The organism is Tistrella bauzanensis, from assembly GCF_014636235.1.
Taxonomy (GTDB): domain Bacteria; phylum Pseudomonadota; class Alphaproteobacteria; order Tistrellales; family Tistrellaceae; genus Tistrella; species Tistrella bauzanensis.
The window spans coordinates 1-90,407 of the sequence record NZ_BMDZ01000015.1; the positions used below are offsets into that span (position 1 = coordinate 1).

Genomic DNA, 90,407 nt, shown 5'->3' on the forward strand with positions numbered 1-90,407 from the left:
ACCGCGCGAGACCCCCGCCAAGCTCCCAAGCCGTCAGCAGACGGCGTCAAACCATGGGTAGCGGGCATTCGGCAACAGCCTCTCGACCACCGAATAATTGGTGCTGCGGAAATCCTGAAGCAGCGCCTGACGCTCGGCATCGGGCTGGCGGAAGATCACATCGGTGAAGGACGGGTTGAAGATCTCGTTCACGAACGGGCTGTCATCGGCGGGTTTCAGCGCGGAGCCGCGCAGGATCAGGTCAACCCTAAGGTCAGGGAAGCGGTCGCGTATATCGAAAAAGATCTCGGCGGCGCTCTGCCCGCCACCGATCACCGCCACGCGGCCCTGCCCGGCGCCGCCCCCTACACCAACCCCGGCCCCTGCACCGGCACCGGCACCGCGCCCCGCCCGTTCAGCGGCGGCCAGCCGGTCCAGATGGCGCAGATAGGTCGAGGAATGGAACACCCGCCCATCCCCCGCAAGCGGCCGGAAGGGGTCGGGGATGCGCGGCCGGCCACCGATCGCCAGCACCAGATCGCGGGTCAGGCGCCGCCGTTCCCGCCCGGCGGCATCCACCGACCGCACGGCCAGGGCCTGAACCGAGGCCGACCCGCTGCCGCCACCCCGGCCGCCCGCACCGTTCACCGGATCGACCGCGACCACCTCCTCGCCATAGCTGCACCGGTCGGCGAAGCGCGCCGCCGCCCAGCGCAGATAGTCGTTGAACTCGATCCGGCTGGGGAAAAAGCTCTTCTGGTTGATGAAATCGACCAGCCGGCCCTTGGCGTGCAGATAGGCGATGAAGGTGAACGGGCTGGTCGGATCATGCAGGGTGATCAGATCCTTCAGGAACGACACCTGCATGCGGCTGTCGGGCAGCAGCATGCCGCTGTGCCAGCGGAATTCGGGCTGCTTCTCGATGAAATGCACCCGCCGCCGCCCATCCGCTCGTGCAGACGCCCCCTGCGGGCCGGCCATGCCGTCCAGCGCGATCGCCAATGCCAGGTTCGATGGCCCGAAGCCCACCCCGATGACATCATATGCCCCATCCTCGATCGTCATCCTGGTCATCCTTCGTGGTCGGCATCATCGGCGGGGGCGGTCACGAAATCCGGCAGCCACAACCGGTCGCCGAAGAACCGCTCGCGCAGCAGCATCACCAGCGTGGCGCGCTTATGGGGAAAGTCGAACTGCTTGATCCGGGCAAAGCCGGCGCGATCGAGATTGCGCAATTGTTGAGCGTGATCGGCGCGCGGCTCGCCCACGATCCGGCGGGTGCGCGGGTCATCGAGAAACAGGTAATGCATCAGCGATGGCAGCCAGGCCGAGACATAGTCGCGGCCCCGGAACCCGTCCTCGCCCACCAGCACATGCCAGCCCCGGTCATAGTCATCGACGTCATAGAACGGGCCGATGCGGTTCTCGCGCGCCCAATAGATCTCGAAATACCCGAAGGGCGCGCCATCGAAACAGCCGATCAGCGGGATCATGTGCGGATCGGCCAGAATGCCGCCCAGATACTGGCGATGCTTGTCCAGATCGCCCGCCTCCTCCCAGATCGCCGCCACGCGCGGGTCATTCATCCAGCGGTGCAGCCGGTCCAGATCCTGATCGATGGTGGCCACGCGGAAGCTCAACGGGGCATCCAGCCACGGTATGTGGCGGCGATAGACCACGCCCTCCGGCGCGGGCGGGCGGCGCGGATGGCGGACGGCGCCGGTGAACACCGGATCATAGGGATAGGGCGTGGCCGCGTCGCCATCCTGCCCCAGCCACGGCGCCGGCCGCTGCCACAGCATGGCCGCCGTCACCAGCAGCGCGCCGCCATCGCCGGCGATGGCGATGCCCTGTCGCAGCAGCCGGGGCGCCGCCGCCCTGGCCGTGGCACCGTCGAGCGCCAGCGTGGTCATGCGCGGATGCCGGGTCATGATCGCCACACACAGGGCCTCAGCCCAGGCCACCAGCATCTCGGAATCGCCACCATCGATGGTGACCACCATCCAGCCGGGCGTGTCGGGCACGGCCTGCAATCCGGCGCGGATCAACGGCGCGGCATCGGAACCGACACGCGCCGTGGCGGCATCCACCGTCACCAGTGACCGCCCATGGTCAGGCGCCGCGGCTTCGGCGTGCAGAACGCTGTTCATGGTGCTGTCTCCTCGATGATGTCGGCTGCCGGCCGGTTGCCCCCGGCCTGGTCGATCACGGGGCCGATCGCCGCCAGGAAATCCGGATGGTGCAGGATGGTGTCGTGACCGGCATCGATGTCGATGACGGTCAGCCCACCGCCCGCGAGCGGCCGCCATGATGCCGCCGGAATATGGCTGCCATCGGCGCCGCCGGCCCTGGTCGCCACAGCCCGGAACAGGGTGATGGCGGCCTCCACCCGCGGCACCGGCCAGCCTTCCAGCAGGCGTTTGTGCAGCAGCACCAGATCCAGCGCCGCCGCCGCCAGCCGGTCGCGATCGCCGGCCGCCGTCCCATCCCCTGCCCGGCCCACCGCCCCTGCCAGCCTCCCATCCCCTACCCGGCCGGCCGCGAACTCGGCAGCCAGTTCGGGCGTCGCATGGCTGTCGATGTCGCGGTTCAACTGGGCTGCGATGGTGGCGTGATCGGCGGTGATCCGGGGCACCTCGGCCGCCGTGTCGATCAGGATCAGCCGCTCGACGATGTCGCCATCGGCTTCCAGCGCCCGGGCCATCGCCATGGCGATCCACCCGCCCAGCGACCAGCCGGCCAGCCGGTATGGCCCGGCCGGTTGTATCCGGCGCAGCCGGGCCACGTAATCCGCCGCCAGCGCCGCCACATCCGGCACCGTCCAGTCGGGATCGATCAGCCGCGGCGCCTGAATGCCCAGCACCGGCACCTGGCCGTTCAGCGCCGCCGCCAGCGGCCGGTATTCCTGCACCAGCCCATAGCCCGGATGAATGCAGAACAGCGCCGTGCCGTGGCCGGTGGTGTTGAGCGGCCGGATATTGGCCGGCAACTGGTCGGGGGCGCCCGCACCCGTCAGCCCCGCCGCCAGCCCGGCAATGGTCGGGGTCTGGAACAGGGCGTCCAGGCTGAAGCCGTCGATGCCGTCGGCACGCGCGGCCGCCGCCACCTGCAAGGCCAGCAGCGAGTCGCCGCCGATGTCGAAGAAGCTGTCGGTGATGCCAAAACCATCGCGCCCCAGCGCCCGTTGCCAGATCGCCAGCAGCCGGGTTTCAAGGGCGGTCGCCGGCGGCACCACCTGGTCATGGGCGGCATCGGGCACCGGCAGGGCGCGATGATCCACCTTGCCACTGGGCATCAGCGGCAGAGCGTCGAGCATGATCACCGCCTGCGGCACCATATGGGCCGGCAACTGCCGACCAAGGCCTGCGCGCAACGCCGCTGGATCCCCCTGCCCCGCCACCCAGGCAATCAGCCGGTCATCGACCACGCCGGCCACGGCATCGTCGATGCCGGGTGCTGCCCGCAACAGGGCCTCGATCTCGCCGGGCTCGATCCGGAAGCCGCGCAGCTTCACCTGCCCGTCGATCCGGCCCAGGAACACGACCACGCCATCGGCCCGCTGGCGGCACAGATCGCCGCTGCGATAGAGCCGCGCGCCCGGCACCCCGTGCTCATCGGGCACGAAGCGTTCCGCCGTCTGCGACGGCCGGCCCAGATAGCCGCGAGCCAGGGCCGGGCCGCCGATGCACAGCTCACCGATGCCGCCATCGGGCACGGTGTTGCCATCCACCCCCACCACCCGCGCGGTCCGGCCCGGATAGGTCCGGCCGATCGGCACCGGCGGATGGTCAACATCGCCGCGATCGGTCTGATGATACAATGCCGAAATCGTCGCCTCGGTCGGGCCATAGCGGTTGTCGAGCCGGACATGGCCCAGCGGCCCGTCCTTCCAGCGCGCCAGCGCATCCACCGACAACGCCTCGCCGCCCACCGTCACCCGGCGCAGATGGCTGAAGCGCAGATCCGGATCGCGCGCCCATTGCTGCCAGTAGCCGGTCGGGATATCGGCGATGGTCAGGCGCTCGGCCTGAAGCACGGCGGTCAGTTCGGCCGCATCCCACATGGCGGGGCCGCGCAGCACGATCCGCCCGCCCACGGTCAGCAGCGGCAGCATCTGTTCCATCGCCGCGTCGAAGTTGATGGTCGAGAATTGCAGCCCGGCATCCTCTGGCCGATAGCCGAAGGCCGGAATGAAGTCATCCAGATGATGGCTGAGCGCCGCGTGGGAAATACCGACGCCCTTGGGCAGGCCGGTCGAGCCCGAGGTATAGATCACATAGGCCAACTGGTCGGGCCGGACCGGCGGATGGCGTCGCTCCAGGCCCGTCGCCGACGCCGCGTCTTTCAGCGCCTCGACATCGATCAGCGACCGATCATCTGCAACCGCACGCATCGCCGGCAGGCTGGCAGGCCCAACCACCAGCACATCCAGCCCGCTATCCTCGATCATGTGACGCAGCCGCGCCGCCGGATAATCGGGATCGAGCGGCACATAGGCGCCGCCCGCCTTCAGCACCCCCAGCAGCGCCGCAACCAGCCCCACCGAGCGTTCGACGCACAACCCCACCCGGTCTTCCGGTCGGATGCCGGCCAGGATCAGCCGGTCGGCGATGGCGTCGGACCACGTCTCCAGCGCACCATAGCTGATCCTCAGGCCATTGCAGGCGACCGCCTCACGGGTCGGATCAACTGCGGCCTGCGCGCTGATCCGCGCGGTCACCGCCCGGAACGGATGCTCCACCGCCAGCCGGGCCGGCCGGTCCAAACCAACCGCGATCGACCCCAGCGGCACATCGCCGGCCGCAGCCAGCCGGCCGAGCAGGTCGATGAAGGCCGTGTTCAGCCGGGCCACCGCCGCGGCATCGATCCGCGCCCCATCCCAGCCCCAGCGCAGTTCCAGCCCCTGGCCCGGCACCACCGCCAGCACCAGCGGGTAATGGGTCCGCTCCACCATCTCGGTCCCGGTGGTGGCGGCGCCAAGCCGGCTCTGGCCGGCAGCGGCATCGATCGGATAATTCTCGAACACCAGCAGGCTGTCGAACAGGCCGTCGCCGCTGCGGCCGGTCCAGCGCTGGACATCGGCCAGGCTGGAATGCTCCACCTGCCGCAAGCGGGTGTTCAGTGCCTGCACATCGCGCAGCCACGCGCCCAGCCGCGCCGATGGCGGCAGGTCGATCCAGACCGGCAGGCTGTTGATGAACAGGCCCAGCATCCGCTCGACCCCGGCCAGATCGGCCGGCCGGCCCGACACCGTCACGCCGATGCCCGCCTGCGCCCGGCCCGCCAGCCGCCCCAGCAGCAGCGCCCAACCCGCCTGCATGATCGTGGCCAGCGTCACCTGTTCACGGCGCGCAAGCTTGCGCAGGGCATGGGCCAGATCATCATCCACCGCCACTGTCAGGCGATGGCTGCCGGGTTCCGGCCGCATCGGCCGGCCCAGCGCCTCGGTGATGCCGGCCGGGTCGGCGATCCGCGCCGCTTCCGCCCGCCACCATGCCTCCGGTGCCGGCTGGCGCTGCATCCAGGCGACGTAATCGCGATAGGGAGGTGCCGGCGAAATCTCCACCGCGCCACCATCGACGCGTGCATCGTATTCCCGCGCGACCTCGCGCAGCAATCGCGCCGTGCTCCAGCCATCGGTCAGGGCGTGGTGGGTGGTCCAGAGCAGGTCATGACCGCCATCCGGGCGCCGGAACAGGGTGATGCGCATCAGCGGCGCCACCATCAGATCGAACCCCCGGCGCAGATCCGCGGCCCGCCACGCGGCCAGCCGTGCCTCATAGCCCTCGGGGCCGACCGACAGATCATGGACGTCCACCGGCAGCGTCACCCGCCGCATCACCACCTGCAAGGCACTGCCGCCATGGCGCCAGTCGAAGCGGGTGCGCAGGATCGGGTGGCGCCCGATCGCCGCCGCCCAGGCGCCGGCCAGCGCCTCCACATCCAGCGCCCCGCCATCCTGTCCACCGGCCGCAAGCGTCAGGCGCAACTGGTTGACATAGGCACCGGCCGACCGCTGGCTGTGAAGGATCAGGCCCTGTTGCAGCGGGGTCGCGGGATAGATGTCTTCAACCGTGCCGGGCGCGATCTCCAGCCGGGCCAGCCCGGCATCGTCCAGGCCGGCCAAGGGGTAATCGACCGGGACCGGAACCGGATCGGTGGTCAGGCAATGGCCGACCAGATCGGTCAGGCCGTGCTCGAACCGCGCGATCAGCGACGCCATCGCCGCACCGTCGATCACCGCCGGATCATGCCGCCAGCCGATCCGCAGCCGGCCATCGGTGATCGCGGCATTGATCTCAAGCGCATGGTCCATGCGGCCGCGCCGGCCGATATTGCGCCCGGCGGTCTCGGTGCCCAGCCAGAACCGGCCGCCTTCCTCCAGGCTGCCATCGAAGCGGCCCAGATAGTTGAAGCTGACATCGGCGGCGGGCAGTGCCGCCGCCGCATCGCGGATCGCCTGATCCCCGGCAATGGTAAGCAGGCCGCGCCCGGTGCCCCGGCCGGGCACCCGGCGCAGCACCTGGCGCAGATCGGCCAGCAGCCGGGCATCGTCGCCCCGGGTCGGCAGCGCCACGTCATGGCGGGTGGTGAACCAGCCGATGGTGCGGCTGACGTCCAGCCCGTGATCGCCGTCGCGGCCATGGCCTTCCAGCGACACCAGCAGCCGGGCGGCACCGATCTCGTCGCCGATGGCACGGGCAAGCGCCGCCAGCAGCACCTCTTCCACCGTCACCCGATAGGCGCGCGGCACCTCGGTGATCAGCCGGCGGGTCATCGCCTCGGCGATGCCGCGCTCAACCTCCAGGCGGCCACCCGACCGCGCCGGCCCCCAGGCCGGGGTGGCGCCCTCCAGATGCCCCTGCCACCAGCCGAGTTCGGCCAGCAGATGGGCATGCTGTTCGGGGCTTGCGGCCTGCCGGTGCATCCGGTCGACCCAGCGGCTCCACGGTGTCGCCGGTGCCGGCACCACCACCGCGCGGCCGGTGCAGGCCGCTTCATAGGCCTGTTGCAGATCGTCCAGCAACACCCGCCACGACACGCCGTCGACCGCCAGATGATGAAGAACGATCAGCAGCCGGTCGCTGCCATCGGCCAGATGGAAGCAGCCGGCCCTGAGCACGGGGCCGGTGCGGATATCCAGGCCGGCCTGCACGGCCTCGCCCGCCGCATCCAGCGCCGCCGGGTCCGCCACGTCGCGCACCACCAGCAGATCGGCGGTTTCGCGCGCCACCACCCGCTGCCACCAATGGCCGACATGATCGGCCCGGAACCGCAACCGCAGGGCATCATGGGCGGCGACCAGACCCGCGATCGCCCGTTCCAGCGCCACGATGTCCAGCCGGCCGTTCACCCGCAGCAGCACCGACTGGTTCCAGTGCGACGGGCCGTCCGGATGGCGGGCGAAGAACCACGACTGGATCGGCGTCAGGGCCAGATCGGTGCCGGTGATCTCGGTCAGCGCCGCCGCATCGTCGGCGGCACGGGCCAGGGCCGCCAGCCGGTCGATGCGCGGATGTTCGAACACCTGGCGCGCCGTCAGGCGGATGCCGGCGCGGGCGGCACGGGCCACGACCTGCATGCTGAGGATCGAATCGCCGCCCAGGTCGAAGAAGCTGTCGGTGACCCCGAAACCGCTCTGACCCAGCACCCTCTGCCAGATGTCGAGCAGCGTCGCCTCGATCGCATCCGACGGCATGGCGATGGCGCTGCCGCCCCGCTGCGGCACCGGCAGCGCGCGCCGGTCGACCTTGCCATTGGCTGTCAGCGGCATTGCGTCCAGCACCAGCAGATCGGCCGGCACCATATATTGCGGCAGCCGCGCCGCCAGATGGCGCAGCAGGTCATCGGGCTGCGCGTGGCAACCCGGGCGCGGCACCGCATAGGCGGCGAGCTGGCGGCTGCCGGCCAGACCGGTGCGCACCACCACCACGGCCTGCTCGACCGCATCATGGCCGGTGAGAGCGCTTTCAATCTCTCCCAGTTCAATGCGATAGCCGCGGATCTTCACCTGATCATCCAACCGCCCCAGATAGTCGAGCGTGCCATCGGCGCGCCAGCGCGCCAGATCGCCGGTGCGATACAGCCGCTCGCCGGTGGCGAAGGGATGCGGCACGAAGCGATCGGCGGTCAGCCCGGGCTGGCTGGCATAGCCGCGGGCAAGCCCGGCGCCGCCGATATACAAGCCCCCGGCCGCGCCGTCAGGCATCAGCCGCAGATCGTCATCCAGAATCAGGATGCTGGTATTGGCGATCGGCCGGCCGATCGGCAGCGCGCCATCGCCCATACCGCCGCCATCCGTGTTGCCGCCGTCCACTTCGTGCACCACCTCGTGGATCGCGCAGCCGACCACGGTTTCCGTCGGGCCATATTCATTGAACAGCCGCGTGCCCGGCGATGCCGCCAGCCAGGGCGCCACGGTGCTGGCCATCAGCGTCTCACCGCCGATCACCAGCGCGCGGGCATGGCCGGCATAGCTGCCTGCCGGCCGCAGATGTTTCAGCGCCTCGATATGCGCCGGGGTCAGCTTGACCAGGCTGTAGTCATGGGCCTCGGCCGCAAGCGCCTCCGACAGCGCCGCGATCTCATCGGCTTCGGGCAGCAGGGTGATGGCGCGGCCGGTGATCAGCGGCACCATCAGGCTGGTGACCGTGGCATCGAAGCCCAGCGGGGTGTTGATCGGCGCGCCCTGGCCCGACGCGCGGCCGTCTTCATCCAGGGTCAGATAGCGATCGATGGCGACCCGCAGATAATTCACCACCCCGCGATGCGGGATCATCACCCCCTTGGGCCGGCCGGTCGAGCCCGAGGTGAAGATGACATAGGCCAGCGAGCCCGGATGGGCGCGCGGCGCGGGCGCCGTGTCGGGCCAGGTGGTGTTGGGCCAGGTGGTGTGGGGCCCGGACGCATCGGCCGCCGCCGGTTCATCGTCGATCAGCAGTGTGTCGATGCCGGTGAAGCGGCCGGCATGGGCCGCCGCCGTGATCACCAGCCGCGCGCGGGCGGTGTCGATCATATAACGCAGCCGGTCGTCGGGCGCGTTCGGGTCCAGCGGAACATAGGCGCCCCCCGTCTTCATCACCGCCAGCAGGGCAATGATCACCTCAGGCCGGCGCGGCAGGCACAGCGCCACAGTCACATCCGCGCCGATGCCAAGCGCGATCAGCCGATGGGCCAGCCGGTTGGCGGCGGCATCGAGGCCGGCATAGGACAGCACGGCGCCATCCTCCGCCACCACCGCCGGCGCATCGGGATGGCGCGCCACCCAGGGCGCGATCAGATCCTGAACGCAGCCATCCAGATCATAGGGCACCGCGGTGTCGTTCCAGACCGACAGCAGCCGGTCGCGCTCATCTTCCGCCAACGGGTCGATCAGCCCGATCGGGGCGCCGCCGTCCTCGGCGGACAGCGCCGTCAGCAGTCGCAGCAGATGGCCGTGAAGCCGGGCGATCACCGCGCGGTCGAAGCGGCTGCCATCCCATTCCCAGCGCAGGTCCAGCCGGTCGCCCGGCACCACCATCAGGGTCAGCGGATAATGGGTGCGGGTCACGGCATCGGCGCCGGTGATGCCCAGCCGGGTCTCGATATCGCGGATCGCGGTTTCGATCGGGAAGTTCTGGAACACCAGCAGCGTATCGAACAGCGCATCCCCGCTCCGCCCCGACCAGCGCTGCACATCGGCCAGACTGGTCTGCTCAACCTGCCGCAGCCCGGCATTCAAGGCCTGGATGTCCTGAAGCCAGCCCGCGGGCCGGGCCGTCGCCGGCACGTCCACCCAGACCGGCAGGCTGTTGATGAACAGCCCCGGCATGTGCTCCACCCCGGCCAGATCGGCCGGACGGCCCGAGACGGTCACGCCGAACGCCGCCTGATCGCGGCCGCCATGGCGGGCCAGCAACAGCGCCCAGGCACCCTGCACCAGCGTGTTCAATGTCACCTGCATCCGCCGCGCCGCCATGGTCAGACGGGCGCTCGTCGCCTCGTCCAGCAGCACCCGGTATTGATGCGCGCCGGGCTCCGGCGCCGATGGCCGCGCCAGCGCCGCCGTCAGCAGGGCCGGCTCGTCGATCCGCGCGATCTCCTGCCGCCACCAGGGTTCCGGATCGGGCTGGCGGGCCAGCCAGTCGACATAGGCCCGATAGGGTGGCGGCGCCGGCAGATCGCCATCGATGCCGCCACCGTCGATGCGGGCCACGTAATCGCGCGCCACCTCGCCCAGCACGATCATCGTGCTCCAGCCATCGGTCAGGATGTGGTGATTGCTCCACACCAGGTCATGGCCGCCATCGGGGCGCGTGAACAATGCCAGACGCATCAGCGGTGCCGTGGCCAGATCGAAGCCACGGGCGGCATCCTCGGCCATCCGCGACCGGATGCGGGCCTCGGCGACATCGGGCGTCAGCCCCTGCCAGTCGTGGATCTCGATCGGCAGATCGGCTGTGGCCGCGACCACCTGCAACACTGTGCCGCCATGGCGCCATTCGAACCGGGTGCGCAGCACCGGATGGCGCGCGATCGCCACCCCCCATGCCGCACGCAGCGCCGCCATATCGAACCGCCCGGCCAGGGTCAGACGCAGTTGATTGATATAGACCGCCTCGCCTCCGGCCATCTGGCTGTGAAACAGCAGCCCGCGTTGCAGCGGCGTCGCCGGATAGATATCGGCGACACTGTCCAGCGACTGGCCCAATCCTTCCAGGATCGCGCGGTATTCGGGCAGGTACGGATCGGCCGCCACCGCGGCCCCGCCGGCATCCGGCCGATTGTCGGGTGCCGCCACAGCACGCCCCGCCGCCGCATCGGCACAGGCCGCCAGCCGGGCGATGTCCGGCTGGTCGAAGATCTGTTTCGGGGTCAGCTTCAGCCCGGCCTTGCGGGCCCGCGCCACCAGTTGCAGGCTGAGGATCGAATCGCCGCCGATCTCGAAGAAATTGTCGGTGACACCGATCTCCTGGCGCTTCAGCACCTGTTCCCAGATGCCGAGCAGCGCCGCTTCAGTGGCACTGCGCGGCGCCACGGCGCCGTCCGCCACCGCTCCGCCGGTGGCTGCCCGGTCGCCGGGCAGGGCCTTACGGTCGATCTTGCCATTCGCGGTCAGCGGCAGCGCGTCCAGCACCTGCACCGATTGCGGCACCATGGCATCGGGCAGCCGCGCGGCCAGTGCCTGTTTCAGCGCCGCACCGTCCAGCCCGTCACCGGCCGCGAAGCCCCGCAGCCGCAGCCGCCCCTCGCCATCGGCACGCGCGATCACCACCGCCTGCCGCACGCCGGGCAAGGCGCGCAGCACCGCCGCCACCTCGTCGGGCTCCACCCGGAAGCCGCGGATTTTCACCTGATCGTCCAGCCGGCCCAGAAAGCCGATCGCGCCATCCGCCAGAAGAAGCCCGCGATCGCCGCTGCGATACAGCCGGCTGCCGGGCAGCCCCGCTGCATCGGGCACGAAGCGTTCGGCCGTCTGGCCGGCGCGGCCGACATAGCCGTCGCTCACCCCCGCGCCACCGATGCAGATCTCGGCGGGCTGGCCGGGGCCGGCTGGGTTGCCATGGCGGTCCAGCAACCGGACCACCGCATGATCCAGCACCCGGCCAAGCGGCAGAGAGCCGTCGCCATCCGGCCCATCGCCAGCCTGCCCGGCAACGGCACCCGCGATCACCCCGACCGTGGTCTCGCTGGGGCCGTAATGGTTGACCAGCCGGCAGGCCGGCGTCAGCTCTGCCACCGCCCGGGCAAGACCGGCCGGCAGCGCCTCGCCACCCAGCAGCAGATAGCGGCGCGGCAGCACCCGCGCCGGCGCCGCCGCCTGCATCAGCCCGGCCAGATGGCTGGGCACGATCTTCAGCAGATCGATCTGATGGTCCTGCATCCAGGCACCGAAGCGGTCGGGATCGAAGATCGCCTCATCCGCCGGCACATGCAGCGCCGCCCCCCACCACAGGGCACCGAACAGCGCGCTGTGGCCCAGATCGGCGGCAGGGGTCGACACCCAGCCCGCCGCCAGCCCGGCGCCATCGGCGATGTTCAACCGCAGGCTCAATGCCGCCAGATAGGCCGCCAGCGCGCCATGGCTGACCGAAATCCCCTTCGGCGTGCCGGTCGACCCGGAGGTATAGATAATGTAAGCCTCGGCGGCGGCCGGCATATCCACAAGGGTCTCGGCATGCGCATCGCCGCCGCCCCAGGACTCGGGCCTGTCCGAGATCAGCGCCACTTCCGGCGGGCACCAGTCGGCGGCGGCATCGCCGGCGATCAGCCAGCCGGCACCGCAATCGGCCAGTTGCAGCCCAAGCCGTGCCGCCGGCGCCGCCGGGTCTAGCGGCACATAGGCGCCGCCCGCCCGCCAGACACCCAGGATCGCCGCGACCATCGCCCGGCCGCGCGGCAGGGCCAGGGCCACGCGCGCGCCGGGCCCCGCACCCATGGCCTTAAGCTCTGCCGCCAGCCGGCCGGCAGCGGACCACAGCGCGCTGCGGCTCAGGCTGCCGTCATCATCCGCCACCGCCAGGGCATCCGGGTTCTCCGCCGCCAGCCGGGCGATCCGCGCCGGCAGCAGCGATGCGGGCGCGGGCATGGGTTCGGCGTTGCCATCCCGGTTGCCGGCCGACGTCCAGGGGCTGAAATCGCCCAGCCGGCGCCCAGCCTGTTCCGGCAGGGTGCGCAGCACCGCCACCAGGGCATCCATCAGCCGGGCGACATCGCCGTGGCTGTAATGGCCCAGGTCATAGGCGAGCGTCAGGCTGAGCGCGGCGCCGGTCTCGGCGATCAGGCTCAACGGATAGTGGTTGCGGCCGTCGGTCAGCGTCACCGCGTCGTCGACCATGGCATCGGCCGTCTCACCGATCCGCGGCGCGGTGATCCGGATATCGCCGGTCGCCGCCGTCGACAATGCCGCGTCGACCGGGAAATTCTCCACCACCAGGATACTGTCGAACAGCCCCGCATCACCTTCGGTCTGAACCAGCCCGCGCAGCCGCGCCAGCGGCAGATGATCATGCGCCCGCAGATCCAGCATATGGCGCTGAACCGCCGCCAGCCAGCCGGCCACGGTCTCTGACGGGTCGATCCGCAGCCGCAGCGGCACGGTGTTGATGAACAGCCCGGCAATGCTGTCGGCATCGGCCAGATCGGCCGGGCGTCCGGCCGTGGTCAGGCCGAAACAGACATCGTCCCGGCCGGCATGGGCGGCCAGAAGCCAGCCCCAGGCCGCCTGAAGCACGGTGGTCATCGTGCCGCCCGCCCGGCGCGCCAGTTCGGCCAGGGCGCCGGTGGTGACAGGGTCCAGATGCTGGCGCCGCTCGGCATGGCGATGCGGCACCGCCCCGCCCTCAGCCGCCATTGCCGGCGCAGGCCGGCCGCGCGGCAGGGGCGTCGGGCCGTCGATGCCGGCCAGATCCGCCCGCCACCAATCCTCGCCCGCCGTCTTGTCCTGTTGCTCCAGCCACTTGATATGACTGCGGAATGATGGCGCCAGCCCTGCCGGCGCCGCGTCGGCGGCATAGCCGGCCAGCACCTCGCTCAGGATCCGCGCCACGCTCCAGCCATCGAGCTGAAGGTGATGAAACCGCCAGGTGAACCACCAGCGGTCAGCGCCGATGCGGATCAGATCCAGCGCCGGGTCGGCGGCGCGGGCGAAGTTGAACCCCGCCGCCCGTGCCGTCGCCCAATCCGCCGCCAGCCGCGCCGCCTGTGCCGCCGTGTCCAGCGCCCGCCAGTCGTGATGGTCGATCCGGGCCATGGTGCGGCGATAGACGATGTGAACCGGGCGCGGAATCTCGCGCCAGCGGATATCCGCCCGCAGGATCGCATGGCGGGCGATCACCGCCGCCCAGGCCCGTTCGAACCGCGCCACATCCAGCGCGCCGTCGATCTGGAAGACATGGCGGATATGATAGGGGTCGGCCCCACCCTTCAGGGCATGGCCCAGCATGCCCTGTTGCAGATCGGACAGATAGAAGATCTCGGCGACGTTCGCTTTGTCCCGAAAGCCCGCCGGGGCCCCGCTCGCGGTCGCGGAGGCGACCGGCTCGGGGGCATCGTCCTGACCGCCGCTGCGGTGATAGCTGTCCATGGTCATCCGTCGATCTCCGCGAGCAGGTCGTCGAGCGCGTCCTGGTCGATGTCGATATCGAAATCCTGAGGCGTCGCCTTGGGATCATGGGTCAGGCAATGGTCGATCAGCGCGGTCAGATGCCGCCCGAAGGCCGCCGCCAGCGCCGCGACATCCGCCCGGTCGAGCACACCGGTGTCATGACGCCAGCTGACCGACAGCCGGCCGCCGGCCACCATCGCGTTCAGCTCCAGCCCATGGGCCATGCCGCTGGTCGATACCACCGCCCGGCCCGCCGCTTCGCGCGTGAAGCTGAACCGGCTGGCGGCAGCGCCGGACATGTCACCTGATCCGGCCTCATCGAACCGCCCCAGATAGTTGAAGCCCACCGCCGCCTCAGGCAGTGCGCGCGCCGCGGCGGCGATTTCCGGATCATCCGACAACCGCAGCAGCCCCGGATGCAGCCCCTTCTGCGGCACTGCCCGCAGGCTTGCCTTCACGCCCGACAGCAGCGCCTCGGGCGGTCCGGCCACGGCCGGCGCGATGGTGAAGCGGGTGGTGAACCAGCCCACCGTGCGGCTCAGATCCACGCCATCGATCACGTCTTCCCGGCCGTGGCCTTCCAGGCCGATCAGCAGCCGGGTGCCGGCTGCCAGCCCGTGGGCATCGCCCAGGGTGCGGACAAGGCTGGCCAGCAGCACCTCGTCGACGCCGATGCGATAGCGGCGCGGCACGTCGTTGATCAGCCGGGCGGTGGTGGTTTCGTCGAGCAGCCAGTCATGCTGCAGGCTTTCACCACTGCGGGTATCGGGCAGAACCGCCACGGCGCCGCTCAACTGGTTCTGCCACCAGCCCAGTTCCTGTGTCAGCGCCGGTGCCTCGCCATAGCGGCGCTGCGCCAGAACCCAGCGGCTCCAGGGCGTGCCAACCGGCGCCAGCGCCGGCTCCCGGCCGCTCGCGGCCGCCGCATAGGCCTGTTCCAGATCGCCCAGCAGCACCCGCCACGACACCCCGTCGACCGCCAGATGATGAATGGCGATCAGCAGCCGGTCGCCGCCGGCACGACGGAACAACCCGGCGCGCAAGACGGGGCCATGGCCGATATCCAGGCTGGCCTGAACCGCATCCCCCGCCGCATCCAGCGTTGCCGGATCATCGTCGATCTCCCGGACGATCAGCAGATCACAGGCCTCGGCATCGGCCGCCGGCACCACGCGCTGCGACCAGCGCCGGTCGTCGCCGATTGTGAAGCGCAGCCGCAGCGCATCATGCCGGCACACCACCGCCGCCAGGGCAATGGCGAGCGCCGCATCGTCCAATACGCCGGTCACCGCCAGCAGCACCGCCTGATTCCAATGCGACGGCCCTTCGGGATAGCGCTCGAAGAACCCGGCCTGGATCGGTGTCAGCGGCAAGTCCCGGCCGGTGACCTCGGTTGCGGTATCGACACCGCCCGCCAGACCGGCGACCGCCGCCTGCTCCTGGATGCGCGGATGTTCGAACACCTGCCGCGGGGTCAGCACCAGCCCTGCCTTGCGGGCCCGTGACACCAGTTGCAGGCTGAGGATCGAATCACCGCCCAGATCGAAGAAGTCATCGCTGACCCCGAAATCCGCGCGGCCCAGCACCGCCTGCCACACCGCCAGAAGCCGCGCCTCCATCACATCGCGGGGCGGCAGGGCTGCCGCCACCGGCGCCGGATCGGGGTCGGGCAGCGCCCGCCAGTCCAGCTTGCCGGCAGGTGTCAGCGGCAGCGCCGGCAGGGCCATGATCGCCTGCGGCACCATATGGGCCGGCAGTTGGGTCGCCAGCGCCGCCTTCACGGCCGCCGGATCGGCCGAGCCAGTGACATAGCCCACCAGCCGCGGCGTCTCGGCCCCGGTCAGCACCACCACGGCATCGGCGACCCCGGCATGACGGCGCATTGCCGCCTCGACCTCGCCCGGTTCGATCCGGAAGCCGCGCAGCTTGATCTGCCCATCCATCCGGCCCAGGAAATCGATCGTGCCATCCGCCCGCCGCCGCGCCAGATCGCCGCTGCGATACAGCCGCGCGCCCGGCGTGCCGGCCTCGTCCGGCACGAAGCGTTCCGCCGTCAGCCCGGCGCGGCCCAGATAGCCCCGCGCCAGCGCCGGCCCGCCCAGGCACAATTCGCCCTGCCCGCCATCGGGCACGTCATTGCCATGGGCATCGAGGATCCGCGCCACCCGGCCCGGCCAGATCGCGCCGATGGCGACCGCCACCGCCATGGCATCGCCCGGCCGCACCCGATGGCCACTCACCGTCACCACGGCCTCGGTCGGGCCATAGGTGTTGTCGAAGGGCACGCTGGCCAGCGGCCCCGCGAACCAGGCGTCGAGGGCCGCACCCGGCAGGGCCTCGCCACCCGTCGCCACCTGGCGCAATGCCGGCAGCGGCCCGGTCACCGCCGTCTGCCATGCCCGCCAATAGCCGGTCGGCAGATAAGCCAGCGTCACGCCGTCGTCGCGCAGCCGCCGGGTGACCTGTTCGGGCGACCACAGATCGGCGCCGCGCATCACCACCCGCGCGCCCACCGTCAGCGCCGGCAGGATCTGTTCTACCGCCGCGTCGAAGCCCAGCGTCGACAGTTGCAGAACCCGGTCGTCGAGCGTCAGGCCGAAGCGGTCGATATAGTCGTCGACATGCACCGCCAATGCCCCATGCGCGACGCCGACGCCTTTCGGGCGCCCGGTCGAGCCCGAGGTATAGATCACATAGGCAAGCTGCGCCGGCAGCGGTGCCGGCAGAACCGGCAGGCTCGTGTCCCCGCCATCGCCGGCGGCGGCGGCGGCGATGGCGACCAGCAGCCGGCCGGCGGCCAGTGCCGCCAGCCGCGCACCGCCCGCCTCATCCACCACCAGCAGCCGGACACCGGCATCATCCAGCATGTCCTGAAGCCGGGTGTCGGGCAGATCCGGGTCCAGGGCCAGCACGGCACCACCCCCGGCCAGAATGCCGACGAAGCCCGCCACCAGCGCCGGACCGCGGCCGACACACAAGCCCACGACATCGTCGGCCGCGAGGCCCTCCGCCAGCAGGCGCCGGGCAACCGCGCCGCTCACCGCCTGAAGCGCGCCATAGCGCAGCATGTGGCCTTCGCAGGCAACCGCAACTGCATCGGGCCGGGCGGCCGCCGCCATGGCGATCCGGCCCACGACGTCGCGGAACGGTGCCACCACCGGCACCTGCGCCGGCTTCAGGTCGTGCGCCAGCGCGATCGCGCCGATCGCCGGGTCGTCGCCGGCGCCCATCCGGTCCAGGAGCTGGCCAAACCCGCGCGCCAGCCAGGCCACCCGCGCCGCGTCGAGCCGGGCAGGGTCGTAGCCGAAGCCCAGGGCGATGGTCTCGCCCGGCGCCACCGACAGGGTCAGGGGATAATGGGTGCGCTCGATGGTCTCGCTGGCCCGCAGCCGGCCGCCAAAGGCCATGGCCGCCAGCCCGGCATCGACCGGATAATTCTCGAACACCACCAGACTGTCGAACAGGGCGTCTCCGCTGCGCCCGGTCCAGCGCTGCACATCGGCCAGCGATGACTGCTCATATTGCCGCAGATAGGCATTCAGCCCCTGAAGATCGCGCAGCCAGTCGCCAAGTGATATCGATGCCGGCAGATCCACGAACAGCGGCAGGCTGTTGATGAACAGGCCCTGCATCGCCTCCGCCCCGGCAAGCCCTGCCGGCCGCCCGGCCACGGTCACGCCGAATGCCACCTGATCACGGCCACCCAACCGTGCCAGCAGCAGCGCCCAGGCGCCTTGAACCACGGTGTTCAACGTCACCCCGGCCCGGCGCGCCAGGGCCACCAGCCGGCCGCTGACATCCGCGTCCAGCACGACGCGCAGATCATCGTCGCCGTCATCGGGAAGCCCCGCCGACGGATCGGCCGGCGCCAGGGCCGCGGTCAGCGTCGCCGGATCGGCGATCCGCGCCGCCTGTGCCCGCCACCAGCCCTCGGGCGAAGGCTGTGCCGCCAGCCACGCGACATAGTCGCGATAGGGCGGCGGCACCGGCAGATCGGCGGTGCCGCCTGTCAGCCGGGCGGCATAATCCGTGGCGATCTCGCGCAGCAGCCGCGCCGTGCTCCAGCCATCGGTGATGACATGGTGCATGGTCCAGACCAGATCCTGGCCGCCATCGGGCCGCTGGAACAGGTTCAGCCGCATCAGCGGCGCCCGGGTCAGGTCGAAGCCGCGCGCCACATCCTCGGCGCACCACGCCGCCAGCCGGGTATCGTGTTCCACCACATCCGCGGCCATCCAGTCGTCGCGGCCGATCACCAGCGCCGCCCGGCGCTGCACCACCTGCAACGCGTCGCCGCCATGGCGCCATTCGAACCGGGTGCGCAGCACCGGATGGCGATCGATCGCCGCCTGCCATGCCGCCTCCAGGGCGTCCGGGTCCAATGCGCCATCGATGGTCAGCCGCAACTGGTTGACATAGAGCCCGTCGCGGGCGCCGATCCGGGCATGGAACAGCAGCCCCTGTTGCAGCGGTGTCGCCGGATAGACATCGTCGATCGCCTGGAAGTTCTCACCCAGATCGGCCAGAACCGCCCGCAGGTCACTGAAATCCTGCGCGATAGCGTGGCCAACCACCGGGTCGAGCGGCTGCACGACCATGGCCAGACCGTCGATCTGCGGATGCGCGAACACCTGACGCGGCGTCACCGCAAGGCCTGCTTCACGCGCCCGCGCCACCAGTTGCAGGCTGAGGATCGAGTCGCCACCCAGATCGAAGAAGCTGTCGGTGACGCCGAAATCCCGCCGCCCCAGAACCGCCTGCCAGATGTCGAGCAGGGTCTGTTCCGTCGGGGTCCGCGGTGCCACCACCGCCGCCGGCATGACATCCGGTTCCGGCAGCGCCTTGCGGTCGATTTTGCCGTTCGGCAGCAGCGGCAGGGCGTCCATGACCATGATCGCCTGCGGCCGCATATGCTCGGGCAGCCGTGCCGCCAGCGCCGCCGTCAGGGTCTCGACGCCGGCATCACCCGCGACATGGGCCACCAGCCGGCGGCTGTCCGCCGGGCCGGTCAACCCGGCCACGGCATCGCGCACGCCATCCACCGCGCGCAGCACCGCCTCGATCTCGCCGGTCTCGATCCGGAAACCGCGCAGCTTGATCTGGGCATCGATCCGGCCCAGGAAGCCGATCACGCCATCCCGGCCCAGCCGCACCAGATCGCCGGTGCGATACAGCCGGCCGCCGACGGGGCCGCTGTCGTCGGGCACGAAGCGTTCGGCGGTCAGCCCGGGCCGGCCATGATAGCCGCGCGCCAGGGCATCGCCGCCGATGCACAATTCGCCCACAGCCCCCGCCGGCACGGGGTTGCCGCTGGCATCCACCACCAGCAGATGCCGGCCGGGCCAGGGCCGGCCGATCGGCACCGCCGCCAGGGCGTCATCCGCCTGTGCCGGCGCATGGCCGGTCGCGGTGATCGTGGCCTCGGTCGGGCCATAGGTGTTCAGGAACGGCAGATGCCCCAGCGGGCCGGCGCGCCATGCCGCCAGCGCATCGCCGGCCAGCGCCTCGCCACCCACGGTGACCAGCCGCAGATCGGGCAGGCCGGCAGCGAGATCCGCCGGCAGCGTCCGCAGCCATTGCCGCCAATAGCCGGTCGGCAGATAGGCCAGGGTCACCCGGTCATTGGCGAGCCGGGTGTTGAGCGTGGCGAATTCCCACATCGCGGGGCCGCGCAGCACCACGGTACCGCCACGGCACAGCACCGGCAGAAGCTGTTCGAAGGCCGCATCGAAGTTGACCGTCGAGAGTTGAAGCACCCGGTCGGCGTCGGTCAGGCCCATCCGGTCGGCATAGGCATCGACATGCAGCGCCAGCGCGCCATGCGGCACAGCAACCCCCTTTGGCCGGCCGGTCGATCCGGAGGTGTGGATGACATAGGCAAGCCCGACCGGGTGCATCACCCGGTCGATCGCGGGTACAGCCTCCGATACCAGATCCACCGCCGCCTCAGGGTTGATCACCAGCCGGTCGCCCAGCACCGCCGCCAGACGCCGGCGGCTGGCATCATCGGCGACGATCCGCCGGATATTCGCATCATCCAGCATATCGGCCAGCCGTGCGGCCGGATAATCCGGGTCCATCGGCACCACCGTGGCACCGGCTTTCATAATGCCCAGCAGCCCCGCCACCATCGCCGGGCCACGGGTGACCGCCAGACCCACCCGGTCCTCGCGGCGGTCTTCGGGTCGCGCTTCGCCTGGGGTGCCCCTGTCCAGCAGCGCCTGCGCGATCCGGTTGGCCCAGGCATCCAGCGTCGCATAGCCGATCGCCCGGCCCTCGCACACCAGTGCGGTTGCCGCCGGCCGCCGCAATGCCTGTGCGGAAATCTGGCTGGTGACCGGACGGAATGCCGCCGATGCCGGCAGAGCGCCACCAAGGATGGCACCGGCCGCCGATCGCAGCCCGATTCCGCCCAACGCCTGCCCGGTCATCAGCCCCCGCCCGGTCATCAGCCCCTGCCCGGTCATCATCGCCGGCATCCGGTCGAGCAGGTCGACGAAATCGCGGGCGATATCCCCGGCGGTCTGCCGGTCGATGCGGCTGCCATCGATGCCCCAGCGCAGTTCCAGCCGGTCCCCCGGAATGGCCGCGAGTGTCAGCGGATAATGGGTCCGTTCGGCCATCGCCACCCGCCGGGTGACGGCCCCCAGGCCCGATGACCGCAGGCCCGCTTCCACCGGATAATTCTCGAACACCAGCAGGCTGTCGAACAATGCGTCGCCGCTCAGTCCCGACCAGCGCTGCACGGCACCCAGCGGCGTTGCCTCCACCGCCCGCAGTGCACCGTTCATGGCCTGAAGATCGCGCAGCCAGTCATCCAGCCGCCGCGCCGGGTCCAGATCCACCCACAGCGGCAGGCTGTTGATGAACAGGCCCAGCATCCGGTCGGCGCCCGGCAGATCGGCGGGACGGCCCGACACCGTCACGCCGAACACCACCTGATCGCGCGCGCCGAAGCGCGCCAGCAGCAGCGCCCAGGCGCCCTGCACCAGCGTGTTGACGGTGACATTGGCGGCAGCCGCCACCACGCGCAGCCGTTCGGTCTGCGCCGCATCGAGCGGGGTTTCCAATGTAAATGACCCTTGGCGGTCCGCGGGCCCGGTTATCCAGCTCCCCAGCCGGGCCGGTTCGTCCACCCGCGCGATCTGCGCCCGCCACCAGGGCTCGGGATCGGGCTGGCGCTGCGTCCAGGCGACGTAATCGCGATAGGGCGGCACCGGCGGCAGAACCGGCGCCTCGTCACGGCTGGTGGCATCGTAATCGGCGACGATCTCGGCCATGAACCGCGCCAGACTCCAGCCATCGCTCAAGGCGTGATGGCTGGTCCAGATCAGGTCATGGCCGCCATCGGGCCGGCTGAACAGGGCCAGCCGCATCAAGGGTGCCGTGGTGACGTCGATCCCGGCCGCGCGATCCTCCGCACACCAGGCCACCAGCCGATGGTCATGGGCCGACTGATCGGCCGCCTGCCAGTGATGATGCCTGACCGGCAGGCCTGCCCGCCGCCGCACCACCTGCATGGCGGAACCGCCATGGCGCCAGTCGAAGCCCGTGCGCAGGATCGGGTGGCGATCCACCGCCCGCTCCCAGGCCGCCACCAGCCGCGCGCAGTCGGCATCCGGTTCAAGGGTCAGATGCAACTGGTTGAGATACAGGCCGGTGCCGTCACCGGCGCTGTGGAACAGCAGCCCCTGTTGCAGGGCGGTTGCCGGATAGATGTCTTCCACCGCATCCAGCGCCACATCCAGCCGCGCAAGCGCCGGGGCATCGAGCCCGGCCAGTGGGAAATCGGCCGGCACCGCCAGCGGCCGGCCATGCAGCCCATGGTCGATCAGCGCCCGCAGCGCCGTCGCGAAACGATCGGACAGCCCGGCCAGGGCCGCGTCATCCGCCACCGCGCCATCCGACCGCCACGACACCGACAGCCGGCCGCCGCTGATCTTCGCATCGACGGCAAGCTTGTGGTCGCTGAACCGCAATCCCTCGGCAATGCTCCGGCCCGGCGCCTCGCCCGCCAGCGTGAAGCAGTCACCGGCCGCCACCCCAAGATCGATCCGGCCCAGATAGTTGAAGCCGATATCGGCCACAGGCATCGCCGCCTGGGCATCGGCCGGCAGCATGCCGAAGCGAATGCCGTGATCCGGCACGGCACGCAGGCGCTGGCGGGTATCGGCCAGCACCGCAGCCCACTCGCCGCCCACAGCGATCGCCACCGGATAGCGGCTGGTGAACCAGCCCACGGTGCGGCTGACATCCAGTCCGGTCAGGCCCGGCGCCGATATCTCCAGATCGCGGCCATGACCTTCCAGGTCGATCAGCACCCGTTCGGCTCCGGTGACGCCACCGACCGCCATCGCCAGTGCGGCCACCAGCAGATCGTCGACACCGATCCGCAGTCGACGGGGCAGATCCTCGGTCAGCAGCCGGGTTTCAGCCGCATCCAGAGCCCAGTCATGCCGCAGACCGGCCGGGCCGTCGCCATCGGCAAAGCATGGCGCTGCATCGGCCAGGGCCGCCCGCCACCATCCAGCCTCGCCGGCTGTGGCGGCATGGGCGGCCTGCGGCCAGCGCCCAGCGGCTCCACGGCACCGGCACCGGCGGCAGCACGGCGCCATCGCCGCCAAGCATCTGGTCCAGATCGCCGGCCAGCACCCGCCACGACACCCCGTCCACCGCCAGATGATGCACGGCGATCAGCAGCCGCCGGCTGCCATCGGGCAGGTGGAACAACCCGCCACGGACCACCGGTCCATGGCGCGGTTCCAGGCTGGCCTGAACCGCGGTGCAGGCATCCTGAAGCCCGTCGGCGCCCACCTCCTGCGCCACCAGCAGTGGTGCCGCCGTCTCGACCGCCACCACCCGCTGATGCCACCGGCCATCTTCAGTCCGCACCATCCGCAGGCGCAGGGCATCGTGTCGCGCCACCAGGGCCGCCAGCGCGTCGGCGATCGCCTGCTGGCCGATGCCATCGGCCACGGCCAGCAGCACGGCCTGGTTCCAATGCGGCGGCAGTTCCGGGTTGCGGGCCAGGAAACCGCGCTGAATCGGGGTCAGCGGCAGATCCTGATCGACCAGTTCGGTCAGCGCCTCGACCACCCCGGCAGGCTTGGCCACCGCCGCAAGCTGGTCGATGCGCGGATGCTCGAACAGGTCGCGGGGGGTGATCTCCCAGCCGGCGCTGCGGGCCCGGGCCACCACCTGCAGGCTCAGAATCGAGTCGCCACCCAGTTCGAAGAATCCGTCGGTGACGCCGAAATCGTCGCGCCCCAGCACCGCCTGCCACACCGCCAGCAGGGCGGCTTCGGCATCGCTGCGCGGCGCCACACGCGCGCCGCCAACCGTCATATCGGGTTCCGGCAGCGCCTTGCGGTCGACCTTGCCATTGCGCATCAGCGGCAGCGCATCCAGCACGGTGATCGTGGCCGGCACCATATGCGCCGGCAGCCGTGCGGCAAGAGCCGCCAGCACCGCCGCCGGTGCCGCATCGCCGGTGACATAGCCGGCAAGCCGCCGGCCTTCACCCGCGCCGGTCACCGCGGCCACGGCATCACCCACACCGGCGCAGGCGCGCATCGCGGCCTCGATCTCGCCAAGCTCGATCCGGAAGCCGCGCAGCTTCACCTGCGCGTCCAGCCGGCCCAGGAAATCGATCGTGCCATCGGCCCTGGCCCGGCACAGATCGCCGGTGCGATAGAGCCGCGCCCCGGGGGCGCCGGTCTCATCCGGCACGAAGCGCTCGGCGGTCTGCGCGGCACGGCCCAGATAGCCGCGCGCCAGGCTGTCACCGCCGATGCAGAGTTCGCCATAACCCCCTGTGGGTGCGATGTTTCCATCCGCGTCGATCACCATCGCCGTCCGGCCCGGATAGGGCCGGCCGATCGGCACGATGGCCTCGGCCTCGTCGGCGGCACTGGTGGTGTGGAACAGCGACGCGACCGTGGTCTCGGTCGGCCCATACAGGTTGTCGAGCCGGATATCGCGCAGCGTCGTGCGCCGCCAGCGCATCAGCGCATCGCCGGGCAGAGCCTCGCCGCCCACCGTCACCTGCCGCAGATGCGGCAGGCTGGCCGGCGGGTTGCGCAGCCATTGCTGCCAATAGGCGGTGGGAATGCGCGAAAACGTCACCCGCTCGTCGGCAAGCGTGCGGCTCAGCGTTGCCAGATCCCACAGATCCGGGCCGCGCATCACGATGCGGCCGCCCATGATCAGCGCCGGCAGCATCTCGTGCAGGGCGACGTCGAAATTGATCGTCGACTGCTGCAACACCACGTCGTTTGCGCTGATGCCATAGCTGGCGATGAAATCATCCATATGCAGGCTGAAGGCATCATGGCTGATCGCCACCCCCTTCGGCCGGCCGGTGGAGCCGGAGGTATAGATCACATAGGCCAGATGATGCGGGTGCACCGGCATGGCGACCGGTGCACAGGCCGTGCCGTCACCCGCCGCGCAATCCTCGATCCGCAGCCTCTGCCGGCCCGCCAGCAGATCGGGCAGTGCCGCTTCGGTCGCGGCATCGGTGACGATCACCCCGATACCGGCATCCTCGATCATGTCGCGCAGACGGTCTTCGGGATAGGCCGGGTCCAGCGGCACGAAAGCGCCGCCCGCCTTCAGAACCCCGATCAGGGCGGCGGGCAGCCGGGCGGTGCGGGTCAGGCACAGCCCCACCCGGTCTTCGACAGCCAAGCCCCGGTCGAGCAGGGCCCGTGCCACATGGTTCGACAGCCGGTCGATCTCGCCATGGCTGAGGCGCTGCCCTTCGCAGGCCACGGCCTCGGCGTCACCGGCGAGGGCGGCGCGGGCGGCGATCCGCCCGGCAACCGGGTTGAAGGCAAGCCTGCGCGCGCGCGCCGGTGCCGGGCCGCCGACAGCGATCGCCGCCAGCCGCGGATCATCGCCGGCGGTGATGATGTCGATCAGACCGAGATACTGATCGGCCAGCCGTTCGGCCGTGGCGGCATCGAAGATATCGGCCGCATAGTCGACCGCGACCCGCAGGCCGCCCGCGGACTCGAGGATGTCGAGCACCAGATCGAAGCGCGCGGTTTCAACCGGCGTCTCGGCCAGGGTGACCGTCATGCCGCGGCCGAGGTCGAGTGCGGCCGCATCCATCTGCTGAAGGTTGAACATCACCTGGAACAGCGGGTTGCGACCGGGGCCGCCCAGCCGGCTTGCCAGATGCGCGAAGGGCACATCCTGATTGGCCTGTGCCGCCAGGGTGCGGTCGCGGATCTGGGCGATCAGCGCCGACAGCCGCATCGATCCGGTGAGGTCGGCGGTCATGACCAGGGTGTTGACGAAGAAGCCCGCCATCCGCTCCGCCTCGGGCCGGGTCCGGCCGGACATCGGAACGCCGACCCGGATCTCGGTATCGCCGCCATTGCGGTAGAGCAGCAGGTCGAGCCCGGCCAGCAGCACCATGAACAGGGTGGCACCCTGCCCCTGCGCCACCCGGCGCAGGGCAGCGGTCGCCACGCCATCCAGACGCCGCGTCACCCGCCCGCCGGCGGGGCTTGCTGCCTGCCGGCGGGTGCGGTCCTGCGGCAGCCGCAGAACCGGATGATCGGTGCCGAGCGTCCGGCGCCAATAGGCGATCTGATCATCCAGCGCGCCGCCATCCAGCGCCGCGCGCGACCAGGCCGCCCAGTCGCCCCAATTGATCGCCGGCGCCGGCAGCGTCGTTGCCTCACCCGCGACCGATGCGCGATAGACCGCCGCCACCTCTTCGGCCAGCACGGTCATGGTCGCACCGTCCGAGACGATATGATGGGCGCCGAGCGCCAGCACATGGCGCGCCTCACCGCACCTGACCAGCATCGCCCGCAGCATCGGGCCGCGATCGAGTGCGAAGGGCCGCATCGCGGCGTCGTGCAGGCACCCGCGCAGCGCCGCATCATCTCCTGCCGGATCATCCCCGGCCAGATCGCCCCCCGCCAGATCGACCACCGCCCAGTCGAAGGCCGCATCGGCCAGGATGCGCTGCGCCACCCCGTTATCGGTCTCGACAAACCACACCCGCAGCGCCTCATGCCGTGCGACCACGGCGGCAACCGCCTGCCGCAAGGCCTCGATATCGAGCGATCCCGCGATCTCCAGCGCCCCCGAGACGTTATAAGCGGCGCTCGTCGGGTTCATCCGCCACAGGAACCACAGCCCTTCCTGGCCGGCGGTCAGCGGCACCAGATCGGCCATCGCCGCCGGGCGCTGCGGGAAAGGGGCGTCGACCGCCTGTGCGGCGGCATCGATCATCGCCGCCTGATCGCGGATCACCGGCTGGTCGAACAGCAGCTTCAGCGCCAGCGACACGCCGAATTCGGCGCGGATCCGCGCCAGCGCCCGCATCGCCAGCAGCGAATCCGCCCCATGCAGGAACACGTCGTCGCCGGCGCCCAGCCGTGCCACACCGTCCGGTCCAGCCGCAACGCCCGCACCCAGAACCGATGCCCAGATCTGCCCCAGCCGCCGTTCGGTTTCCGTCGCAGCCTCCGCCCCCGCATCGATGATGCGCGGTTCCGCCGGCATCGCCGCCGGCAGCTTCGCCCGGTCCAGTTTGCCGTTCACCGTCAACGGCATGCGGTCGATCATCACGAAGGCCTGCGGCAGCATATGCGGCGCCAGCCGGTCGGCCAGATAGGCGCGCAGGCCGGCGGCATCGACATCCGCGCCTGTATCGGCCACCACCCAGGCGACGATGCGCGGCGGGTCGCCCGGCCGGCCACCCTCCCCGGCTGCTCCATGCACCGCCAGGGCCGCCGCCTCGCGCACCGCAGGATGGCTCAGCAAGGCGGCATTGATCTCGCCCAGCTCGATCCGGAAGCCCCGGATCTTCACCTGAAAATCGCTGCGGCCGATATAGTCGAGGTCGCCATCGGCCAGAAGCCGGGCCAGGTCGCCCGACCGGTACAATCGTGCGCCCGGCGCCCCGAACGGGTCGGGGATGAAGCGCTCCGCCGTCAGCGCCGGCCGGCCCAGATAGCCGCGGGCAAGGCCGGGGCCGCCCACGAAGATCTCGCCCACGCCATGGCGGGGCGCAGGGTTCAGATCACTGTCCAGAACATGCAGGTCCAGATCCGGGATCGGCACGCCGATCAGGCTGCGCGGCGGCAGGGCGCGCGCATCGGCCGCGGTCGTCTCGCGATAGGTGACATGCACCGTGGTTTCGGTGATGCCATACATGTTGATGATCTGTGGCGCCGAAGCGCCGCGCAACGCCAGCCAGGGCGCCAGCGCCGCCGGCTCCAGCTTCTCGCCTGCGAACACGATCACCCGGATGTCGGTTAATCGCTGTGATGCCGTCATATCCGCCTGCATCAGCGGCAGGAAGGCAGATGGCGTCTGGTTCAGCACCGTCACCCGTTCGGCCCTGAGCAGGGCATGAAGCTCTTCGGGCGCGCGGGCGGTCCAATACGGCACCACCACCAGCCGGCCGCCATGGACCAGCGCCCCGAACAGCTCCCACACCGACACGTCGAAGGCGAAGGAATGGAACAGCGGCCAGACGTCGTCGGGGCCGAAGCCATACCATGGCGCGGCCGCATCCAGCAGCCGCGCCAGATTGCGATGGGTGATGCCAACCCCCTTGGGCACACCTGTCGAGCCCGAGGTATAGATGACATAGGCGAGCTGATCCGGATGGATCGGCGGAGCCCAGGCTTCGGCGCGCGCGCCCTCGCCCTCGCCCGACCAGCCGCCCGGCGCGTCGGCCAGTTCGTCCAGCCGCAGGATGATGACATCGTCCGGCATGGCGCCCAGCGCCGCGGCACCCGCCGCGTCGACCACGATCACCCGCATGCCGCTATCGGCGATCGTCGCCCGCAGCCGCTCCACCGGATAGGCCGGGTCCAGCGGCACATAGGCGCCGCCGGCTTTCAGCACGCCCAGAACACCGGCCACCAGGCCGATCGACCGCTCGACGCACAGGCCCACCCGCTGATCACGGCCGATGCCGTGATGCGCCAGCCGCCGGCCGATGCGGTTCGACCAGTCATCGAGCCCGGCGCGGTCGATCCGCTCGGCGCCGCAGGAGACCGCCGGCCGGTCGGGTGCCGCCGATGCCAGGGCGGCGATCCGCTCGACGACAGAGCGGAAGGGCATCGTCATCCCGGCCTGTGCCAGCGGCCGGGGCAGGTGGATGGCGCCCAGCGGCAGGCCGGTATCCGGCCGGCCGATCTGATCGGCCAGAGCCTCCAGCAGATATGTCAGGGCCGCCGCCATCTCGCCGATCGCGGCCCGGTCGATGCGTGCGCCGTCCCAGTCCCAGCGCAGATCCAGGCCCTCGCCCGGCAGCACCGCCAGGGTCAGCGGATATTCGGTGCGCTCCGCCATGTCGATGGCGGTGATCCGGCCGCCGAAGCCGGTCTCACGCAGGCCGTCTGCGACCGGATAATTCTCGAACACCAGCAGGCTGTCGAACAGCGCATCGCCGGCAAGGCCGGTCCAGCGCCGGATATCGCCCAGGCTGGTGTGCTGATGATCCTGACGGTCGGTGTTCCGGTCCTGAAGCGCCCGCAGCCATGCGGCCGGCGCCATCGATCCCGGCACCGCCACACGCACCGGCAGGCTGGTGATGAACAGCCCCTGCATGCGCTCCACCCCGGCCAGACCGGCCGGACGGCCCGACATCGTCACCCCGAAGGCCACCGGACCGCCGCCGCCGAAGCGGGCGAGCAGCACGGCCCAGGCACCCTGCACCAGCGTGCTCAGGGTCACGCCGGCCGCGGCCGCGGCCGCCTTCAGCCGGGCCGTGCCGGCGGCATCGATCCGGGTGACCTGGCGGTGCCGGCTGACCTGGCCGTCAATGCCCGGCTCCGGCCGCGACGGCCGGCCAAGCGTTCCGGTCAGCGTCACCGGATCGCCCTCGCCGCCCAGCTCTGCCTGCCACCAGTCGCGGTCATCGGGCTGATTGTCGCGCCAGACCAGATAGTCGCGGCAGGAGGGCGATGGGGTGCGGTCCAGCGATGCGCCTGCGCGCGCGGCGTCGTGATCGGCCGCGATTTCAGCCAGCAGCGCGGCCGTGCTCCAGCCATCGGTGATCGCGTGATGGCAGGTCCAGACCAGATCATGGCCGCCATCGGGGCGCGGAAACACCGCCACGCGCATCAACGGCGCCTGCGCCGGATCGAAACCGGCGGCGGCATCGCGCGCCATCCAGTCGTGAAGCGCCCGGTCATGGCCGGCGCTGTCAGCCGCCATCAGGTCGTGCACCACCAGCGGCAGCGGGGCCGCGCCCTGCACCACCTGCCGGCAGATGCCGTCATCACCCCAGTCGAACCGGCTGCGCAAGGCCCCATGCCGCGCGATCGCCGCCGTCCAGGCCGCCCGCAGCGCGTCCAGATCCATGCCGCCCGCGGCAAGGGTCAGCCGCAACTGGTTGACATACAATCCGTCATTGGCATTGCGCTGGCCATGATACAGCATGCCCTGCTGCATGGCGGTGGCCGGATAGATGTCGTCGACCGGCGCCCCTTGTCCGATGATCCGCGCCAGATCGGCCGCAGACAGACCACCCGCAGACGGGCCGGCCAACGGGAAATCCGCCGGCACCGGCAACGGACCCATCGCCGCCAGATTGTCGGTCAGCGCGGCCAGCGCCGCGCCGAAGCGCTGGGCGAAGGCCGCCAGCGCCGTGGTATCGAGTGCCGCGTTGTCGGCATCGATCCGCACCCGAAGCGCACCGCCGATGATCATGGCATTGATGTCGAGCGCGTGTTCCGGCTGGACATCGCCGGTCGGCCGGCCCAGCACCATCGGCGTCAGGCGAACCACGGCCTCGCCGGCCGGTTGATCGAACCGCCCGAGATAATTGACGCTGACCGAAGGCGGCGCCATCTCGTCCAGATCCCGCAGCCAGCCGTGATGCATGCCCCTGGCCGGCAGACCGCGCAGGCTCTGGCGCACGCCGGCCAGCAGCCCCGCCTCGTCCGGCACAAGCGGCAGCGCCACGGGGAAGCGGCTGGTGAACCAGCCGATCGTGCGGCTGAGGTCCAGATCGGCGGCAAAGGCCTCGCGACCATGGCCTTCCAGGTCGATCAGAATTGCGGCATCGCCATCGGCCGCCAATGGCGCCAGCGCCCGGGCCACCGCCGCCAGCACCATCTCGTCGACGCCGACACGCCCCGACAGCCCGCCCAGCAGCGCCGTCAGCCGGTCGCCATCCATCTGCCAATCCAGAGCGCACCGCACCCCCGAACGCGCCGGCCCGAAGACCTGACCGGCGCCGGTAAGCTGCCGGCGCCACCAATCCGCCTCGGCCTGCACCGACGGTGTCGCGCAATGCCCGGCCAGGGCGTGGGTCCAATGGCTCCATGGCGTCGTCGGCGCCGGCAGCACCGCCTGCGTGCCGTCATCGGCCAGCAATGCGCCCAGTTCGTCGACCAGCACCCGCCATGACACGCCGTCCACCGCCAGATGATGGATGGCGATCATCAGCAGATCCGGGCCAGCCGCGCGCCGGAACAGGCCGGCCGCGACCAGCGGCCCGCTGGTAATGTCGATCGCGGCCTGAAGCCGGAGCGCCGCGGCATCCATGGCCGCATCGATCACCGCCAGTTCTTCCAGCACCGCCAGCTCTTCCTGCACCGGCCGGCTGCCGGCGGCGGTCAGCCGCTGATGCCATGTACCGTCACCATCGCGGTGGAACCGCAGGCGCAGCGCGTCATGGCGGGCGGTCAGCACATCCAGCGCCGCTGCCACCGCATCGGCGCCCAGGCCATCGGCCAGTTCCAGCACCACCGCCTGCGTCCAGTGCCCCGGCCCCTGCGGGTTGCGGGCCAGAAAGCGCCGCTGAACCGGGGTCAGGGGCAGATCGCGATCGTGGATTTCGGGCTGCGCCGCCACCGTTGCCAGCGGCAGCGCATGGGCCGCCAGCCGGTCGATGCGCGGATGCTCGAACACCTGTCGCGGGGTGATCTTCAGGCCCGCATCCCGCGCCCGTGCCACCACTTGCAGGCTGAGGATCGAATCCCCGCCCAGATCGAAGAAACTGTCATGGATGCCGATATCGCTCCGGCCCAACACCGCCTGCCAGATGCCCAGCAACCGCGCCTCGGTCTCGTTGCCCGGCAGGGCGCCGGTGCCTGTGGCCACAGCCGGTATGACCAGCGCCCGACGATCGACCTTGCCGTTCGGCAATAACGGGAGTGCCGGTATGACCATGATCGCCGATGGCTGCATGTAATCGGGCAGACCCGCCGCCAGCGCCTGAGACAGCATATCGGCGGTGACGACATCGGCATCGGCCGCGACATGGGCCACCAGCCGGCGGGCATCACCGGCGCCGTCCACAAGGCTGATCACGGCGTCGCGCACACCGGCGACCGACCGCAACGCCGCTTCGATCTCGCCCGGCTCGATCCGGAAGCCGCGCAGCTTGATCTGGGTATCGATCCGCCCCAGAAAGCCGATCACGCCACCGGCTTGCGGGCGGGTCAGATCGCCGCTGCGATACAGCCGGGCGCCGGGCGCTCCGAAGGCATCGGGCACGAAGCGTTCGGCCGTCAGCCCCGGCCGGCCCAGATAACCCCGCGCCAGCAGATCGCCGCCCAGGCACAATTCACCATAGCCGCCAAGCGGCACGGGATTGCCGGCGCCGTCCAGCACCAGCGCCGGCCGCCCCGGCCAGGGCCGGCCGATCGCGACCATCGCCGCTGCGGCTTCGTCGTCGCCCGGTACATGATCGGTAACGGTGATCGTGGCCTCGGTCGGGCCATAGCTGTTGCGGAAGGCGACAGACCCAAGCGGCCCCTGTCGCCACGCCGCCAGGGCATCACCCGACAGCGCCTCGCCGCCCACCGTCATCAGCCGCAGATCGGGCAGATCATCCGGCAGGCGCCGCAGCCATTGCCGCCAATAGCCGGTCGGCAAGTAGGCCAGTGTCACCCGATCGGCCCGCAGACGCGTGTTCAGGGTGTCGAAATCCCACAGATCCGGGCCGCGCATCACCGCCACGCCCCCCGCCGCCAGCACCGGCAGCAGTTGTTCGAAGGCGGCATCGAAACTGATGGTCGAGAATTGCAGCACCCGATCGGCGGCGCTGACCGCGAACCGGTCCAGATAATCGTCGACATGGCCGGCCAGCGCGCCATGGCTGATCGCAACCCCCTTGGGCTGCCCGGTCGAGCCCGAGGTATAGATGACATAGGCAAGCTGATCGGGACGGATAACGGCACCCTCAGCCGCGGCCGCGCCGGTTCCGTCATCGGCCAGGGCGTCGATATCGATCGTGACAAGGCCATCCGGCAAGCCATGCAGCCGCGATGTGGTGCTGCCATCGACCAGCACCCTGCGGATACCGGCATCGGCCAGCATCGCGCCGATCCGGGCCGGCGGATAGGCCGCGTCGATCGGCACCACCGCCGCACCCGCCCGGAACACCCCCAGCAGTGCCGCGACCATGCCGGCGCCCCGGCTGACGCACAGGCCCACCGGTTCTTCCGGCGCCACGCCGCCGGCGATCAGCCTGGCGGCAATGCCGGCCGCCATTCGCTCCAGCACGTCATGTGCGACGGCGACGCCATCGACCACCAGGGCCGTCTCGTGCGGCCGCGCCGCCGCCTGCCCCGCGATCCGATCGGCCACGGGGCGGAAGGCTGCACGCGGACGACGCGCCGGCAGGGCGGCCGGCAAACGCAGCGTCAGGGCGCCGAGTGCCGTCTCCGGCGCCGCCACGATCTGGGCGATCACGCCCGCCAGATCATCGGCCAGACGCTCGACGGTCGCATCCTCGAAGATGTCGGTCGGATAGTCGAAGCCCAGGATCAGCCGGCCATCCGGCGCCTCGGCCACGGTCAGTGACAGATCGAACTGGGCGGTGCCCGGGTTGATCTCGACCCCGGCGACGGTCAGCGGGCCGGCCGGCAGATGCGCGCCGATCATCACCGGATGATGATTGAACATCACCCGCACCAGCGGCGTGCGCGCCGGGTCGCGATCGGGCTGCAGGGCCGATACCAGCCGCGCGAACGGCACCGCACCATGGGCCTGCGCATCCAGCAGACCGTCGCGCACCCGCCGCAGCAGGTCATCGAAGCCCAGGCCGGGGGTGATATCGGTCCGCAGCACCAGGGTGTCGACGAAGAAACCGGTCAGATCGCGACGCGCGGCATCGCCCCGCCCCGCCACCGCCACGCCCACGCGGATATCCTGCTGGCCGCCGATACGGTGCAGCAGCGCGTTGAACGCCGCCAGCAGCGCCATCACCGGCGTGGCGCCCCGGGCATGGGACAGGCTGGCCAGCCGTGCGACCAGATCCGCCGGCAGTGTGCGGCTGACCTGCCGGCCGCTGGTGCCACGACCACCCCGGCGGGTGTGGTCGACCGGCAGCAGCACCTCGGGGTGCTCATGACCCAGGCGCCCGGTCCACCAGGCCAGATCCCCGGCCAGCCGCCGGTCATCGGCGGCACCGCAGGCGGCGGCGATCACGGCGGCATAATCGCCGGCGGGGGCCGCCCATGCCGGCGCCGCACCGCCGGCCAGGGCCGCATAGGCGGTGAGCAGATCCCGCAGCAGGATATCGCCCGACCAGGCGTCGGTGACGATGTGATGCAGCGCCAGCAGCAGAACATCGCGGTCGGGCGCGATCCGCACCAGACAGGCGCGCAGCAGCGGCCCCGCCTCCAGATCGAAGGGCCGGGCCGCGACCCCGGCCAGATGCGCGCGCAGCCCGTCAGCGACGGCATCGGCATCGACCTCGGACCAATCGATGCGGGCGTCCCGGTCGATCACCTGCCGGGGCCGGCCCGCCACCTCGACGAACCGGCAGCGCAGTGCATCATGGCGCCGCACGACCGCCAGCAGCGCATCACGCATGAGTGACGCATCCAGCGCGCCCTTAAGCGTCACCGCGCCCGCGACGTTATAGGTGGCCGCCTCCGGCGCCATCCGCCACAGGAACCACAGCCCCGCCTGCCCCGGTGTCAGCGGCAGGCCCGCAACACCGGCTTCGGCTGCATCGGTCCCGTCCTCAGCGACCACAGCGCCCTCTGCGGCGATGGGCGGCCGGGCCAGCCTGTCGCCACGATCGGCGATCCAGGCGGCCTGGGCGCGAATGCTGCGGGCATCGAACACGGCCGCCGGCGGCAGAACCAGACCCAGCGCATCACCGGCCTCGGCCAGCAGCCGGGCCGCCAGCAGCGACTGACCGCCCAGATCGAAGAAATCCTCGTCCAGCCCGACCGGGCGGCCGAACACCGACTGCCACACCGCCTGAAGCCGCGCGGTCAGCATGTCGTCACCGGTGCCCGCGGCCGGCGTGCCGGCCGGCGCAGCTTCTGCCTGATCATGGACGGCCACCGGCACAAGGCTGCCATCGCGCCAGCCCGCCAGACAGGCTGAACGGCGCAGCTTGCCGCTGGTGGTGCGTGGCAGGTCGCCCGGCGCCAGCAACAGCACCACCGCCGCCGGCTCCTGATGCTGATCGGCGATCGCCCGGCGGATATCGTCCAGGATCGCATCGGCGCCGCGCTTGCGCAGCATCGGCCGCGACACTTCCGCGGCGATGCCGATCGCCTCTCCCGCCGCCGTCGGCACGGCGAAGGCGGCGATGCGGCCCTTGCGCAGCAGCCCCAGCCGATCGACCGTCGCCTCCACATCCTGCGGCCACAGATTCTGGCCGCGCAGGATGATCAGATCTTTCAAACGGCCGCAGACCACCAGCCGGCCCTGGCTGATCACGCCCAGATCGCCGGTGCGCAGATAGCGGGTTGCTGCCCCGCCCTCCTCGTCGGCGGTGCCCCCCTCACCGGTGACCGTGGCATGAAAGGTCTCGGCCGTGGCATCAGGTCGCCTCCAATAGCCGGTGGCGACGCTGGGGCCGGTGAACCAGATCTCGCCGATCATGCCATCCGGGCAGCGCCGGCCGGTTGCGGGATCGACGATCGCCACCGCATGTGCGCCACCGGTGATGCCGCAATCGATCTGCACCGCCGCATCATCGACCGCCGGGGCAACCGGCAGTGCGCGACCTTGCGCGAAGGCCGCCGCATCGAAGCTGAGCGCCGTGGCACCCGCGCCCGGACGGCCGCCGGAAATCAACAGCGTGGCCTCGGCCAGACCATAGCAGGGATACAACACGAACGGGTCGAGCCCGGCGCCCAGAAACCGGTCGCGAAATCCGGCCATGGTCTCGGGCCGGATCGGCTCGGCGCCGCAATAGGCGAGCCTGAGGCTGCCAAGATCGATATCGGCGATCTGGCCGGCGGTGATCCGGTCCAGACACAGTTGATAGGCGAAATCGGGGCCGCCGGTGACGGTGCCGCCATGGCGCGATATGGCGCGCAGCCAGCGTGCCGGGCGTTCAAGAAAATGCTGCGGGGCCATCAAAATCAGCGGAATGCCGCCGAAGATCGGCGACAGCAACCCGCCGATCAATCCCATGTCGTGATAGAGCGGCAGCCAGCTGACCATGATGTCATGACCGCTGAACCCCATGCGGTTGCGGATCAGCACCTGATTGGCCATCAGATTGCCATGGCTGACCATCACCCCCTTGGGCGTGGCGGTGGAGCCGGAGGTGTATTGCAGAAAGGCGATGTCGGCGGGGGTGGCGGCGACCGGCTCGAAAGCCTCATCGGCGCCCGCCTCCTGATCCACGATCAGGGTCGTCGCGTCCTCCACGGCACCCAGATTGGCAATCAACTCCTGATGGGCCGCATCGGTCAGCAGCAGACGCGGCGCGCAATCATCGACCATCGCCTTCAGCCGGGCCAGATGCTGGGCATTGCCGGTCTCGGCCGGATAGGCCGGCACCGCGATGATGCCGGCATACAGGCAGGCGAAGAAGGCGGTGACATAGTCCAGCCCCGATGGCAGCAGCAGCATCGCCCGGTCGCCGGCATCGGCATGGACGCGCAGCCGTGCCGCCAGCGCCCGTGCACGCGCGTCCAGCCCGCCATAGGTCAACCGCCGCTCATCGGTCTCGCCATCGGCCAGAAAGCAGATCGCCGGCGCGTCGGGCTGGTGGCGGGCGCGCCCCGCCAGCACGCCCGACATGGTATCGGCGAAGCTGCGGTCACGGCGCACCAGGAACGGACAGCGGTCGGTTTCCGGTGCGTTGTCGTCGCCCAGAAAATACTGTTTCCATTCGCGGTTCTCGGTTTCTCCATAGACGCCCAGATCGGGATGCACTTCCATCCCATCCCAGGCCAGCAGGCGCTTGCGCACCTGGCTGCGGGCCTCAGCGCCGATCTCGCGCTTGGTGATGGTGTCGATGAACAGCGATCGCGGCTGGAACAGGATCACCATGCCCGGCCCAAGATTGCGGCTGTCGCGCTGGCGATAGGATGGTGTGCAGCCCACCGCGAACATCTGCTCGCCCTGATAGCTGAATTCCCAGGCGGCATCGTCGGGCTCGGTTTCCAGCGCCTCGATGCTGGGCGCCGGATCGTGGTCGTGCAGATGTTGCAGCACCCGCCAGAAGCGGTCGCGATAGGCACCATGCGCAAGTGGCTGCGGGTCCGGCTCGAAGAACAACGCAAAGTTGTTCTTCTCGGACGGTCGCGCCGCCGCGAGATCGAGGAAGGTGGTCATCGCCGCTGGCAGATCGGCCAGATCCCCACCCTCGACACAGGCATAGAACATCTCGCCGCGCCGTTCGGCCTGGGTGCCGAAAAAACACGGATAGGCGGCATCGGTCACCTTGGCATGGAACTGGTCATAGGCCGCCATCAGCCATGACGGCGCCGGATCCTGACCCACACGGGTGCCCCGGATCAGCCGTTCGGTCCAGGGCGCCACCTTGCGGCGCCGGTTTTCGGGAACGATCTGCCCGCTGTTCATATGCCTGTGCTCCAGCCGTCTGTCGCAGTGCCGTGGAAGAGGTGCCGAGAGGAGATGCCGGCGCAGATCAGCCGCGCGCGCCAAGCCGAAGCCCGGCCACCAGCGGCTCGATCCAGTCCTCGGGGATGATCGGCTGGTGATAGACGCATTCATCCGACAGGATCGACGAGCCATGCAGCCGGCCCATGGGCACCAGCACCATCTCGCCGGGCGCCAGTTCCAGCGACATGCCCAGATTGCCCCAGAACACCATGTCGCCGGTCTCCACCGCGACCAGCCGGTGATCGTCGTGGACATGGGTGGTGGAGCACATCTCGCGCGGCTCCACGAAGGTCTCGCGGTCGATATCCGGGCATTCGGCCTGAATGCGGCGGTCGATCATGCCGGCGATGTCGCGATAGCGGTCGATCGATGACAGCCATTGCAACTGTTCCGACAGATCGCGCTCCGCCGCCATCCGCATGGCCGATGCCGCGGCCAGCCCCTGGCCGATGCGGGCCAGACCCGCCTGACCGAAACGGGCCTCGGCAACCTCCTGCGCCCGCGCGAAACGCCGCCCCAGATCCTCGATCGCCGCCGCCGGGGTCAGGTTGTGGCCGGCAAGGCCGCCACCGCCACCCACGCCGCCCGCCATCGCTCCGGCATCGATCCCCAGCCCCTCGGCCGCCTGCGCCAGCAGGCAGCCGAACGAGATCCACTCGGCCTCGGCCGCGAAGGCGGCCCCCCACAAGGCCAGCGCACGATCGGGCCTTGCTGCCAGCGCATGCAGCAGGTTGCAACTGCCAAGACTGGTCGACAGATAGAACTGCCAATAGGAATGCGGCTTCAGGTCGACGTCGCAATGCCGGGCCAGCCGGGCGATCAGCCGGTCATCCACGGCATCGAGCACCAGCTTCGGCGCGCCATCGGCACCCAGCGGCTGAAAGAAGCCCGCGGCCCCGGCCCGCGCCAGGGCGGCACGGCGGGTTTCGGCCAGGCTCCATTTCTGGATCAGGATGAAGCGCAGCCCCTGTTCCAGAAAATCCTTGGCGCGCAGATGGCCGGCCACCAGCCCCCAGAATCCCGCCTCGCGGTTCAGGATGTCGCGCAGCAGATCGGCCTGCTCTCCGGCATCGACCGGCGCCGGCGCATCCGACACGTGATCGAAGACGAAATCTTCCAGAAACGGCCGGATGCGCGCACCCATGGTCCGGCTCTCCGCGCCATAGAAGCGCTCGAAATCGGCCAGGGCGTCCGGGCTGCCGTCACGCGGCAGGCGGCAGATATCCATCTCGTTGATCGACAGCAGCAGCCGCTGGGCCGCCAGCGACGGCAGCAGCGTCACCGTCTCAGGCGTCACGGCATCGTCGAAGCGGATGAAGGACAGATCCTCGGGCCGCGCCGGACGGCGATAGAAATCCTCGTCCAGCACCAGTTCGTCGACCATGGCGCTGCGATAGGGATGCAGATCGGCGAAGCTGGCGACCAGATCGCGCATCGCATCCTGCTGGCCCCGATGGCGGGCGAAGCTGAACAATCGCGGCGTGCTGTCGGTCATGGGGTTGGCAGCGGAAGGGCTGGCGGCGCGGGTGGCGGTATCGGACATGTCGTCGGGTTTCCCATATAGGCGCGGAGGGCTGGCGCGGAGGGATGGCGCCGCTCCTCGCCGATCGGTCTGATGGCTGGCTGCCTGATAGCTGGCTGGTCGGTGCGGTTGCGGTAGCCGGGCGCGCGGCGTGGCCGGTCAGCCGCCGGCCACACCATGCGGCCCGGGCATGCCATGAGGTTCAGCCATGCCATGCGGTTCCGCCATGGCGACCAGAATCCGCCGTGGGCCGCTGAACGGCGCACGGCCATGGCTGACCAGCATGTTGTCGAGCATCAGCACATCGCCACGCGCCCAGGCGAAGCGCAGCATCTCGGCCTGATAGGCGCCGCGGATCTCGTCGAGCACCGCGTCTTCCAGCGGCGCGCCATCGCCGTAATAGACGTTGCGGGGCAGGTCTTCCTCGTCCACCACCGACAGCAGCGTCTCGCGCAGATCCGGATCCAGTGCCGAGACATGGAACAGATGCGCCTGATTGAACCACACCGCCTCGCCGGTCTGCGGATGCACCGCTTCCGACTGGCAGATCTGGCGGGTGCGCAGCCGGTCGTCGTCGAGCCAGTCCCAGGCGATGCCCTGCGCGCGGCAGAAGCCCTCGACCGCGCGCCGGTCGCTGGTACCGAAAACCTGCGACCAGGGCAGGTCCAGCCCGCCGCCATAATTGCGGACATACATCAGCCCGCGGTCGGCGAAACGCCGCCGGATCGCCGGGTCGATGCGCGCCAGCACGGCGCGGCTGTCGGCGATCGGCGTCTCGCCGGCGGTCTCGGGTGCCACGTCGCAATAGAACCAGATCTTCATCGGCCAGCGCCGGGTATAGGACTGCTCGTTATGCTGAGGGATCCACTGATGCGCGGGATATTCGGTCGAGGAATAGACCCCACCCTCGATCCGGCTGCGCGGGGTGGAGCCGAATTCGTAATCGAGCAGCCCGTCGCCACCGCCACCGCCATCGGCAAAGCCGCGGGCAAGGGCGTGGAAGGCAGCGGCGCCCGCGACCGTGAAGCCGCGAAACAGCACCGCGCCGCAATCATCCAGATGCAGCGCCGCCAGATGGCGAAGCTGATCGGCATGGGCCTCTATCGGCCGGGCGGAGATGGCATCGGCCGGTTGAACGGTGACCAGACGTGTGCCGGCCTGCTGGAACGCGCCAACGGTCAGGTCCGCGCCGGCCGGGGGGCCTCCGGAAGCGGTGACGATCAAGGGGATGACCCTTCGGCTTGAAGACATGTCAGGGGCGGTATGGCTGTCCGCGCGGTGCGATCACGACGCGGCTTCGGCGCCATCCATGGCCCGGCGCAGGCTCAATGGCCGCATATCGGTCCAGACCTCGTCGATATAGGCGAGGCAGTCGGCCTTGGGCCCCTGCTTGCCCACCGTGCGCCACCCGGCCGGCACCGGCTTATAGGTCGGCCAGATCGAATACTGCTCCTCGTGGTTCACCACCACGTCGAACACCGTATTATCGTCGCCCCAGCTCATGGGTAGATCTCCGTCCAGTTGCATGTATGCAAACGATTCTCATTTGCAGTCGTAGCTAGGACGGATGCGGTTCAGGAATTTTCAGGGCCGCGGCAGATTTTTCTGCAACTGGCAGTCAGAATTAACCAACAATAAGCATGTAGGGCGTGATGGTGGTCACCTTGCCCCCATAGGGCGTCAGCGCGGTGCGCAGGGCCGATACCGGGTTGCGCAGGTCATAGACGCCGGTCACGCGGCGGTCTTCAAGCGCCCGGTCGCGCACCACGATCATGCCGGGGTAATAGCGGCGGATCTGGTCGATCACCTGGCCCAGCGGCATGTTTTCCACCACCAGCAGTCCATCGCGCCAGGCGGCGACCTGGGCCGGCGGCAGGCGATCTTCGGTGAAGCGGCCGGTGGCACGGTCGATCCGCAGCCGCCCGCCGGGGCCCAGCCGTGTCTCCCGCGGGGCCGCCGCCGGCACGGTGCCGTCATAGCGGACATGCACCGCGCCGCTTTCCACCCCCACGCTCAACATCGCCGGATCCAGCCCCACGCCGAAGGCGGTGCCGATATCGACCACGGTCATCGCGTCGCCGGTCACCGCGAACCGGCGGCTGCGATCCTCGGCAACGGTGAAGAAGGCATCGCCCTGCAAGACATCGACGCGCCTCTGGCTCTGGTCATAGGACACGGTGATCGCGCTGGCCGCGTTCAGGATCACCACGGTGCCGTCCTCCAGCACCACTTCGCGGCGCTCCCCCGCGCCGGTGACATGATCGGCCCGCAGATGCAGCACGGCCTGCGGCAGCACCGCAACCGCCAGAGAGGCCGCGATCGCAAGCGCGGTCGCGGCCGCGACGACGCGAACCCCGCGCCGCCGCCGCCGCGGCGGCGCCAGCACGGTCACGGATGCGGACGGTGGCTCAACGGCCGCCGGCACCGGCTCCCCAGTCGCCGCTTGATGCCGGCCAGACGGCTCCGGTCGCGATGTCATGCCAGACACGGCACCGGTCAGACGCCAGACGCGCACGGCCCGCGTCCAGGCACGGTCATGGGCGTCGCTGGCGGCGCGCCAGCCATCGAGGGCCACGCGCAGCCGGGCGTCGTCGGGGTCGGCCTGAATTTTCAGCAGCCAGTCCAGTGCTTCGTCCCACACCGGATCGGTCTTGTCGTCGGAATGCCCCGTCATACCCCTCAGGCGTCCGGATCTGTCAGCCGCTCCGCGGCACGGACCATGATTGGTCCGCCCTACCCATTCAAGACGGGCCGGCCGCCTGTTTTTTCAGGCAATGTTCCAGCGGACGCAAGATTATTATGCGTGCCTGCAACGGCCTGTCATGCGTACACGCCACCGGCAGCCGGATCGGCCGGTCAATCCAGCGCGTCCAGCCTGGCCGCACAATGGGTCATCGCCTTCTTGACCATCTGGTGCACCAGGGTCACCGACACGCCCAGGCCGTCAGCCACATCCTGAAGCGAGCGGCCGCCCATGCGGTGCTGTTCAAAGGCGATGCGGGTCCGTTCGGGCAGGTCGGCCAGCGCCTCGGCCACCACCCGCAGCTCGTCGCGGTCGATCGCCTCCTGCTCCGGCGTCGGCGTGGCCGATGGCAGCGCGTGGAAGGCATCATCGCCCAGATCGGTGATCCGCCCCAAGGCCCGGTGGCGTTCCCAGTCCATCGCGATGTTGCGCACGATGCGGTACAGATAGGCCACCGGATGCAGGATCGGCTTGCGGTCGGCGGGCAGGCTTGCGGTGCCCGCGAAGCGTAGATAGGCTTCCTGAACGACGTCCTCGGCCCAGGCACGGCTGCCCAGCAGCGGCGCTGCATAATCCACCAGCGCCGATCTGTGGGCCAGATAGACCTGAAGCTTCTGATCGGCATCGGTCACGGACGGGGTCGCCATTCTGCCGCTCATGGGTTGGAGTGCGGTGACGCCAGACACTGTGCCAGTAGATGCGTGCAACTGCAACTTACTCGCATCGTTTCCCAGTGATGGCGCCAAAATCACACAACCCGGACGCATCGACCCAAGGCAATCGGCCTCAGCGCCGGGGCATCATGGGCCATAGCAGGTTCAGGCTGCGGTCCGCAACCCGGATGCGTGTCGGCGTGGTCGCGATCGGGTCGCCATCGGCCTGCACCGACAGGCCGCGCGGTGCCAGAATCTCCACCGACCGCGCCGGCACAACACGCACATCGCCCAGCCGCGCCAGCCGGCCAAGGCCCAGGGCCACGCCATACCGGGCCAGATTGATCGCCCCGCCCCGCCCCAGCAGCACCACATTCATGCCCGGCCGGTTGATGTCGCCATCGGGCACGGCACGGAAGGCGCCACCATAGAACCGGCCATTGACCGCGATGGCGGCCACCGCCCGCGCGGGCTGCCCGTCGATCAGCAGATCGATCGGGGGAAAGCCATAGCGAAAAGCCTGCGCCAGCGTCGGTTGCAGATAGGCCAGCTTGCCCAGCCGCCATTTCATCTGCGGCCGGTCTGCCAGCGCCGCCACCACCGCCGCATCGAACCCCACCCCCACCATCAGCAAGGCATAGCCGCCGGCGGCAGCGATCGGCGTCACCGGCCTGACCTGTCCATACAGGATCGGTTCCGCCAGCGATTGCGGATGGCGCGTCAGCCCCATCTCCAGGGCCAGAACATTGGCGGTGCCCACTGCCAGCACGCCCAGCGGCAGCGGCGAGGCGGCGGCGATCAAGCCGCTGGCGGCGGCATTGATGGTGCCGTCGCCCCCGGCCGCGACCACGATATCGGCGTCCTCAGGCCCGGTGCCGCCGGCAATCGCGCCGATCTCTTCCGGTGTGCGGGCCTCGGCGATCAGCAACTGGCAGCCATTCGCCCGCAGCAGTTCCAGGGTCGCGGTCAGCAACCGCCGGCCCGCTCCGGTTCCGGCCAGCGGGTTGGCGATGACCAGCAGCCGTGGTGGCCGGGGCAATCTGCCGCCGCCGTCCATCGCCGCACCCAGGCGAACGGTCTCTGTTCCGGTTCTCATCAATACCCGCAATCCATGAACACGCTGGCTGGCGCCTGCGCCGCAGGCGGGCCGCCGGGCAGTCTTGCAGACATCCCGACACCACGCCAGTTACGTCCCCAAGACAGCGGCGGATGGCGATATGTGATAGATAATGACCGTTGACAGAACGCCACGGCCGACGCACTTTCCGCCCCATGTTGGATCATCGGTATTTTCACTGCGGCCTGAACCGGTCCGGAAATCTCATCGCGGGCACCCTGCCCCGGATACAGTCCGTATAAGAGGCTGGGTCCGGGGTTCTTGACGTCGGCCGTCCGACCTGTCGGGCGCGCCAGCCCCCTGTCAGGTCATGCCGCCGCCGCCCCGCCCACGGGCTCCGCCGCCGCCGCATGCAGCGCCCCCGGATACTGCCCCCATGCCCATGCCCCGTCAGACGCCAGCGGTCTCGCCCGATCTGGCCAGCCTGCCGCGCGCCTTGTCGAAACTCGGCTATTGTTCCCGCACCGAAGCCGCGGCCCTGATCGCGGCCGGGCGGGTCACCGTCGATGGCCGGCCCGCACGCGGCCTCACCCAGCGTGTCGATCTTGCAAACAGCGTTCTGCAGGTCGATGGCCAGCAGGTCGTGCCCGCAGGACCGGTCTATCTGATGCTCAACAAGCCGCGCGGGCTGATCACCACCCGCAGCGATCCCGGCCAGCGCGGCACGGTCCATGACTGTCTGGCCGGGCTCGATCTGCCCTTCATCTCGGCGGTGGGCCGGCTCGACCGGGCCAGCGAAGGCCTGTTGCTGATGACCAACGACACGCTGTGGGCGGAACGCCTGCTCAACCCGGCCTCGAACGTCGCCAAGACCTATCACGTCAAGATCGACCGCCCGGCCGACGGCAACCTGTTGCGGGCGCTGGAACAGGGCATCGACGGCCCCGAAGGCTGGCTTGCCGCCCGGTCGGCCCGTCTGCTGCGCTGTGGCCGCCGGTCGTCCTGGCTGGAAATCGTGTTGACGGAAGGCCGCAACCGCCAGATCCGCCGCCTGCTGTCAGCGCGTGAGGCCGGTGTGCTGCGGCTGGTGCGGGTGGCCGTGGGCGGGGTGGCGCTGGGCGATCTGCCCAAGGCGGCGGTGCGGCCGCTGACCGATGACGAATGGTGCCGGCTGACCTGGCTGGAGCCGACCCGGTGACCGACATGGACATGGTGACTGACATGGACACAGTGACCGGCGCGGACACGGCCGCACCGCCCCGCTTGCCGGAGGATGACGGCGCTGTCATCGTCGACCCCATGATGCCCGCGATCAATGGGACCACTGCCATGCCGCGCCAGACCAGCCGCACCAGCCGCCAGCCGCCGGCACCCGCCATGCCCGCCGGCCCCGACGACGCGCCGCCGGTCATCGCTCTGCTTGACATGCTGGGCCGGCGGTGGATGCTGCGGGTGCTGTGGGCCCTGCGCGCCGGGGCACTCACCTTCCGCGATCTTCAAGAGACCTGCGATGGCATGTCGCCCAGCGTGCTGTCCCGACGGCTGGCCGAGCTGCGCGAGATGGGGCTGATCGAGCCGCCGGGCAGCGGGGACGGCTATCGGTTGACCTCACCCGGCCAGGAACTGGTGGCGGTTCTGACGCCGGTCTCGTTCTGGGCAGAGCGCTGGCGGCGCGAGATCAAGGGCAGGGATGTGTCATAACCGCTTATTTTTACATAAACTTCTAAATTGGTAGCGCATTTGCTACCATTTTAGAAGTGATTATACGGCGGTCAGCGACCCTTGAAGTCGGGCTTGCGCCGATCGATGAAGGCGTTCACGGCCTCCATCTGATCATCGGTGCTCTGGACCAGAGCCTGCATGCAGCTTGCCATCTCCAGCGCGGTCGGCAGCGGCACGCCCTGGCTGTCGCGCAACAGGCGCTTATTCAACCGCAGGCTGTGGGGCGGATTGGCGGCGATGCGCGTGGCCAGCTTGCGGGCCTCGTCCATCAACTGATCATCGGGCACGACGCGCGAGATCAGGCCGATCCGGGCCGCCTCCTCGGCATCGACGAAATCGCCGGTGAAGGTCATCTCGGCGGCGCGCGAATAGCCCACCACCCGGGGCAGGAACCAGGCACCGCCATCGCCCGACACCAGCCCGACGCGCATGAAACTCTCGGCGAACACCGCCTTGGTGTTGGCCAGGCGGATATCGCACATCATCGACAGGTCGCAGCCGGCGCCCACCGCCGCCCCGTTGACCGCCGCGATCGCCGGCACCTCCAGCGAATACATCGCCATCGGAATCCGCTGAATGCCGTACCAATAGCCCCGGCGGATATCGACCGGCTTGTTGCCGAACATGCCCTCGCGGTCGCGCATCTGCTTCACATTGCCGCCCGACGAGAAGCCGGCGCCGGCGCCGGTCACGATCACGCAGCGCACTTGCATATCGCGGTTGATCCGCTCGACATGGCCGACCAGCGCCTCGATGATCGCCTCGGAAATTGCGTTGCGGGTTTCGGGCTCGTTCAGCGTCAGGGTGACGACGCCATCCGCCTCGTCATAGAGCACGGCTTCCGACATGGGGGATATCCTCCGGTTTGGTATGGGTCTCTGTTGGGTCCGGCCGGGGCGACGGGATCAACCGATATGGCGCGCGATCCCGTCCCGCATCACCGCGACATAGCGGTCCAGATTGGCTTCCAGAACAGTGGTCAAGCCCGCCAGCCCGATCACCAGCGGCTTGTCGCCGGGGGCGGTTGGCAGCAGCATGGCGATCAGGCCGCCATTGGCCGTGACCTGATTGGCCGAAAAGGCATAGCCTCTGGCTCTGACATCGGCAATCACCTCGATCAGCCGCGGAATGTCGATCCGCCGGCCCGGAATGGCGGAATTGCCCGGGGCGACATCGGCATTGTGGCGCTGGGCCAGTTTCCGGACGGTGTCGTCATCCATGGTCGACAGCAGCATCCAGCCCGATCCCGACCAGCACAGCGGCCGGACCGTGCCAAGCCGCACCACCATCCGCATCGGGTTGGTCGCCTGAAGCACCTGGATGTACTGGGCGCCGAGGCCATTGCGCGCCGCCACCACCACGGTTTCGCCGGTCTGCTCGCTCACCCATTCCATCAGGTGCATCAACTGGCCGTCCTTGAACAGGTTGGCCTGGATCCAGTTGCCCAGCAGCGCCACCCGCGTCGTCGGCATGTAGGTGCGGGTCGCCGGCTCATAATCCAGATAGCCCAGCGTCACCAGGCTACGCATCAGCACCGATGTGCTCGACAGCGGCCAGTCGTGATGCTCGGCAATCTCCGACACCGTCGCCGCGCGCCGGACATCGTCGAAATATTCCAGCACGTGAATGACCCGCGCCGCTGATTTGACCACGTCCCGGCTCATGCATGGCGTTCCTTTCGTTCGTGGCGCGCGGCGGCTGTGACCCACCATTCGTTGCTCAGACCCTATAGGCCGCCACATCTTCTGTCAAAGTACATATGTGAAATCGCACCGCACAAATGAATTTTAGCCTACACAGACGGGACGGTTTCAGGCTGTCATGAGCTGACAGATCAAGCACGAGAGCATCCGGTTCATGCCATTGATGTCGCACGCCTTAACGCTTGCGGCATGAGGGTGGACGCATGCCTGCCGCCCGGCGGGCCGCGTATCCATGCCCATCCGGCGCCGGCTGCTCGTGCGCATCCCCCGGAGACCTCCCGAGATGCAGGAATTCACCTTCGCGCCGGCCGTCATGCCGCCGGCCGCCGAAGCGCTCAGAACCGAGGTGCGCGACTTCCTCGCCGATGCCCGCGCCCGTGGCCTGTTCACGCCCAGGCGGCATTCGTGGTCGAGCTTCGATCCCGCGTTCAGCGCCGAATGCGGCCAGCGCGGCTTCATCGGCATGACCTGGCCCAAAGAGTTCGGCGGTGGCGGCCGGTCGGCGCTGGAACGCTATGTCATGACGGAGGAGATGCTGGCCGGCGGCGCGCCGGTCGGCGCCCACTGGGTCGCCGACCGCCAGAGCGGGCACCAGATCCTTCACCATGGCAGCGAGCGGGCGAAGGCTCTGATTCTGCCGCAGATCTGTGCCGGCACCTGCTTCTTCGGCATCGGCATGTCGGAACCCGATTCAGGGTCGGACCTTGCCGCCGCCCGCACCCGGGCGGTGCGTGTCGATGGCGGCTGGTCGATCACCGGCCGCAAGGTCTGGACCAGCAACGCCCATCGCGCCCATTACCTGATCGTGCTGGCCCGCACCGAACAGCGCAGCGACGCCAACCGTCATGCCGGCCTCAGCCAGTTCATCGTGCCGCTTGATGCCGAGGGCATCGAGGTACGGCCGATCTACAACCTCTATGGCGGCCATGATTTCAACGAGGTGGTGTTCGACGGCGTCTTCGCGCCCGATGATATGATGATCGGCCAGGAAGGCAGCGGCTGGACCATGGTCACGGGCGAGCTGTCATTCGAACGCTCGGGCCCCGACCGCTTCCTCAGCACGGTGCAGTTGCTGCTGGAAGTCATTGATGCATCAGGCCCCGAACCCGATCGGGCGGCCGCGATCGATATCGGCCGCAAGGTCGCCGAACTGGCCGCCCTGCGCCGGATGTCGACCTCGATTGCCGGCATGCTCGATCGCGATCTGCGGCCGATCACCGAAGCGGCGCTGGTCAAGGATCTGGGCACCGCCTTCGAACAGTCGATCCCTGAAGTCGCCCGCCGCCTGCTGGCGATCGAGCCGCGCATCAACCGCGAGGACGGCGATCTGGCCGCCCTTCTTGGCCACACCGTGGTGGCCGCACCCGCCTTCACCATCCGCGGCGGCACCCGCGAGATCCTGAGGGGCATGATCGCAAGGGGGCTCGGCCTCAGATGAGCCACGATATCCGTGACATGATGCTGCGCACCGTCGACCGGCTGGTGGCGGTGGAAGCCACCCGGCAGATGCGCAGCGATGCCGATGGCGGCGGCTTCCCCGACCGGCTGTGGCAGGCGATGGACGCCGCCGGCCTGACCGATGCCGATACCATCGACGACGAGATGACTGATGCCGCCGACATGCAGGCGCTGGTCCGCCACACCGCCCGCCATGCCCTGCCGGTGCCGCTGGCCGAGGTGATGGCCGCGCGCCGCCTGCTGAAGGCCGCCGGCATGGCTATGCCCGCCGACGGCATCACCGGCATCGGCACCACCGCCCGCGACCATGCGGACGGCCTGCCCCGGCTGGATGATGCCGGCCGGGCGACAGGCATGCTGCACCGGGTGCCGTTCGGCCGCCATCTCACCCGGGTGGTGTTTGCCGCGACCAGCGGCGACGGTACCGCGCATCTCGTGGTGGCCGAGGCGCCCGCCCCCGCGGCCACCGATATCAATCTGGCCGGCGAGGCCCGCGACGATCTGGCCTTCGATGCCGCGCCGGTTATCGAGGCCCGGCCGCTCGTGGATGCGGCCGATCAGGTGATGGCGATGGGGGCGGCGTTCCGCGCGGTCCAGATCGCCGGCGCCCTGGCGGGCGCGCTGGGCCAGGTCGTCGCCTATGCAGGCGAACGCGAACAGTTCGGCCGGCCGATCGGCAAGTTCCAGGCGGTGCAGCACATGCTGGCCGTTCTGGCGGCTGAAACCGCCGCCGCCAGTGCCGCGGCCGACCTGGGCTTCGACGATGCCGGCCGAACCGACACGTGCCGCGCGGCCCTGGCGAAATCGCGGGCAGGACAGGCCGCCACCGATGGTGCCGCCCTGGCGCATCAGATCATGGGCGCCATGGGCTTCACCCGCGAACACAGCCTTCACTACCAGACCCGCCGGCTTTGGAGCTGGCGCGACGAATTCGGCAGCGACGCGCTGTGGCAGGCCCGGCTCGGCACCCTGGTCGTCCGGGCCGGCGGCGACGCGCTGTGGCCGATGCTGTCGCGGCTCTGACCGCGGATGATGACCTCTCTGCCCCAAGGCGACCAGACCCAGATGACCACCACCTCTCCTCCCCAGACCACCCCGTCTCTGCAGCCCATTCCCCCTGTCCAAGCCGCCACCACCTCCGATGCCATCCACCGCCTGCTGAACCCGCGCCGGGTGGCCGTGGTCGGCGCCTCCGACGACATCGTCCGGATCCGCGGCCGGGTGATGCATCTGCTGCTGAAACGCGGTTTCGACGGCACCGTCTTTCCCGTCACCCCCAGCCGGACCGAGGTTCAGGGCATCAAGGCCTGGGCGCGGATCGGCGACATTCCGGGCGGCGTCGATCTGGCCCTGATCGCCGTGCCGGCATCGGCGGTGCTGGGCGTGCTGGAAGACTGCGCCGCCGCCGGGGTCGGTGCCGCCGTGGTCTATTCCTCGGGCTTCGCCGAGGAAGGCGGCGCCATGGCCGAGGTTCAGGCCCGGATCGCCGCGCTGTGCCGCGACAGCGGATTGCGGGTGATCGGCCCCAATGCGATGGGCTTCTACAACATTCTGTCGAAAACCGCCGCCACCTTCAGCCCGGCCGCCGAGATCGCGCCCGTCGACCTGCCCACCCCCAAGCGCGGCATCGCGGTGGTGGCACAGAGCGGTGGCCTTGGCTTCGCGCTCTACAACCGGGGTGTGCGCCGCAAGCTGCCCTTCACCCATGTCGTGGCCACCGGCAACGAGGTGGATCTTGAGGCGCTGGATTTCGCCGACCATCTGCTCGACGATCCAGCGGTCTCCCAGATCATGATGTTCATTGAAGGTGTGAAGAACGGCCACAAACTCATTCCAGTGGCACAGAAAGCGGCCCGTCTTGGCAAGCCGCTGATCGTCGCCAAGGTCGGGCGGTCCGCCGCCGCGCAGCGGGCTGCCGCCTCGCACACCGCCAGCCTGACCGGCTCGGACGCCGCCTATGACGCAATCTTCGGCCGCTATGGCGTGATCCGCGCCGACGATCAGGACGAGATGATCGACATCGCCGCCGCCTTCTCGGTCTGCCCGAACGGCCGGGCATCGCTGCCCCGTGGCCGGCGGGTGGCGATCGTCACCTCGTCGGGCGGCTCCGGATCATGGATGGCCGATGCGATCGAACAGGCCGGGCTGGCGGTGCCGCTGCTGTCGGATGCGCTTCAGGCCCGCATCCGCCCGGTGATCCCCAGCTATGGCGCCACCCAGAACCCGGTCGACATCACCGCCCAGGGGCTGGATGCCTTCGATCAGGTGATCGAGGCGCTGGCATCATCGCCTGAGGCCGACGCGGTGGTGATCGTCGCGCCGCTGGGCAGCATCGGCGCGAAACTGCCTTTCGATGCCGAGGCCCTGAGACACGCGATCGCCCGCGCCGGCAAGCCGGTGGTGTTCTATTCCTATACGCCCCCCAGCCCCGAGATGACCGCGCTGATGGCCGAGGTCGGCACCGCGATCTTCACCACGCTGACCGGCTGTGCGGCGGCCCTGGCCCATCTGGTGCGCTATGGCGCGGCGATGGACCGTCTGGCCGGCGCAGGCTCTGTGGCCATTCCGGCCATGGACGCGATCGCCGGCCGCGCCGCGCAGGCGCTCGACACCCTGCCGCGTGACGGGCTTCTGACCGAGTTTCAGGCCAAGCGCCTGCTGGCCGCCGCCGGTATTCCGGTCACCGAGGAACGGCTTGCAGGGTCGGCTGCCGAGGCGGTCGCGGCCGCGCGCGCGCTGGGCGGGCCGATGGCGCTGAAACTGATGTCACCGGATCTGCCACATAAGACCGATGCCGGCGCTGTTCTGCTGAATGTGCAGGGCGACCAGGCCATAACCGCTGCTTATGACAAGCTCTCCGGCCCGGTTGCAACGGCCCTGCCCGATGCCCGCATCGATGGCGTTCTTGTGCAGAAGATGGCACAGGCGGGTATCGAGATGATCGCCGGCGTCATGGTCGATCCCGATTTCGGGCCGTTGGTGATGATCGGCAGCGGCGGCATCTTCGTCGAGATCCTGCGGGACGTCGCGGTATCCCCGGCGCCTGTCGACCACGCCGAGGCCCGGCGGATGATCGGCCGCCTGAAAGCCGCCGCCTTGCTCGCCGGCGCGCGCGGCCGCCCCGCCGCCGATGTCGAGGCCCTGGCCGATCTTCTGGTGCGGCTGTCGCATCTGGCGGTCGCCACGGCCGATCGGGTTCAGGAGATCGACATCAATCCGATCTTCGTCCACACCCACGGGCTGATCGCCGTCGATGCCCTGGCGCGGATGGAAGACACCACCGACCGAGGACGCGCCATCGGCCGCATGGCGGCCACGGCTGCCGCCGCCGGTGAATAGCCCCTGTGCACCGCATCACGACCGGCATGCATGCCGGTCGTGATCCACCGCCGAACCAGAGACAAACCGGCCGGGCAGACATCCGCCCAGAAGATGACAATCCCGGCCCAGGGAGGAAACAAAGCAATGTCGTTATGGACCCGCCGCACCGCCGGTGCCGCCGCCATTCTGACCGCTGCCGCCATGTTCCAGGCCATCATGGCCGGGCCGGCTGCCGCGGATGACACCATCACGCTGCGCGTCGCCCATTCCTATCCGGTGCGCCATACCGGTGCCCAGGCGATGGAATATTGGGGCAAACTGGTCGACGAGCAATCGAACGGCCGCCTGAAGTTCGAGATCTATCCGGCTGAACAGCTTGCGAAATCATCGGACCTTCTCGACGCCGCGATCAACGGCATCGCCGATATCGCCTATGCGGCGCCCTTGTATATTTCCGACCGGCTGCCGCTGTCGACCATCGCCGCCGTGCCGCTGGTCGGCAACGAAACCGATCCGCGCGCCCAGGTGAAGGCCTTCTCCACCCTGGCCCTCGGCACGCTGAACGAGGTTGAGTTTCTGCCGCAGGGCGTGCGGGTGATCGAGGCCGCCGTCACCTATCCCTATCAGTTGATGACCACCAAGATCCGCATTGAGCGGCCGGATCAGCTTCAGGGCGTGAAGCTGCGGTCATCGGGCGGCATTCAGGAGCGGAGCGTCGAGGCCATGGGCGCCATCCCGGTCGCGATCCCGGCGCCCGACCTCTATCCGGCCCTGCAGCGCGGCACGGTCGACGGCTCGCTGTTCAACGTGCCCACCGCCGGCGGCTACAAGCTGGAGGAACAACTGCGCTATTCGACCAACAACCTCAATTTCGGCCTGTTTCCATCGATCTATGTGATCAACGAAACCGTCTGGCAGAAGCTGCCCGAGGATCTTCAGAATCTGCTGATCAAGACCGGCAAGGAGATGGATATCTTCCTCGACAAGCTCTATGGCGAGCGCGCGGTGACGTTCGCCGCCGATCTGGAGAAGCGTGGCGGCGCCGTCTATGACATCGCCGAGGCCGATCTGCCGCTGTGGGCGGAGCGCCTGAAGCCGGTGCAGGCGGACTGGGTGAAGGAATTCGACGGTCGCGGCATGCCCGCCTCGCGCGTCTATCAGGAATGGGAAGCCCTGCTGACCCGTTGAGGGGGCCGGCCCTTCAGGGCGGTGGCGACGCCGCGATGCCGCAAGGCATCGCGGCGCCCCCCGTTTCACCCCCACTGTTCCGGTCATGCCGACCGACGACGAGGATGACGCCCGTGACTTTGATCGACCGCGCGGTTCAGCGCCTTGAGGCCCTGCTCGACGGCGCCGCCATGCTGGCGCTGATCGTGATGATGCTGCTCACCGTCGCCGATGCCGGCGGCCGCTATCTGTTCGCCTCGCCGGTGACCGGCGCCTACGAGATCACCGAATTCTATCTGATGATCGCCGTGGTGTTCTTCGGCTTGGCCGGCACGGAACGCACCAATGGCCATGTCCGGGTCGATCTGGTGCTGGCGATGATGCCCCCGCGCCTGCGCTTTGGTCTCGACACCCTGTATCTGCTGGCGGCAGCGGTGCTGTTCGGGCTGATCGCCTGGAAGGCCGGCGATACCGCCTGGATGAACCTGAAGGCCAATCGCTGGACCGGCGGCGCCATGCCGCTGCCGACGGCACCGTCTTGGGCGATCGTCTCGCTTGGCGCCGGCGTGCTCAGCCTGCGTCTGGTGCTGCGCGCCTGCCTGCTGATACCGGCCATCATCACCGACCAGCCGCCGGCCGCCCCGATGAGCGATGGCCACGCAACGCCCAGCCCCGCCCGGCCGGGTCGCTAAAGGAGACGGTTCCATGGATGTCGCCCTTCCCATGACGGCGCTGGTGGTGCTGATCTGCCTTGGCATGCCCATCGCCTATGCGCTTGGCGTGACCGGCGCGGTCGGCGCCGCGATGGCGATCGGCTGGATGCCCACGCTCGGCGTGTTGCAGACCACACCCTATCGCACCGCCGCCAATTTTCTGCTGTCGACCATCCCGCTGTTCATCCTGATGGCGGAACTGCTCGCCAGATCGTCGATCGTGCGCAATCTGTATCGGATGTGTTTCCTGTGGCTGGGCCATATCCGCGGCGGGCTGGCGCTCGCCGCCGTGGCCGCCTCCACCGGCTTCGCGGCCCTGGCCGGGTCCAGCACCGCCGCCGCCGCCGCGATGGCGCGGATTTCGGTGCCCGAGATGCGCCGCTATGGCTATGACGACCGGCTCGCGGTCGGCACGGTCGCGGTGGCCGGCACGCTATCGATCATGATCCCGCCATCGCTGGGCCTGATCATCTATGGCGTGCTGACCGAAACCTCGATCGGCAGCCTGTTCATGGCCGGTGTCGTGCCGGGCATTCTCACGGCGGCGGGCTATGTCACCGTCATCCTGCTGTGGGTCAAGCGCAGGCCGGACATCGCCCCCGCCGCGCCCAAGCCCCCCCGCGCCGAGCGTGTGGCCTCAATCCGTCCGGTCTGGCCGGCGGCCGTGCTGGTGGGGCTGGTTCTGGGCGGTATCTATTCCGGCGCCATCACCGCCACCGAGGCCGCCGCCGTCGGCGCCATGGGCGCGCTGATCATCGGCATCGGCTGGGGCGGGTTGCGCCGCAGCGAATTCGCCGAGGCGCTGCGCCACACCCTGCGCTCCACCGCCATGATCTTCGCCATCGTCATCGGCGCGATGATCTTCGGCTATTACCTGGCCGCCACCCGCGCGCCGCAGGAGTTGATCGACTGGGTCGGCACCCTGCCGCTTCCGGCCTGGGGCATCCTGCTGGTGATCGTGCTGATCTATCTGGTGCTGGGCTTCTTCATCGACCAGTTGGCGATCGTCATCCTGACCCTGCCGCTGACCTTCCCGCTGGTGATGTCGCTGGGCTATGACCCGATCTGGTTCGGCATCATCGTCACCAAAACCACTGAAATCGGGCTGGTCACACCACCCCTGGGGATGAATGTGTTCGTGGCCGCCAGCGCATCGAACACCCGGGTCGAAACCGGCTTCAAGGGTGTGATGCCATTCCTGATCGGCGAATTCGTCGTTCTCGGCCTGCTGATCGCGCTGCCGGAACTCAGCCTGTGGCTGCCCGGCCTGATCGCCTATTAATCCCTGTTCGGATTGGAGTTCGCATCCATGTTCGCCGCCGATCTCCTGAAGGGCCGTCGCGCGCTGATCACCGGCGGCGGCACCGGCCTTGGCCTCGCCATCGCCGGCCGCTATGCCGAACTCGGCGCCGATCTGGTGCTGGTGGGGCGTCGCGCGGCGGTGCTCGACGATGCCGCCGCCGGCCTCGCCGCCCGCCATGGCGTCGATGTCGACGCGATAGCCTGCGACGTCCGCGATGCCATGGCGGTCGACGCCATGATGGACCGGGCCTTCGCCACCCGCCCCATCGACATCCTGGTCAACAATGCCGCCGGCAATTTCCTGGCGCGCAGCGAGACGTTGTCGCCGCGCGCGGTCGACGCCATCATCGATATCGTGCTGAAGGGCGCGGCCAATGTGACGCTCGCCGCCGGCCGGCGCTGGATCAGCGCCGGGCTGCCGGCGGCGGTCTTGTGCATCCTCACTCAGTCGGCCCTGACCGGCGCCCCGTATAAACTGCCATCGGCCATGGCCAAGGCCGGGGTGCTGGCGATGATCCGTTCGCTGGCGGTGGAATGGGGGCCGCATGGCATCCGCCTGAACGGCATAGCACCGGGCCCGTTCCCCACCGAAGGCGCCTTCGGCCGGTTGCGGCCGGCTGGCACCGAGATGCCGCCACCCGAGGCGGGGGTGGCGCTGGGCCGCACCGGCAAACCCGCCGAACTGGCCGATCTGGCGGCATTTCTGGTATCGGATGGCGCCGGCTATATCACCGGCGAGGTGCTGGCGATCGATGGCGGGCGCCGGCTCGAAGGTGCGGCCGGGCCGGATCTGGCGGCCTTGCGCGGCTGGACGCCCTCTGTCTGGGACAGTCTGCGCGGTGTTGGCCGTGCCGCCGCGCCTGCATCCACATCCGCATCCACAGACGAGGACCGGCCATGACCGATATGCCGTCATCAATCCCCGCCATCCGCCTTGGCAGCCAGGGGCCGGTGGTGTCGGCCGTCGGGCTGGGCTGCATGGCCATGACCGGATCCTACGGCCCGCGCGACCCCGGCGAGGCGCAGCGCACCCTTCACCATGCCATCGACCGTGGCATCACCCTGATCGACACCGCCGACATGTATGGCTGGGGCACGAATGAAGCCCTGGTCGGGCAGGCCATCCGCGATCGCCGCGACCGGGTGGTACTGGCGAGCAAAGTGGGCTTCGTGCCGCCCGCCGGCGGCACCGAAGGCGGGCGCGGTATCGATGGCAGCCCGGCCCATATCGGCCGGGCGATCGAGGCCAGCCTGCGGCGGCTTGGCACCGATTGCATCGATCTGTGGTATCTGCACCGGGTCGACCCGCAGGTGCCGATCGAAGACAGCGTCGGTGCCATGGCCGATCAGGTCCGCAAGGGCCATGTCCGGCATCTTGGATTAAGCGAAGTTTCGGCCATAACTCTTTCTCGTGCCGCAAAAATATTCCCGATCGCTGCGGTGCAGAGCGAGTATTCCCTGTGGTCGCGCGATCCCGAAGACGGGCTGCTGGGTGCCTGCCACGATCTGGGCACGGCCTTCGTCGCCTATGGCGTGCTCAGCCGCGGCGCGCTGGCGGGTACGCTCGCCAGCGCCGCCGATCTGGCGCCCGATGACAACCGGCGCAACTACCCGCGCTTTGCCGCCGACAATCTGGACCGCAATCTGGATCTCGTCCGGCAGCTTGAGGCGATCGCCCGGCGGCTGGGCATCAGCACCGCCGTGCTGGCCATCGCCTGGGTGCTGGACCGGAACCGCCAGCCCGCATCGCCCCCGATCGTGCCGCTGTTCGGCGCCTCGCGGCCGGCGCGGATCGACGATAATCTGGCGGCCCTGATGGTATCGCTGACCGACGAGGACCGGGCGGCGATCAGTGCCGCTGTGCCGCCCGGTCTCGTGGCCGGGGCGCGCTATGCGCCCGACCGTATGGCGGCCATCGACCGTTGATCCGACGATCTCCGGTCCAATGGGGCCGCCAAGCCCTCTGCCCGCCTCAGGCCCGCAGGCCCGTCACCATCGACAGGCCCGATTTGCCGACCGGGCCATGGCTGATATCAGTGAAGCCGGCGCGGGCGGCCAGATCTGCCATCTCCTGAAGCGTCCGGCTGTGGCCGCCGCTCCACAGAGCCAGGGCCGACAGGTTGTGCAGGGTGGCAAACAGCGGGCCGGTGCGGTCCGGCTGCACGAAATGCCCCTGCACGACCACCCGCCCGCCCGGCGTCAGCGCATCGCGCGCCCGCCCCAGCATCGACAGGCAGACAGTGTCGGATTCCTGGTGCAGCACGTTCGACATCAGCACCAGATCCAGATCGGCGCCGAAGCGGTCATGGGCATAGTCGATCACACCGGTGGAGATGCGATCGCTCAACCCGTGCTCCGCCACCATCGCGCGGGTGATCTCCAGCACCGGTTTCAGATCCAGCACCGCGATATGCAGCGACGGCGCCGCCTGGGCCAGCGCCATCGCATAGGTGCCGGCGCCACCGCCGATATCGGCGGCGCGGCGCAGACCGCCCAGCGGGATGGCGCGCGGCAGTTCGGCCGCGCCACGCCGGGCATATTCATGCATGCCGAGGATGAAGTCGCGCATATAGGCCGGATCGTCGCCCAGCCGGAGGCCTTGATCTTCCACGGTCCGGCCGGTGCGCACGGCATCGGCAAGCTGGCTCCACGGCCGTGACCAGCGGCCCATCACCCGCACCCAGTGGATCAGCGTATCGGGCGACGCGCTGGTCAGAAGTGCTGCCGCCAGATCGCTGTTGCGATAGCGGCCATCGGTTTCCGGATCGCGGGTCAGCAGACGCAGGGCCACGCCCGCATCCAGCAGCCGGGTCATGCCGTCGACCGATGTGTTCAACCGGTCGGCCAAAGCCGTCGCGCGCGACGGACCGTCAGCCAGGGCATCGAACACGCCCAGCTCGGCCATGGCATAAAGCGGCTGCCCCTCCCAATAGCCGAAGGCGAGCCGGCTCAGGGTCATGAAGGGAATGTCCATGTCTGCGTCTCCCTAGCTTTGGGCGGCAATGGCGGCAGTGGCGGCCGGCCGGGCATCCGGCCGCCTGGCGGCACGACCTTGTGCGACACCGGCGGCCAGGCGCCGCACGATATCGGCCGCCGGCTCAATCGCGGTCACGGCATCGCAGCCTGTGCCGCAATACAGCGCCATGTCGTCGATCCGGCCGCTGGTGTGGATGGTCGGCACGGCGGCCGATCCGCATGGCACCGGGTATGGCCGGCCGAACAGCACCGTGCGGCCGATGAAGGTCGGAGCCGGTGGGGTTGCGGCCTCGGTGACCGCATTGCGCAGCACCCGGTGGCGCCGCCCGGCCCATCCGATCTCGAACCGGTCGGTGATCACGGTCTGATCGGCGCCGGTGGCGGTGAGAACCCGCGCGCGATAATGGTCATGCGCGGCGCTTTCCGTGGCGCAGATAAAGGCCGTGCCGGCCAGAACCGCGTCGGCGCCGGCCGCGGCCGCCATCGCAGCCGCGTTGGCGTCGCTGATCCCGCCCGCCGCGATCAGCGGGATCTCGGGCAGGCGCTCCGCCACCGCCGCCACCAGATCCAGCACGCCACGCGCCGACAGGTGGTGACCGCCGGCTTCATGGCCCTGAATGACAATGGCGCCGGCTCCCCGGCGCACGGCTTCCACCGCATCGAACACACTGCCGGTCTGCACGATCACCACCCGGCCGGCATCGCGGGCAAGCCGGATCGCCGCCGCGGGCGGCAGGCCATAGAAGGTCACGAACGGCCGGGCGGCGGGGGCCTGCGTCACCCCCCGTACCTGATCGAGCAATGTCGGCTCCGAGACGACCTCCGGCACCAGATTGATGCCGAAGGGCCGGTCGGTCAGATCCGCCGCCTCGGCGATCAGGGCCGCGATCTCATCGGGGTTGTGCTTGTACAGGCCGATGATGCCCGCCCCGCCGGCCTCCGCCACCGCCGCCACCAGACATGGCCCGGCGATGCCGCCCATGCCGGCCTGAAACACCGGCAACCGGGCGTCGACCAGGGCGGCCGCCCGCCCCGGTGCCACTGTGTCAGCGCCCATGCGAGGATCGCCCAGGCCCGCCGGGATCACGCGCCCGCCCCGGCATCGGCCGGCCCCCTCTCCCGCCTTGCATTGGCGTCGCCCCCGGTCGCGCGTGGCGGTTTGGGGCGCTGGGCCTCGTCGGCCGGGGGTGGCGCCACCAGATCGCCCGGCAGCAGACCCGATGCCGCCAGTTCGGCCGCCTCATCGGCGATCGCCACCTCCAGCGCCGCGCGGGCGCGCCGGACATTGCCGTCATGCATGTCCAGCAGCGCATGCATCCAGCGCTCAAGGCCAAAGGCGACACAGCCGCTGAAGGCGTGGCTGCCATCCTGGTTGTGGATGTCGCAACGCTCGCCAAAAAAATTGCGATGGAAGTTCACCGAGGCGATCGCCAGCGTGTCGCCATAGACGAACTCCTCTTTCACCGGAAACAGCTTCTGCATGGCCGTGCGGGCGGCATCGTTCGAGAAGAACGGATCGGTCGCGGCCTCGATCTTCAACGGCAGGTCCAGCCGGTCGGCAAAGGCCAGAACCCGGGCGCGGAAGGTCTTCAGATGGGCCTTCACCGCATCCTGCGGCCCCACGCAGACGATTTCACGCATGGTGAACCCGGTCAGCCGGCGCAGGCCGTCGTAATACGCCTCACGACGGAAGCAGCGCGCGACCGTCGTCACGAAGCGGGGGGCATCGAGCCTGGCGCCGCGCAGATCCAGATAGACGTTATAGCAGGCGGCCGTGGGCAGGACATGGGTCGCATCGGTCAGCCGGTCGCCGGCGATGCGGGTCACCGGGCCGGCCTTGGCCTCTTCCGCCACGGTCGCGTGATGGACCTCGTCGATGCCAGCGGTCATCACGCCCAGATGCGGGAAGTTGTGGAAGAAATCGAGCGTGTCCAGGTCGGCGGCACGCATCAGCGGCGGATAGATCATCGGCCGTGCCGGCACGCCGCGCGCCCAGCCACGGATATGGTCGTCGAGCGCGATCATCAACTCGGTCACGTCGGGGCCCAGCGTCACAAGCCCGTCTTCGGCGGCACGAAACAGCGTGTCCGCGCCGGTCGCGGCGTCGTGGCCGCAATTATGTTCACTGCCATGCTCACTGCACATGGGGGGTCACCATCAGAAAGTGCGGCGCCGAACGGCTGCGTCCGGCACCAGAGCGGGTTCAACCGGCCAGAAAGGTGCGGCGGATCGCGGCGCGGGTGCGGAACGCATCGACCGAGACGCCGTCGAGCAGGTTCGCGCGGCCGGTCACCTCTTCCAGCACGAAGACGAACTCCATGAAATCAAGGCTGTCGATCACCCGGTTCTCGATCAGGTCCAGGTCGTCGGGGATCGTGTCGAGTTCCGGATTGCGGGCCAGAAGCCAACTGACCACACGGGTCTCGGCATTGGTGGCGGAGGTCTGATCGGTCATCACGCGGCCTCCCGTACAGGGCGGAGAATTCCGGTTGCGGTCATGAAATCGGTCGTCCGGCGCAGGACGCGGGCATCGAAGGCCGCGCGTGCCGGATGGCTCAACAGGCCGCGGCGCAGCGCCAGCGGGTCGGCGATTCCGGCATCGCGATAGGCATCTGGCGAATAGAAGCCCCGGATGCTGGCGGTCATATACCGCCGCAGATACTCCGACACCCGGTCGAGCAGCGCCTCGTCGCCACGGCGGCACAGATCCTCGTGCAGCAGCACCATCAGCTTGCGGCCGAAGGCGATATGGCGGCTTTCGTCGACATGATGAACCTGGTTGATCTTGCGGATCGCCGGGTCGAGCCGTTCATCGGCGGCCATCGCGGTGTTATAGAAATCCACGATCTCTTCGAAGATCGTGATCCGCGCAAAGACCAGGAAGTTCTCGATCAACGGATCTGGCGCGGTTTCAATCCGCACCTGCCGGTCCGGATACAGTTTCCCGGCATAGCGCAGGCAGAATTCGGCGAAAAACCACATGTGGTCATTCTCTTCGCCGACGAAGTGATGGAAAAAGCGCGAGGCGACTTCATAGCCTGGTTCGTGCAGCCGGGCGATCACGGCCTGAAGCAGTTCGCGAATGCCGTGAACGTTCAGGCTGTAGAAATTGATGCTCTCCCACTTCGCCAGAGTGCGGAGCGTCGCCTCGTCGAGCGTATCGGCGGCATCCGTGCCCCAGACCGACAGCAATTCGGGCGGCATCCACCAGCTTGCCGGGTCGATCGCGTCGGGCCAGGCAAAGCTGCGATACGGGTTGTAATAGCCGTCGACCGACAGTTTCGACAACCGGTCGATGGCACGGGCGAAGGCCGGCTGGGCCAGAACACCCGGCGGCAGGGCTGATGACGTGCTGGTGTTAAGCATGATGTGTCCCCTTCTCCGGCACCACCGCTCACGACGGTGCCGGCTCGATCGTTTCCACATGTCAGAGGCAAGGCGGCGCGGACATCCACCCGCCGAAGGCGGGCCATCTGTCGCGCATCGGCAGCCGGCTGCATCGCCACGCACAGAGCGGCGCGGCGGAAGCGGTCAGGCCCGGTGCGGCGGATCAGTCTGCGGATGTCTGGTCGATCGGCGGTCTGGGCGTGCTCATCCGTTTCTCCCCGGAAGCTGCGATCAATCGATTTTTATTTGCGGCGACACCTGATCCATTTTGGATGGGTCATTCCGCAAGATGATCGCTTTAGGCGTTGCCGTTACCATAGATACAACCACTGGACGGGTGGTTCAATGCATGATTGTCAAAAGATTCAAGAATGATCCATATTATGGATCTTTCGCGCAACGTGCGGCGAGGCAGATCAGTGTTCAGGACGGCCTCGTCCTGATGGATACGCACATAAGGTTTACCCCTCCCATCGTGGAGCAAACCGGATGAATAGGGCAGTATATCTGCCCTAGATCGAAACCACCCGGCAGATTCCCGGGCGACTCGATGCCCCTCTGCCTGCTGAATCTTGCGCCATGCGCGCCTATATCAGCCAGCCTGCCAAAAATTTCAGCGTCCAATGGTTCATATTATGGTCATATCGAAGACGCGTCATCTTTCTTTCGAAACGGCGCCCGTCGCTGCAGAACGCACCCATATCGATCGTCGATCAGGTCGCATGGCGCAACGGATCGGTATAATGATCATGCCTTTGTATTCAAAATCCATGGTTCACTCTCAGTATATATCCGTATTGTGGTCCATATTTAGGTTTCATGGCTTTTTCCGTGAAGATATTGCCCATAATCTGAGAGTCTTCATGACAGGATTAATCTTTGTCACACGCCGAGGCACCACAAGGCCCTCCATTCGGAATCGCCCCGCCCATGCCCGACAGCCTTTCCACCACCGCCACCCCGACCAGAGATGTGCCACCGCGCGTCACGGTGATGCTTGGCCTGCTGATCGCCGGATTCGCCCTCAGCCACCTCTACCGCACCCTGCCGGCGGTGATGGCGGCACCGCTGGTACAGGCCTTCGATATCGGCCCCCGCGGGCTTGGCGTGTTCGCCGCCGCCTTTCACCTCGCCTTCGCGCTGGTGCAGTTGCCGGTCGGGCTGGCGGTCGACCGTCTGGGGGTGCGGCGCACCGCCAGCGTGCTGCTGCTGATCACGGCCGCAGGCGCCGGTCTGTCGGCGGTGGCACCGGGCTTCGGCGTGCTGGTGGCGGCCCAGGCGATCATCGGCATCGGCTGTTCGGGCCTGCTGATGGCGCCGCTGGTCTTCGCCAGCCATGCCTGGCCGGCCGATCGCTTCGCCGCGGTATCGGCTGCGGTGGTGTCGATCGGCGGCGCGGGAATGCTTCTGTCGGGCACACCGCTGGCGCTCGCCATCGAAGTCGGGGGCTGGCGGGGGGCCTTCGCCGCCTGTGGCGTGCTGACACTGGCGGTGGCGGCGGCGATCTGGCTGGGCCTCGCCCGGGCACCGCGCCCGCGGGCCGCCACGGCGCCAGAGTCGCCGGCCAAGTCGCGGGCCGGCCTTGTGGCCGATATTCGCGGCACACTCGCCATTCTGGTGTCACGGCCGATGCGGCGCACGGCCCTGCTGGCTGCGATGTCATACCCGGCCCTCATCACCCTGCGCGGCCTGTGGCTCGGCCCGTTCCTGCAAGCGGCCCATGGGCTGGGCCCGGTTGCGATCGGCAATATCGTGCTGGGGCTGTCGGTGGTGATGGTTGCCGCACCGCTGGCCTTCGGGCGGCTGGACCGGGCCGGCCCGCGCCGGCGGGCGCTGATGCGCGGCGGTGGCCTGCTGGCCGCCGCCGGGCTGGTGGCGCTGGGGCTTGGCGGCGGCCATCTGCTCGCCATCGATCTGGTGGTTCTGGCGCTGATCACCGCGGCCGGCTCGTTCTATGTGCTGCAATTCGCGGTCGTGCGCGCCAGCGTGCCGCCAGAGGCCATGGGCCGGGCATTGTCGGGGCTGATCTTCTGCTTCTTCGCCGGTGTCGCGGTCTGGCAGGTGCTGACCGGGCTGATCGCCGATAGCGGCGGTGCCACTCAGGGCCTGACCGCCGCGTCAGGCCCGGTCATGGCGTCGAGCTTGGCCGGTGCCGATGCGATGCGCCTGGTCTTTCTGGTACTGGGGGCGGGGCTCGGCGCCGTCACCCTGGCCACCACGCCCCGTGAACTCATCGCCCGTGATCCCTCATCGTCCATGCCCCCCATCGACAAGGTGTCTCCATGACCGATATCGCAAGCCTGTTGACCCCGCCCGCCGGCATTACGCCGGGCCTGGAAGGCCGGATCCGCCACGTGGTCCGCGCCCAGGATCTGGCGACCGCATGGCAGGGGGATGTCGCGGCCCTGGCCTCGGCGCCAGTGATCTGGCTGGCGGAACTGGCCTGCATGCGGGCGGTGGCGGCCTATCTACCCCAGGGCGCCACCACCGTCGGCGTCGGGTTCGACATCCGTCATACCGCCCCCACGGCCGAGGGCATGGAGGTGACGATCACCGCCCGCCTGCTGCGCGCGGTGGGGCGGTCGCTGCTGTTCGAGGTGCGCGGTGAAGACGGCGCCGGCGTGGTTCTGGACGGACGGATGACCCGCCACATCGCCGAGCCCGCTGCGGTTCTGGCGCAGATGGCGGCACGGTGCGGGCCCCCTCTGGCCACGCAGGGCTGACCTGTCGTGCAGTCGCGGCGCGGGCGCCCTGCGGGACGGGGCGGATGACAACACGCTCATGGATGGCTACATGAAGGCGGACCCGGCGGGGCAATTCCGTCACCGCCCATGCCCAGGGAGCCGTTTTCCCCATGACCACGAGCCCGGCCACCCCCTCCGCTCCGGCCACCCCGACGGCCAGCTTCGGCCCCGACAGCCTGGCCGCCCGCGACCCGCGCGGCGCGCTGAAGCTGCTGTCATCCGCGCTGATCAAGGTGCACAAGGCGCTGATCGATGCCGAGCTTGCCAGCTTCGGCGCCGTCGACGACCCGTATCAGCGCCTGGATCTGGTATCCAACCACCCGCAATTCGTCTGGCTGAAGGCGTTTTCCAACACGATTCTGGCGATTGACGAGAACCGCAGCACGCGCCGCCTGCCGCCACCGGATGTCGACGACGTGGCCGGGCATGTCATCACCGTGGCTGGCCTGACCGGCGTCGGTCCTGCGACCGATGCGGCCGACAATCACGCCCGGTTGCGCTATCTGGAACGGATGAGCACCGTGCCGGCCGTGACCGTGGCCCATGGCGTGCTGAAGCAGATCGTCGACCGCCTGTATCATCCGGCACCAGGCGCGGCGCACTGACGCCATCTCCCGATACCGCCCCGCCCCTGAACGAAAAGAAGGCCCGGACGCACCCTCGTGTCCGGGCCTTCTTCCACAAGCTGGGCGGCGACGGCGGGGCGACGCTGTGCCGCCCTGCTGTTACAACCAGTACGGCGCGGTGCCGTAATGGCTATGGATCCGGGCTTCATAGTCCCGGTCATACAACCGTCGCTCGTCGCCACGGTCATAGGTCGGCGCATTTTCAAGCTGATCCCGGGTCAGGCCGACGACATAGCCATCCTTGCTGGTGTCGTATTTCAGAACGTCCCAGGGCAGCGGGTGATACTTCTCGCCGATGCCCAGGAAGCCGCCGAAAGAGACCACGGCATAGGCGACCTTCCCCGACAGCTTGTTCAGCATCAGGCCATAGATCGAGCCGATCTTCTCGCCATCGGCGCCATAGACCGAGGTGCCTTCCACCCGGTCGGCGGAAATCAGGTTCGAGGTTTCGGTCGTTGCAGGGGTAGCCATCTGTTCACGTCCTTCCTCTACTGTCCCAATTGGACCCAGGGACAATGATGGGGTTTGGAGACTTCATCTTTAAACTGGTTTAATATAAAGTAGAAAAATTGGTGTGGCGGAGACTAGATTTATGTGCCAATTTGCGCCACGACAAGGTCACAGGATCTCCAGGAACCACTTGTGATAGTCTGGATTATTCGTTCACCATAAACGATAGCGGGATGCCGACTGGAATGCCTGGCAATTCTTCTTCAAAGCGCACGCAGAAGACCAACTGTCTGATCGAGAAAATGGGCTACTATCTTGATCTGTCCGATCCGGATATCGCCCATCTGGCGTCGCTTCAGAAGCATGAGCAAAACTGGCGACAGCGCGACATCGTCCGCGAGAGCGGTGCGCCGGCCGATCTGCTCTATGTGGTCAAGTCCGGGTGGTGCTACTCCTATACGATCATGGTCGATGGCCGCCGGCAGGTGCTGCAGATCCACCATCCCGGCGATGTGATCGGCATTCCCGACGTTGCCTATGAACGCGCGGTGACCGGTCTGCAGGCTGCAACCGACATCTGCCTGTGTCCGTTCCCCAAAAATCGTCTCGACGAGATTTTTCGCGACTCGCCGCGCCTGACCGCCCTGCTCATGACCCTGGGCATGATGGACCATGTGGTTCTGCTCGACCGTATCCGCACCATCGGCCGCATGAATGCCGATGAACGGGTGGCGCATTTCCTGCTGGAGATCGTCAGCCGGCTGCGGATCACCAGCCCCGACATCACCGACACCTTCGATCTGCCGTTGAGCCAGGAATTGATCGGCGACGCCCTGGGCCTGACCAATGTCTATGTCAGCCGCACCATGTCGCTGATGGAACGCGCCGGGCTGATCCAGCGCATGGATCGCGCGATCCGGATCTGCGACGAACGCGCGCTGAAGGACATGGCGGATTTCCAGGACCGGTATTACCGCATCGACACCTCGTGGTTTCCGGGCGGTGCCGCACCGGCGCTGGAGCCGAACGCCTGATGGCGTGCATCCGGGCAGTATTCCGTGGCGTCGCGGCGCTGGCGGCGTGCGGGCAAGGTTGATAGGCTCCGGCCAGATTGAACCGGTCCGGAGCCCGCGCCCCCGATGCTCACCTCGATCCGTCTGCGCAATCTGAAGGCCTGGGAGGATAGCGGCGACATCGCGCTGGCGCCGCTGACCCTGCTCTATGGCGCCAATGGTGCCGGCAAGAGCAGCATCGCGCATGCGCTTCAGGCCCTGCGGAGCGTGCTGGCAACCGATATCACCAGACCGGACGCCGTAGCGGATGCCGTGCCGGCGGCACAATTTCTCGACGTCGTCAGAGACCACGATCCACTGCGGCGGATCGGCATCGATCTGGGCTGGCGGGACGCGGCGCAGGACGCGACGCAACGCCTGTCGCTGACACTGGGCCTGGATGATCAGGGCCGCAGCCGACTGTTTGCCGTGGACGGACAGAGCGGCGGCACCGCCACGCCCGCCACACGGCTGCCGGGCCTCGTGGCATCCGCGCGCGACGCCATAGGCCGGTTCTCGCATCTGGGGCCGCTGCGCGCCCGGCCACGCCGGCGCTATCCCATACCGCGGCACCCGCCCCGCGATGTCGGCAGCCGCGGCCAGCTTGCGATCGCCGCCATGGCCGCGGCCGATGCCGCCGGTCGGCGGCTGGCGGCTCGCGCCGATGCCGCGCCGCAGGGCTTCGTCCGCTTCATCGCCGAACGCCTGTCCCGGCTGGGGTTGATCGACGATCTGACGCTCGCGACCGACCATGGTGCCGGCGGCGACGGCCTGGTGGTGCGGGTGACCGGCCGCGCCGGCGGCCCGGCGGTGTCGCTGGCCGATGCCGGTTTCGGGGTCTCGCAGATCCTGCCGGCGGCGGTCGCGGCCTTCCACGTGCCGGCGGGCACCACCTTGTGGATGGAACAGCCGGAACTGCATCTGCACGCGGCGGCCCAGACCGCCCTGGGCGACCTGATGGTCGATGCCGTCTCGGCCTGGGAGAATGGCCGGCCACGGGCGGTGCAGATCATTCTGGAAACCCATTCCGAAGCGCTGCTCAATCGCATTCAGCGGCGGATTGCCGAAGGCATGCTGGCGGCGGATCAACTGGCTGTCCACTGGTGCCCCGGCACGGTGCCGGCCACGATCGAGCAGCTTCATATCGACGAGACCGGCGAGATCCTGAACTGGCCCGACGGCGTGTTCGGCGACGAGATGGCCGAACTGACTGCCCGGGCGATGGCGACCGCGCGCCGCCGCACCCAGCCCCCGGAAGGCGGTGGCGCATGACCGCGCGCCGCCGCCCCCGGATCATCGACACCAATGTGATGCTGATCGCCAACAACGCCCATGCCGATGTCGGCGCCGAGTGTGTGGCGGCCTGTGCCGTCGCCTTGCAGGCAGTGATGGCGAACGGCCGGGTGGTGGTGGATGACGGCTGGTCGGTGATCGAGGAATACAGCCACAAACTGCGCCCGAACCGCGGCAAGGGCGCGGGCGACGTGTTCCTGAAATGGCTGCTGCGTCAGGCCGGCAATCCCGACCGGGTCGAACAGGTGACGATCACCCCGGATGCGACACGTGGCTGGGCCGAATTTCCCGACGATCCGGCCCTGGCCCGGTTCGACCCGCCCGACCGCAAATTCGTGGCGATGGCGGTGGCGCATCCCGATCACCCGCCGATCCTGCAGGCGGCGGATTCGAAATGGCTCGACTGGGCGCCGGATCTGGCGCATCACGGGGTTGTGGTCCGCTTCATCTGCGAGGCCGAGGCCCGGCGCTTCCACCAGAACAAGTTCGGCCGATGACCGCATTTTTCCGCTTTCCGCAGACCGCCCATATCGCCTGGCTGGGCACGGGCCTGCCGCGCGACGACAAGCTGCTGTCGGCCGAAGAGGTCGCCCGGCTTCTGGACGGCCCGGTGGTGGTCGAGGAAAAGGTCGATGGCGCCAATCTGGGCCTGTCGGTCGACCCGGATACCGGGCTGATCCGTGCCCAGAACCGTGGCCAGTATCTGAACAGCCCGTTCACCGGCCAGTTCGAACGGCTGGCCGATTGGCTGGCGCTGCATGAAGACCGGCTGTTCGATGCGCTGGCGACGGATCAGTTGATCCTGTTCGGTGAATGGCTGGCCGCGCGCCATTCGCTCGACTACGACCACCTGCCCGACTGGTTCCTGGCCTTCGACGTCTATGAACGCGCGACCGGTCGCTTCCGCAGCACCATGGCGCGCGACGCCCTGGCGCGGCAGATCGGCCTCACCAGCGTGCCCGCGCTGTTCACCGGCCATATCGACGGCATACCGTCCCTGGTCGATCTGCTGCACGGCGCCCGCAGCCGCTATCGCGCCGGCCCGCCCGAGGGCATCGTCATCCGCCGGCAGGATGACACGCATCTGATCGCCAGGGCCAAGCTGGTGCGGGCCGATTTCACCCAGGCGATCGGCAAACACTGGCGCCGGCGCGCCATCGAATGGAACCGGGTCGAGCGCTGATCACGGCGTGCGCCCAGAGGCGGCGCCGGCGGCCGTGAGCAGGGCCCGGCAGTGCAGATTCACCGCGTCGATCAGCGGCACGTCCACCGTCAGGCGGTCGCGGATCAGGGGCAGTTCCGTGCAGCCCAGAACGATATGGGTGGCGCCCCTGGCGGCCAGATCATCGATGGCCGCCTGGACGACCGCCAAGGCCGCATCACCGGCATGGCCGGCCGAGATGTCGTGCTTGATCGCCCGGTCCAGCGCCGTGGCGACCGTGCCGGCGGGGAACAGGACCACATGCCCGGCCGCGGCGGGAGGCGCGCCGAAAATGCCCTGATCAAGCGTCGTCAGCGTGCCCAGCACCCCCACAACCGCGCCGGCCGACAGAAAGGTCTGCGGCTGGCGGAAGGGCGATGCGATGTGGCAGCAGGGTATCGACACCGCCGCCGCGACCGCATCATAGGCCAGATGGGCCGTGGCCGCGCACAGCCCGACCACACCGGCTCCGGCCGCCTCGATGCGCTGGGTCGCCGTTACGAAAGCCTGTGTTACCAGATCGAGGCGGCCCTGCTCCGCATCATCCAGGATCGGCTGAAACGACAGGCTGGCGACCAGGATCGCGATCGTGTCCGGTTCTGCCAGCCGGTTGAGGCGGGTGTAATAGAGCGCGGTCATGCCACGGCTCCGGCGAAGCAGAGCACGATGCCGCCCGCCTCGCGGGCCGGCACCACGATCTGATCGTCACGCTCATCAAACGCCACGCCGTTGCGGGTGAGCACCGCGCGGGCCGTGTCGAGCGAGGCGACGCGGATCTCGATCGCAAGTTCCGCCATCGTCCCGTCGGCGCGGCGTGCGGCATCGCCATGGCGATCGGCGAACCATCCCGCCTCGACCGCGCTCAGGCGCTGGTCGCCCATCGCAATGGCCACCGGCGCATCATCATCCAGCGTGATGCCATAGATGCCCTCGAACTGCCTGCGGATCGTGCCCATGTCGGACACCGCGATCATGGCGGCCGCCCAATGGCGGGCGGTGTTTTCACGTGCGATCCAGGCCGGCCGCAAATAATGGATCCGGTCCTCGGTGCCGTCTTCCGGGTCGCGGAACACCGTGTCGAGTTCATAGAAGGTGCAGGGCGGAAATCCGGCCTGCTGCCAGCCGGCATCGAGCCGTTCCAGATCGGTCGCGGCATGCACGATCATCGCCAGCGCCGGCGGCCGGCCCAGCAATTCACGCATATAGGGCGTGGCATGGGCCGGGTCGGCATAGGCGAGTTCCAGGAAATTCGTCATGCGATCATCCGTCGGCTGAAACAGCACCAGATGATTGCCCCCGCGCCCGCCAGTGCGGCCGCCGCCCATCGGTTCGTTGGTCCGATAGGGTGTGACGGTGAAGCCCAACCGTTGATAGCAGTGCCTGACCGGGGCCAGATCCGCGGTGGAGATCATCAGATGATCGAGGCCGATCAATTCGTTACGCACGGCATGTGCTCCTTGACAGAGGGTATCACGTATTCCACCATTCAGAATACATTCTGCCATACAGGACACGCAAGCAATCAAGGGCGAGGGGATCGAACCATGCAGCACCCGACAAGGCGTCACCTGAAACGGCTGAGCGGCGCACTGGCGGCCGCTATCTGCCTCGCTCTATCCGGCTTGCCTGAAGATGCAGATGCCGCGACCCTCACCTATGGATCACCGGTGCCCGAACAGGCCCTGTTCAACCGTGAGGGCGTGGTGCCCTTCCTGAAGGGGATCGAGGCCGTCACCGATGGCCGGGTCCGGTTTCGCGGCCTGTTCGGCGGCACGGTGGTCAAGATGCCGACGGTGCTGCCATCGGTGCGCGACGGTGTGGCCGATGCCGGGTTCGTCGTTCTGAATTTCTATCCGTCCGATCTGCCGTTCGCGTCATTGATGGCCGAGGCGACGGGCTTCGGCAGCGACCCGCCTGCCACCACCGGCGCGCTGAACGAGGCGTTCTATGTCGCCTGCCCGCAATGCCTGGCGGATATGCGCAAGGAAGGTCAGATCCCGCTGTTCCTGAACGCGACCGCCCCGATGGCGCTGCAATGCACCCGGCCGGTCGCTGGTCTGGGCGATCTCCAAGGCCGCCGGGTCAGCGTCATCGCCGGCCCTGAGGCGCGCTGGGCCACGACGCTCGGCATGATCCCGGTCAGCACCGCGATCACCGATCTGCTGATCTCGCTGCAGACGGCCAAGACCGATTGCGCGCTGGTGCCGTTGAGCTGGGCGCAGAGCTATGGCCTGCTCGATGTGATCAAGGGCGTCATCGACATGCCGCAGCGCATTCCCGGCGGCGCGGTGCCGGTATCGGTCAGCCTCGATGCCTGGTGCCGGATCTCGGATGCCGATCGCACAGCCATACTGGGCTATGCCGCGAGCGCGGTGCAGCCCTATGTGCAGAAGGCCTATGTCGATGCCGACAGCAGCGTGCGGCCGAAACTTGAGGCCGTGGTCGCCATTTCGCCCGGCGATGCAGGCACTCTGGCCCGATTATCAGCAGCGTGAAGTCGCGGCCCTTGCGGCCCGTGCCGCAGAACGCGGCATGCCGGATCCGCAGGGTTTCGCCGAACGTGTGGCCGGCATCTATCACAAATGGCATCACGACTATCTGCCACGGATCAAGGCCGACCCCGCTGAGATGACCCGGCTTCTGGCCGAGACGGTGTTCCGGGACGCGGATCTGCAATGCGCGGACTGACCGATGCGCTGGGCGCCATCGCCGTGCTGCTGATGTTCGTCCATATGGGGCTCGACATCGTGATCCGGCTGGCCACCGGCGCACCGCCCGAGGGTATGCCCGAAGCAGTGGCACGCATCTATATGGTGATGGTGGTGTTTCTGCCGCTGGCTGGCCTGCAGGCATCCGGTGGCCAGATCGAGGTCACCTTCCTGGCCGATCGCCTGCGTGGCCGGCCAGCCCGGTGGCAGCGTGGCTTCGCGGCCCTGGTCACCATGGCCATTGCAGCCATCTTCACCTGGCTGTCCTTCGATGTCGCCTGGATGGCCACGATCCGCGGCGAACGGATCGTGCTGACCACGTTTTCGCTGCCGGTCTGGCCCGGCCGCTGGGCGGTGGTGGCCGGCTTCGGCGCCCTGTCGCTGGTGGCGTTCTGCCAGCTTCTGGCCGTCCTTGGCGATGATCGGACGGAGCCCGTGCCATGATGGCCGAACATCAGGCCATTCTGGTCATCATCCTGTTTCTGGCTCTCGTCGTGCTGCGAATTCCGATCGCCTTCGCGCTGTTCACGGCCGGGCTGGCCGGCACCGTGGCCATGATCGGGGTCGGACCCGGCTTCGCGCTGCTGTCGCGCGCGCCGCTGGAATTCGCGGCCAGTTGGGAGCTGTCGGCCGTGCCGATGTTCCTGCTGATGGGCAATATTGTCGCCCGCGCCGGGTTGGCGGACGTTCTGTTCGCGACCATCCAGATCCTCACCCGGCGCGTGCCCGGCGGGCTGGCGGTGGCGACCAGCTTCACCTGTGCGGCCTTTGGCACGGCATCCGGTTCCAGCCTGGCCGCGACCGTGGGTGTCGGCCGGCTGGCCGTGCCCCAGATGCTGGCGCGGCTATGATCCCGGCCTGATCGCCGGCGTCTGCGGCTGTGCCGGCACGATCGCCGCGGTCATCCCGCCCTCGATCCCGTTCATCATGTTCGCCATTCTCACCGAACAATCGGTGCTGGTGATGTTTGCGGCCGGCGTGCTGCCCGGGCTGCTGACCGCGATCGCCTATGCGGCGATGATCATCCTGCGCGCCCGCCTTCAGCCCGCGATCGCCGACGGCCGGCACATCGCTGCCGCCGACGATCGGCCGGGCACCTGGGATCAGCCGGGCACTTGGCGGCTGATCCTGGCAACATGGCCGGTTCTGCTGCTGGCCGGCACCATCATGCTCGGCCTGTATGGCGGGTTCGCAACCCCCACCGAGGCCGGTGGACTTGGCCCGCTGGCGGCGGTGATCATCGCCCTGCTGCGCCGGTCGCTGCGTTTTGCGAACTTTCGTGCGGCAATCGCCCAGACCGCGCAGACCACGGCGGCGATCCTGATCATCGCGGTCGGCACCAGCACATTGACCACCTATCTGGCCCTGACCGGCTTTCCCGACTATGTCGCGGGCGGGCTCGCCGCCTTCGCCGACAGCGACCTTGCCTTTATCGTCATCGTCTCGATCGTGCTGCTGGCGCTCGGCACCGTGCTCGACCCGATGGGCGTCATGCTGCTGGCGCTGCCGATCTTTCTGCCGGCGGTGCAGGAACGCGGCCTGGACATGGTGTGGTTCGGCGTCATCGCGGTGAAGTATATCGAGATCGGATTGATCACGCCGCCGCTCGGATTGAACCTGTTTGCGGTCCATGGTCTAATGCCGCGCGATATTTCGCTCGGCCGGGTCATTCGCGGCTCTTTATGGTTTCTGCTCACGGAAATGGTGGTCATGGTTCTGCTTATCGCTGTCCCGTCCATATCCTTCTGGCTGCCATCGGTGCTGCGATGACCGATGGACGCATGACCGAAGATGGGGACATGACCGGCAAGGATGAACAGCGGCGGTCGGGCATCATTCAATCGGTGTCGATCGCGGCCCGGTTCCTGAAGATCCTGGCCGATGCCGAAGGCCCGATGGCGCTGGGGAAACTGGCCCGCCGCGCCGGCACCGGCAATTCCACCGCCCACCGCTATATGCAGAGCCTGGTGAAAGAGGCGCTGGCGGCCCAGGATCCGGCCAGCGGCCAGTATGATCTGGGCCCGGCGGCGCTGGATGTCGGTATCGGCGCGCTGCGGCGGATCGATCCGGTGGAAGTGGCCGCCCGGCACATGAAGGCGCTGGCCATGCGGATCGCGGCCAGCGGCGGTGTCGCGATCTGGACCGATCGGGGACCGACGATCGTGCGCTGGTATCGCAGCGCCTATTTCTCGATCAGCGCGATCGGCCTGGGCGATGTGCTGCCGATCGACAACACCGCCTGCGGGCTGGTGTTTCAGGCCTTCCTGCCGCAGCAATACATCGAGGTCGCCCGCCGGCTGCAACCGGCGGCCTTTCGCGGCAAGGCGCCCCCGGCACGGGATCTGGCCCAGATCCGCCAGAGTTTCGGCTGCGAGCGCAGCGGCCATCTTCTGTCGGGCATCACCGGTCAGGCGGCGCCGGTCTTCGATGCCCAGCACGAAATCGCCTGCGTGCTGACCACCACCTCCGATGGTGACCTCAGTGGCGATGACCGCCAGGCGATCTTTGCGGCAGCGCGAGAGGTCACGGCGGATTCGGGCGGCAGCGGTGCCTATGGCATGATCCGATCTTGAGCCGATCGGCCGTTATATCTTTCAAACACCGTATATTTTGCACTGCGGCGCGCAGCGGCTATGATCGCGCGCGCCCGCCCCTGGACGGGCGACGGTAAAAGACACCCGACAGGAAGGTGGAATTCATGAGCATGAGGTTCGACGGCCGTGTCGCCATCGTTACCGGTGCCGGTGGCGGGCTTGGCCGGTGCCATGCGCTGGCATTGGCCGAACGTGGCGCGAAGGTGGTGGTGAACGATCTTGGTGCCGACGGCCGGTCGTCGGATGCGGCGGCCGGGGTGGTCGACGAGATCGTGGCCGCCGGCGGCGAGGCGATGGCCAGCGGCGCCTCGGTCACCGATGCCGCCGCCGTCGAGGCGATGGTTGCCGATACCATGACGCGCTGGGGCCGGGTCGATATCCTGGTCAACAACGCCGGCATCCTGCGCGACAAGTCGTTCGCCAAGATGAGCCTGGACGATTTCCGTCTGGTGGTGGATGTGCACCTGATGGGTGCGGTGATCTGCACCAAGGCGGTGTGGGAGATCATGCGCGGCCAGAATTACGGCCGCATCGCCATGACCACCTCGTCATCGGGCCTCTATGGCAATTTCGGCCAGTCGAATTACGGCGCCGCCAAGATGGCGCTGGTCGGGCTGATGCAGACCCTGTCGCTTGAAGGCGCCAAGAACGACATCCGGGTCAACTGCCTGGCGCCCACCGCCGCCACCCGGATGACCGAAGGCCTGATGACCGCCGACGTCCTGGCGATGCTGCGCCCTGAAACCGTGTCGCCCGGCCTGCTCTATCTGGTGTCGGAAGACGCGCCGACCCGGATGATCCTGAATGCCGGCGCCGGCAGCTTCGAACGCGCTTATGTGACCCTGACCGAGGGCGTCTATATCGGCGATGCCGCCGACGCCGCCGATCAGGTCGCCGCCCGCATCGATGCGATCAGCGACCGCGCGTCGGAAATCGTCCCCGACAGCGGCAGCGCACAGGGCACCTTCGAAATCACCAACGCCTCGGCGGCCTTGAACAAGGCCTGATCCGGGAACAGGGCCTGATCCGGGAACAGGGCCTGACCCGGGAACATGGTCTGATCCGGGCCGCACCCGCCAGAGCCGGAGGCCAATGCCACGCCGCCCGCGATGATCATCGACAGGCGCGCGTGGCATTGGCTTTTCAGGTGCCGCGCGCCTGCGCGCCGCCATCGGTGGTGGTGCGCAGGTAGTCGCGTGGCGTCGCCCCCAGCGTGCGCCGGAACATGGCGGTGAAGGCGCTGGGGCTTTCATAACCCAGATCCAGCGCCACATTGGTCACCGTCTCGCCGGCGGCCAGCCGTGGCAGGGCCTCAAGCAGCCGCACCTGCTGGCGCCATTCATTGAAGGTCAGCCCGGTTTCGCGCCGGAACTGGCGGGTCAAGGTGCGTCTGGCCATGCCGCCGATCCCGGCCCAGTGATCCAGGTCATGCTCGGCCGCCGGATCCTTCAGCACCTCGCGGCAGATCCGGGCCAGGCGCCGGTCCTGAGGCATCGGCGCATGCAGGTCGACATCGGGCATGCGGCCAAGCTCGCCGATCAGCAGATCGGCGATCCGCGCCTCGCGGCCATCCAGCGGGTATTCATGCGGAACCGCGACCATCTCCACGATCAGCGCATGCAGCAGGTCCGACACCCGGAACACCCGGCAGCCGGTCGGCAGGGCCGCGCACACGGCCATATCCAGATACAGGGTGCGCAGTGACAGCGGGCCCCAGTTGCGCACCTGATGCATGGTGCGGGCGGGAATCCACAGCGCCGTGCGTGGCGGCACCACCCAGGTGCCGTCATCGGTGATCGCGGTCATCACCCCGGTCAGGGCATATTCGATCTGGCCGCGCGGATGATCGTGATGGGTGCCGATATTGCCCTCGGCGAACTCCGCCGCCATGGCGACCACCGGCCGGTCGATCCGCTGCAGTTTTTCGGCCAGCGAACGCGCCGCCCAATGGCCGAACACGTCGACGTCATGCGGCGGCGGCGATGGCACCGGCGCGGTGACCTCGCGCGCCGGGTGTCCAGTATGTCCGAGCATATGGCCCATCCTCGACGATAAATGGCCCGAGACCCGGCGGAGGTCGGATGCCGGTTCAGTATCCTTCGGGCATGCGCCGGATGCAACCGGCCTGCGCGTGCCATCGGTCCCGCGCTCATCTGGCATCACATGCGGGAGCCCCCATGCCGAAACTGATCCTGATCGGCGGCGTCCTCGATCTCGGCTTCATGAAACAGCCGCTGCTCGCCGCCGATCCCCGGCTCGATATCACCGTCTGGCCCGAAGATGACGGCGCCGAGGCCGAAATCGCGGTGTGCTGGCGCCCGCCCGCCGGCCTGCTCGCCACCATGCCCAAGCTGAAACTGGTGCAGTCGATCGCGGCCGGCGTCGATGGCGTGCTGAACGATCCCGGGCTCGATCCGTCACTGCCGGTGGCCCGCATCGTCGATGACAGCCTGCCCGCCGCCATGACCGAATTCGTCCACTGGGCGGTGTTGTGGTTCTATCGCGGGTTCGATCAGGTCGTGCTGCGCGATCATCCGGCGCAGATCTGGCAGCGACCGCCGCAGCACAGCCCCGCCACCTGCCGCGTCGGCGTTTTGGGGCTGGGCGAGATCGGCGGCCGGGTCGCGCTGGCGCTGGCAGGCCACGGCTTCGACGTCGCCGGCTGGTCGCGCACACCCAGGCGCCTGCCCGGCATTCAGGCCCATGACGGCGAAGCGGGCCTCGACACGCTGCTGGCGCGCACTGATATTCTGGTCAACCTGCTGCCGCTGACCGCCCGGACCCGCGGCATCCTGGGCGCGGAGACCTTCGCGAAACTGCCGCAAGGGGCCGCGCTGATCAATGTCGGGCGCGGCGACCATCTGGTTCCGGCCGATCTGATCCAGGCGCTGGATGCAGGCCATCTGCGCGGCGCCGTGCTGGACGTCTTCGCCCATGAGCCGCTCGACCGCACCGATCCGCTGTGGACGCACCCCCGCGTGCTGGTGACCCCGCATATGGCTGCCATCGCCCGGGACGAGGCGGTGATCGGCCAGATCATCGAGAATGCCTGGCGCACCGCCTGCGGACGTCCGCCGCTGAACCCCGTGCTGCGCATGCGCGGCTATTGAGCCGCCGCCCGCCGAAATGGCCCGGACGCGACGAAACTTGGCCCATGCCGCGACGCGGGCCACGCCGTCCCGGTCCTACACTGTTTGCCGAAGACCAAGGGCCAGGGAGGCCACCGCGACGCCGGAAAACCGGCGCGCAGACGTTGAAGACCAGATCAGACAGACCAGAAACCAGGGGTGCGGCTTATCATGAACCGTCGTGACTTCAACAAGTTGATGCTGATGGCCGGTGTCGTCGGCACCGCCGGCATTCCGCTGGGCATCCGGCGCGCCGCCGGTCAGACCCGGGGCGGCACGCTTGACGTGATCATTCAGCCCGAGCCGCCGGTTCTGGTGGCGGCGATCAATCAGCAGGCCCCGACCCTGACCGTTGCCGGCAAGATCTATCAGAGCCTGCTGAAATTCGATTTCGACCAGACGCCCAAACCGGGGCTGGCGAAGAGCTGGGAGATTTCAGAAGACGGCCTGACCTATACCTTCCACCTCTATGACAACGTGACCTGGCATGACGGCGCGCCCTTCACCGCCGCCGATGTCGTGTTCACCACCACGGTGCTTCTGGCCGAAACCCATCCCCGCGCCCGCGGCAATTTCGCCCGCTGCGACAGCGTCACCGCCACCGACGACCACACCGTGGTGTTCAAGCTGAAGGAGCCGTTCGGCCCCTTCCTGCAATGCTTCGAGATGTCGTCCTGCCCGATCATGCCCCGGCATCTGTACGAGGGCACCGATTACCGCAACAACCCGCATAACGCCACCCCGATCGGCACCGGGCCCTACAAGTTCAAGGAATGGGTGCGCGGCTCCTATATCCGGCTGGTGCGCAACGATGCCTATTACAAACCCGGCCAGCCCTATCTGGACGAGATCCTGTACCGGGTGATCCCCGATGCCGCCTCGCGCTCGGTGGCGCTTGAGAACGGCACCGTCGATCTGACCCAGTGGGGCGATGTCGAGATGTTCGATGTGCCGCGCCTGAAGCAGTTGCCGCATGTCGAGTTCACCACCAAGGGCTATGAGTTCTATGCGCCGCTGCTGTGGCTGGAATTCAACAACCGCATCAAGCCCATGGACGACAAGCGCTTCCGTCAGGCGGTGATGCATGCCATCGACAAGGACGTTCTGGTCCGCAAGGTGCTGTTCGGGCTGGCGCGGCCCGCCACCGGTCCGGTCTCGAAGGCGACGAAATTCTACGACCCCAAGGTCAAGACCTATGACTTCAACCCCGCCAAGGCGACGGCGCTGCTCGACCAGATGGGGCTGAAGCCGGATGGCGACGGCAAGCGGGTGTCGCTGACCTATCTGGTACCGCCTTATGGCGAGGTCTGGATGCGGTTCGCCGAATACATCCGTCAGGCGCTGTCGAAGGTGGGCATCGAGATCGTGATCGAGGCGATCGACATCGCCGGCTGGGCAACCCGCTCGGGCAACTGGGATTTCGAGATCACGGCCCCCTGGCTGTATCAGTTCGGCGATCCGGCGCTGGGCGTGTCGCGCACCTATGTGTCGAGCAATATCCGCAAGGGCGTGCTGTTCTCGAACACCGCCGGCTACAGCAACCCTGAGGTCGACCGGCTGTTCGCCGAGGCGGCGCTGGCCGTCGATCCGGCGAAGCGCCAGGAGCTCTACAGCGAGGTGCAGCGCCTGCTGGTCGAGGATGTGCCGGTTGGCTGGCTGGTCGAACTCGACTTCCCCACCATGTACGACAAGCGCTTCCACGATCTGGTCGTCTCCGCCATCGGTGTCAACGACGATTTCGACGCCGCCTATTACGAAGGCTGATCCTCCCCCGCCGCCGCAACGGCCACCCTTGCCAACGCCAATCCCGGATCGGGTCTCCGGGTTGGTGGATGACACGGAACCGTCGCGGCACCCCTGGCACGCCTTCGGGAGATCTGATCCATGCTCAACAGCCTTCGCGGCATCGCCGCACGGATGATCAAGATCGCGGTGATGATCCTGATCATCGCGACCTTCAACTTCATGCTGGTCCATGCGGCCCCCGGCGATCCGGCCGCCGTCATCGCCGGCCAGTCGGGCGCGTCGGACGAAAAGCTGCTGGCACAGGTGCGCGCCGAATACGGGCTCGACCAGCCGCTGCATGTGCAGCTGACAGATTATCTGGCGAAAGTGGCGAGCTTCGATCTGGGCTATTCCTATCGCCAGCGCCAGCCGGTATCGGTCCTGATCGGGGAACGCCTGCCGGCAACCCTGCTGCTGACCGTGACCGCCTTCCTGCTGGCGCTGGGCATCGGCAGCCTGCTCGGCACGCTCGCCGGCGTGCGCGCCGGCAAGTGGACCGACACCGTCATCTCGATCGCCGCCCTGCTGTTCTATGCCATGCCGGTGTTCTGGCTGGGATTGATGCTGGTGCTGATCTTCTCGGTGCGGCTGGACTGGCTGCCCGCCTTCGGTTTCAGCACCATCGGCCCCACCATCACCGGCATTGATCTGGTGCTGGATGTAGCGACCCACATGGTCCTGCCGGTGGCGACACTCGCCGCCATCTATCTGGCGATCTATGCCCGCCTGATGCGGGCCTCGATCATCGAGGTGGAGCATCAGGACTACGTCAAGACCGCCCGCGCCAAGGGCCTTGCCCGCGGCCAGGTGATCCGCCGCCACATGCTGCGCAATGCCCTGCTGCCGGTGGTGACCTTCGCCGGCGTTCAGGCCGGCGCGCTGATCGGCGGATCGGTGGTGGTGGAAACCGTCTTCGCCTGGCCGGGCCTCGGCCGGCTGACCTTCGAGGCGGTGATGCAGCGCGACTATCCGGTGCTGCTGGGCGTGTTTCTGGTGATGTCGGTGCTGGTGATCGCGATCAACCTGCTGACCGACCTGATCACCCGGATCATCGACCCGCGCCTCGCCCGCGCCGGCTGAGCCCCCACCACCTGCCCCCTCACCGCCTGCCCCCCTCACCGCCTGACCCTCGGCCATCGTCAGATCAAGGATACGAGAACCCATGCGGGAGCTTGCCTCCACCTTCTTTCGTCACCCGAGCGGGATCGTCGGCGCCATCCTGCTGGTGGCGGTCATCGCCATGGCCCTGGGCGCGCCGGTTCTGTTTCCGGAAAGCCCGTGGGAGATGATCGGCGCGCCGTTCGAGCCGCCCTTGTCGGAGGGCCTGCCCTTCGGCTCCGACACGCTGGGCCGCGATGTCGCGGCCGGCATCGCCTGGGGCGCACGCGTCTCGCTGATCATCGGCATCGCCTCGGCGCTGTCGGCGGCCGGTATCGGGGTGATCATCGGCGCCGCCGCCGGCTATTTCGGCGGACTGGTCGATGACGTGCTGATGCGGATCACCGAACTGTTCCAGACCATTCCGGGTTTCGTGCTGGCCATCCTGCTGGTCTCGATCCTCTCGCCCAGCATGGCGACGGTGATCTTCGCCATCGCGATCGTGAGCTGGCCGCCGCTGGCCCGGCTGACCCGCGCCGAATTCATGAGCATCGCCACCCGCGATTTCGTTCATGCCGCCCGCTGCCAGGGCGAAAGCGCGCTGGCGATCATCATCCGCCACATCATGCCCAACGCGCTGTCGCCGATCGTGGTCGCCACCTCGCTGACCGTCGCCACCGCGATCCTGATCGAAAGCGCGCTGTCCTTCCTGGGGCTGGGCGATCCGAACCACATGTCCTGGGGCTTCATGGTCGGCTCGGCGCGGACCGTCATCCGTCAGGCCTGGTGGACCAGCGTCTTTCCCGGCATCGCCATCCTGTTGACGGTGGTCGCGGTCAATCTGGTGGGCGAGGCGCTGAACGACGCACTGAACCCGCGCATCGCGCGGCGGGGGCGGTGATCGCCATGACCGACATGACCACGACCGCTCCGATGGCCGCGCGGGCCGCCACACCGGCCACCAGCCTGCTCGACATCCGCGACCTCACCATCACCCTGCCCAGCGGCGGCGACCGGGCCCGCGCCGTCGACGACGTGTCACTGAGCGTCGGGCGTAATGAAATCGTCTGTCTGGTCGGCGAAAGCGGATCGGGAAAATCGATGACAGCCCATGCGGTGCTGGGCCTGCTGCCGCCACGGGTGCGGCTGACATCAGGGCAGATCCTGCTCGACGGCCGCGATGTCGCGCCGCTCACCGACGATGCCATGCGCCGTATCCGGGGCCGCGACGTGGCGATGATCTTCCAGGAGCCGTTGAGCGCGCTCAACCCGCTGGCCAAAGCGGGGGATCAGGTGGCCGAGGCCATGGCCATTCATGGCCGCTTCACCCCGGCTGAACGCCGGGCACGGGTGCAGGCGCTGTTCGAGGGCGTCGGCCTGCCGGACCCTGCGACCCTTATCCGGCGGTTTCCGTTCCAACTGTCGGGCGGCCAGCGCCAGCGGGTGATGATCGCCATGGCGCTGGCCAACGATCCCGCTCTGCTGGTCGCCGACGAGCCGACCACGGCGCTCGACGTCACCACCCAGCGCCAGATCCTGGATCTGATCCGGGCCCAGCAACAGGCGCGCGGCATGGGGGTTCTGTTCATCACCCATGATTTCGGCGTGGTCGCCGACATCGCCGACCGGGTGGTGGTGATGCGCCACGGACAGGTGGTGGAAACCGGCCCCGGCGCCGCGGTGCTGGCCCGGCCGTCCCATGCCTATACCCGCACCCTGATCGATGCGGTGCCGGGGCGCGCCGGCCCGCGTGCCACCGATGCGGCCCATGCCGGCGATCCGGCGGCGGGCGACACGCTGCTCCGGATCAGGGGCTTGCGCAAGACCTTCACCAGCCGCACCGGTTTCGCCAGCCGTCGCACGGTCGCCGCCGCCGACGACATCGCGCTGGATCTGCGCGCCGGCGAAAGCCTGGCGGTGGTGGGGGAAAGCGGCTCGGGCAAATCCACCCTCGCCCGGATGGTGATGGCGCTGACCCGGCCCGATGCCGGCGAGATCCTGTTCGATGGCCGCAACATCGCCGGGCTGGGCGGTGCCGCGCTGAAAAGCTATCGCCACCGGGTGCAGATGGTGTTCCAGGACCCGTTCGCCTCGCTCAATCCGCGCCACAAGGTGGGCGAGGCCATCGCCCGCGGGCCGATCGCCTTCGGCACCTCCAGGGACGAGGCGATGGCGATCGCCCGCCGGCTGCTGGAACGGGTCGGACTCGATGCCTCGGCGGCCGGACGCTATCCACATGAATTCTCAGGGGGGCAGCGCCAGCGGATCTGCATCGCCCGGGCGCTGGCCCCCGATCCGGCGATCCTGGTTGCCGACGAGGCGGTCTCGGCGCTCGACGTCTCGGTTCAGGCCCAGATTCTGGCACTGCTGGCCGAGCTTCGCCGCGAGCTGAACCTGGCCATGATCTTCATCACCCATGACCTCAGGGTCGCGGCCGAGGTGTCGGACCGCACCCTGGTGATGCGCCATGGCCGTATCGTCGAACAGGGACCGACGGCGGCGCTGTTCGCCAACCCCACCCACGACTATACCCGCACGTTGCTGGCGGCCATTCCCGGCCGGTCGGTCTTCGCCGCTCACAGCACCACCGCCCCCGTTTCAGGACAGACGATCCTATGACCGCAGCCTCGCCGCTCGACATCCTCGACCCTGAGATCGCGACCTTCGTGCGCCAGATGATGGCCGACGCCGCCGCCCATCCGCCGCGCGAACAGGTCACCCCGCTCGAAGCCCGCGCGATCGCCGAGACCGTGCGCCGGCGCTGGACCGAAGGCGGCCCGGTGATGGCCGACACCACCGAGCATGCCATCGCCACCCGCCATGGCGATGTCCGCATCCGCATCCATCGGCCGGCCGGGGTGGCGGCGCCGGCGCCGGCGCTGATCTATCTTCATGGCGGCGGTTTCGTGCTGTTCAGCCTCGACACCCACGACCGGCTGATGCGCGAATATGCCAGCCGCGCGCGGATGGTGGTGATCGGGGTCGACTATTCGCTGGCGCCCGAGGTCCGTTTCCCCCGGCCGCCGCAGGAGGTGGTCGATGTGGTCCGGGCGCTGCACGCCCGCGCGGCCGAATTCGGCATCGACCCGGCACGGATCGCGCTTGGCGGCGACAGCGCCGGCGGCAATCTCACCGTATCGGCCTGCCTGGCCTTCCGCGATGCCGGCGAGGCGCCGGTCTCGGCCATGGTGCTGAATTATGGCGGCTTTTCCATGGAACTGGTGACGCCGTCGGTGGTGCGGTTCGGCGGCGGCAACTTCCTGCTGACCACCCATATGATGCTGTGGTTCCTGATGCATTACGTGGCCGATCCCGATCAGCGCTTCGACCCAAGGCTGAGGGTTCTGGATGCCGACCTCGCCGGCCTGCCGCCAGCCTGGATGGTCATCACCGATTGCGACCCGCTCTATGACGAGAATATCGAGATGCGCGACCGGCTGATCGCGGCCGGTGTCACGGTCGATGCCAAAGTCTATCCCGGCACCGTTCACAGCTTTCTGGAAGCGGTGTCGATCGCGCGCGTGGCCGGCGAGGCGCTGGACGACACCGCGCGCTGGCTGAACGCCACGCTGGCGCCCTGACGGAAGGCTGGCACCGATGTACACGCCCCCCGCCTATGAGGAAACCCGGCCCGACGTCATCGCCGCGCTGATGCGGGCCTGGAGCTTCGCCACCCTGGTCTCGACCGACCCGGCCATGCCGCCACCCGCCGCCCCTGTCGCCACTCATCTGCCGATGCTGGTCGACACAGGCGATGATGGCCTGCCGCGCCTTGTCACCCATATGGCCCGAAACAACGATCAATGGCGGCATTTCGTCAGCGGCGCGGCGCCGGCGCTGGCGATCTTCCAGGGCCCGCATGCCTTCATCTCGCCAAGCTGGTATGCCGACCGGATGACCTTTCCGACCTGGAATTATGCCGCGATCCATGCCACCGGCCGGCCGCGGGTGATCAAGGATACAAACGCCATCCTGGCCGTGCTCCGCCGCACCATCGCGCTTTATGACACGCCGCTTGGCGGCCCCTGGGCCTTCGATGCCATGCCCGATGCGCTGATCCTGCCACGGCTGGAGCGGATCGTCGCCCTGTCCATCCCGATCCACCGGGTCGAGGCGAAGATCAAGATGAACCAGGACAAGACCCCGGCCGATCGCGCCGGGGTGATCGCGGCGCTGAACGCTACGGCAGACCCCCAGGGTCACGCCGTCGCCGCCATGCTGCGTGCCTTCGATATCGACGGCCCGGATGCACCGGGCGGTACCACTGCTATCCGGGAGTGACGCTCATGACCACATCATCCCCCCTGCCCCCCTATCCCCTGCCCCCCTATCCCCTGGCGCCCGCCCCGCTGCCGACCGGGCCGCTGTGGCGCTGGGACGCCGCCGACATCGCGCGCGGCATCCGCAGTCGGGCGATTTCATCGCGTGAGGCGGTGGCCGCCTGTCTTGAGCGGCTCGATGCGGTGAACGGCCGGGTCAATGCCGTGGTCGAGCGGCTGGACGATACCGCCCTCGCCGCGGCAGACCTGGCCGACCAGGCCGTCGCGGCCGGCGGTCCGCTCGGGCCCCTGCACGGCGTGCCGGTCACGATCAAGATCAATATCGATCTCGCCGGTTCTGCCACCAGCAACGGCCTGCCGGGGCTGGCCGGCAATATCGCCGCCGAGGATGCGCCGGTGTCGCGCAACTGGAAGGCGGCGGGCGCCATTCCCTTCGGGCGCACCAATGCGCCGTCGATGTCGCTGCGCTGGTTCACCGACAACCCGCTGTTCGGCGCCACGCTGAACCCGCATGATGCCGGCCGCAGTCCCGGTGGGTCCAGCGGCGGCGCCGGGGCGGCCCTTGCCACCGGCATCGGTCCGCTGGCCCATGGCAATGATCTGGGCGGATCGGTCCGCCTGCCGGCCAACTGGTGCGGCGTCGCCGGCATCCGCCCGACGCTGGGCCGGGTGCCCGCCTTCAACCCCTCGCTCGGCGTCGAGCGGATGATCGTGTCGAACCTCGCCGCCGTGCAGGGACCGCTGGCACGCAGCATCCGCGACCTGCGCATGGGCCTTGCCGCCATGGCGGCGCGCGATCCGCGCGATCCGTGGTGGGTGCCGGTGCCGGAACGCCCCCGTGCCCACGCGGCACCGATCCGCGTGGCCCTGTTCATCCCCGACGGCACCCATCCGCTGATCGCCGACACCCTGCGCACCGCCGCCGGCTGGCTGGACGAGGCCGGCTATGTCGTCGACGAGGCCTCGCCGCCCGATTTCGCCGCAACCCATCAGCTCTGGCTGGACCTTCTGGCCGCCGAGAACCGTTTCGGCACCCGCGCAACGGCCGAGAAATATGGCAACGCCACGCTGCTCAACATGCTCGACGCCATGGCGATGCATGCCACCCCCCTGGACATGGCCGGTTTCATCGCCAGCCTTGCCCGCCGCAACACCATCCTGCGCGACTGGCTGATCTTCTTCGAACGCTATCCGCTGATCCTGATGCCGGTCTCGTTGGAGCCGGCCATGCCGCTTGGTGCCGACGAGCGCCCGGCGGCCGAGCTTCGACCGCTGATCGACGCCTTCGCGCCGCTGAACGCCACCGCCATCCTGGGCCTGCCGGGCCTGTCGGTGCCGACCGGCTTCGCCCCCTCGCCTGAAGGCACCGGCCGCCTGCCGCTGGGCGTGCAGATCGTCGGCGGCCGCTACGAGGAAGCGACCATGCTGGATGCCGGCGCCGCGATCGAGGCCCGTGCCGGCACCATGCCGGTGGTGGAGCCGGCCTGATCCCTCACGACGCCGGCCCATTGTGGCCCGCCACGCCGCCAATGGACGCCCGCGCCTCGTTCGCTTAGCATGAACGCCGTTCACGTCACGAACGGCGGTCATGCCGCCGCGGAGCGTCCGATGATCGACCAGACCTCGCCTGATTTCGTCGCGTCCTTTGCCCGTGGCCTGTCGGTGCTGCGCGCCTTCAGCGCCGATGCGCCGCGCCAGACCTTGAGCGAGGTGGCGGAGCGGACCGGCTTGACCAGGGCCGCCGCCCGGCGCTTCCTGCTCACCCTGGAAGCGCTCGGCTATGCACAGAGCGAGGGCCGCCATTTCCGGCTGACGCCCCTGGTGCTCGACCTGGGCTTTTCCTATCTGTCGTCGCTCGACATCGCCGATACCCTTCAGCCGTGGTTGCAGCGGGCCGGCGACGCCTTGAACGAAAGCTGCTCGGCCGCCGTGCTGGATGGCAGCGACGTCATCCACATCGCCCGCGCCGGCGGCCCGCCGCATGTCCTGACGGTGAACCTGGCGGTCGGCGCGCGGCTGCCGGCCCATTGCACCGCCATGGGCCAGGTGCTGCTGGCACATCTGGCGCCACCACGCCGCAACGTGCTGTTGCGCAGCCTGGGCTTCGAACCGCGCACCCCCGCCACCATCACCGACATGAAGTCGCTCAGCGACCGGCTGGCCGAGGTCAGGGACCAGGGCTATGCGCTCTCGGATCAGGAACTGGAGCCGGGCCTTCGCGCCCTCGCCGTGCCGCTGCATGATCGCAGCGGCACGGTGATCGCGGCCATGGCGGTCAGCACCCATAGTGCCCGCATGTCCACCGACCGGCTGCTGGCCTTGGGCCTGCCCGCACTTCAGGACGCGGCCCGGGGCTTCGAGGCGACCCAGGCGATGCGCGGCTGAGCGCCGTCCGGCGCTCAGCCGCGCGGCACCTCAACCCGGCATGCGTCAACCCGGCATGCGATGGCTGTCGCGCAGGGATTTGCGGTTGATCTTGCCCACGGCGGTTTTCGGCACCGCATCGACCACGATCACCCGTCGGGGCTTCTTATAGCCCGCCAGCCGCTCGCCGGCGAAGGCGCGCAGAGCCTCGGCCAACCCCTCCGGATCCGCCGCCAGATGAGCGTGGTCGGGGCGCAGCGCCACAACCGCGGTCACCGCCTCCACCCATTGCGGATCGGCAAGGCCGATGACCGCGCATTCGGCTACCGCCGGATGCGCCGCCAGCACGTCTTCCACCTCGCGCGGATAGACGTTGTAGCCGCCGGTGACGATCATGTCGGAGGTCCGGTCCAGCAGATGCAGGACGCCGCGTTCGCAGATCCGGCCGATATCGCGGGTGCGCATCCAGCCATCGGCCATCAGGGTTTCGGCGTTCAGGGCCGGGGCATCCAGATAGCCGATCATGCGCGACGGACCGCGCAGCGCGATCTCCCCCGGCATGCCCGGCGGCACGTCATGGCCGGCCTCGTCGATGATCCGGATCTCGACATCCAGCGACGGCCGGCCGGCGGCGCCCAGAAGCGCGGGCACATGATCTTCGGGCCGGAGCACGGCGATGGTCAGCGGGCATTCGGTCTGGCCGTAATATTGCCAGAACCGGTCCTGCCCCCACATTGCCATCGCCCGCTCGATCACCGGCCGCGGCATCGGCGAGGCGCCATAGATGATGTAGCGCAGCCGCCCCAGATCGACCGAGGCCGCACCCGATCGGTCAAGCAGCATGGCCAGCATGGTCGGTACCAGATTGATCGCGCTGATCCGGCCGCTGGACAGATGGGCCAGAAAGGCATCGGGTTCGAAGCCACGCATGACCACCGTGCGGCCGCCGCGCAGCCAGAAGGGCAGCACGAACACGCCACTGGCATGGATCAGCGATGCCGCGTGCAGCATCGCGTCGTCGGGGCCGGCGGGCAGCAGGTTCAACAGAACGTTGCGGCAGATGGCGGCATAGGAGCTCTGGGTGTGCTGGGCGGCCTTCAGGGTGCCGGTGGTGCCCGAGGTGAACAGCGTCAGCACGACATCATCCGGGCTGACCGCGATCGCGGGCGGGGTGTCGGCCAAGCTCGCCGCCTGCGCCAGCAGATCGGCGCCACCGCCCTCGACGGCTCCCAGGCTGAGCAGGGCAAGGCCGGGCACGGCGGCGGCCAGTTCCGCCGCCCGGGCCGCCAGATCGGGGCCATAGACCAGGGCCGAGACGCGGGTGTCGCGCAGCATCTGGGCGTGTTCGCGCGCCGATAGCCGGCTGTTCAGCGGCACGCGGTTGATGCCGGCCCGCACGCAGGCGAAATCCAGCGGCACGCTGAGCAGGCCGTTGTCGACCAGCAGCGCCACACGGGCACCATGGCCGTGGCCCAGGGCATGAAAGGCATTGGCCATCCGCGCGCTCTGCCGGTCGACATCGGCAAAGCTGAGGGTGGCGCCCTCGAACTCGATCGCGACCCGGTCGGGGTGCTGACGGGCGCCGCGATCGATGAGGTCGCGATAGAGCGGGCCGGACGCGCCGGCAGTGGTGGTATCGATGGCGACGGCAGACATGGGATCTTTTCCTGGAAGATGCGGGCCCTGGAAGATGCCGGAACAAGGACAGCGCCGCGCCGCTATGGGCGGCGCATGCCGGGATCAATCTTCGAACCGGCCATGGCGGCCGGCGCCGGCGACGAACCGGTCGGCACCGGCGATCGCCTCGGCAAACACAATCGGATACCCCCCGGCGCCTTCCGCGCGCAATGCCTCCGCCACCGGCAGATCCCATTGCGCGATGGCCGAGCGCCGATCGGCGCGCATGCAGGCCTGCGGGAAGGCCGCGATCTCACGCGCCAGCGCCTCGGCGGCGGCGCGGGCATGGCCCTTCGCCACCACCCGGTTGGCCAGCCCCATGGCCAATGCCTCGTCGGCGGCGACCGGCCGGCCGGTCAGGATCATGTCCATCGCCCGGCCATGGCCCACGATCCGCGGCAGACGCACGGTGCCGCCATCGATCAGCGGCACGCCCCAACGGCGGCAGAACACCCCGAAGACGGCATCCTGTTCCGCGACGCGCAGATCGCACATCAGCGCCAGTTCCAGGCCACCGGCCACGGCATGGCCGGCGATGGCCGCGATCACCGGTTTGTCCAGCACCATCCGCGTCGGCCCCATCGGTCCCGGTCCGGTGCCTTCTGCCTCGATCTGGTTGCGGCGCGCGGGGTCGCCCAGCGCCGACAGGTCGGCGCCGGCACAGAAGCAGCCGCCATCGCCCCACAGCACCACCGCTCTCACGGCATCATCGGCCATCGCCGCGGCAAAGGCATCGCGCAGCGCCAGCGCCGTCGGCCCATCCACCGCATTGCGCCGCTCCGGCCGATCTAGGATGATCGTGGCGATGGTGTCGGCCATCTCGACCCGCACCGGCGGGCGCGTCGGCCCGCTTTCAACCTCTGCCTGCTCCGTCATCCGATGCCCTCCTGTTGAATGCTTCTATTTGTGACATTTAATGACAACACGTGAAACATTTCAAGCCATCCCTCCACAAGCCTCTGATCGGATGCCGGAATGGGCCGCCGCACAAGCCGCGGCGGCGGCAGCGGCCGGCCTGACGTTGACGCCGCCCAATGCCAATGAACTGGTGCTCGACCTGCTGGCGACCCATGATGCCCACAGCCTGCCGCTGCGGCCGCTGCTGCGCGCCGGCGGCCTGTTCGGCTTCAGCGACCAGACCATCCGGGTGGCGTTGAGCCGGCTGAAGCGCGACGGCCGGGTGGTGACCACCGCGCGCGGGATTTATGCCCTGCCGCCCGGCGGGTCGCTGCTGATGCGCGAAGTGGAAGGCTGGGGGGCCAAGGAAGCCCGCGCGGTCGCCTGGACCGGCGCCTGGATCGCGGTGGCCGATGGCGGGCTGGACCGCACCGACCGGCCCTTGCTGCGCCGGCATGAACGGGCCCTGCGGCTGCGGGGTTTTCAGGGCTTCGCACCGGGCCTGCATCTGCGGCCCGATAATCTGGCCGGCGGCACCGGTTCGGTGCGGTCCGATCTCATGGCATTGGGACTGGCCCCGACGGCACTGGTCTGCCGCCTGGACCAGTTGTCGGCGGATGACGAGCGCCGTGCCCGGGATCTGTGGGATCTGCCATGTCTGGCCGCTGGCTATCATGCCCTGCTCGATCTGGTCGCCAGCGGCGATGCCGCGCTGGATGCCAGCGATGCCGGGCAGCTTGCCGCCGAACAGGCCGCCGCCCAGGCGCTCACGCTGGGGCGGGTGGTCATCCGCAGTCTGATTCGCGATCCGCTGCTGCCGGATGCGATGCTGCCCGCCGCCGACCGTCGCCGGCTGGTGGCAGCCGTCGCCGCCTATCAGCGGCGCGCCAAGCATCTGTGGACCGGACTGCTCACCGCATGGACGGCGGGCTGAGACACCAGACGATCAACGCACAGGCGATCAAGGCGTCAGGCGACCATCGAGCCCTTCAGGCGCGCGATCTCGTCGCGCAGCAGATCCAGCACCTTGTCCGGCCCCTCGGCCAGCACCTGGTCGTTCACCTGCAGGCTGCCCTCTTCCTCGTGGGCGCGGCTGAACAGGCCAGCGCGGTTTTCCACCGTCACCGCAACGTCGACACCGTCGTCCTTCTGCGTGAAACTCAGATCCACACACTCGACCCGCACATCCTTCAACGACATCGGGCGGAAGCGGAGCCGCTGGAAGAACGGGCAGGGATCGCCCGGCACATGTTCGACATCCGACTGGGCCAGCCGGAAATCCAACGTCTCCATCGCATCCAGCACCGCCGCGGTCCAACGGTCGGGCAGCAGGCGCACGGCGTCGCCATCGCCGGTATCCGCGGCCCCCTCCACCGCCACATGGGTCCGCAGGCCGGCGGTGCTGACGCCCAGCGACAAGGGGGCGTGCCGGGGGATCTCCATCTTGAACGGCAGCGTGATGGCACCGCCGGGTTCCAGCGTCATATCGGTGGCGACGGTCGCCGCCGCCAGCAGGATCAGGCCGTGATGCGGCTCACCGCCCTTGTCGTCATGGATCAGCGCCCGGACCACCAGATCCAGCGTCACCGCCTGAATCTGCAAGGTGCCGGTGCCGCCTGCAATTTCAATAAGGCCGTCCAGCGTATGGCCAACCATGACCTCGCGGTTGGCAACCACCGTCTCGACCTCCAACCCCGGAGCCCCGGTCCCTGTCAGCATTGTATTGAGCATGGCGCTGGTCATCCCTGTGGTGCTGGCGGCCCCGCCGACGTCTGATTTGATCAGTGTGGACCCAGGCATTGCAAGATGCGAGGGGCGTCCGACCAGGGCAATCGGGTGAAACTGTGCGTGACAGAGCGGAAAAAGTCTGAATCTCTCGTTGTCGACCTTTTTGGCTTGGGAG

Annotated in this window: 59 protein-coding genes; 34 read left to right on the forward strand and 25 right to left on the reverse strand. The window is 68.8% G+C overall.

What is annotated here, in order from left to right:
• Positions 1–33 precede the first annotated feature (33 nt).
• The 11 genes from IEW15_RS08390 to IEW15_RS08470 all read right to left on the reverse strand — a co-directional run bounded on the left by IEW15_RS08390 (position 34) and on the right by IEW15_RS08470 (position 42,897).
• On the reverse strand, positions 34–1,044 hold the full coding sequence (locus IEW15_RS08390) for a SidA/IucD/PvdA family monooxygenase (RefSeq protein WP_188576774.1): 1,011 nt from the start codon (positions 1,042–1,044) through the stop codon (positions 34–36).
• Between the two features lie 5 nt (positions 1,045–1,049).
• Positions 1,050–2,129 carry a GNAT family N-acetyltransferase gene (locus IEW15_RS08395; protein WP_188576776.1) on the reverse strand — a complete coding sequence of 360 codons (1,080 nt, stop codon included), beginning with the start codon at positions 2,127–2,129 and terminating at the stop codon, positions 1,050–1,052.
• Positions 2,126–14,050 carry a non-ribosomal peptide synthetase gene (locus IEW15_RS08400; protein WP_188576778.1) on the reverse strand — a complete coding sequence of 3,975 codons (11,925 nt, stop codon included), beginning with the start codon at positions 14,048–14,050 and terminating at the stop codon, positions 2,126–2,128. The genes IEW15_RS08395 and IEW15_RS08400 overlap by 4 nt, the downstream gene beginning before the upstream one ends.
• The gene (locus IEW15_RS08405; protein WP_229707943.1) at positions 14,047–22,419 is read right to left on the reverse strand and encodes a non-ribosomal peptide synthetase; all 8,373 of its coding nucleotides are present in this window, start codon (positions 22,417–22,419) and stop codon (positions 14,047–14,049) included. The genes IEW15_RS08400 and IEW15_RS08405 overlap by 4 nt, the downstream gene beginning before the upstream one ends.
• 97 nt (positions 22,420–22,516) lie before the next feature.
• Positions 22,517–36,841 carry a non-ribosomal peptide synthetase gene (locus IEW15_RS25855; RefSeq protein ID WP_229707931.1) on the reverse strand — a complete coding sequence of 4,775 codons (14,325 nt, stop codon included), beginning with the start codon at positions 36,839–36,841 and terminating at the stop codon, positions 22,517–22,519.
• Between the two features lie 67 nt (positions 36,842–36,908).
• Positions 36,909–38,426 (reverse strand): cupin domain-containing protein, encoded by a 1,518-nt coding sequence (locus IEW15_RS08445; RefSeq protein ID WP_229707932.1) that lies wholly within the window; start codon positions 38,424–38,426, stop codon positions 36,909–36,911.
• Between the two features lie 138 nt (positions 38,427–38,564).
• A complete protein-coding gene (locus tag IEW15_RS08450; protein ID WP_229707933.1) occupies positions 38,565–39,629 on the reverse strand; it encodes a TauD/TfdA family dioxygenase in 1,065 nt (354 codons plus the stop codon).
• A 60-nt stretch (positions 39,630–39,689) separates the two neighbouring features.
• Positions 39,690–39,908 (reverse strand): MbtH family protein, encoded by a 219-nt coding sequence (locus IEW15_RS08455; protein WP_188576783.1) that lies wholly within the window; start codon positions 39,906–39,908, stop codon positions 39,690–39,692.
• 121 nt (positions 39,909–40,029) lie between these two features.
• The gene (locus tag IEW15_RS08460) at positions 40,030–41,079 is read right to left on the reverse strand and encodes a FecR family protein (protein ID WP_188576785.1); all 1,050 of its coding nucleotides are present in this window, start codon (positions 41,077–41,079) and stop codon (positions 40,030–40,032) included.
• A 182-nt stretch (positions 41,080–41,261) separates the two neighbouring features.
• On the reverse strand, positions 41,262–41,795 hold the full coding sequence (locus tag IEW15_RS08465) for a sigma-70 family RNA polymerase sigma factor (protein ID WP_188576787.1): 534 nt from the start codon (positions 41,793–41,795) through the stop codon (positions 41,262–41,264).
• Between the two features lie 139 nt (positions 41,796–41,934).
• Positions 41,935–42,897 carry a diacylglycerol/lipid kinase family protein gene (locus IEW15_RS08470; RefSeq protein ID WP_229707934.1) on the reverse strand — a complete coding sequence of 321 codons (963 nt, stop codon included), beginning with the start codon at positions 42,895–42,897 and terminating at the stop codon, positions 41,935–41,937.
• A 397-nt stretch (positions 42,898–43,294) separates the two neighbouring features.
• Between IEW15_RS08470 and IEW15_RS08475 the strand changes: the two genes are divergently transcribed.
• Positions 43,295–44,056, forward strand: a complete 762-nt coding sequence (locus IEW15_RS08475; RefSeq protein ID WP_188576789.1) for a pseudouridine synthase — start codon at positions 43,295–43,297, stop codon at positions 44,054–44,056.
• A 131-nt stretch (positions 44,057–44,187) separates the two neighbouring features.
• Positions 44,188–44,559 (forward strand): winged helix-turn-helix transcriptional regulator, encoded by a 372-nt coding sequence (locus IEW15_RS08480; RefSeq protein WP_229707935.1) that lies wholly within the window; start codon positions 44,188–44,190, stop codon positions 44,557–44,559.
• A gap of 71 nt (positions 44,560–44,630) precedes the next feature.
• Here the strand turns inward: IEW15_RS08480 and IEW15_RS08485 are convergent, their stop codons facing one another.
• Together IEW15_RS08485 and IEW15_RS08490 are read right to left on the reverse strand one after the other, a co-directional pair.
• Positions 44,631–45,428 carry a crotonase/enoyl-CoA hydratase family protein gene (locus IEW15_RS08485; protein WP_188576791.1) on the reverse strand — a complete coding sequence of 266 codons (798 nt, stop codon included), beginning with the start codon at positions 45,426–45,428 and terminating at the stop codon, positions 44,631–44,633.
• Positions 45,429–45,485: 57 nt separating this feature from the next.
• Positions 45,486–46,244 carry an IclR family transcriptional regulator gene (locus IEW15_RS08490; RefSeq protein ID WP_188576795.1) on the reverse strand — a complete coding sequence of 253 codons (759 nt, stop codon included), beginning with the start codon at positions 46,242–46,244 and terminating at the stop codon, positions 45,486–45,488.
• 322 nt (positions 46,245–46,566) lie between these two features.
• On the opposite strand from IEW15_RS08490, the gene IEW15_RS08495 reads away from it, so the two are divergent.
• The 8 genes from IEW15_RS08495 to IEW15_RS08530 all read left to right on the forward strand — a co-directional run bounded on the left by IEW15_RS08495 (position 46,567) and on the right by IEW15_RS08530 (position 56,170).
• Positions 46,567–47,721, forward strand: coding sequence for an acyl-CoA dehydrogenase family protein (locus IEW15_RS08495; RefSeq protein WP_188576797.1), 1,155 nt, complete (start codon positions 46,567–46,569; stop codon positions 47,719–47,721).
• A complete protein-coding gene (locus tag IEW15_RS08500; RefSeq protein ID WP_188576799.1) occupies positions 47,718–48,764 on the forward strand; it encodes an acyl-CoA dehydrogenase family protein in 1,047 nt (348 codons plus the stop codon). Before IEW15_RS08495 ends, IEW15_RS08500 begins: the two co-directional genes overlap by 4 nt.
• A 42-nt stretch (positions 48,765–48,806) precedes the next feature.
• Positions 48,807–51,080 (forward strand): acetate--CoA ligase family protein, encoded by a 2,274-nt coding sequence (locus IEW15_RS08505; RefSeq protein WP_188576801.1) that lies wholly within the window; start codon positions 48,807–48,809, stop codon positions 51,078–51,080.
• A 126-nt stretch (positions 51,081–51,206) separates the two neighbouring features.
• Complete coding sequence (gene dctP, locus IEW15_RS08510; RefSeq protein ID WP_188576803.1) at positions 51,207–52,250, forward strand: TRAP transporter substrate-binding protein DctP; 1,044 nt, start codon at positions 51,207–51,209, stop codon at positions 52,248–52,250.
• 113 nt (positions 52,251–52,363) lie between these two features.
• Positions 52,364–52,921 (forward strand): TRAP transporter small permease, encoded by a 558-nt coding sequence (locus tag IEW15_RS08515; RefSeq protein ID WP_188576805.1) that lies wholly within the window; start codon positions 52,364–52,366, stop codon positions 52,919–52,921.
• 13 nt (positions 52,922–52,934) lie between these two features.
• The gene (locus IEW15_RS08520) at positions 52,935–54,224 is read left to right on the forward strand and encodes a TRAP transporter large permease (protein WP_188576807.1); all 1,290 of its coding nucleotides are present in this window, start codon (positions 52,935–52,937) and stop codon (positions 54,222–54,224) included.
• 27 nt (positions 54,225–54,251) lie between these two features.
• The gene (locus tag IEW15_RS08525) at positions 54,252–55,145 is read left to right on the forward strand and encodes an SDR family oxidoreductase (protein ID WP_188576809.1); all 894 of its coding nucleotides are present in this window, start codon (positions 54,252–54,254) and stop codon (positions 55,143–55,145) included.
• The gene (locus tag IEW15_RS08530) at positions 55,142–56,170 is read left to right on the forward strand and encodes an aldo/keto reductase (protein ID WP_229707936.1); all 1,029 of its coding nucleotides are present in this window, start codon (positions 55,142–55,144) and stop codon (positions 56,168–56,170) included. The genes IEW15_RS08525 and IEW15_RS08530 overlap by 4 nt, the downstream gene beginning before the upstream one ends.
• 46 nt (positions 56,171–56,216) lie before the next feature.
• Here IEW15_RS08530 and IEW15_RS08535 read toward each other — a convergent pair whose 3' ends face one another.
• The 5 genes from IEW15_RS08535 to IEW15_RS08555 are packed head-to-tail and all read right to left on the reverse strand — an operon-like array spanning position 56,217 to position 60,586.
• Entirely contained in the window at positions 56,217–57,218 is a 1,002-nt protein-coding gene (locus IEW15_RS08535; protein ID WP_188576811.1) for a class I SAM-dependent methyltransferase, read from the reverse strand.
• Positions 57,219–57,230: 12 nt separating this feature from the next.
• Positions 57,231–58,277 (reverse strand): NAD(P)H-dependent flavin oxidoreductase, encoded by a 1,047-nt coding sequence (locus tag IEW15_RS08540; RefSeq protein WP_188576813.1) that lies wholly within the window; start codon positions 58,275–58,277, stop codon positions 57,231–57,233.
• Positions 58,278–58,303: 26 nt separating this feature from the next.
• Positions 58,304–59,365, reverse strand: a complete 1,062-nt coding sequence (locus IEW15_RS08545; RefSeq protein WP_188576815.1) for a class-II aminoacyl-tRNA synthetase family protein — start codon at positions 59,363–59,365, stop codon at positions 58,304–58,306.
• Positions 59,366–59,423: 58 nt separating this feature from the next.
• The gene (locus tag IEW15_RS08550; protein WP_188576817.1) at positions 59,424–59,675 is read right to left on the reverse strand and encodes an acyl carrier protein; all 252 of its coding nucleotides are present in this window, start codon (positions 59,673–59,675) and stop codon (positions 59,424–59,426) included.
• Entirely contained in the window at positions 59,675–60,586 is a 912-nt protein-coding gene (locus tag IEW15_RS08555; protein ID WP_229707937.1) for a diiron oxygenase, read from the reverse strand. The genes IEW15_RS08550 and IEW15_RS08555 overlap by 1 nt, the downstream gene beginning before the upstream one ends.
• Before the next feature lie 951 nt (positions 60,587–61,537).
• Here IEW15_RS08555 and IEW15_RS08560 point away from each other — a divergent pair.
• The 3 genes from IEW15_RS08560 (at position 61,538) to IEW15_RS08570 (ending at position 63,956) form a co-directional block, all read left to right on the forward strand.
• Positions 61,538–62,893: an MFS transporter gene (locus IEW15_RS08560; protein WP_229707938.1), complete on the forward strand. Its 1,356-nt coding sequence runs from the start codon at positions 61,538–61,540 to the stop codon at positions 62,891–62,893.
• Complete coding sequence (locus IEW15_RS08565) at positions 62,890–63,330, forward strand: thioesterase family protein (protein ID WP_188576821.1); 441 nt, start codon at positions 62,890–62,892, stop codon at positions 63,328–63,330. Before IEW15_RS08560 ends, IEW15_RS08565 begins: the two co-directional genes overlap by 4 nt.
• 131 nt (positions 63,331–63,461) lie before the next feature.
• Positions 63,462–63,956 (forward strand): hypothetical protein, encoded by a 495-nt coding sequence (locus IEW15_RS08570; RefSeq protein WP_188576823.1) that lies wholly within the window; start codon positions 63,462–63,464, stop codon positions 63,954–63,956.
• A gap of 120 nt (positions 63,957–64,076) precedes the next feature.
• Here IEW15_RS08570 and IEW15_RS08575 read toward each other — a convergent pair whose 3' ends face one another.
• Positions 64,077–64,448 (reverse strand): PRC-barrel domain-containing protein, encoded by a 372-nt coding sequence (locus IEW15_RS08575; protein ID WP_188576825.1) that lies wholly within the window; start codon positions 64,446–64,448, stop codon positions 64,077–64,079.
• Between the two features lie 281 nt (positions 64,449–64,729).
• Here IEW15_RS08575 and IEW15_RS08580 point away from each other — a divergent pair, with 281 nt between their 5' ends.
• The 4 genes from IEW15_RS08580 to IEW15_RS08595 all read left to right on the forward strand — a co-directional run bounded on the left by IEW15_RS08580 (position 64,730) and on the right by IEW15_RS08595 (position 67,955).
• The gene (locus IEW15_RS08580) at positions 64,730–65,461 is read left to right on the forward strand and encodes a Crp/Fnr family transcriptional regulator (protein ID WP_229707939.1); all 732 of its coding nucleotides are present in this window, start codon (positions 64,730–64,732) and stop codon (positions 65,459–65,461) included.
• 105 nt (positions 65,462–65,566) lie between these two features.
• Positions 65,567–66,751 carry an AAA family ATPase gene (locus tag IEW15_RS08585; RefSeq protein ID WP_188576828.1) on the forward strand — a complete coding sequence of 395 codons (1,185 nt, stop codon included), beginning with the start codon at positions 65,567–65,569 and terminating at the stop codon, positions 66,749–66,751.
• Positions 66,748–67,269: a hypothetical protein gene (locus IEW15_RS08590; RefSeq protein ID WP_188576831.1), complete on the forward strand. Its 522-nt coding sequence runs from the start codon at positions 66,748–66,750 to the stop codon at positions 67,267–67,269. The genes IEW15_RS08585 and IEW15_RS08590 overlap by 4 nt, the downstream gene beginning before the upstream one ends.
• Positions 67,266–67,955, forward strand: a complete 690-nt coding sequence (locus IEW15_RS08595; protein ID WP_188576833.1) for an RNA ligase family protein — start codon at positions 67,266–67,268, stop codon at positions 67,953–67,955. The genes IEW15_RS08590 and IEW15_RS08595 overlap by 4 nt, the downstream gene beginning before the upstream one ends.
• Here the strand turns inward: IEW15_RS08595 and IEW15_RS08600 are convergent, their stop codons facing one another.
• Positions 67,956–68,612: an aspartate/glutamate racemase family protein gene (locus IEW15_RS08600; RefSeq protein WP_188576834.1), complete on the reverse strand. Its 657-nt coding sequence runs from the start codon at positions 68,610–68,612 to the stop codon at positions 67,956–67,958. It lies immediately after the preceding gene.
• The gene (locus tag IEW15_RS08605) at positions 68,609–69,418 is read right to left on the reverse strand and encodes a VOC family protein (protein WP_188576836.1); all 810 of its coding nucleotides are present in this window, start codon (positions 69,416–69,418) and stop codon (positions 68,609–68,611) included. The genes IEW15_RS08600 and IEW15_RS08605 overlap by 4 nt, the downstream gene beginning before the upstream one ends.
• A gap of 99 nt (positions 69,419–69,517) precedes the next feature.
• On the opposite strand from IEW15_RS08605, the gene IEW15_RS08610 reads away from it, so the two are divergent.
• From IEW15_RS08610 to IEW15_RS08635, 7 genes are all read left to right on the forward strand, one after another.
• Positions 69,518–70,468: a type 2 periplasmic-binding domain-containing protein gene (locus tag IEW15_RS08610; protein WP_188576838.1), complete on the forward strand. Its 951-nt coding sequence runs from the start codon at positions 69,518–69,520 to the stop codon at positions 70,466–70,468.
• A 37-nt stretch (positions 70,469–70,505) separates the two neighbouring features.
• Positions 70,506–70,661, forward strand: coding sequence for a hypothetical protein (locus IEW15_RS08615; RefSeq protein WP_188576840.1), 156 nt, complete (start codon positions 70,506–70,508; stop codon positions 70,659–70,661).
• Positions 70,649–71,125, forward strand: coding sequence for a TRAP transporter small permease (locus IEW15_RS08620; protein WP_188576841.1), 477 nt, complete (start codon positions 70,649–70,651; stop codon positions 71,123–71,125). The genes IEW15_RS08615 and IEW15_RS08620 overlap by 13 nt, the downstream gene beginning before the upstream one ends.
• Positions 71,122–71,532, forward strand: a complete 411-nt coding sequence (locus IEW15_RS26320; protein WP_268237147.1) for a TRAP transporter large permease subunit — start codon at positions 71,122–71,124, stop codon at positions 71,530–71,532. Before IEW15_RS08620 ends, IEW15_RS26320 begins: the two co-directional genes overlap by 4 nt.
• Positions 71,489–72,451 carry a TRAP transporter large permease gene (locus IEW15_RS08625; protein ID WP_268237148.1) on the forward strand — a complete coding sequence of 321 codons (963 nt, stop codon included), beginning with the start codon at positions 71,489–71,491 and terminating at the stop codon, positions 72,449–72,451. Before IEW15_RS26320 ends, IEW15_RS08625 begins: the two co-directional genes overlap by 44 nt.
• 29 nt (positions 72,452–72,480) lie before the next feature.
• On the forward strand, positions 72,481–73,254 hold the full coding sequence (locus tag IEW15_RS08630; protein ID WP_229707940.1) for an IclR family transcriptional regulator: 774 nt from the start codon (positions 72,481–72,483) through the stop codon (positions 73,252–73,254).
• Positions 73,255–73,379: 125 nt separating this feature from the next.
• Positions 73,380–74,282, forward strand: a complete 903-nt coding sequence (locus IEW15_RS08635; protein WP_188576846.1) for an SDR family NAD(P)-dependent oxidoreductase — start codon at positions 73,380–73,382, stop codon at positions 74,280–74,282.
• A 136-nt stretch (positions 74,283–74,418) separates the two neighbouring features.
• Here IEW15_RS08635 and IEW15_RS08640 read toward each other — a convergent pair whose 3' ends face one another.
• Positions 74,419–75,309 carry an AraC family transcriptional regulator gene (locus tag IEW15_RS08640; RefSeq protein ID WP_188576848.1) on the reverse strand — a complete coding sequence of 297 codons (891 nt, stop codon included), beginning with the start codon at positions 75,307–75,309 and terminating at the stop codon, positions 74,419–74,421.
• A gap of 143 nt (positions 75,310–75,452) precedes the next feature.
• On the opposite strand from IEW15_RS08640, the gene IEW15_RS08645 reads away from it, so the two are divergent.
• The 9 genes from IEW15_RS08645 (at position 75,453) to IEW15_RS08685 (ending at position 85,951) form a co-directional block, all read left to right on the forward strand.
• Entirely contained in the window at positions 75,453–76,385 is a 933-nt protein-coding gene (locus IEW15_RS08645; RefSeq protein WP_188576850.1) for a 2-hydroxyacid dehydrogenase, read from the forward strand.
• Between the two features lie 189 nt (positions 76,386–76,574).
• Positions 76,575–78,167, forward strand: coding sequence for an ABC transporter substrate-binding protein (locus tag IEW15_RS08650; protein ID WP_188576852.1), 1,593 nt, complete (start codon positions 76,575–76,577; stop codon positions 78,165–78,167).
• A gap of 120 nt (positions 78,168–78,287) precedes the next feature.
• Positions 78,288–79,268: an ABC transporter permease gene (locus tag IEW15_RS08655; RefSeq protein ID WP_188576854.1), complete on the forward strand. Its 981-nt coding sequence runs from the start codon at positions 78,288–78,290 to the stop codon at positions 79,266–79,268.
• 82 nt (positions 79,269–79,350) lie between these two features.
• Positions 79,351–80,187 (forward strand): ABC transporter permease, encoded by an 837-nt coding sequence (locus tag IEW15_RS08660; RefSeq protein ID WP_188576856.1) that lies wholly within the window; start codon positions 79,351–79,353, stop codon positions 80,185–80,187.
• Positions 80,188–80,192: 5 nt separating this feature from the next.
• The gene (locus IEW15_RS08665) at positions 80,193–81,905 is read left to right on the forward strand and encodes an ABC transporter ATP-binding protein (protein ID WP_229707941.1); all 1,713 of its coding nucleotides are present in this window, start codon (positions 80,193–80,195) and stop codon (positions 81,903–81,905) included.
• Positions 81,902–82,867 (forward strand): alpha/beta hydrolase fold domain-containing protein, encoded by a 966-nt coding sequence (locus tag IEW15_RS08670; protein ID WP_188576858.1) that lies wholly within the window; start codon positions 81,902–81,904, stop codon positions 82,865–82,867. The genes IEW15_RS08665 and IEW15_RS08670 overlap by 4 nt, the downstream gene beginning before the upstream one ends.
• A 16-nt stretch (positions 82,868–82,883) precedes the next feature.
• Positions 82,884–83,567 carry an FMN-binding negative transcriptional regulator gene (locus IEW15_RS08675; RefSeq protein WP_188576860.1) on the forward strand — a complete coding sequence of 228 codons (684 nt, stop codon included), beginning with the start codon at positions 82,884–82,886 and terminating at the stop codon, positions 83,565–83,567.
• A gap of 5 nt (positions 83,568–83,572) precedes the next feature.
• Positions 83,573–85,054 (forward strand): amidase, encoded by a 1,482-nt coding sequence (locus IEW15_RS08680; protein WP_188576861.1) that lies wholly within the window; start codon positions 83,573–83,575, stop codon positions 85,052–85,054.
• Positions 85,055–85,174: 120 nt separating this feature from the next.
• Complete coding sequence (locus IEW15_RS08685; protein WP_188576864.1) at positions 85,175–85,951, forward strand: IclR family transcriptional regulator domain-containing protein; 777 nt, start codon at positions 85,175–85,177, stop codon at positions 85,949–85,951.
• A 45-nt stretch (positions 85,952–85,996) separates the two neighbouring features.
• Here the strand turns inward: IEW15_RS08685 and IEW15_RS08690 are convergent, their stop codons facing one another.
• Positions 85,997–87,586 carry a class I adenylate-forming enzyme family protein gene (locus IEW15_RS08690; RefSeq protein ID WP_188576865.1) on the reverse strand — a complete coding sequence of 530 codons (1,590 nt, stop codon included), beginning with the start codon at positions 87,584–87,586 and terminating at the stop codon, positions 85,997–85,999.
• 84 nt (positions 87,587–87,670) lie between these two features.
• Positions 87,671–88,483: a crotonase/enoyl-CoA hydratase family protein gene (locus tag IEW15_RS08695; protein ID WP_188576867.1), complete on the reverse strand. Its 813-nt coding sequence runs from the start codon at positions 88,481–88,483 to the stop codon at positions 87,671–87,673.
• A 91-nt stretch (positions 88,484–88,574) separates the two neighbouring features.
• On the opposite strand from IEW15_RS08695, the gene IEW15_RS08700 reads away from it, so the two are divergent.
• Positions 88,575–89,438: a PaaX family transcriptional regulator C-terminal domain-containing protein gene (locus IEW15_RS08700; protein ID WP_229707942.1), complete on the forward strand. Its 864-nt coding sequence runs from the start codon at positions 88,575–88,577 to the stop codon at positions 89,436–89,438.
• Positions 89,439–89,473: 35 nt separating this feature from the next.
• Here the strand turns inward: IEW15_RS08700 and IEW15_RS08705 are convergent, their stop codons facing one another.
• Positions 89,474–90,235: a sporulation protein gene (locus IEW15_RS08705; RefSeq protein ID WP_188576869.1), complete on the reverse strand. Its 762-nt coding sequence runs from the start codon at positions 90,233–90,235 to the stop codon at positions 89,474–89,476.
• Positions 90,236–90,407: the final 172 nt, after the last annotated feature.

Excerpts from the sequence above, each read along its gene's own strand:
- IEW15_RS08465 (WP_188576787.1), bottom strand. The coding sequence starts at position 41,795 with ATGGCGACCCCGTCCGTGACCGATGCCGATCAGAAGCTTCAGGTCTAT.
- IEW15_RS08455 (WP_188576783.1), bottom strand. The coding sequence starts at position 39,908 with ATGAGCTGGGGCGACGATAATACGGTGTTCGACGTGGTGGTGAACCAC.
- IEW15_RS08545 (WP_188576815.1), bottom strand. The coding sequence starts at position 59,365 with ATGTGCAGTGAGCATGGCAGTGAACATAATTGCGGCCACGACGCCGCG.
- IEW15_RS08650 (WP_188576852.1), top strand. The coding sequence starts at position 76,575 with ATGAACCGTCGTGACTTCAACAAGTTGATGCTGATGGCCGGTGTCGTC.
- IEW15_RS08470 (WP_229707934.1), bottom strand. The coding sequence starts at position 42,897 with ATGAGAACCGGAACAGAGACCGTTCGCCTGGGTGCGGCGATGGACGGC.
- IEW15_RS08565 (WP_188576821.1), top strand. The coding sequence starts at position 62,890 with ATGACCGATATCGCAAGCCTGTTGACCCCGCCCGCCGGCATTACGCCG.
- IEW15_RS08400 (WP_188576778.1), bottom strand. The coding sequence starts at position 14,050 with ATGACCATGGACAGCTATCACCGCAGCGGCGGTCAGGACGATGCCCCC.
- IEW15_RS08665 (WP_229707941.1), top strand. The coding sequence starts at position 80,193 with ATGACCGACATGACCACGACCGCTCCGATGGCCGCGCGGGCCGCCACA.
- IEW15_RS08675 (WP_188576860.1), top strand. The coding sequence starts at position 82,884 with ATGTACACGCCCCCCGCCTATGAGGAAACCCGGCCCGACGTCATCGCC.
- IEW15_RS08600 (WP_188576834.1), bottom strand. The coding sequence starts at position 68,612 with ATGACCGCGCTCTATTACACCCGCCTCAACCGGCTGGCAGAACCGGAC.
- IEW15_RS08615 (WP_188576840.1), top strand. The coding sequence starts at position 70,506 with ATGCCGGATCCGCAGGGTTTCGCCGAACGTGTGGCCGGCATCTATCAC.
- IEW15_RS08475 (WP_188576789.1), top strand. The coding sequence starts at position 43,295 with ATGCCCATGCCCCGTCAGACGCCAGCGGTCTCGCCCGATCTGGCCAGC.
- IEW15_RS08580 (WP_229707939.1), top strand. The coding sequence starts at position 64,730 with ATGGGCTACTATCTTGATCTGTCCGATCCGGATATCGCCCATCTGGCG.
- IEW15_RS08695 (WP_188576867.1), bottom strand. The coding sequence starts at position 88,483 with ATGACGGAGCAGGCAGAGGTTGAAAGCGGGCCGACGCGCCCGCCGGTG.
- IEW15_RS08685 (WP_188576864.1), top strand. The coding sequence starts at position 85,175 with ATGATCGACCAGACCTCGCCTGATTTCGTCGCGTCCTTTGCCCGTGGC.
- IEW15_RS08705 (WP_188576869.1), bottom strand. The coding sequence starts at position 90,235 with ATGCTCAATACAATGCTGACAGGGACCGGGGCTCCGGGGTTGGAGGTC.
- IEW15_RS08485 (WP_188576791.1), bottom strand. The coding sequence starts at position 45,428 with ATGTCGGAAGCCGTGCTCTATGACGAGGCGGATGGCGTCGTCACCCTG.
- IEW15_RS08630 (WP_229707940.1), top strand. The coding sequence starts at position 72,481 with ATGACCGGCAAGGATGAACAGCGGCGGTCGGGCATCATTCAATCGGTG.
- IEW15_RS08520 (WP_188576807.1), top strand. The coding sequence starts at position 52,935 with ATGGATGTCGCCCTTCCCATGACGGCGCTGGTGGTGCTGATCTGCCTT.
- IEW15_RS08480 (WP_229707935.1), top strand. The coding sequence starts at position 44,188 with ATGCCGCGCCAGACCAGCCGCACCAGCCGCCAGCCGCCGGCACCCGCC.
- IEW15_RS08460 (WP_188576785.1), bottom strand. The coding sequence starts at position 41,079 with ATGACGGGGCATTCCGACGACAAGACCGATCCGGTGTGGGACGAAGCA.
- IEW15_RS08590 (WP_188576831.1), top strand. The coding sequence starts at position 66,748 with ATGACCGCGCGCCGCCGCCCCCGGATCATCGACACCAATGTGATGCTG.
- IEW15_RS08490 (WP_188576795.1), bottom strand. The coding sequence starts at position 46,244 with ATGAGCCGGGACGTGGTCAAATCAGCGGCGCGGGTCATTCACGTGCTG.
- IEW15_RS08550 (WP_188576817.1), bottom strand. The coding sequence starts at position 59,675 with ATGACCGATCAGACCTCCGCCACCAATGCCGAGACCCGTGTGGTCAGT.
- IEW15_RS08700 (WP_229707942.1), top strand. The coding sequence starts at position 88,575 with ATGCCGGAATGGGCCGCCGCACAAGCCGCGGCGGCGGCAGCGGCCGGC.
- IEW15_RS08620 (WP_188576841.1), top strand. The coding sequence starts at position 70,649 with ATGCGCGGACTGACCGATGCGCTGGGCGCCATCGCCGTGCTGCTGATG.
- IEW15_RS25855 (WP_229707931.1), bottom strand. The coding sequence starts at position 36,841 with ATGAACAGCGGGCAGATCGTTCCCGAAAACCGGCGCCGCAAGGTGGCG.
- IEW15_RS08445 (WP_229707932.1), bottom strand. The coding sequence starts at position 38,426 with ATGTCCGATACCGCCACCCGCGCCGCCAGCCCTTCCGCTGCCAACCCC.
- IEW15_RS08645 (WP_188576850.1), top strand. The coding sequence starts at position 75,453 with ATGCCGAAACTGATCCTGATCGGCGGCGTCCTCGATCTCGGCTTCATG.
- IEW15_RS08500 (WP_188576799.1), top strand. The coding sequence starts at position 47,718 with ATGAGCCACGATATCCGTGACATGATGCTGCGCACCGTCGACCGGCTG.
- IEW15_RS08680 (WP_188576861.1), top strand. The coding sequence starts at position 83,573 with ATGACCACATCATCCCCCCTGCCCCCCTATCCCCTGCCCCCCTATCCC.
- IEW15_RS08570 (WP_188576823.1), top strand. The coding sequence starts at position 63,462 with ATGACCACGAGCCCGGCCACCCCCTCCGCTCCGGCCACCCCGACGGCC.
- IEW15_RS08670 (WP_188576858.1), top strand. The coding sequence starts at position 81,902 with ATGACCGCAGCCTCGCCGCTCGACATCCTCGACCCTGAGATCGCGACC.
- IEW15_RS08405 (WP_229707943.1), bottom strand. The coding sequence starts at position 22,419 with ATGGCGGTCGGTGGCGTCACCGGAGCCGAACGGGTGCTGATCGACCTG.
- IEW15_RS08535 (WP_188576811.1), bottom strand. The coding sequence starts at position 57,218 with ATGGACATTCCCTTCATGACCCTGAGCCGGCTCGCCTTCGGCTATTGG.
- IEW15_RS08525 (WP_188576809.1), top strand. The coding sequence starts at position 54,252 with ATGTTCGCCGCCGATCTCCTGAAGGGCCGTCGCGCGCTGATCACCGGC.
- IEW15_RS08530 (WP_229707936.1), top strand. The coding sequence starts at position 55,142 with ATGACCGATATGCCGTCATCAATCCCCGCCATCCGCCTTGGCAGCCAG.
- IEW15_RS08505 (WP_188576801.1), top strand. The coding sequence starts at position 48,807 with ATGACCACCACCTCTCCTCCCCAGACCACCCCGTCTCTGCAGCCCATT.
- IEW15_RS08540 (WP_188576813.1), bottom strand. The coding sequence starts at position 58,277 with ATGGGCGCTGACACAGTGGCACCGGGGCGGGCGGCCGCCCTGGTCGAC.
- IEW15_RS08560 (WP_229707938.1), top strand. The coding sequence starts at position 61,538 with ATGCCCGACAGCCTTTCCACCACCGCCACCCCGACCAGAGATGTGCCA.
- IEW15_RS08690 (WP_188576865.1), bottom strand. The coding sequence starts at position 87,586 with ATGTCTGCCGTCGCCATCGATACCACCACTGCCGGCGCGTCCGGCCCG.
- IEW15_RS08395 (WP_188576776.1), bottom strand. The coding sequence starts at position 2,129 with ATGAACAGCGTTCTGCACGCCGAAGCCGCGGCGCCTGACCATGGGCGG.
- IEW15_RS08575 (WP_188576825.1), bottom strand. The coding sequence starts at position 64,448 with ATGGCTACCCCTGCAACGACCGAAACCTCGAACCTGATTTCCGCCGAC.
- IEW15_RS08495 (WP_188576797.1), top strand. The coding sequence starts at position 46,567 with ATGCAGGAATTCACCTTCGCGCCGGCCGTCATGCCGCCGGCCGCCGAA.
- IEW15_RS08595 (WP_188576833.1), top strand. The coding sequence starts at position 67,266 with ATGACCGCATTTTTCCGCTTTCCGCAGACCGCCCATATCGCCTGGCTG.
- IEW15_RS08635 (WP_188576846.1), top strand. The coding sequence starts at position 73,380 with ATGAGCATGAGGTTCGACGGCCGTGTCGCCATCGTTACCGGTGCCGGT.
- IEW15_RS08660 (WP_188576856.1), top strand. The coding sequence starts at position 79,351 with ATGCGGGAGCTTGCCTCCACCTTCTTTCGTCACCCGAGCGGGATCGTC.
- IEW15_RS08640 (WP_188576848.1), bottom strand. The coding sequence starts at position 75,309 with ATGCTCGGACATACTGGACACCCGGCGCGCGAGGTCACCGCGCCGGTG.
- IEW15_RS08585 (WP_188576828.1), top strand. The coding sequence starts at position 65,567 with ATGCTCACCTCGATCCGTCTGCGCAATCTGAAGGCCTGGGAGGATAGC.
- IEW15_RS08610 (WP_188576838.1), top strand. The coding sequence starts at position 69,518 with ATGCAGCACCCGACAAGGCGTCACCTGAAACGGCTGAGCGGCGCACTG.
- IEW15_RS26320 (WP_268237147.1), top strand. The coding sequence starts at position 71,122 with ATGATGGCCGAACATCAGGCCATTCTGGTCATCATCCTGTTTCTGGCT.
- dctP (WP_188576803.1), top strand. The coding sequence starts at position 51,207 with ATGTCGTTATGGACCCGCCGCACCGCCGGTGCCGCCGCCATTCTGACC.
- IEW15_RS08390 (WP_188576774.1), bottom strand. The coding sequence starts at position 1,044 with ATGACGATCGAGGATGGGGCATATGATGTCATCGGGGTGGGCTTCGGG.
- IEW15_RS08555 (WP_229707937.1), bottom strand. The coding sequence starts at position 60,586 with ATGCTTAACACCAGCACGTCATCAGCCCTGCCGCCGGGTGTTCTGGCC.
- IEW15_RS08655 (WP_188576854.1), top strand. The coding sequence starts at position 78,288 with ATGCTCAACAGCCTTCGCGGCATCGCCGCACGGATGATCAAGATCGCG.